Source organism: Parafilimonas terrae, from assembly GCF_900115755.1.
GTDB lineage: Bacteria > Bacteroidota > Bacteroidia > Chitinophagales > Chitinophagaceae > Parafilimonas > Parafilimonas terrae.
Window position 1 is genome coordinate 1 of sequence record NZ_FOXQ01000006.1, and the last position, 115343, is coordinate 115343.

Here is a 115343-nt window from a genome sequence, read left to right on the forward strand (position 1 = left end):
CCACATTACCACATCCGGTTATAATACTAATAATAATATTCAATCAACTGATTTAAAATCTACTTTTGATTCGTACTGAAAATGGGAAGCCTACACCATCATCTACACTTCGTTTAAAATCGTATCGGGAAACATAATCCCCAAAAATCCGTTTGGTAATTTCATCGTCTTTGAAAAGTGGTGTTCCGGTAAAACCGATAAATGAAGCATTTGGCAAAGCGTTTCGCAAGTTCATTGCTAAATTTCCGCCTTGTGTTCGGTGTGCTTCGTCAGAAATGACAATGATATTATCCCGTTTGGTTATTTCTTCTTCAAAGTTGAATTTGTGAATGAGTGTAAACAAATAGCGGTGTTCGGAACTGAGCAATTCTCTTAAATGCTTTCCGCTGTTGGCTTTCAGTGAATCTTTGGCTCCTGCTTTTACTTGCGGCACTGCACCAATTCCGCTGAATGTGCCATAAATCTGTGTATCCAATTCGTTACGGTCGGTAACAATCAGAAAAGTGTAACTGCCTGTAAATTTATGGTGAATCTTTTGGCAGAAGAAAACCATTGAATATGATTTTCCGCTTCCCTGCGTATGCCAAAATACACCGAGTTTTTGCTTTTCTTCTAAACTGATTTTGCCCAGTTTGTAGAGTTGCTCTTTGTGCTGTATGTTTTCAATGGCTTTGTTTACGCCAATAAACTGATGGTTTCGGGCAATGAGTTTTATCACTTTGCCCAATGAATTATCAAACAGAATGAAGTTCTCGAACAAATCTAAAAAGCGTTTCTTTTCGCAAACACCTACAATAATTCTATCTAAGGCAACTATCCCTTCATCTTCTTCGGTGATGCGTTTCCATTCGTGGAAATGCTGATACTTGCCTGTTACACTTCCAATGCGACTTTCAATGCCATTGCTCAATAGTACAAAAGCATTGTAATGAAAGAGTTTTGGAATTACATCTTTGTAGTCCGTAAAATTATCGTTGTAGGCATTCTCTAATTTTCGGTGTGCTGCCTTCAGTTCTATGAACAAAAGCGGAATGCCATTTACAAAACCGATTATATCGGGTCTGCGTTCACGATTGCTTTTGCCCTGAATCCATAGTTGGCGAACGGCTAAAAAGTTGTTGTTGTCGGCATTGTCAAAATCAAAAACCTTGAGTGTTTTGTTTTTTACCTGTTCGCCTTTTTCGTTGATGAAGTCAACAGGAATTCCATTTCTTAATAGTTGGTGTTTCTCAAAATTGATTTCGGCTAATGACTTGGTGATGCTTTCTTCAATAAGTTTTTCGTATGCTTGATTGTAGGCTTGCTCGGGTAAGTTAGGATTGAACTCCTTTATTTTATCAAAGAAAATCTTTTTGAGCACTACTTCTTTTTTGTTCAGTCTACCCAAGGTGCTGCCTTCGCCAAAGCCTTCTTTGTTGTATGCCAATAGCGTATCCCAACCCAACTGATTGAAAAATAAATCAATCGCTGTTTGTTCTATTAAATTATCTTCTGAGTATTCCCAAGTCATGCTATCCGAATAAGGTTGGTGCTATTACATCGGTTCTGGTAAATTTTGCAGGTTTGCCGGCAATCGTTTTAATATTCGGGTTCTTCTTCAAGAAACTGGTTAATTTCCTGCTGTCCCAATCCAGTTTCAATCCAAGCAAAATCTCTTTTGATGTATATGTTCCTTTATTTAAAAATTCCAATATATCTTTCTCAATGTTTCTTTTACCATTTTCGTAATTAGTTGTTGGTTCATGTACTTCATTTTTTTGTGCAGGTTCAAACAATTTAGTTGGTGCTTTTATTTTTGAATCTACAACATCACCGTCCATATTTACCGCCAATGCTCCTAATTCAACCAATTTCAGGTTGGCATTTTTTTCCTTGGGTTCAGGGTAACGAACATAGATTTTTCTACCCCTTTTTAGTCCATCCATTGCTCCTTCCCAAGTACCACCCTTGCTGTCAGACTCTGCTACATAAATTTCTTTAGCCAAACCATAGATATAGGCGTTTCTTGCCATTGCCAAACCCACATCCCATCCAGCTTTTGGGAAAAATGTACTTAATACTAAAACATCACCATTAACAATCGGCTCATAGTATTTTTTGAAACCGGACTGGAAGGTTAAGATACCTTGCGGTAAAACAATGATACTCTTTCCATTGGCTTCTATCGTGCTGTCCAGTGCCTGTTTGTCAACTCCTTTAGCAAAGCCACTCACTACAACTTTAAATTCTTTTACACTTTTCTTTGCCACATGATCAGTAAACAATAATGCTTTATCTCCTGCTTTTCTGGAACCTACAATTGCTACTGCATCTTCCTGAAGCAAGCCTTTTCTGCCTTTGATGTAAAGAACGGGTGGTGAACTTTTAATTTTCAAGTTCTCTTTTAAAATCACCGGATAATCGGGAGAATTAATGGGGATAATTTGAAAGCCTTCATTCTGCAATTGTTCTGCGATAAAAGCTAACCTTGGCATATCGGCTTTAGTATACTGCAAATCTGCCAATTCTTTGTCTGTAAAGGCAAATAATTCTTTCCATCCTTTTTTGTCTAAGGCAAAGAAATCAGCCCACGACATTTTGTTTTCGTGGATGATTTGAATAATAAAGCGATTAGTTCGCTCAACCGACCACTTGGGCAAATGTGCTACTGCAATCCAATATGTTTTATCAATGTATTCGTTCATTTCTCTTCTTTTTAAATGTCGCCTCCCACAGTTCTTGCAATTACAAGCGGTGCAATGGTGGTAGCTCCAATGTTGGTCAAATATTGTCCAATCTCTTTGATGGTATAACCGCTATCAAAGATGTCATCAATCAGTAAAATACTTTTTCCTAAAATTTCCTCAGGATTTTGATAGGCAAACTTCCCGTGTACATTGTCTTTTTTGGAAATGCCGCTTTGAAATACTTTTTGTGGCGAAGTGGCTGCTGTTTTTACCAGTTTGTGCGAAATCGGAATATTCAGCGTCCGGGAAATTTTCTCGGCAAAGTTCTTCACCAACTCACCTGATTCAGTTGGCGGAACATAAAGTATCAAATCAAACTTTGTGTTTCCGTAATATTTTCGGAATGCTTTTAGTGTTAAGCGAAGCAGCCAGTCAGGGAAATCCCCACCACCTTCGTACTTTGAATGCCTAAGTGCAGCTCCCACATTGGAAACACCATAATAGGATGCAGCTACACCATTTACGATATTGCTTCGCTGCGTTTCCACTTCCAATACAGGAAAAAAGGTTTCTCTGAATTCCTGCAATTGCTGTTTCATAGCTTCTGTGGGTACAACACGCATATGTTGTCGAGTATCATTGTCGCAAGCGCCACAAGCTCCCTGCCTTTCATCACCCAGATAATTGCACAGGTATTGCATCCTGCAGGTCGAAATACCTGTGTATTCAAGCATTTTTTCTAATTCCTGATTCTGAGCATTTCGCAGTGTTTCAAAAGCGGAAAGGTCTAATTCCGGAGCATCAGGATTGAAAAAGTATTTTTTGCTTTTGCCTGCTATCTGCTCATTGATAATCTTTTGGTCAATCAGGTCAGCAAGGATAACACCCAACTGCGTTTGTTTTAAGTTAGTTGCTTTTATGATTTCGTTCCTGCCTAACAACGCTTTTTTGGTTACAGCAATCACCTTTTCATACTTTGATACAGCCGGTTTGCTTCCATCAATAAACGCTTTTGGCAATTCGGCATCTTCATGCGGATTATACAAAAGAATTGCAAAAGCTTCTTGTCCATCACGTCCGGCACGTCCGATTTCCTGATAGTAATGAATAGGCGATTGCGGCACTTGGGTGTGAATGATAAATCGAATATCGGGTTTGTCTATTCCCATTCCCAAGGCATTGGTGGAAACCACGCAATCATTTTTGTTATTGATAAAGTCTGATTCTACACGCATCCGACTTTCTGCATCCAAACGACCACTGTAAGCGGCCGAATTGAATTTGAGAAATTGTAACCAATTTGAGAAAATATCTGTATTAGCTTGTGTTCCGGTATACACTATTCCTGTTTTCTTCAGTTTGGGTAAATACTCAGCCAACCAAAAGAATTTTTCATCTTCACTCTCTACATGCACCACAAATAAGCGAATATTCGAACGCATCAATTGCCCACGAATGGGAATCAAATCTGTGCCGACTTGTTCGATAATGTCTTCCTGTACTCTTGGTGTGGCTGTGGCGGTCGTTGCCAATACAGGAAAATTCTTCGGCAATAAACGAACAAGATTTACAATCCTTCGGTAATTGGGACGGAAACTTTGACCCCACATGGAAATACAATGTGCTTCGTCAATTACCACCATGGCGATTTTCATTTCTCTTGCAGCGGTTATCCATGTGGCATTCTCCATGCGTTCAGGGGCGATGTAGAGAATATCTAAATGGTTGTTTTGGGCTTTAGCAATAATGCCAGCATTTTCATCAGCGTCCTGATTGGAATTGATAGCAGCAGCACGAATACCTTTATCCTGCATGCTCCTCACCTGGTCTCGCATTAAAGCAATAAGCGGAGAAAATACGATAGTTACGCCATCTAATTGAGTAGCCGGAAACTGAAAACAAAGTGATTTTCCAAAACCGGTTTTCTCAATAAACAACACACGCCTTCCTGCCAACAGATTTTCAATCACCTGCCATTGCAAATCGTGAAACTGCTTGAAGCCAAACAGTCTTTGGAGTTGTATTTCGGCTTGTTGTCTGTTCATCGGTCAATCGCTGTTTGCTCTATTAAATAATCTTCTGAGTATTCCCAAGTCATAGTTAGTTGTCGTTGATTATTGAAGAAAGCCTACCCACAAAAGCCTCTTCATTTTTTATTAATTCTTGCATTGAGTGATTTTCTGAAACATAAATTCCATCAATAATAAATTGGACTTGGTTATCATCAATACCATAAATGGATTTTGAATGAGATATATCCGTATTGATTTCTTTGGATAGCGGATAAATCAAACCACTGGCCTTTAAATAGTTTTTGTAATATCCCGAATAGGAATGTATCTGATGCAAATCTGCTCTGTCCACATCTTCATTTCTCATTTCCATTTTTTTGAATTTGGCATCGAACACAACAACTTTTCCACTTGGCCTGTGCTTCATTACCAAATCAGGAAACATAGGTCGCTTAAAGAACTGGTGTTGATAGATAAGTAGTTCTTCTTGTCCACTAACCGTCCAATCCGGGAAGTTCCTGCTTAAAAGTTTCTCCAGATACAATTCATACAACTCGGCAATATCAAACAAGTAGCCTGTGGTAGCCATTTGTTGCTTTTCGTTGTCGGGCATCAAGTCTTTATCCAGCAAAATGATTTCGGCATAATCCAACACCTTCTTAAATCCGCTATACATTGGATTGTTGATGGTTTGATGTGCTTTTGCTTTTTGAATGGTTTGGTAGCTGGCAAATCTGCCTGAATATTGTTGTTTTAATAACTGGCTCAGCCCAAGTAATCGGCTGTGTATTTCCTTGCCAAAAATTCGTTCTAACTTCCTCAGAGCAAGGTATAGCACGTCTACAATTTCCTGCACATACATTCTCTCTCTAAACGTGCTGGTGAGTTTTCCCTGAAATGGAATATCTCGTTTTAAAAATTCATTAAAATCTATACTGCCTCTTACTTTGTGGCTGCGTTCCTGATGTTTTTGGTAGTGTTGTGGCAAACCCAATACCGCTGCCTTTTCCAACGATTGTATAAAAAGGTAAGCGATTATAAACAAAAACTGATTTTCTGTTTCGTCTTTTTTTGCTTTTACCTGCTCGTTGTCCACATAAATATCATTTACGAAGTTGAGCATTCGCTTCAAGAATGCATCGCCATATTTTGTAGTGATGTTTATTTTGCAGCCTTTATGAAACAGCACTCCGGCATACAATCCTGTTTGAACGATGTATTCTTTTTCCTGCTCAAGTTTTTCTTTGGAATATAGTTTTAGAATTAATCGTTCTTCATCCGGCTCGAAAAAACGGCTGCGTTTGAAATTGAATATTCTGATTTGTTTGAGCTGTTCTGCTCTAAGTTTTAATTCATAAACCGATGAAAAGAGTTCTTGCTGCAAATGTTTAACGCCTGCCTTTTTTACAGCAAAAGCTTCACCCAAAGCCGATTCGCGGATGGGTGCTTCTTCGTAAAAATTATGATTGACAGGTACGCTTATTCTCATTTTATTTCAATGTTTCTTTAAATCGGTTCAAAGCCTCATTCAGTTTGTTGTCTAATTCACTTTCTGCAAAAACTGCCCGCAGGTATTCTTTCAAAGTTGGACGTAAGTACAAATTGAAAAGCACTTCCAGATTATGTTGAGTGATTTCTTTGCGTTTGGCTATATCACTCATTTTCATAAAAAAGGAATGACCAAACTCATACGATTTCCCTAAACCCAAATCACTGGAAATATAGTTGTTCAACTTTTCGCAGGCTTTGATATACTGACCAATGTTGCTGAAATCTTCTTTGCGTTTAAAACGGGTTTCTTCTTCCACCACTTCATAGTCGCAATCTTTTCTAATCCATTTGAATCTTCTGCGAAGTGCTAAATCAAAAGCATCTATACTCTTGTCCACATCGTTCATCATACCAATAAAAAACACATTTTCAGGTACACCAAATTTCACTTCTCCATTATCAATGGCATAAGCTAAGGATTTGTACTTATCATCTTCTCTGATCAAATCTTCTATTAAAGCCGAATATTGGGTCTTAATCAGGTTTTTAGAACCTTTTCCATCGTGGCGATAATCTTTTTCTAAAAGCGAAAGGGTTTCTCCAAATACCGAGGATAGATTAGCCCGATTGATTTCATCTACCACAAAATAGAATGCCTTGCCAGGATTGTTTTTTGCTTTGATACAGAAGTTTTTGAAAACGCCATTCACCAATTCAAAACGGATATTTCCATCCTGTGAAACCCCTTTAGGTTTGATGCCTTCTATAAAATCTTCATAGGTAAACGAAGGATGAAATTGCAGTACTTCATAACGGGAACTATCGCCTTGACTTACAAAATCAAGATTGTTAACTACTGTAAAGGTTTTGCCTGTGCCCGGAGGTCCATACATAATTACATTCGGGTTGTCGGTATCGGCAATTGTTTTGGCATTCACATACCGCCACAAAAAGCGAGATAACAAAATGAGTTCGCCTTTGTCTTGTTCATTTACGGCTAACAGTTTTTTTGCTACCAAACAAACCTGATGGTTCTTGGTGAAAATGCCTTCGGCATCTCCATCAATAAAATCGTTGTACAATTCTTCGAGCCACTGAGTGGAGTAGATATAAAGAAAATCGCTCAGGTTGTCTAACACGGCCATTTTCATCAATATCTGTTTGGCACTGTATGTAGCATCTTCCACTATGCGAATTTTTGCCAAGGGGTCGGTTTCCGATACAATACTTTTTAGTAAGCCTTTAATGTTATCGTTAAAATGACTTTCTGCTTCTGCTCTTGAAGCATTTTGTTTATTCTGCTTTAAGATGTAATAAGTGATGTTATCATTATTTAATTTTACTTCAAAATTAAAAGCCGTGCCGGGCTTAGAAGAACCTAAAACGGTTCTGGTAGTGCGTTCTAAAAAATTGCACAAGTAACCACCGGGCATAGTAGCCGAGGCATTGCCAAGTATATTGGTGTAGTCATCCAAACTCAAGGTGCCGTTTGTTATTTTATCCTTGTATTGCTGCCACTGTGCAATTAAGGTTTCAATTTCTTTATTGTTGAAGTCTTTATCTTCTGCCTTTGTTTCTAACTTATATTTTTCCCAAAGGGCTTTTATTTGGGTTTGTCTTTCGACTGATAAAGGACTTTTACTTTCCATTGTACTTATTATTAAATTGAAATCAGTTTTAGTAATACTAACTATTCTGGCTCTTGTGTCTTTGTTTGATAGTGAATTATAAACGGCATCTGTATCTAACTTATACAGCCATATTTTTACGTCTTTTAGCTTAAAGCGAATTACTACATCAGCATCTTGCTTCACTTCTTCTTTGTCGCTATCTATAACAGCTTGCCCCCAATAGATTTTGGTATTAAATTCTTTAAATATTATTACATCGCCTCTTTTAGGTTTATAAGTAAGGTTGTCGTTGGTAGTAAAATAATACTCTTTCGTTTCAAGTATTGTACTTGTATCCCAAAACGAATCTTCATACTCACCTGGTGGCTTGTTACCAAAGATGAAGTAATTAGGCGCTATGTTTATTTCATTACTCATTCGTTATACTTCTATTTGTCCGTTCATTAGTTTAGGTAACAATATATCCCGTGCCTCACGGAGTTTGGTGTTTTGTTTTGTTAAGTTCAAAATCAAGTTATACATCTGTTGTGCTTCAATTTCAAATGCTTTCTGTATTTTCTTGCTTGGGGTTTTCAATTTTACTTTCATCAATTCGACCTTTGTAACGGCATTGAATATTGCACCATTACCAATAACATCTTCGGCAAAAAAGAACTCTTTCAATTGATGATAAAAATAGTTTTGGAAACCATTTTTACTCCTGAAAGCACACAAACCTCGACCAATACAAATTTTATCACTTGTAAAATTTATTCTCCCCACTGGTGCTCTTACTGAAAACAATATATCACCTTCTTCAGCAATTTTAATTGGTGCATTGCAATAGATTTTATGTTCTACGAAATAGTTTGAAAAATTAGATACCCCTTGATGGAAAGGCAAATTGTCATCTTTTTCATTGGTATATGTATCAGAAGTAGGACTTTGACCCATTACAACATTCGCTAATTCTTCAATGGTAAATTCCTCCAATTTTTCATTTTGAACTATCAACTTATACCTCAAAAACGCCTTCTCCTCCAACAACTTTATCCGCTTCAAATTATTCTCAATCAAATCATCATAAGCCGATAAAATGGAAGCGATTTTGCGTTGCATGGGGAGTGGGGGAAGTTTAATTTCAACTCCCTCAACATCAGTAGGACTTATGTTTGCTTGATTCGCTGCTCCTTGTGCTTTGTTGGCGATTTTTGTTAATGTTTCTTTCTGTAACAGAAAATAGAATAAGTAATCCTTGGAGCATCTTTCATTATCAATATTGATAAACTTTCCTGCTCTTTGGTTTAAGTAGGAGTTTGTCTCGTGTCTATATCTTGCAACCCTTCCAACAACTGATGAAGGAAGTGTGATATGTGAGCCTGTGAGTGAAATTAATATATCGCCTTTGCTCAAATGAAATCTTGTGGGAACTTCAATAGCTGAATCAACGCAATCGTTTTCGTCTAAGACAATATTTTCATCCTTGATACTTTTAATTTTTATTATAGGAGTGCCAATGGGTTGAAAATCTTTTGACTTAAAAGCGAATCCTGATATCACCTTTGCAACTTTTCCTATCTCAACTTTCTCCCACTTCATATCGCCAACTCTTTATAGTTTTCAGAAATAGTTGTCTGAACACGATTTTTTTGGATTACGGGATAGACAAGATTTTTCATTCACTTTTGTATTTAAGGTTATCCTTTGTAATTATCTTTTTATTGTAGAGCCTCTTGAAATCCAAGCTGGTATTGCCGAAATTTATCAAAAGCCCGTCTGCAATGTGAAAGGCTTCCAGATAGTTAATTGCCTGAGCTTTATGCACACCTTCCAACTTTTCGATTGCCTTTAATTCTACCATCACTTTTTCTTCCACAAAAAAGTCAACTCTTCTTGTCCCAACTTGCTCATCACGATAAAATATTGGCATCTCCAATTCTCTTTGAAAAGAAATACCCTCATAAGCAAATTCTATTGCTAAAGCTCTCTGATAAATGACTTCTTGAAAACCATTGCCTAAGGTTGAATGCACTTTCATTGAACAACCAATAATTCGGTGAGTCAATTTATCAATGTCATCTTCTATAATCTTGTCCATCAAATAATCTCTTTAATCGTGTTCTGAATTTGATTTGCTAAGTTGAATGCTTCTTCGTTCAAACCTTCCAACTCAATATGTATTTCGTTCAGGCGTTCTTCGTAGTCAAAGTCATCATCGGTGGTAGTGTCCACGCCTACATACCTGCCCGGGCTTAGGCTCCAGTCTTTGGCTTCTATTTCTTTTTGGGTTACTACTTTGCACAGTCCTTCCACATCGGTATAAACGCCATCAGGAAAACGGCTGGTGAGCCAATGGGCTTGTTTGTAGAAATATTCTGTTTCGTGCAGCAGTCCGGGTTCTTCTTCATCGTGATTGCCGCTTAGTTGTTGTTGCAGAGCTTTCAGTTGGTCAAGTTGCTCTTTTAAATTCAGCTCTTTCCAATCCTTGTTTTTGCTGAGTTGGTATTCTTTAGCGGCTGCTCCAATGGAGTCCAACAACTGTTTAATGAGTTTGTCTTGCGGCTTTCTTAATGCTTTGCACAAGTGAGCAATGCTTTCTAAATCTTTAATATCTGGGGCAACCACAAGGGCAGCCTGTACAAGAGCATTTTGTTGTTCGTAAATGCTTGCAATTTCTTCAATGTTCAACGCATCTACAAAGGATTTAGCTTCCTTGTTTTCTTTGGCGAAGTTGGTTGCAAAGTTGGTAACGGTTTTCAACACTTTCTGCAATTGCTTTTGCAGTTCGGTGGTTGCTTCGGCTGTTTCCTTGGCTAAATTGGTTGCCGTTTGCAGATAGCGTTGCACCGTGCTTTCAAATTTTTGTGCATTGCCTCTATACAGGTTTACAATGCAAATCAGGTTTTGCAGTTGCTCGGGGCTAAAGTCGTTTACCTTACTGGTTACTTTGCGGTAAATCTTCCTTGCGTCAAGCATTAATACTTTATCGCTTTTCTTTTTTTGTTGAGGAAGTATTCGTAAATCTTCCCGAACAAATCGCCTTCGGCTTTTTGCAATACTTCTTTATTGAAAATCCGTAGCAGTTCTCGCAATAGGTCTTTACTGAATATGGAGAAGTTCTTAGGCAATACACCTTTAAGGTTGTCGTATTCGTCCTCAATCAGTTTCATTGCGTTGTCAATCGCTTCACCTGTGTCGGCACTTTCGGGCAATGCAACCAAATAGTCAAACTGCGACTTTTCGGGCAGGAACATAGCATTTCGTTCCTCAAAATCTTTTTTAGTCACAAGTCGTCTGCCTCGTTGCGGATGCACAGGCAAATCCTTTTCAACTTCAATTTTTACTTTCTGAAAGCGGTTGTATGCGTGTCGTAAAAATATCAGTCCCAACACGGGCATTGAGTATTCCGAAGCAGTCAGTTTACTGTTAGCTCTAAGTTGGTCTGCTGCTCTCCAAAGTTCAGCTTCTAATTTTCTGAGTTGTTTTCCTTGCATTAATTCTTTCAGTGTCTTGTTAATATGTCAAATTTATTCTTCCTATAGGTAAGTTGGCAAATTGAAATATGTATATATAGTTCACCTGTCAAAATGGTTTACTTTGTTAATTCGTTTATGTTTTGGTTGCATGCTTAAGTTTGCACTGTCGTCTTTTAGGCTTACTGCCAACGTTAAGGCTTGGCGATGGGCTGGTATTCAATGAACGTTCTGCCCCGAACGTCAACCATTTAAAAACTACAGCCGAAGATAAATACAAAACGCTGATGTTTATTCTGCTGGAACCATTGCTGATAAAGTATGGGTTTAGCAGGAATTTAAGTACTTTATTAATCCTGCTCCGATACTATCTGCACACTGCTGCTGCATCCAATGCGTGTGGCTCCTGCATCAATTAATTCTTTGGCAAATGCGTAAGTTTTAATACCGCCTGAAGCTTTTATCTGAACCTGCGGAGACAGGTGTTTGCGCATTAATTCAATAGCATGCACACTTGCGCCTTTTTCTGCATAGCCGGTTGATGTTTTTAGAAAATCAACTTCTGCAGGCGCATACAATTCGCAACAGCGTATGATCTCTTCATCGGTTAAAACGCCGGATTCTATTATCAGCTTAATTACTTTATTATTTTGCTTAACCACAGGTAAAATATGATTGATTTCATTGGCAAGATATTGCCAGTCGTTATTTTTAAGTGCAATAAGGTTTATTACAATATCCAGTTCATCCGCACCATCAACAATGGCCAGCAAAGCTTCGGCAAGTTTGGCTTCAATAGCCGAATAACCAAACGGAAAACCAATAACCGTTGCTGTTTTTATTGTTGTATTCTCCAATAATTTTTTAGCCGTTTTAATAAACGGCGGCGGCACACAAACGGCGGCGAAATTATATTGCCTGGCTTCGCTGCATAAGCGTTCTATATCTGCAATTAAAGTGGTTGGCTTTAATATGGTGTGATCAATGTACCTGTTTATCTGCATTATAAAATTATTATAGCTGCAAAGAAAAATCATAATGGCAATACATCCTTGCATTGAATTTTTATCTTCGGCAGGTATGAAACAAAAGCCGGAAAGAATTATTTCACTTGTTCCTTCTCAAACCGAATTATTGTATGATTTAGGTTTGAATGAAGAAGTAATTGGCATTACAAAATTTTGTGTGCATCCTGGTGAATGGTTTAAAACAAAAACAAGGATTGGCGGCACGAAAAATATAAATATTGAAAAAATAAAGTCATTAAAACCTGATCTTATAATTGCCAATAAAGAGGAAAACGTAAAAGAACAGGTTGAGGCCTTGCAAAATTTTACAAACGTTTATGTAAGCGATATTCTTAATCTTAATGATGCACTGAATATGATTTTGCAGGTGGGCGAACTTGCGCATAGAAATGAAGCCGCGGACAAAATTGCAACGTTAATCAGCAAAAAGTTTTCAGCATTAAAGAGTGTTAAACAGGAGAGAAGGGCAGCTTATCTTATCTGGCAAAAGCCATATATGGCCGCAGGCGGCGATACATTTATACATGATATGATGCAGTATTGCGGTTTGGAAAATGTGTTTGCAGATAAATTGCGCTATCCCGAAACAACAATTGAAGAACTGCAATCGCTGAACTGTGAAGTATTGCTGCTTTCATCAGAACCTTTCCCTTTCAAACAAAAACAGGCAGATGAAATACAATCCCTTTTTCCTTCAGTAAAAATTATGTTGGTTGATGGAGAAATGTTTAGCTGGTATGGCAGCAGGTTAATATATGCGGCAGATTATTTTGATAATCTTATTCAATCCAGGCTATTGATCTGACGCTTTAATGCGTCTGACCAGGTATTTAATAATCTTCCCGTTTTAATTTTTTTCTTCCTTCTTTAAGCGATGATTGCAGCTTTTTATTTTTAAGCCTTCCTTCTTTTACGCCCTTTGGAATTTTAGTAGCAATTCTTATTTTCTTTGGCTGCAATGCATGGTTCACAAGTGCATTCATCTTTTCAATTACAGATTCTTTATTGCCCATCTGCGTTCTTTCGGTTTGTGATTTTACCAGGAAAAAACCATCAGCTGTTATGCGGTTTGAAAGTTTTTCTGCAAGCAATTGTTTTTGTTGTTCCGTTACCAGGTTTGAAGCATCAATAAGCCAGCGGCCTTCCACCATTGTTTCCACTTTGTTTACATTTTGCCCGCCTTTGCCGCCGCTGCGTGCGGTTTTAAAAATAATTTCGCTGCTTATATCAATCTTCATGGCCTTAATTTTAAACGCTTAAACAAAATTACACAACATGCGTGCAGTTATACAACGTGTTACAGAAGCTTCTGTAACAGTTGATGGAAATATTACAGGCAGTATTAAAAACGGCCTGCTTGTTTTTATAGGAATTGAAGATGCTGATGCAACAGAAGACATAGAATGGCTGAGTGGTAAAATTGTTAACCTCAGAATTTTTAATGATGATAACGGCGTAATGAATATAAGCGTTAAAGATATTGATGGCGGTATTTTGCTGGTTAGCCAGTTTACCTTGCAGGCATCTACCAAAAAGGGGAACCGCCCATCTTATATAAAGGCAAGCAAACCTGAAATTGCTATTCCATTGTATAAAAAGATGATTGCGCAGCTTGAAAAAGACCTCGGCAAAAAAATTGAAACAGGCGTTTTTGGCGCTGATATGAAAGTGAGATTACTGAACGACGGGCCTGTAACAATATGGTTTGATACAAAACAGAAAGAATGACCACTTATTAAACAGCTTTTGTGAAAGAACTCTTAAAATACTATAGCTTTTATTTTATTTATTGAGATATGTTAAAACGCTATAACTATTTTGCCGCTTTAAAATTTATCACTTAAAAATTTATTTACTTATGAAATTGCTTGCATCGGCCTTACTTGGCTGCATGATTGGCCTAGCAGCTTGTAACAGCGGCGGTTCTGCGTCTTCCAATACCGATTCTACTGCTGCAGATACAACTGTATCTGCGGGTAGCACAGACGGTTTTAAACTTGGTGTGCAAATGTGGACATTCAGGCTGTTTACATTCACAGAAGCGCTTGATAAGGTTGACAGCGCCGGAATAAAAAATATCGAGGCCTTCTGGGGACAAAAATTAGGTGGCGATATGAAAGGGGAATTTGGTGCTGGCATGGATGCCGATACACGCGCAAAACTTAAAAAGCATTTGCAGGATAAGGGCGTACAGATTGTTGCCATGGGCGTGATTACCCCAAAAGATAAAGATGAATGGATAAAGGCTTTTGACCTGGCAAAAGAATTTGGCCTGAGCTACATTACATCAGAGCCAATAAAAACGCAATGGGATATGATTGACAGCCTTGCCGGCGTTTATGGTATTAAAATCGCTATTCACGATCATCCAAAACCAAATGCATACTGGAGCCCTGATTCAGTTTTGGCTGCCATAGCTAATCATTCCAACATTGGTTCTTGCGCTGATATTGGCCACTGGGCACGCAATGGCATTGACCCCGTTGAAGCATTAAAGAAGCTGGACGGCCACATTATTGGTGTGCATTTAAAAGATATTGTGAAGTTTGATGATACAAAGGCTGCAGACACCGTGGTTTCAAAAGGCGTGCTTGATTTTCCCGCCATATTCACTGAATTAAAAAGGCAGAATTTTAATGGAATGATGTCCATTGAACATGAATCAAACTGGGAACAAAACCTGCCAGATGTAATATTTACAAAGCAGTATTTTGATGAGCAGGTAGCTAAATTGAAATAAGCCGCCCGGTTGTTTATGTTTTGCAAATGTTTCCAGCCTGGCATGCATACCTGCATGATGTTTGCACTGTTTCCATAAAATAAATAAATATGGAAAAACGTGCTAAACTTGAGGCAATTGACAAAATGCTTCGTGAATTGGATGACGTTAAAAATTCACAAACATCTTTATTGAAAAAGATTGCGCAATTAGAGGCGGAAAATATTAATGCAGGTGTAAGCCTTCTTGATAAATCACTGCCCGATGTGCATGGCCATGCAGATGATACGCTTGAAACAGTTTCCAAACTGATAGAAGATTTACAGGTGCATCGTGATGATTTTGCAAAAAAATATAATCTTAATGCACCCGAAGAGGCAACAACCTAAGATTTGATAAAAGTTACACAAAAGCCTGCCTTAGCGCAGGCTTTTGTTTTTATAGTGATAAAATATTATTTCAGTTAATAACTTGTTTTTTATTGTAATAAATCACACTTACTTTTGCCGTATTCAAAGCGCCCTTCATTCATGAACTCATTTGTTTATTTACTTGATACAGTTGTTACAGGAAATTCAGCAGACTATGTGCCAATCGGCATACAAATAATTTTTGCCGCAGGCTTTGTTGCCACCGTAATGATTGCAACACACCTGCTGGGCCCAAAAAGGAAAACAGCAGAAAAACTTGAAAACTTTGCAAGCGGTATAGAAAGTCATGGAAATGCACGACAGCCTTTAGCCATCAAATATTTCCTGGTGGCTATTTTGTTTGTGCTGTTTGATGTGGAAGTGATATTCTTTTATCCTTATGCCGTAAATTTTAAATCGCTTGGCTGGTATGGGTTTATTGAAGTGTTGCTATTTGTATGCTTCTTTTTAACAGGATTTATCTATATAATTAAGAAAGGCGCTTTAAAATGGGAAGATTAAATTGTTTAATTTGAAGATTTCCTGCCGCTGGCAGATAAGGAGAATGCGTTAATGAAATGAGGTGAATTTTCAAATTTTTAAATTTTCAAAATAAAGATAATGGCAAGACCGGTTAGATTTAATATACATCCCAAAGGAACATCTATTCATGATAATATTGCTTTAGCCGATATGCCGGAAGGCTCAATGGGCGAAGGTTATTTTGCAACTAATCTTGAAAAAGTTATAGGCCTTGCAAGAAAGAATTCCATATGGCCCTTACCTTTTGCCACAAGCTGTTGCGGTATTGAATTTATGGCAACCATGGCAGCAACGTACGACCTTGCACGCTTTGGTTCTGAACGTTTGGGTTTCACGCCGCGCCAGTGTGATTTGCTGATGGTAATGGGTACTATAGCTAAAAAAATGGGCCCTGTTTTAAAACAGGTTTACCTTCAAATGGCAGAACCACGCTGGGTTTTGGCAATGGGCGCCTGCGCTGCATCAGGCGGTGTGTTTGATACTTATTCTGTGTTACAGGGTATTGACCAGATTATTCCGGTGGATGTGTATATTCCCGGTTGCCCGCCAAGGCCGGAAGCTGTGATTGACGGTGTTTTGAAGATACAGGAACTGGTGCATAACGAAAGCCTGCGCAGAAGAAACAGTGAACATTATAAAGCATTGCTTAACAGTTATGGCATACAATAATTTGAGAATTTGAAAGTGTGATAATTACATTTTCAAATTTTTTGAATTTTCAAATTTTCAAATTCATACATGGGTTTAACTTACGATAGAATTAAAGAAAAGCTTACTGAAAAATTTGGCGGCCAGGTTAGCAATTTTGAAGAGCCTTATGGCATGCTTTGCTTTGAAGTGCCAAAGGATATGAACCTGAAAGTAATGCAGTTTTTGTATGATGACGATGAGCTTCGTTTCAGGTTTCTTACAACATTAAATGCCATTCATTATCCAGATAATAAAGGCCGCGAATTAGCCATTGTGTATCATTTGCATAATATGGTTGACAATGTGCGTTTGCGCTTTAAAATATATGTTGATATAACAAAGCCCGATGTATTTACGGCTACAAGATTGTTTGAAGCGGCCAACTGGCTGGAGCGTGAAACGTATGATTTTTATGGTGTGAACTTTATTGGCCATCCAAACCTTGTGCGCATATTAAATGTGGATGAAATGGATTATTTTCCTATGCGCAAAGAATATCCTTTAGAAGACCAGACAAGAAAAGATAAAGATGATGAGATGTTTGGCCGTGGCGGTTCTGCTGGTTACGGAACTGTAAAAACAGAGGATGATACAACCATTGCAGAATCTGAAAAAGATAATGTAGGTGATAAACTGATATAAATGATTAGATTTTTTAAGTATAAGCAGCTTATTTTAAGCATGGCTGTTTTGGTGGCTTTAATTGTTTCATTTGCTTTTCCTGCAGATGGATTTGCCCGGAGTTTTTTATTGGGGCTCTCTGCCGGAATTTCATTTATAATTTTAGGAATGCGCATTGGCAGCATGAGAGCAAAAAAAAAGCAGTATAGCAAATAAAGTACGTTGTTATCATTTTCAAATTTTCCCTGTCTGCCAACAGGCAGGAAATCAGCAATTGTTAAATTAAAAAATGCAAGACGTAGTTTCAATAAAAGATAATCATATTGTTCTGCCGGATGGCTCCATAGAAAAGCAAACCACAACGCTTAATCTCGGGCCAACACACCCGGCAACACATGGCGTGTTTCAGAATATACTGGAAATGGATGGCGAGCGTATTGTTTCCGCCAAACAAACCATCGGTTATATTCACCGTGCATTTGAAAAAATTGCAGAACGCAGGCCGCTTTATCAAATAACGCCGCTTACAGACCGCATGAATTATTGCAGCAGCCCCATCAATAACATAGGCTGGCATACAACCTGCGAAAAACTATTGAAGATTCAAACACCTAAGCGTGTTGATTATCTCCGCGTAATTATAATGGAACTGGCAAGAATTTCAGATCATCTTATCTGTAATTCGGTGGTGGGTGTGGATGCCGGCGCTTTTACCGGTTTCCTGTACGTAATGCAATACCGCGAACTGATTTATGAAATTTATGAATCCATTTGTGGTTCCCGTTTAACCACCAATATTGGCCGCATTGGTGGCTTTGAAAGAAATTTCACTAATGTTACCTGGGAAAAACTGGAAAGGTTTTTAAAGGAATATCCAAAAGCATTAAAGGAACTTGACGACCTTTTATTACGCAACCGCATATTCATGGAACGCACTATTGGCGCAGGTCCAATAAGCGCAGAACGTGCATTAAATTATGGCTTTACCGGCCCTAATTTAAGAGCTGCCGGCGTTGATTATGATGTGCGTGTTCATTCACCTTATTGCAGTTACCAGGACTTTGATTTTAAAGTTCCCGTTGGCAGCACCGGCGATTGTTATGATCGTTTTTTGGTACGCGACCAGGAGATGTGGCAGTCAATGAAGATTATAGAACAGGCTTATCAGAAGATACAGGATTTTAAAGGAGAAGAAGCTGAAGTATATCATGCAGATGTTCCGGATTATTACCTTCCTGAAAAGAAGGATGTATATACAAAAATGGAATCGCTGATATGGCATTTCAAAATTATTATGGGTGAAATTGATATGCCGGTTGGCGAGGTATACCATTGTGTGGAAGGCGGCAATGGCGAACTTGGTTTTTATTTAATAAGCGATGGCGGCAGAACGCCTTACCGCCTGCATTTCCGCAGGCCTTGTTTTATTTATTACCAGGCTTATGAAGAGCTGGTAAAAGGTGCAATGCTGAGTGATGCCGTTATAACCATGAGCAGCCTCAATTTAATTGCAGGCGAAATGGATAGTTAATATTTTGAATTGAAAATAAATGGTCAAGTTTTCAGAAGAAAAATTAAAAGAAGTTAGTGAGCTGATCAGCCATTATCCTGAAGGCAAACAGAAAAGCGCCTTACTGCCTTTATTGCATATTGCCCAGGAGGAATTTGGCAACTGGCTGGATGTGCCTGTAATGGATTACGTTGCTGAACTTTTAAATATTGAGCCGATTGAAGTGTACGAAGTAGCAACCTTTTACAGCATGTATAATTTAAAACCTGTTGGTAAATACATGTTTGAAGTTTGCCAGACCGGTCCTTGCATGTTGCGTGGCAGCGATGATATTATTGCCTATATTGAAGAAAAGCTTGGCATTAAACCAGGTGAAACCACACCGGATGGTATGTTTACTTTAAAAACGGTTGAATGTTTGGGCGCCTGTGGTTATGCCCCCATGATGCAGTTAGGCAAACATTATCGCGAACATTTAACCAAAGAAAAAGTTGATCGGCTTATTGAAGAATGCAGAACAAATGCAAATAGTCTTAATTAATGAATGAATGAAAAAACTTTACTTCATAATATCAGTAAGCTTTTTAACAGCCTGTGGCGCCGGTTCTGACCAGATTGCCGCAGGCGACAGCGCTTTTAAAACAGAAGTGCCTAAAGCGTTCATAACAGATGCCGAAGAATATACAGGTTCGTTGCCCTGTGCTGATTGTGAAGGGATTGATGTTTCGCTTCAGCTTAATAAAAATGACAGCAGTTATATAATGACTTCTGTATATAAAGGCAGCAGGGTTGATAGCAGCAATAATACTTTTAAAGACACTGGAACATGGAACGTTCACGGGGCCGATACATTGTACCTGTCTCGAAACGGAAACTCGGTTAAATACATTAAATCAGATACAACATTAATTCAGTTGGATGGTGACGGCAACAGGATAACCGGCCCGTTGGCCGATAAATTTATTCTTCATAAAAAATAAATTATGTATCATCTTGTTCCATACTTACATTTTAACGGCAATGCTGAAGAAGTACTGAATTTTTATAAAGATGTTTTTGACGGTGAAATATTAACAATTAATCGTTACGGCGATAGCCCGATGAAGGGTGATGAAAGTTTAAATGATAAAATAATTCATTCGCGTTTAAAGTTTGGCAACAATGTTATTATGATCTCTGATTCTTTTAACGGGCAACTTGCCAATACAGGTGGAAATATTCAAATGTCCGTTGAAGTGGATGATGAAAACAGGATTAAAGAGGTATTTGATAAAATGGCGGAAGGCGGAAAAGTTACCATGCCTCTTGCAAAACAATTCTGGGGGGCAACTTTTGGAATGTTGCAGGATAAATTTGGTGTGAACTGGATGTTTAATTACGAAGGAGAAAAAGCTGAACAGCATTAATTCAGTACACCTCCGGATGAGCCCGGAGGCAGGATTCACCAGCGATGTCATAAGGTACAGAAGCTGATAACATAAAAAATTCCAAAAAAGGAATGGCTATAAAAAAAGTTTTATTAGAAAAAGATCACGTTGAAGGCATCCGGTATTATGAAACATACCGGAGGGAAGGTGGTTACAGAAGCGTGGAGAAAGCGTTTAAAATGTCGCCTGCCGATATTGTGGAGGAAGTAAAGAAAAGCGGCTTGCGTGGCCGCGGTGGCGCAGGTTTCCCTACAGGCATGAAATGGAGCTTTATTGCAAAACCTGAAGGCGTGCCGCGTCACTTGGTTTGCAATGCAGATGAAAGCGAGCCGGGCACTTTTAAAGACAGGTATTTAATGGAATTCATCCCGCATTTGCTGATTGAAGGCCTGATTGTTTCTTCTTACGCGCTTGGCTCAAACACCACTTATATTTATATACGCGGCGAATACGCATGGATTGTTGATATTCTTGAACAAGCCATTGCAGAGGCAAAAAATAATGGATGGCTTGGCAAAAATATTGTGGGCAGCGGTTTTGACTGTGAAATATATGTACAGCGTGGCGCCGGCGCTTATATATGCGGCGAAGAAACGGCATTAATAGAAAGCCTTGAAGGCAAGCGCGGCAACCCGAGAATTAAGCCGCCATTTCCTGCCGTTAAAGGGGTTTGGGAAAGGCCGACTGTTGTTAATAATGTTGAAACACTTGCAGCAGTTGTACCTATCATTAATATGGGCGGCGAAGAATATGCAAAGATTGGTGTTGGCCGTTCAACCGGTACTAAATTAATTTCAGCATGCGGCAATATCAACAATCCCGGTGTATATGAAATTGATATGACGATCTCTGTTGAGGAGTTTATTTTCAGCGATGAATATTGCGGTGGTATTCCAAATGGTAAAAGGTTGAAGGCCTGCATACCGGGTGGTTCATCCGTTCCAATTCTTCCGGCAAATTTATTATTGAAAACGGCTAAGGGCGAACAGCGTATGATGAACTATGAAAGTTTATCCGACGGTGGCTTTGCTACAGGTACTATGATGGGCAGCGGCGGTTTCATTGTGTTTGATGAAGACCAGTGCGTGGTGCGCCACACATTAACACTGGCAAGATTTTACCGCCATGAAAGTTGCGGGCAATGTTCACCCTGCCGGGAAGGCACCGGCTGGATGGAAAAGATTTTGAAGAATATAGAATATGGCAAGGGTAAGATGAGCGATATTGATTTGTTGTGGGATATCCAGAGCAAGATTGAAGGCAATACCATTTGCCCGCTGGGCGATGCCGCAGCATGGCCGGTGGCAGCAGCAATAAGGCATTTCAGGGATGAATTTGAATGGCATGTTTTAAACCCTGATGAAGCACAAACAAGAAACTTTGGGTTGGCGCATTATGCAGATGAACTGGCAGTAACAGCGTAATCAATTGAAAAATAAAAATTCAAAAATCAAAAAAATTGGAGAGCGGATATTTAATAGAAGAACCTCTGAAAACTTATAATATAAAGCATCGTGCTTTTCAGTTTTCAAAGGATATTCTGTCATTCGTTTCTGAAACAAAATTGAATTTTTATGTTACTGCTTTGAAATCTGCAAATGAAACAAAATATTGGCTGTATTTAATCAGGGTTCAATTCAATCAAATAAAGTTGCAGCCTTGTTACAGGAAGCAGATGGATTATCAAAGATTATTGCATCAATAATTATATCGCTTAAAAAAACATGATGCCCGTTTTTTGGTTTTTGACTTTTTAATTTTGATTTTTAAATTATGGCTGAAGAACAACCTTTACTTAAAGTAACCATAGATAATATAACTGTAGAAGTTCCTGCAGGCACAACCATATTAAATGCTGCCCGCCAGATTGGTGGCGATGTAGTTCCGCCGGCAATGTGTTATTATTCCAAACTGCAGAACAGCGGCGGTAAATGCCGGACCTGCCTGGTGGAAGTAAGTAAAGGTTCGGAAAAAGACCCGCGGCCAATGCCGAAACTTGTTGCCAGTTGCAGAACAACGGTGATGGATGGCATGGAAGTAAAAAATATTACTTCGCAGCGTGTAATTGATGCCAGGAACGGCGTGGTGGAAATGTTATTGATCAATCATCCGTTGGATTGTCCTATATGCGACCAGGCGGGTGAATGCGACCTTCAGGACCTTAGCTTTAATCATGGTAAAGATGGCTCCCGTTTTGATTTTGAAAAGAGGGTTTTCGATAAACATACTTTAGGCCCGCACATTCAACTGCACATGACACGCTGCATTCTTTGCTACCGCTGTGTGTTTACAGCAGACCAGCTTACCAATAAAAGAGAGCACGGGGTCCTCGACAGGGGCGACCATGCTCAAATTGCCACTTATATTGAGAAGAGTTTAGATAATGATTTTATAGGAAATGTGATTGATGTTTGCCCGGTTGGCGCTTTAACGGACCGTACATTCCGCTTCAAAAACCGTGTATGGTTTACGAAGCCTGTGGATGCGCACCGTAATTGTTCCAAGTGCTGTGGCGAAGTAAGGTTATGGATGCGTGGTGATGAAGTATTTCGCGTTACAGCCCGCAAAGATCAATGGGGTGAAATTGCAACTGCTTCTGATGGTAAAACGGGATGGATTTGCGATGAATGCCGTTTTGAAAAAAAGAAAACAAGCGATTGGGTGATTGAAGGCCCTACAAAAGTGAACCGTCAATCGGTTATTGCCCAGAATAAATATGTTGGTTTGGTAAAACCGCCTGAATTTTTGCAGGAAGTAATGGATGGCACAAAGCCAAGATATATGCTGGACATACACAGCGTAAGCGGCGTTAACGAGCCGGAGATACGGCTTGATTTAATTGATGGCCCTGCACACAGCGAAGATTTTAAAATCGCTGACGAAAAGCGAAAAGAATTAGAACAATAATAAATTATAATGATTCACCTTCTTACTGTAGACTGGCTTCTTTTATTAGAAAAGCTTATCCTCATTGTAATTGTTGTAATGGCATCTTTGGTTATAGCCATGTACGAAACGTATGCTGAAAGAAAGATTGCCGCTTTTATGCAGGACAGGATTGGCCCAAACCGCGCCGGCCCGCTTGGCTTGCTGCAACCTTTGGCAGACGGCGGCAAACTGTTTTTCAAGGAAGAAATAATTCCTAATCATTCTAACAAAATCCTCTTTATACTCGGGCCTTCACTGGCCATGCTTACAGCCATGATCACCTCTGCTGTAATACCCTGGAGTGGTGATATAAATTTGTTCGGCAGAACTGTTTCCTTGCAGATAGCAGATGTAAATATTGGTATCCTGTATGTTTTTGCCGTGGTTAGTTTGGGTGTTTATGGCATAATGATCGGCGGCTGGTCATCTAACAATAAATTTTCTTTGCTGGCTGCCTTACGCGGCGCCAGCCAGGTTATAAGCTATGAACTGGCAATGGGCCTGTCATTAATTGCCGTATTAATGATAACCCAAACACTAAGCCTGAAAGAAATTGTTGAACAGCAAATGGCATCGCACTGGAATATTCTCTATCAGCCCCTGGCTTTTATTATATTCTTTACCTGCGCATTGGCTGAATGTAACAGAACGCCGTTTGATTTGCCCGAAGCAGAAAGTGAATTAAACATGGGTTATCACCAGGAATATTCATCCATGAAGCTTGGGTTCTATCTCTTTGCTGAATATGTAAATATGTTTATCAGCAGCGCGATTGTAGTTACTTTATTTTTTGGCGGTTATGATATACCATTTTTGGATGAAGCGGCGCATGCCGATTGGGGTAACTGGCTGGCACTTGCAGGCCTGGTTTGTTTTATGCTGAAGATTGGCTTTTTTATATTCCTGTTTATGTGGATCAGGTGGACGGTGCCAAGGTTCCGGTATGACCAGTTGATGGACCTCGGCTGGAAAAAATTAATTCCGTTGGCACTGGCAAATATGGTTATTACAGGGGCTGTTATTTTATGGATGAATAAGTGAGAAAATGAATATTTTTTTAGATAAATCGTTGCCAAAAAGAGTACAGCTATTGCTACAGGCTGTACGAGTGTTTTATTTTATTGCATTTTTTGGAGGAGTGTTTTATTTCAGAGATGATAAAGACCTTTCTGAAATTCTGATATTCATTGGAATCGGGGCCGCGATTATTTATACTATTCTTTATTTTCTTATACAACGTCTCAAGAAAAGATTAGTTAAAGAAACAGATAAAGAAAACTAAATTCAAAAATTAAAAAGGTTTTATTGATAAACGTTGTGTTTTGAGTTTTGAATTTTTACTTTTGAACTTTTAGAAATGACAACATTAACTGATAGGGCGAAACCGGTAAACCGTAAGCCGATGACTTTCCTGGAAAGCATTTACTTATGGAATATTTTCCTGGGGATGATTATTACGATAAAACATTTTTTCAAGAAAAAAGCAACCGTTCAATACCCTGAACAAACAAGGTCTTACAGCCCGGTATTTCGTGGCGTCCAAATTCTAAACCGCGATGAAGAGGGAAGGGAAAGATGTACTGCCTGTGGTTTATGTGCACTGGCTTGTCCGGCTGAAGCCATTACCATGGAAGCCGCAGAACGCATGCCCGGCGAAGAGCATTTGTACCGCGAAGAAAAATATGCAGCTAAATATGAAATAAATATGCTGCGTTGTATTTTCTGCGGTTTTTGCGAAGAAGCCTGTCCAAAGGATGCGATTTATTTATCTGAAACACACGCACCACCTGCTTATAACCGTAAAAACTTTATCTATAATAAAAAAGATTTACTGATTCCTGATCCTGTAACACAACCTGAAGAATATGCACAGGCAAAAGGTTTAAGGGAAATCAGCAAAAAGAATAAATAACTAATGACTGCTACAGAAATATTATTCTGGTTTTTAAGTGCGCTTGCACTGTTCAGCGCATTAATGGTACTGGTAAGCAAAAACCCGGTTCACAGCGTGCTTTGGCTTATTGTAGTTTTCTTTTCCATCAGCGGGCATTACATTCTATTAAATGCACAGTTTCTTGCCATTGTAAACTTAATTGTTTATGCAGGGGCCATAATGGTGCTGTTTTTATTTGTAATAATGCTGATGAATTTAAACAACAGTACCGAGCCTCAGAAAAATTCACTGGTTAAACTGGCCGGTGTTGTAGCGGGTTGTTTATTATTAACGGTGTTTGTTTCGGCCGTTCGTTCGGCCCAGGAAATAAAAGACAGCCAGGCTTTGATGAACACCGGAGATATTGGTTTGATTGAAAACCTGGGTAAGGTTTTATTCAGGGATTATGTGATCCCTTTTGAACTAAGCAGCATTTTGTTTTTAAGTGCGATGGTAGGTGCCGTGGTGATTGGGAAGAAGGAGTAAGCAGCTCAAGCCCTAACCAGCAAGAGCGAAAATTGAAATTAATTTATTAACTGCTTAGGTTCCACCAGGAGCTTAGGCTTAAAAGTCCCTTTAGGGATTTAGGGCATGCCGATTCAGTATTATATAATTTTAGCCGCAGCGCTTTTTTGCATTGGTGTAACCGGCGTATTAATCCGCCGCAATGCCATTATTATTTTTATGTGCGTTGAACTAATGCTTAATTCAGTGAACCTGTTGCTGGTTGCATTTTCAAAAATGCATTATGCTATCAGCAGCGCTAATAACAAAGGAACGGCTGCTATTACTACCGGCACAGATGCCCAGTTATTTGTTTTCTTTATAATGGTAGTGGCCGCGGCAGAAGTAAGTGTGGGTTTGGCAATTATAGTAATGATGTACAGGAATGTACATTCAACCGATGTGAATTTTTTAAACAGGCTTAAAAATTAAAAACTCAGAAGTAAAACAAAAAATGGCTGATCTGTTTTGACTTTTGCTTCTAATTTTTTCAACTTATATGGCTTACTTAGTTCCGCTTTTTCCTTTAATTGGTTTTTTGCTTAACGGCGTTTTCAGAAACTCGTTATCCAAGGGCCTTGTTGGTATTATTGGTTGTGGGGCCGTGCTTGCTTCATTTGTAGTAAGTGTAATTTTATTTTTAGATGTGAGGGCAGGAGGGGCGCTTGCTGTTCAGCCACTCTATCCTTTTATACATGTTGCCAATTTTAAAATTGATTTTGTCTTCCAGGTTGATCAGCTATCATCGCTTTTTCTTTTAATTATTACGGGCATAGGTTTCCTCATTCATTTGTATTCCACATCATACATGCATGATGAAACCAACGATCATTTTGCCAGGTATTTTTCTTATCTCAACCTCTTCGTGTTCTCTATGCTTTTATTGGTGCTGGGCGCGAACTATGTAATCATGTTCATCGGTTGGGAAGGTGTGGGGCTTTGTTCTTATTTGCTGATTGGATATTGGTTTAAGAATACCGATTATAATAAAGCCGCCAATAAAGCATTTATCATGAACCGCATTGGCGATGCCGGTTTTTTATTAGGTATTTTCTGGCTGTTGTCAAAGCTGGGCACAGCAAACTATACAGATGTTTTTGCAAACGTTTCAAACCTTACCCCAACAGATATTACCGGCATAACGCTTTTATTATTTATTGGTGCAATGGGCAAAAGCGCGCAGATCCCTTTATATACATGGCTGCCTGACGCAATGGCCGGCCCAACGCCGGTTTCGGCATTGATACATGCTGCCACCATGGTAACTGCCGGTATTTATATGGTTGCCCGCAGCAATGCTTTATATTCTTTAAGCCCAATTGCTGAAAATCTTGTTGCGGTTATCGGGATCGCTACAGCATTATTTGCCGCAACAATTGCCATCAAACAAAATGATATTAAAAAAGTATTGGCATATTCAACAGTGAGCCAATTGGGCTATATGTTTTTGGGCCTTGGCGTTGGCGCTTATACCGGCTCTGTATTTCATGTAATGACACATGCTTTTTTCAAAGCCCTGTTATTCCTTGGCGCCGGTTCTGTTATTCATGCTTTGCATCATGAGCAGGATATGCGCAATATGGGCGGTTTGAAAAAATATATGCCCGTAACACACTGGACTTTTTTAATTGCTTGTATTGCCATTGCCGGTATTCCGCCGTTCAGCGGTTTCTTTTCAAAGGACGAAATATTGGCGGCAGCTTATGCAAAGAACCCGGTTTACTGGGTGCTTGGTGTAATAGGCGCAGGGATGACGGCTTTTTATATGTTCCGTTTATATGCCACTACCTTCCTAGGCCAATTTCGCGGCACAGAAGAACAAAAACATCATTTGCATGAAAGCCCGGCAGCTATAACCATTCCACTGATTATTCTTGCTCTGCTTGCTTTTGGCGGCGGCTTTTTTAATGTGCCTGCCATATTTGGCGGCGGTCAGCAACTGCATCATTATTTATCACCGGTATTAACAGCAGAGCACGAACACGAAATAGCACATAGTACGGAATTAATGCTGATGGGTGTATCTGTTGGTGTTGCACTATTGGCAGCCATCATCGCCCTAACTAAATATGCAAGGAAACCGGAGCTGAATGAACCTGAAGGCCTGGGGAAGGTACTTGCCAACAAATGGTATATTGATGAACTGTATGATAATGTTATCGTAAACCCTTTGCTTGCACTTGGCGGTTTCTTTAAAAATGTAATTGAGAAATCGGGCATTGACGGCTTTGTAAACGGTGTGGGCGGTTTTATTCAATATTCATCGAGAAGGTTAAGGCTGGTGCAGAATGGCAAAGTGGGTACTTATATTCTTTTAATGATCTTTTCTATTTTGATATTGTGGCTGGCGTTTTGGTATCAGGCAACGATAACCGGCTTTTTTCAAAAAATATTTTAAATAAAATATGATCGCTTTATTACTCATACTTATACCGGTTATTGGCGGCTTAATAAATTTATTTATTAAGAATGAAAGTTCGGCTAAAGCATTTTCTTTAATTGTTTCATTGATTGTGTTGGCCGTTGCATTAGGCGGCATTTATACAAGCCAGGCTGATCTTTTGCATTTTGATATATCATGGATGCCCGACCTTGGAAGCCGTATTACTTTGGAGCTTGACGGGCTAAGCAAAATATTATCCCTGCTTACAGCCGTTTCCATGCCGGTTATTTTAATAGCCGTGTATAAAGATCATTATCCTGATGCCGGCAAATTTTTTGGTCTTATGCTCTTATGCCAGGCCGGAATGCTCGGTGTATTTCTTTCAATGGATGCCTTGCTTTTCTACTTCTTCTGGGAACTGGCTTTAATACCTGCATATTTTATTTGCTCTATATGGGGTGGCGAAAAACGCATACAGGTTACTTTCAAATTCTTTGTTTACACATTTGTAGGCTCGCTGTTAATGCTGGTGGCAATTATTTTTGTTTATTTCCACACACCCGATCATTCGTTTGCGCTTAAATCTTTTTATAACGCACATCTTACCGCTGCACAAACGCAGTGGATGTTTTGGTTATTCTTTATTGCGCTGGCCATTAAAATGCCTGTATTTCCATTCCATACCTGGCAGCCAGATACGTATGAACAGTCGCCTACAGCATTTACCATGGTGTTAAGTGGTGTAATGGTAAAGATGGGTTTGTTTGGAGTAATCCGCTGGCTGTTGCCCATGTTTCCGCAGGCTGCATCATCCAATAGCTCAATCATTGTAACGCTTACCGTTATAGGCATGCTGTATGCATCATTAATTGCTATAAAGCAGGACGATATGAAAAGGCTGATTGCCTATTCTTCCATCGCCCATGTGGGTTTAATGTGTGCCGCTTTATTTGCGAAACAGCAGGCAGGTATAGAAGGGGTGTTTATTCAAATGTTCAATCATGGGATAAACATTATAGGATTGTGGATAGTGGTTGACGTAATAGAAAAGCAATTAGGCACAAGAAAGTTCAGTGAGCTGGGCGGGCTTGCACAGAAAGCGCCAACACTCGCCATATTGTTTGTGGTGATGTGCCTTGCAAATGTTGCATTGCCGCTTACAAATGCATTTGTAGGAGAGTTCCTAATGTTCAGCGGGTTGTTTAATTATAGCCCTGTTATGGCAGGCACCGCCATTATATGTATAATACTGGCCGCAGCATATACACTTAATATGATCCGGAAAGTTTTTTATGGTAATACTGTTGCATCTACAGAGCATGCGCACGACAGCAGCTTTAATGTGAATGCAGCATTGGTAGTATTAGTGATTTTGGTAATAGTTTTCGGGTTTTACCCGCAGCCAATGATTGACTTAACGCGTGAAACCGTACAACTTTTTATCACCAAAATTTCTTAACAGGCAGCAATTATGAATGCAATTATATTTTCAGCAGGCTGGGGCATAATAATGATGTTTTGCAGTTTTCTTGTAAAGAACCAATCAAGTTACAGGCATATTGCGGCCGTTGGTTTGCTCGTACTGCTTGCGGCAAATATTTTTGATACTTACGGCGTTGATTTTTTTCATATTGATTCGGGCAAAATGCTTGCCTACACCCGTTTTGGCTTTGTGTTTAATTCCATCGCCATTGCCTCAACATTAATTTATGTATTGCTAACAGGAAGAGACATTGAGCGGCTTGGCAGATACACCGCTGAATTTTTTACACTTGTTTTTTTTGTGCTCTGCGGCGTTTGCCTGCTCTCTGCATACAATAACCTGTTGATGTTATTTCTTGGCATAGAAATTCTTACCATACCCTTATATATCCTTACAGGAAGTGATAAGCGTAATCTTAAAAGCAATGAGGCGGCCCTTAAATATTTTTTAATGGGCTCCTTTTCCACCGGCTTAATGCTCATGGGTATTGCATTAATGTATGGCGGTACGGGAACATTTTTACTTGAATCAAGCCGCCTGCAATCTAACCTTTACCATGGTATTTCTTTTCTTGAAATTGTAGGGCTGTTGTTTCTGCTTGCATCCATGTGCTTTAAAGTATCTGCTGCTCCCTTTCATTTTTGGACGCCTGATGTATATGACGGCGCGCCTTCAGTGGTTACTTCATTCATGGCAACTATTGTAAAAGTAGCAGGCTTTATTGCTTTTCTTAAATTATGTACCGTGCGCATGAGCGTTACTTCAACCGCCATTGACTGGAAGCTGATCTTTTCTATCATTATTATACTTACATTATTATTTGGCAATATCACTGCAATATTTCAGCAGAGCGTAAAACGCATGCTTGCTTATTCAAGCATTTCACAGGCCGGCTTTATGTTGTTTGCCCTGTTCAGCATGAATGAGTATGCCAGCAAAGGGTTACTAATGTATTCCGTTGCTTACTGTCTTGCCACCATTGGTTTATTTGCTGTTTTGGTAAAGATGAAAGATGTAACATTTGAAGGGTATAACGGGCTTGCCAAGACCCAACCGGTACTGGCAGCTACTAATGCCATTTTCCTGTTTTCGCTTGCCGGAATTCCTTTAACCGCCGGTTTTCTTGCCAAATATTACATGCTTGCTTCCATTATTAAAACCGGAACTTATACATGGGTTGTTGTGGCAGGTGTGTTGTTTGCGGCCATAAGCGTTTATTATTATTTCCGGGTTATACAGGCCATGTATTTCAAAAACGGGGAACCACAAATGGAAAGTTTCGGCAGGAGCTTTAAATTGGGGTTAGTTGTTCTGGCAGCAATTATTATTATCGTTGGCGCTTTCCCGCAGGCTTTGTTCAACTGGTTATATTTTTAACAGCGCATCATATTTTGTACTTTAACCCCTGCTTCATTAAACAATGGAACTGTAATTCAGCTATCATACTTTTCCCGGCTCGCTATTTTAATAAATCTTAAATCTTATCTAAATCAACTATGGAAGCGTATTCTTATTTTACATTTGTTATATAATCGCTGAAAAACATCTGGTACTAAGAACGTTAAACCTTGCTTCACAAATTGTTTGGTGCACGCCTGCAGATTATGGTTTGCTGCAATTAATTTTTCCCGACTAAGTGTTTGCCAAGCAAAAATTAGAAATTTAAAAAACAGGATAACGTGAAAACCGGAACTTAGTTAAGCATGTTGAATGTTTGGACAGAATTTTGATTATATCTGATAATACCAAGGTTAATTAGGAGGTTTAAGAAATAGTGTATTTGTATAATTACCTGCGGAAAAATAGAAGTAAATTGACTGAATAAACACTAAAGACTTTCTTAAACGCCAATTAATTTATGCCCGTGTTCAAAAAAGCGCTTTTTGTGGATGATGATGTAATAGCCATTAATATTTCTGAACGTTTGCTTACGTTTAATGGTTTTGCAGAAGAAGTGGTTGCCAAAACTGATGGTGAGCAGGCAAAAGCGTTTTTGCTACATAATAAAGCTGATCTTCCTGATATTATTTTTGTAGACCTGTACATGTCTATAATGAGCGGTGTTGAATTTATAAAATGGCTTAATACATGGCAGGCTAAAGAAAACCTTCATGTTCCGGTGTATGTGCTTTCTTCAAGCATGTCTATCGATGATTTTAACCTTGTTTCCAAGCACCAAATAAGCGGCTATATTGTAAAGCCTTTAACGTCAGGCCATTTAAAGGAGATAACTACCAAGCATGCTAATAAGCTGCATCATTTTCTAAAGCTTTATTAACTTAACAGGCTATTTAAATATCAAGGTATTTGCCTTTTCGATTTCATCCGTACTAATCGTATGCCCCATACTTGGATAAATTTTTACAGTTACATCTGCATGCATATTTTTTAAAACCGTGACTGTTTCCCGCACTCTTTCCACAGGAACATGCACATCGGGATCGCTGCTGCCTATAAACACAGGCATTTGTAAAAAATCGCCGCTGTAATTTTCTTTATAAATTTTATCACCAACCAGGCCGCCGGTAAATGCTACTGCGCCACCACGTTTTTTTGCATACCGTGTAATAAATTCCAGCATTAAACAGGCGCCTTGTGAAAAACCAAGAAAATAAATATTATTTGATGAAATGCCGGCGGCAAGAATATCCGCTTCAACCTGTTTTAAAATATTTAATGCCGACGAAAGCCAGGGCTCATTTTGTTGCGGTGGCGTTAAAAAAGAATATGGATACCAGGTGTTATTCGTTGCCTGCGGTGCCAGCAAAGCATAATCTTTTATATTAAAATAACCGGCCAACGACAATATATCTTCAGCAAATGCACCACGGCCGTGAACCATTACCAGCGCTTTTTCAGCTTCATTTAAAGACTTGCCTGCAGCGAATATTTTCTTTTGATGCATGTTAAATAAATTTATCTGCATTAAAACTTACAGGTGTTACAGCTTCTTCAATTATTTTACGATGCGGCTCATACCATTCAGGCAACTTTAAAGCTTCACCCAAATGTGCCTTATCTTCATCTATGGCAAAGCCCGGTTCTGCTGTTGCCACTTCAAATAAAACACCACCCGGCTCCCTGAAATAAATGGAAGTAAAATACTGCCTGTCAAGAATAGGTGTGGGGTTTAGCATGCGCTGAGAAATTTTTTCCCGCACAGCTTCCTGCGATTGTTTGTTGGCCGTTGCAAATGCAATATGATGAACGGTGCCGCCGCCACTAAGCCCCCGCAAACTATCGGGCGCACAAATTATATCTACATAATTGCCCGGTGTATCCTGCGCTGCAAAACGAAAGCGGTTGCTTTGCTCGCTTATCAATTTGTGATCTAATTGTTCGGTAAGTAATGCTGCTGTTCTTTCATAACCTTCTTCCCAAATCTCAACATTGTAAAAACCTTTTACGGCATATTCAATAGGAATGTGGCCGTATGAAAACCCTTTACGTTCATCTTTATCATTAAACACCAGCTCAAGACCAAGCCCGTCTTCGTCTTCAAAATAAATGTAGGCTTCATCGTTAAACCTTTGCTGTGGTGGTTTAAAATTTACGCCGAATTTCTTTAACCGTTCCTGCCAATAATCGAAAGACGACATAGGTACGGAAAACGACGTGGTGTTCAGCATGCCTTTGCCATGGCGGCCCTTTGCAATATTACCGTAAGGAAAAAATGTAAGTATACTGCCGGGCAGGCCCATTTCGTCGCCATAATAAAAATGATATACTTCAGGCGCATCGAAGTTCACCGTTTTCTTTACGAGCCTTAATCCCAAAATACCTGCATAAAAATCAATGTTCTTTTGCGGGTTACCGGCAAGCGCCGTTACATGATGTATCCCCGTTACCAGGTTATCCATTGGAGTGTGTTTTTAGTGGTGTGCAGTTTTTAATAAGCGTACAACGATCTTATCTATAGGCAGCGATACAGAGTCTTCTGTCAGCTCATCCCATTCTATCCATCGCAATACTTCACTTTGACCCTGCGGATCAGCTACCTGGTGCAATTCAAAATCGAAAACTTTTGTTTTAACCTGCAGTTCATTTAACCTCTCTGCCGTTACGAAATAATAAATTGAAATGATCTGGTCACAGGGATTAAATGCTGAAGGCTGAAAATAATCTGTTGTATAAATATGATCGCCAACCATTACATCAAGCCCCGTCTCTTCTTTGAATTCGCGTTTTAAACAATCCCTCGTGCCTTCGCCCAGCTCAAGGCCGCCGCCGGGAAATTTGGTAAAATAATCGCCGCGTATAAATTCATCGCTCACTAAAATTCTGTTATCATTATCTAATAGAATACCATAAACACGAACCGTGTATTTTGTAATTGCCATAATGCTAAAATACACAGATAAATGCTGGTGAAATAAAATTAAAAAATGTTTGAATTAATTTTCGTTTACATGCATCTTACTCTTTCCGGCTTCAAAACTCCGATTATCTTTAACTTGTAAATTTGTGCAATGCGGAATATTTCTACGCTTACTATTTGTTTATTGCTAACAGGTTTTATAAGTGCGCAGCCTGTTTCTGTGATCTTTGATTCTGATATGGGGCCTGATTATGATGACGTGGGCGCCATTGCATTATTGCATGCTTTTGCTGATAAAGGTGAAGCTAATATTCTTGCCACTATTTCCAGCACCAAATACGATAATGTTGCTGCTGTGCTTAGTGCATTCAATACATATTTCAGAAGGCCCAACATACCAATAGCCGTTCCTAAAGGCCAAGCGCTTGACCTCCGTGATTTTCAGCATTGGAGCGATTCGGTCGTAAAAAATTATCCGCATGCTGTAAACAGCAACAGGGATGTACCGGATGCCGTGGCTTTATACCGCAGGGTTTTAGCTATTCAGCCAAATAATAGTGTAACGATAATAACGGTGGGCTTTTTAACCAATCTTAAAAACTTACTGCAATCGAAAGCCGATATGTTTTCGCCATTAAGCGGTGAACAACTGGTAAAACAAAAAGTAAAACAACTGGTAAGCATGGCAGGCAAATTTCCTTCTGGAAGCGAGTTTAATATTAACCGTGATTTTATGGCTGCAAAATATGTGTTCGATCATTTTCCGGCGCCTGTATTATTTTCTGGTTTTGAAATAGGGGAGAAGATAAAATGCGGCATGCCACTTATTCAAAACGATTCTATTACTAAAAGCCCGGTTAAGGATGTTTTTCGCATTTCAATTCCGCAGGCAAAAGAAGACAGCGCCGGCAGGAAAAGCTGGGATGAAACGGCTGTGCTGGTTGGCGTTAAAGGTTATAAAGACTGGTACACAGTGAAGCAAGGCAAAATAATTATCAGTGATAAAGATGGCAGCAATACGTGGATGGATGATAAAACTTCAAAACAATACCATCTTGTAGAAAAAGCGGACCCTGCTGTTGTGCAGGAATTGATTGATAAATTAATTATGCATGAACCGGGAGAGAAGGAGTGATGTATTTGTATAAAATTTTTGCCAGGATTATTTGAACACAACTTACAACATGCGAAAACAACTTTCAACCGAAGGTTTTGTAGTTATTGACAACATTTATACATTAGAAGAAATCAATTCTATACTGGAAACCATTTCGCAAGCTGATACAAGCAAACCAACATTTAGAAGAACAAATGATTTATTTGCCATCCGCCAATTTTTAAAAGAAGTCCCTGCGGCATATAATTTAATTTTTAACAATAAACTAAATGCCATTGTTTCGGAATTCTTTGGAGATGATTATTTCATCGTCAAGTCGATTTACTTTAACAAGCCTGAACAATCAAATTGGTTCGTAGCTTATCATCAGGACTTAACTATTTCAGTTGATAAAAAGCTTGAAGTTGAAGGTTTTGGACCATGGACTGTAAAACAAAATCAATTTGCTGTTCAGCCTCCACTAGATATTTTAGAAGATAACTTTACTATTCGCATTCATCTTGATAATACAAATGAATATAATGGAGCCCTGAGAGTAATTCCAAAATCACATTTGAAAAGGATTTATAGACCCGAAACTATTGACTGGTCAAAAGAGACAGAAATAGTATGCGATGTTGCATTGGGTGGAATAATGATAATGAAACCTTTGCTTCTTCATGCTTCTAACAGGACAACAAGTAATAATAAGAGGCGGGTTATACATATTGAATTTAGTAATCGTTTACTTCCAGGTACATTGCAATGGTCAGAAAAGAAAGATTTTCGTCAAAAACTTGTCCATCACAAAGCAAAAATTAATAACAGGAATAACTAAATTTAAGGTTGTTTTGTAACAAGAAACCGGCAACTGATGAAGCGATTACTGTTCCTGTCTTCCTATATTTTTACAATGCTTGTTTGCATATTCATGCTTACCAAACTTTCATTAAACGGTTATATTACCGATTTTTATTTTTTTGTTGCCAGCCTTTTACTCAACCTTCTTGCATTTTGGGTGTTCAGCCGCATCAGCGGAGCTAAGGGCATAGGCATTCTTAACCTGGCTTTTGCCTCCTGGCAAATAATTGCGCTCTGCATTTTTTTATGTGCCAGCACTTTGCAGGTTGATAAAGTATATACGCCTGCAAACAATAAGCACAATTTATACAGCACAATAATAGGCTGGTATAACCGGGCTTACTTCAGGCCGTATAAGGATGATGAATTATGTGATGGCGTATTTTGGCAAACAAAAGTACCCTGTTTGTTTCCCCTGATTGAAATAGAAACAAGCAGGGATGAGTGCCATAACATTGATGATGTTCCGGATTATGACTGGCTTTTCAAGCATGTTCCGGAATAAAAACAGCGGGCACAAATTTTATCTTTTAAACTTCCCGTTGCGCTTCTATGGTTTTTTGTGTTTCTTCCTGGCTGGCATATTCTTCTTCAGGTTCAGGCAGGATTTTTATAACAGAATCCTGCAGCGATATTACAGATGATGCAGAATACAAGCCAATATATTCGCCTGAATAAGTATAATCAATCAGTGTAAGTTTTACAATGCCATCAACCGAAACCTCAATATAATTTCCATAGCTCAGCAGGCTGAAATGAAAGCTCCTTTCTTCATTTACCTTAAAAAGGTTTGCCTGTATATCGTTAAAAACAAAGTTGCTTTTAAAGTTATTGGGATTATAACCCCATGTTCTTATTTTCACAACGCCGTTTGATACATCAAACGAAATATAATAACCGCTGCCATCTTTATCAATATCTGTAACAATGCCCAGCTTACCCATACCTTCCACATTTATTCTTCCTTCCCAAATAAAAGCAGTGGATGGTTTCTTAAAATAAAACACTTCATAACCGCTCCTTGATCCGCATACCCATTTATCATCGTTTAAAAAAAGCGAAGCTGTAGGGTTATTGAATAAACACTTAACATCTTTTATATCCTGTTGCCGCACGCTGCCTGCTACCATTTGCTGCCAGCGATAATATGTTTTTAATAATAACCTTCCTTTATCATCGGTATCAAATTGCTTTGGCGGCGGCAGCACCCTTAACCGGTCAACGGTACCTGCGTAAAAAAAGTTAAACACCAAAAGATGTTCCCCATCCTGCACCGTGCGTGCAGCGTAATTGCCGAGCGGCAGCACTACATCGGAGTGAAAGGAATGATATTCTCCTGAGAATTCCGGTGAAAACCAATAACGCACTTTTATATCTTCCCTTATTGAACCCAGGAGATAAAAACGGCCATGCAATTCAAACAAACACGGGCATTCAATATCATCATAAGCCATGGGATGAATTAATGGCGGCAGAAATTCAGCGCCATCTCCGGTTAGTTTTATAAGGCCCGCACAACCTCTTCTTGATAAAGGCCCTGTATTACGGCGTGCACAAACAATCAAATAAGTATCGCCATTGTAATCGAAGCGGAAAGGATCACGAAAGCTTAGCCACTTCCTGGGATTATCTTTTTTGCTTTCATAATATATGCCGGGTGGTTCAATATACAAAGCCGGTTTATTGGTTTTTTTCCATGTGATTAAATCATCTGATTCTGCAAAACCTATTCTTGATATTACACCGCGGTCCCTTCGCTGTAAACCGGTATAATACATAATGAATTTGCTGTTGTTTTCACGCACATCCATCGTCCATAACATATCATCATCCCAATCGCCGGGATCGCCTACAAACAATGCATTCTTTGTGCGCCGCCACGACATGCCATCTTTTGAAACAGCATGCGCTATATAATCATGGTTAGGAATAATAAGATGAAACAAATGATAAACGCCATTGTGAATTAATACCGTTATATCGCCAATTTCCCATTCATTAAAACCAGAGCCTGAATACATATAATACCCGTTTTATAACAAGTTGAAATATACACAAATATCTCATTTTACGAGGATTAGTTACTTTTGAAACTTATAATGAAAGAATATTACATACAGTTATTCAGTCCACATGGGTTAATCCGGTATCATGAGCCAGAGATAGGAAGGGATAAAGATACAGGCGGGCAGGTGAAGTACGTATTGGAACTTTTGGAAACTTTATCACAGCATCCACAGGTAAGAAAGGCAGACCTCTTCACAAGAAAAATTATTGACAAAAGGGTTTCTCCTGATTATGGAAAAGATATTGAAATAGTAAATGATAAAGCCCGCATTGTTCGCATTACTTGTGGCGGTAATAACTATAGGCAGAAGGAATCGTTATGGGATCATTTGGATGAATTTGTTGACAGGACTATTCAGTTTATAGAGCATGAAAAAGATATGCCCGATGTGGTGCATGGCCATTATGCTGATGGTATTTATATAGCCGGCCAGTTGAGCGAAGTATTTGGTGTGCCATTTTTTGCAACTGCACATTCACTTGGCCGCAACAAAAAAAATATTCTGCTGCAGCAGGGCATGCCCGAGGAAAAGATTAATGAAAAGTTTAACATGCAGCGGCGCATTAAGGAAGAAGAAAAATACCTTGAAACTGCCGATGCCATTATTACAAGCACCAACTACATTATTGAAGACCAGTACAAGCTTTACGATAATAAAGCTTTGGGAAAATTTCATGTAATCCCGCCGGGCGTAAACAGTCATATCTTCTTTCCCTTTTACCGGCTTGATATGCCGTCTTACAATTTAACGCTCGAACAGGAACAGGCATTGTACCGCGTGAATTCTGAAATAGAACGCTTTCTTTTTCAGCCCGCAAAACCTTTAGTGCTTTCAATTGGCCGCGCCGATAAAAGAAAAAATTTTGAAACCATTATACAGGCTTACGGGCAAGATAAAGAATTGCAGGCAATGGCTAACCTCGCCATTTTTGCCGGGGTAAGAAAAGATATTTCGCAGATGCCGCCTGATGAGCAGGAAATACTTACCAATCTCTTATTGCTTTTAGATAAGTATGACCTGTATGGTAAAATGGCAATCCCAAAAAAGAATGACCCCAAATTTGAGGTGCCTGAAATTTACCGGGTTGCTGCCCGCAAGAAAGGTGTTTTTGTAAATGCCACACCGGGCGAAAACTTCGGCCTTACCATTGTTGAAGCTGCAGGTTGCGGCCTGCCTGTTATTGCTTCTCCCACCGGCGGCCCGAAAGAGATTATTGAGGACAGTAATAACGGAATTTTAGTTGATGTGGAAGATCCGGCTGCTATCGCGGCAGCATTAAAAAAGATAATCGCCGACCAGAATTTATGGGAACAATATTCTGCCAATGGCATTAAAGCTGCCACGCATGATTATTCGTGGGAAACGCATGCCAATAAATACGTAGAGCTTATAAACAAGGTTTTAGAAGGCAAGCATACCGGCGAAAAAAGTTATGTGCCTAAAACAGCCTATGGCAAAAAATTATCTGCTGCGCAAATGGCCTTTATATCAGATATTGATGGTACCCTGTTTGAGGAAGATAATACAGAAGGCCTTGATGAATTATTGCAATGGATAAAAAACAACAGGGATAAAATGATCTTTGGCGTTGCCAGCGGCAGGAACAGGCAGTTAACATTAGATGGTTTGCACAGCAAGGATATAAAAGATTTTGATGTGCTGATTTGTTCAGCCGGATCGGAGATTTATTATACGGATAAACTTATTCCCGATTATGGTTATGAAAACTATATTAACCGCCAGTGGAAGCGCGAAGAATTAAAGAAAGTACTTGAATCATTTAAAGGCATTCATCTGCAGGGGCCCAATGCACAATGGCCTTTTAAACTTAGTTATTATGTGGATGAAGATTTTACAAGAACTGATCTTCAAAACCTTTATAAATTTTTGAATGACCGCAAGCTAAGGGCTAAGATATTACTTACTGAAAACCGTTATCTTGACCTGCTGCCGTTTCGTTCAGGCAAAGGCAGCGCCGTGCGATATTTAAGCAATAAATGGAAGCTGCCTTTGGAAAAATTTATAACTGCGGGCAACAGCGGTAATGATATTGATATGGTGCGTGGTAAGGCCCGCGGTATAGTGGTGGCTAATTACAGCGAAGAAATGCAGGCGCTTAAAAATAACAGGCAGGCTTATTTTGCAAAGCAGCCACTTGCCAGGGGTGTGCTTGAAGGTATTAACCATTACATTTCACAGGATAGTTTTAATGATTGAAGATTATGCTATAAGCTGGTTCAAATGATTGCCACAGATGCACAGATATGATATGCAAGGTGCATTAATTGAAATAATTTGTATAGCTGCGCTTAAAAAACTAAACCGGAAAACAATAAAGAATTTTATTCAACGCATATTATATTTACCTGCTTTATAATTTTATTGCAGTTAAAATAATCATCAATGAAAAAATCATCCCGCAGAAAATTTATACTTACTTCTGCAGCAGGCAGCGTTGCTTTAGCTGTAAATGCAAAATCACTTAATATGAAAAGTAAACAAATAGCACATCATGTTTTTTTCTGGCTTAAGAATACCGGTTCTGTTGAAGACCGTGATAAACTGGTGGAAGGCGTTAAGACCTTATCAAAAATTCCGGAAATAAAAGAGTTGCAGGTGGGTATTGTTGCCGATACTCAAAAGCGTGATGTGGTAGATGCATCATGGGCAGTTTCTGAACTAATGTTTTTTGATACGCTGGCCGACCAGGCAAACTATCAAAGCCATCCCATTCACCAGGAGTTTATTAAAAATTACAGCGGGCTTTGGAGCAAGGTGGTGGTGTATGATATACAGCAGGTGTAGAAACCTCACCCTCGTTCCCTCTCCACCCCGTGGAGAGGGATGCCCGGCTTTGGAAAGCGTTTATATAATTTGAATGCGGGTTTATTCTCATAAAAAACTATAAATTTTTTAAATCAATATTCATGGAAATTTATGTTATTGTATATGTAGTTTTATCAGTATTTGCCGCATGACTGGTTATGAAAAAAAATTAGGTTTTATTCCTACGTTTATTATTTCATTTTTTTTTACTCCGTTTATAGGGATTATTTGCACTTTCATTTCTGGTGCAAATAATGATCCTCTTGAAAAAGCATTAATCGAAAAACTCGACAAAATATTAGAAGAGATAAAAAGTGCTAACCAACCAAGTGAAAATCCTTTTACGCATAGCATAAAGAACAAATATTTTAAAGTTGCTAAAGATATTCGCGAATCCGTTGCATGAGTTTTATGATGACGCTCAAACAGAGGCATCCCTCTCCATTTTTGGATAGGAACGAGGGTGAGGTTTATTAACATTCACACGTGCAAAAAATACTTCATTTAAGCCCTGAAACAGTGCATTAATCATTAAATTTGCGGGCTTTATTTTTTTAGCGATTTTATATTACATGTAAATAACGAATGGAAGAAAATCAACTACCGCAGGAAACTGCAGATAACGATCGCGTCATCCAGGTAAATATTGAAGAACAAATGAAAACGGCCTACATTGATTATTCAATGTCGGTAATCGTGGGCCGTGCTTTGCCAGATGTGCGTGATGGCTTTAAACCGGTACACCGCAGGATTCTATATGCGATGAATGAACTGGGTTTGAGTTATAACCGTCCTTATAAAAAATGTGCCCGTATAGTGGGAGAGGTGCTGGGAAAATATCACCCGCACGGCGATGGTGCTGTATATGATGCATTGGTGAGAATGGGACAGGAGTGGAGCATGAACCACCCGCTTGTTGACAAGCAGGGAAACTTCGGAAGCCCTGATGGCGACCCGCCTGCGGCCATGCGTTATACAGAAGCGAGGCTGGAGCGTTTGGCAGAAAGCATGCTGGATGATATTGAAAAAGAAACCGTGGATTTTCAGCTAAACTTTGATGATTCGCTGGAAGAGCCGGTTGTGTTGCCCACACGTATCCCGCAGTTGCTGGTAAATGGTTCCAGCGGTATTGCTGTGGGTATGGCTACGAATATGATGCCGCATAATTTATCAGAAGTAATTGATGGTTGTATTGCGCATATCGACAATAAAGAAATTTCAGCAGAAGATTTAATGAAATATGTAAAGGCGCCGGACTTTCCAACGGGCGGCGTTATTTACGGCATGGATGGCGTGCAGCAGGCTATGCTCACAGGCCGCGGCAGAGTTGTGCTGCGTGGCAAATGCCACGTGGAAACAAAGGCCAGCGGCAGGGAGCAGATAATTATTACAGCAGTTCCTTACCAGGTAAACCGTGATACGTTAACTGACCGCATTGGCCAACTGGTAAATGATAAAACCATTGAAGGCATTGCGCATGTAAATAATGAAAGCAATAAGAAAGAAGGCACCCGTATTGTAATTGACCTGAAACGTGATGGCGTTGCCACCGTTATTATCAATCAGCTTTATAAGTTTACCGAACTGCAAACAAGCTATGGCATTAATAACGTTGCTTTAAGTAAAGGCAGGCCAAAGACTTTAAATGTAAAAGCACTTGTAAGCGAGTTCATCGAGTTCAGGATGGAGGTGGTTATCCGCCGCGCAAATTATGAACTGCGCAAAGCCAGGGAAAGGGCGCATATTTTAAACGGTTACTTAATTGCGTTGGATCATTTAGATGAAGTAATCCGGTTGATAAGAAATTCTCCCACGCCTGAAATTGCAAAAGACAATTTAATAAATGCAGGCTGGGGATTGGATGAAATTCAGGCAAAAGCAATTCTTGAATTAAGGTTGCAGCGCCTTACCGGCATGGAACGCGAAAAGATCAAGGAAGAATATGAAGAGTTACAAAAGCAAATAGCCGGTTTGGAAGCCTTACTTGCCAGTGAAGAATTAAGATATGACCTTATAAAGAAAGAATTACTTGAGGTTAAAGAAAGATACGGCAAGCCAAGGCAAACGGAAATTCAATACCTGGCCAATGAAATGCGCATTGAAGATTTGATTGAAAAGGAAGATGTGGTAATAACAATTTCGCATTTAGGTTATATAAAGAGAACAAGCGCATCCGAATACAGGCAGCAGCGCCGTGGCGGCCGTGGCGCCATCGGCAGCAAAACAAGGGATGAAGATTATGTAGAACATTTGTTCGTGGCTTCCACACACGATACCATGCTGTTCTTCAGCCAGCAGGGAAGGTGCTACTGGCTTAAAGTATATGAAGTGCCGGAAGGTGAAAAGCAAAGTAAAGGCAGGGCCATTCAAAATATGGTGCAACTGGTGCAGGGCGATAAAGTGAAGGCGATAATGAATGTTAAGAACCTTGAAGACAGAGAGTTTGTTGAAGGCCATAACATAGTGCTGTGTACAAGAAAAGGTGTTATTAAAAAAACAGCGCTGGCAGACTTTAGCAGGCCAAGGGCCACAGGTGTGAATGCGATTACTATTTTAGAAGGAGATGAGTTGCTTACGGCAAGGTTAACAGATGGAAATTCTGAAATAATGATGGCTGTAAAAAGCGGCAGGGCTATTCGCTTTCCTGAAGAGAAAGTAAGGGCAACAGGCCGCGGCGCCATTGGTGTTGGTGGAATTGAAGTTGATAATGCAACGGATGAAGTAATTGGTATGATTTGTGTCCAAAGGAACGAAACTGCAAAAACGGTTTTGGTTGTTAGTGAAAAAGGGTTTGGCAAACGTACCAGGGTTGATGAATACCGCATTACAAACAGGGGCGGCAAAGGTGTAAAAACCATCAATATAACAGAGAAAACAGGCAGCCTTGTAGGCATTCTTGATGTTGAGGAAAGTGAAGATTTATTAATTACCTGTAAGTCGGGTATTATTTTAAGAACATCTGTTAAAAATATAAAAGAAGCCGGCCGCGCCACACAGGGTGTTAAATTAATAAGACTGGATGAAAGCGATGAAATAGCTGCCATCACCAAGCTGGATGAGCAAGAGGAAGAACCGGAAATTAATGACGCAGCAGATGAAGATATCATTGCCGGAACAGGAGGCAGTACTGCAGAAAGCAATAATAATGAAGAAGGTGAAAATAAAGAGGACGGCGATGGTAATTCAGGGAATAATGATGAAAATGCAACCGTTTAAAAATTGATCGGCAGATAACAATTAATAAATTTTGGTTAACAATAAAATTTAAATAAAGAATGATGAAAAAAATAATTCTATTGATTGCGTTTTCATTTTCACTCAGTTACCTTATGGCACAGGATGGCGATGTTATAGCGCTATATGTACAGCAAAAAAAGTTTGATAAAGCTAAGGAGGAGGTTGATAAAATGGTGAATAACCCTAAACTTAAAGAAAAGGATAAGCCAACAGCCTTACTCTGGGAAATGTATGTTTACGGGCAGCTATACAGTGATTCAGCGGTTGGCCCCCAAAATCCGGATGCAGACGTTGTAGCACTGGATGCTTTTAATCAATATCAGCAAATAGATCCTTCATTAAAACAAATGAAAGAAGGCAATTTTTCCAATGGGCTAAGCAGTATTTACAATGGGTATATTGTAAGAGGTAATGAATATTGGAAAAACAAAACCTGGGACAGCGCCTTCAAATATTTTTCAAAAGCTGAAAGGCTCGGGCAGGTGCTAATTGATAGTAAGCTTACGCAGTCAACTTCTTCAATTGACACAACAATGGTGTTATTTACCGGTGTTGCCGCCCAGAATTCAAAGCAAATTGATTCTGCTGCCAAATATTATGCAAGGCTTGCCGATTTAAAAATTACCGGCGAAGATTATGAAAGCATTTACCAGTTTTTGATCCAGTACTATATGGATAAAAAAGATGATGCTTCTTTTAAAAAATATCTTGCACTTGCAAAAGAACTGTATCCAAATAACAATGCAACATGGTCTCAGTATGAAATGAGCAACATGACCGCAAATGCAAGCCTGCCGGAACTTTTGCAGAAATATGAGCAGGAAGCTGCTGCGGGCAGCCTGGATGAACAAAAGATTGTGGGCTACGCAGAAGCCTTTGCCACCAACGATTCAGCACAGACAAAGAGTCTCGACAGCGCTCAAAGAGTACAGATGAAACTTGCTGCTGCACGGGCTTATGCTAAAGCATTTGATGTAACCAATGGTGCAAATGGATTATATGCTTTTGGCGCAGGATATTATTATCATTATGCTTTTGAAACTTTAGATGACCGCTATCATAGTTACACGGGCGAATCTGCTCCGTTAAAAGCTAAACGTGATGAAATTGCAAAAGAAGAAGGTATTTATGCCGACTCTTCAGCACAATGGCTCGAAAAAGCTTTCACCGTACTCAGCGCAAAGCAAGACAGGGAGAGGCTTGAGACTGCTAATTTAAATCATACCGTAAACTACCTTGCCCAGATATATCTCTGGAAAAGGGACAGGACTAAGTTTGATGGTAATTCAGCCGACTATGATAAATACGATGCACTGTATAAGAAATACGATGAACTGTTCAATACATTCAAGTAAGCATTGAATTGCTGAAAACAAAAAAAGCTGGTTTAATTTAAGCCAGCTTTTTCATTCCCATTAGAAATTAAGAGTTACGCTTCCTCAAAATTGTCCTCAAAATATTTCCTGGCTACATACCATTTATCTTCATGGTTTTTAGGGTTACGGGCAATCATGCCCATATCTGTTTCAGGATTATCTTCCTTGCTTACCGAAACGCCTGTAAGGTCTTCGTCTTTTATATATGGCCGCATTTCAGATAATCCTTTTCGTTTGTACTGTTTCCAGTTTTCCATATCTGTTTATTTTAATGATTAAAAGTAAAGTAATAGCCGCTTAAAATTTGTTATTAGATACAATCCAAAAATTGTGCGTGTAAATCATAAATGGAAGAGACGTTAACATAAATACGTTTTTTTTGATCATGCAACTTAACATAATATTAATTATAGGATAAAATAAATATTATCATTTCTAATAGCAAAATATTCAGATTGCTTTAAAGAGCCGCTGGATAATGGCGCTGCCAGTCCTTCGCCAATAATTAAATCCTTATTGGTTATAATCCTGATTTCATCAAAGAGTTTTTCGTCAATAAACGATTGCAATAATTTTGCGCCGCCTTCAATCAAAATACTTTGCAGATTTAACTGATAGCAAGCATTGGCAATTTGCCGAACCAGGCTTTTGTCTTTTTCAATTTTAAAATAATAAACCTGGTTTGTAAAATTTCCGGTATCTCCGGGTTCAAGCGTTTGTTTTTCATAATTAAACACAATGGTCGGTGATTCTCTATTGAATATTTTTAAAGATAGCGGCAGCCTGATATTTTTATCGATTATCAATCGTACCGGATTTTTTCCTGTCCACAAACGGTTGGTAAGCGAAGGATCATCAGCAGTTGCTGTGTTAGTTCCCACCAATATGGAAGCTTCCTCAAAACGCCATTTATGAACAAGCCTGTTTGTTATATTATTACTGATTATTAACCGTTTGTTGTCGTTTGTTGCTATTTTTTTATTAGCTGTTTGCGCCCATTTTAAAATTATATAAGGCCGTTGTTTGGTATGAAATGTAAAAAAACGCTTGTTCAGGTCTTTACAGGCATCCCCCAATATCCCGGTTATAACTTCAATTCCGGCAGCCTTTAATTTTTCAATTCCCCTGCCGTTAACTTCTTTAAAAGGATCACGGGAACCTATTACCACTTTTGGAATTTTATGCCTGATGATAAGGTTACTGCATGGCGGCGTTTTACCAAAATGCGCACAAGGTTCGAGGGAGACGTATAGCGTGGATCTTTCAATAAGTTGCCGATCTTTTATTTTTACCGAAGCAATGCAATTTACCTCGGCATGCGCTTCTCCGTATTTTTGATGATACCCCTCGCCTATTATTTTCTCTTTATAAACCAGCACAGCGCCAACCATTGGGTTTGGGGCAACATTGCCCGCTCCGGACTTTGCCAGTTGAATGCAGCGCTGCATGTATAGTTCATCAGTGGTCATTCTCAAAAATAATTAATAGCATTGCATTATGACAATTTCTGAAGCAGGTAAAATTTTACAATCATCATTAAATACAATATATGATCAGCGGGAAGCGTCCAATATTTCTAACCTGCTGATGGAAAAACTTACAGGTTTTTCAAGGTCTGAGAGAATGATTTATAAAGACAATTTCCTTACGGACAGCCAGGTAAGTTATCTAAAAAAAAATATCGAAAGATTATTGCAGAATACACCTGTTCAATATATTATAAATGAAACGTGGTTTGCAGGTATGCCTTTTTATGTGGATGAAAACGTTTTAATCCCACGGCCTGAAACCGAGGAATTGGTAGAATTAATCTTGCAAAATTCTCATAATTCCGGCTTGAAAGCCCCTTCGGTTTTGGATATTGGAACCGGCAGCGGGTGTATTGCCATTTCAATTAAAAAAAAATTCCCGGGATCAAATGTTTATGCATTGGATATCAGTGATAAATCGTTGGAAATAGCTATAAAAAATGCAGTAAATAATAATGTCTCTGTTCATTTTTTTGAAGCTGATATTCTTAATTTTCAACCGCCGGCTTCTTTTCCTCGGTTTGACATAATTGTAAGCAACCCGCCTTATATCGCCCAAAGCGAATCTTCTTTAATGCAGCCGAATGTTTTGCAATATGAGCCACACCAGGCCTTGTTTGTACCAGACGATGATCCATTGCTCTTTTATAAAGCAATTGCAGGTTTTGCCCTGCAGCATCTGAAGCGGCCGGGACAGTTATACTTTGAAATAAACGAATTAATGGGTGAACAGGTAGCGGCATTATTGCATGCAAAGGGTTTTACTTCAGTTGGGATAAAAAAAGATATGCAACAAAAAAAACGTATGGTATCTGCTTTTTTAGTATAAAACAAGGCATTATTTATGCCGCTTAAACTAAATTTGCAATTATGATTACCGGTATAAACAATTCAGCGCAGGTAAAAGAAGATATTGAGACAGGATTGTTGGATACTCTTGCGGCATCCTATAACCTGATTGTATGGAATGATGAAGTGAATACGTTTGACTGGGTAATTGAAACCCTTATTGAGGTTTGTGGCCACACCACGGAGCAGGCCGAACAATGCGCTTACATCATTCATTTCCAGGGGAAATATGCCGTTAAACAAGGCGATTACGAAACCCTTAATCCTATGCGTGAAGCCATCATCAACCGGGGCATAAATGCAACCATTGAAGAAATGGTTGAACATTAGTTTTGCTTTTATCCAAAAAAGAATTTATTTACCGCTTTTCTGCAGTCTGAATTTTATCACCAGAGCATTTCTTTATGTACCTGACCGTGCTGGATAGTAAATTATGGTTTCCGCCTGCAACCGCAACTACAGAGGATGGCCTGCTTGCCATGGGCGGTGATCTTAGCGAAGAGCGATTGCTGCTTGCTTACAGGCAAGGTATCTTTCCCTGGTTTGAAGGCGACCTGCCGCTTTGGTGGTGCCCCGATCCACGGTTTGTTTTATTTCCGGATAATCTTAAAATAAGTAAAAGCATGCAGAAGATTTTACACAATAATAGTTTTCAGTTTAAAACAAATACGGCATTTGAAGAAGTTATCAGGAATTGTAAAACAGTAAAACGTGATCATGCTGGCACATGGATAACCAATGCAGTTGAACAGGCTTATATTAACCTGCATAAAAAAGGATATGCCCATAGTGCAGAGGCATGGCAGGGCAATGAACTTGCAGGCGGTTTATATGGCATAAAAATGGGAAAGGTTTTCTTTGGTGAAAGCATGTTCAGCCGTATTTCCAATGCCAGCAAATTTGCTTTTATTAACTATGTAAAACAACTGGCCCGGGAAGGAATTGTTTTAATAGATTGCCAGGTTTATACAAAACATTTGGAAAGCCTGGGTGCTGAAATGATAAGCCGTAATGAATTTTTAAATCTGCTTCAACAGATTGCTTAACTTGAGAGTGATTATACAATTTAATTATTAACCGCCTTATAACGAGTGAACGATATTTATAAGCTGCCTCTTATAATCTGCATGCTGCTTGTTTGTTTTTGTGCCGGTGCCCAGGATAAGGATACTATTCAAACCACCTCAAAAAACAATATATTCAGCCATGCATTGAAGCTTATAAAAAGAAAGCATAAAGATACCAGCACTATTACCAGGCTTAACAGGCAGGAATTACTTACCACTAAGAGTGAAGCCGAATTCAAACAATATGAGGGTAAAATCATCCGAAACATTATTATTAATAGATTTAAATTTGAAAAAACTTTTGCAGATACATCAAAATCAATTGATTACTTCGGAACAAGACTCTTAAACAGCCTGCATAATAATACCAAGGAATGGGCAATAAGAGATAACTTATTCTTTAAAGAAAACACTCCCGTTGCTGCTTACCTGCTTGCTGATAATGAACGGTTTTTACGTACGCTCGACTATATGCAGGATGCACGTATCATTATTCAGCCTAAAACCGGTTCACCGGATTCTGTGGATGTTTATGTAATTACCAAAGACCTCTTCAGTATTAACGGCGTACTTAACAGGGCCAGCACCGGCAGGTTTAAGGCAACCGCCGAAGATGTAAACCTTTTTGGGGCAGCCCAAAGCCTCCGGCTTACTTTTCTTGCGGAAAAAGAAAGAGAACCCACCGCAGGCATTGGTTTGTCTTATACAAAATTTAATATAGCGCATAGCTTTATTGATGCATCTGTTGGGTATTCAACCATCAACCAGGATTTATTTAACCGAACTACCGATGAGCAGGCTACCTATTTTTCCCTCCAGCGAAACCTTGTTTCGCAATACAAACATTTTGCTGGTGGGTTAACTGTTGGAGATTTTAAAACCTTTAATAATTACAACAAGCAGCCGTTTGATTTTTACGATTATCATTACCGGTATTTTGATGCATGGATCGGTTATAATCTCGGTATAAAAAAATATGCGGTTAACCATAAACATCTCGACAGGCATTTTGTGAGTATCCGTTACATGAATACCAATTTTATAAAAACGCCGGAGCAGGCGGTTGATAAACTCATATTCAGGTTTGATGATAAGCGGGCTATTTTAGGACAGTTCACTTTTTTTAAACAGGAGTTTTATAAAACCAATTACCTGTATGGCTTTGGCAATACGGAAGATGTGCCTTATGGTTATAACGTGTCACTAACAGGAGGCTGGTATAAGCAATCATTTCTTTCCAGGCCCTATACCGGTGTTGATGCTAACCTTTACAGCGTTTATAAAAAAGGCGATATTGTACAATATTTCCTGCGGACCGGCACTTTTTATAACAAAGGAAAATTACAGGACGGAGCTTTGCTTGTAGGCGCATCCGCATTCAGCAGGGCTGTGTTGTTTAGAAATTTTAAGATGCGCCAATATGCCCGTATTTCCTATACGCATCTCTTCAACCGCACCGGGCTGGAACCTTTACGCATTAATAATCCATTTGGCATCCGTTATTTTAAAGCTGATTCCGTATTGGGAGAAGACAGGTTTAGCCTGCACTCCGAAACCATTACTTTTACCAATTTCAAAATTTTTGGCTTTAAGTTCTCCCCTTTTGGCTTTGCTGATGTTGCAGCTATAACAGCGGAAGATAAACCTGCTGTAACAGATTGGTATTACGGCCTGGGTGGCGGCATAAGAACAAGGAATGAGAACCTTGTATTTAAAACGGCGGAACTAAGGTTTGTGTATTTCCCAAAAATCCCGGAAGGCTTATCAAAGTTCCTGGCAAGAATTACCATCAACATACAGTTCAGGTATAATACCAATTATGTGCACGCACCGGATATTATCCAGCTTAACAGCGATTATGATAATAATATTTTTTAATCTCCGATAGCCTTGCTTTTATAATTTAAGACAAGAAGAGGCTTGTTTATACTTATTTAACTGCATGAGAAGTTTGATATGATAAATTTAACCCGGCAGAATAATAGGTGATTTTCAAACAGGCTATATTTGTTGCAATATCTAACGTAAAGCTGACCGGTTAAAACGCTTGCCCTTCGCAAAGGATTGGAATGCAGCAGGCCTGCCGGAAAGCATATTAATTTATATCTAAACAGTTTCAATTATGGGGTTCCAGGAAATACTCATCATAGCAGTTGTAATACTCATTCTTTTTGGCGCCAAAAGAATTCCTGAAATGATGAAGGGTATAGGTAAAGGCATACGTGAATTTAATAGTGAAAGAGACAAAGTTTCCACTATCGACGAGAAAGACGAACCAGCGAAGAAATAAATATTTCTCCCTGTTTTGACTTATTTATACAGAACTACCGGCATCATTTGTATTCACCATATACCGCATCGCGAAAACGCTTATGCAGGGTACCATAAAACGGCATCACCTGCACAAACATTACAGCTGTAAGTTCGTTTACAGGATCAACCCAAAACAAAGTACTGGCAGCACCATCCCAGAAAAATTCCCCCACCATGCCATTATTTTCCGCTTTTTGTTGCCGGCGGACGAAGCCGTACGGCAAAGTCAATTCCAAATCCCACCTGGCCTTTGGAAGGCAGCCACATACGTTTGGAAATGGTATCGGACAATTGGTTGGTATGCATCAGTTCTACGGTTTCAGGTTTTAATATTTGTACGTTGCCAAGTGTGCCTTTGTTTACCAGCATGCGGGCAAATTTCATATAATCATCCACTGTGGAAGTAAGGCCAAAGCCTCCGGGTTTTAACGGCCAATCTTTTATATTGAAAGAATTTTCATTACCCTGTAAAGGCGTTAAGCTGCCGTTTTCCTTCCTGTAAGTAACGGCAAACCGCTTCCTGTCGCTCTCTGGCACAATGTAGCGGGTGTTTGTCATTTGCAATGGACCGAGGATGGTTTCCTGCAGGTATTGATCAAAGGGTTTTCCCGATATGCGTTCTACTAAATAAGCCTGTATATCCACCGAAGGGCCATACGCCCATTCTTCGCCAGGCTGGAACAACAGCGGCAGGCTGGCTAGTTTTTTTGCCATTTCACCCAGTGTATTCTGTGGGTTCATGGCGTCGGTCTTTTTAATCAGCTCACCTATACCCGGCAGGTCTGAACTGGAAACAAACCCTGATGTATGCCGGGTAACATCCCTTATGGTAACGGATCGTTTGGCTGGCTCCAGCATAAGGTTGCCAGCAGCATCCACGCCTTTATATACCTGCATATTTTTAAATTCGGGTGCATATTTTGAAATGGGATCATCCAGTTGGAAAGCGCCTTTTTCATACAGCGTCATCAATGCCACGCCAGTGAGCGGTTTTGTCATTGAATAAATGCGCACAATGGTATTCCTGTCCATCGGGGTCCTGGCTTCGCGGTTTGCATAGCCAAATGCATTAAAATATACCTCCTCTCCTTTTTCGTATATCAATGCCGAAACTCCGGCAATTGTGCCTGAATCGATAAAGCTTTTTAAAACAGTATTGATCCTTGTTTTTACAGCATCGTTCACCACGGGCAAGTCCTTATTCTCTAAATCGTTTAATGGCTGGGAAGAAAGCGATGCGAAACAAATACAGGATAATAAACAGGCAGTAATGATCTTTTTCATAATGTATGCAGGTGTTTTTAATCAGGCTCGTATGATACATATCTTCTTTATAAAAATATGCTGAAGATAAAAATCAATAAGAGTAAGGAATTATTGTAAAGGGCTGCTGAGATTTATAGGATTGTTCCTGCTAATGTAACACCGGCTTTATTTTAAATAATTGAAATTAAAACAGGCTGGGAAAATTACGGTGCTGAAGCGGGAAAATATCATATTATGAATTTATAAAACTGTCCGTAATTTTCATCTAAAGATTAAACCATGAAAAATAACTGTATCCGGATTGTTTTTATTTTTTTTTCTTGTTTAGTGATTGGAACCCTGCCAAATGCATGTATCGCACAGTGTGATACATGCAAACCGGATTGTAACACCTCAATCCGGGCTTTGCCAAAAATGTGGGTTAGCAAAGAATCTGCTGACAAAAGAAAAAAACAACTCATGTATGCAAAACAGGGTGACACTTCAAAATACGATAGGTTGAAGCCAACCTTGTATAAGGAAAGTCCAACATTTTTTTTATCTAGGGACAATCTTGCATTTTTATTAAATAAGGTTAAAACTATCTCGGGCAGTGAAGGGTTGAGGATTTACTTTGCCATCTTTCAAAAAAAAGGAAGTAATCAAAATATCCACTTACCTGATGGTAAACTCATATTACTTTTCACAGCAGCAAAGCCTCTTAGAGATTGCGGGAACACATTTTTAATTGATACTAATGGAACAATATTTACTGCCGGGCACATGAAAAGTACATATATAAATAAATACATAAAAGATGTATTGCCTAGCCTTACAAGAACCGTTGACCACAATGATAGTAGTAATTATTATTCAGCGATGCTATCTGACACGAGAAGTATATTTTATAAAAAAGACAGGATTTTACAGGCGCTTGATACCGAGATAATTAAAACAAGAATAGACTTAGACAAACTTGCTATTACAATTTCTGCTTATGATACCAATGGGAAGAAGCCTACTTCTTATGATGGCTATACTTATAAAAACAGGATGATTTTACAGTTTGATTATATAAGAAAAGATGAAACTACATTCTATTTTGAAGATTTACCATCTTTCTGCTGTAGAAAGTGCAAATTGAATGAGGATGAAAGCTTAAAAGCATTAATAATTGATTCAGAGAAGGCCCTTGATAACGGCCACCTCTGCCCTGCCAATTGCCCTGTGCCATAAAATAAAAAGGTAAATGCTTTCATCCTATCTCAATATTACCGTGGCAGCAGAATGGGCTGCATTTATTGCGGCCATAATACTGCTGGATAAACCAACAGGCAGGTGGCGTTTATTTAAAATAATAACGCTGGTTACTATTTTGCTCGATGCGGCAGGCTGGTACCTCAGCTATAGCCGCCTGCTGTATTATAATGCGCTTCCATATAATTTCTTGCTTCTTATAACTGTTGTGCTTTTTATCAGCCTGCTGGGTGGGGCAACACCAGGCATGAAAAAACATTCCCGCTGGTTGATGGCTTTGTTTTCGCTGGGCTGGCTGCTGAATTTTATTTTCCTGCAGGGCATGGATGCTTATAACTCTTACACAGAAATAGCAGGTAATATTTTGCTGGCCGGTATGAGCTGCTTTCTTTTTTATGCCCTGCTTGTACAGGAACAATATATAAACCTGTTGCGTTATGAATATGCCTGGCTTGCCATAGGGTTATTGCTGTCTGCCATGGGCAGCATGGTACTTTATCTTTTTTTGGATTACCTGCAAAACTATTATAATGTTACCGGCATCCCGCTGTATGCTTATATTAATTACACCGTAAATGTATTTTTGTATAGCTGCTTAATTATAGCATTCGTATGCCGCCGCAAGAACACCCGCCCGGCCTGATAGCCGCCATTATAGTTGCTACAATAGTTTTATTGCTGGCAGGTATTTTCATTTTTATACTGGTAGCTTATTTCAACGGCCGTAAAAAAAGGTATATACAGGAGAAGCAGCTGATGCAATTGGCATTTAATGAGCAGTTGCTAAAAGCCCAGCTTGAAACACAGGAACACGCATTTAACCAGGTAAGCCAGGAATTGCATGATAATATTGGACAGTTACTTAGCAGTACCAAAATGTTGCTGAGCCTTGCCGGAATGGAAATAAAGCATGTGCCCGATACTTTTAAAACAGCGGAAGAAAGCCTTGCCCATGCTATACAGGACCTACGCACCCTTTCCAAATCGCTGAATACGGAATGGATACAGCAGTTTGATTTTATGGAAAACCTAAAGTGGGAGAAAGACAGGATAAATGCCGCCCGCAATATTTCAGTTAATATTAAGAGTGATTATGAACAATTACCGGTGGATGCAGAAGCCCAGGTAATGCTGTTTCGTGTGGTTCAGGAAGCCATTCAAAATACTATAAAACATGCCCATGCTTCTGCTATTAAAATAAACATTAAAAAGGAGAAACAGCACATTTGCTTATCGGTTAATGACAATGGTACGGGGTTCAGCGTAACATCAAATAAACACAAAAGCCTTGGTCTTCGCAATATGGAACACAGGGTTAAACTACTAAAAGGGACTATTGACTGGATTAGCCATAAAGAAGCAGGCACATCGGTTATCATTCAGATACCGGACCCGGCTTTGCAAGCAAAATGAACTATTTACTCGTCCTTTTCCGTACCTGTATTTAAAGGCAAACGGGTAAAACCACACATGCCATGAACTATCTATGAAGGAAGTATGGAGGAGGGTACGAGGAGCTATGGAGGAAGACATACCTTGTGCCTAATTCTATAATAACTATAAGCCCCGCATTGCAGGGCTTATTATAAAAATATTCTTTAAAATCATTATACGAGCATTCTCAGCGGCTCTTCCAGCAGGCTCTTCAGCGTTTGCAGGAAGGCTGCACCGGTAGCGCCGTCCACCACGCGGTGATCACAACTTAAAGTTACCTTCATTACATTGCCGGGAACTATCGTGCCGTTCTTTACCACCGGTATTTGTGAAATACCACCCACAGCGAGGATGCAGGCATCCGGCGGGTTAATGATTGCGGTAAATTCTTCAATACCAAACATACCCAGGTTGGAAATGGTGAAAGTGCTTCCCTCCCATTCTGCCGGCTGTAATTTTTTATTCTTGGCTTTATCGGCCAATGTTTTTACTTCCGTTGCTATCTGGCTTAGCTGCTTGGTATCCGCAAAGCGCACAACCGGTACCAGTAAACCCTCATCAACAGCAACGGCAACGCCAATGCTTATATGTTTGTTTACACGGATCTTATCACCCAGCCAACTGCTGTTTACTTTAGGATGCTGCCTTAACGCTACGGCAACTGCTTTCAGCACCATATCATTAAAGCTGATCTTAACCGGGCTTACATCATTAATACGTTTGCGCGCTGCAACGCAGGCATCCATATCAATGCTCATGGTAAGATAGAAATGCGGTGCAGAGAATTTACTTTCTGCCAAACGGCGGGCAATGGTTTTTCGCATTTGCGATACAGGTACTTCTTCAAATTCCTCTTTGCCATAAGATGCTGTGGCAACAACAGGCTGTGCCTGTTTCGCAGGTGCGGTTTCCTGGGGTTTTACTTCCGCAGGTTGTGATTGCGCTGCGGCTTTAGGTTCATCACTTGCAACCTGTGGCTTGCCGCCTGCAGCTGGCTGTTGATAATTATCTATATCGGCTTTTGTAATCCTGCCATTATCGCCGCTGCCTTTTACATATTTCAGGTCAATGCCTTTTTCTTCCGCCAGTTTTTTAGCAAGTGGCGAAGCCAGTATCCTTCCTTCATTTACCACTTCTTGTTCAGGAGCAGCCTCCTGTTTGGCTTCAGGCTGAGGCGCTGCAGTTTCTTTTTTTGTTTCAGCAGGTGTATCCGCTTCAGCACTGCCGCCTTTTGCAGCATTCACCACTTTATTTACATCAAAACCCTCTTTTCCAATAATAGCCAGCAGGTCGTTCACAGCAATTTTTTCTCCCTGTTTGGCGCCCTGGTATAAAAGCTTGCCATCTTTATAGCTCTCCAGTTCCATGGTAGCCTTGTCGGTTTCAATCTCGGCCAGTATATCGCCTTTTTTTACATCATCGCCCACATTTTTCTGCCAGCTTGCAATCACACCTTCTGTCATGGTATCACTCAAACGGGGCATCAGCACCACTTCATCCATTTTGGAAATATCCACTTTTTCAGTTGATGATTGTGCTTTTGCTTCAGGTTGCTGATTAGTGGTTTCTGGTTCCTTAGCTGCAGCTTTTTCTTCTTTGCCTGCAGCTTGCGGTTTGTCGCTTGCAGCTTTTCCATTACCACCAATTAAACCGCTTACATCTTCACCTTTATCGCCCACAATTGCCAGCAGGTCGTTTACCTGCAGTTTACCACCTTCTTCAGCCCCACGGTGCAGCAATACGCCATCCTTATAACTTTCCAGTTCCATGGTGGCTTTGTCGGTTTCAATTTCAGCCAGCAAATCGCCTTTCTTTACAGTATCACCCACGTTTTTATGCCAGGCAGCAATCACGCCTTCGGTCATGGTATCGCTCAAACGCGGCATTAGAATTTTTTCAGCCATAATAATTTTATTTTTTGGTGGCAGGCTGCATTGCCGTGATTAAGCACGGTTGCGTCGCACTACCGTCATCTGCATTAATGCTATGATGCTTTTTTAGCGCGGTGAAATTAATGCAAAATGCAAACATATATCAATGATTTACTTTACAGTTTTGAAAATGGGCGACCTGCAGGATGCTGTTTGATGTAAATGAAACGTTTGCAGCTGATGTGGTACCGCCAAAAGGGCCATGCTGAAATATCATGGCTGCATAAAGAGGAATGGCATCCTGATTTTTAGGATAAGGTTTGTTCTAAAAAAGAAGGGTTGGATTGTTCTAACGACAATTATCGCCATATAACATTAAAGTATTGATTTCGAACAACGGCTTTTTTGGAAATTTAGTAGCATATAACATAAATTAGCATGTTGGCAGCAATATTATTAGACACTTCGAAAAAACAAAATTGACGGAGACAAAAAAATAACATTTTTTGACCAAACAAAATCAAGATTATGGACACCACTACAGATTCAAAAATTAAAAAAATGAGTCCGCAACTTCTTGTGATTGACATTGACGCTTCAATTGAGTTTTATACAAAAAAAATCGGTTTTGACTTGGACTTTCGCTATGAAGACTTCTACGCAGGAATTAGCAAGGACGGACATTCCATTCATTTAAAATCCGGAAAACCTTCACTTGAAGAAAGGCAAAATAAATTGGCAAACGATGACCTTGATATTGTATTTTCAATAGAAGGTGTTGAAGATTTATACAATGATTTTATAAACAAATCCATACAAATTACACAGCCATTGTGCGACAGACCATACGGCAAAGAATTTTACATTGCTGACCCCGATGGATATATTCTTGCGTTTTTAGAAGAAGCATAACAAAATCATTATTGCAATTTTGGTGGACAAAAAATACTGCTGCCAACAAACGGTTCCTATGTACCAATGTCATTGAGGAGACTAAGAGATAATATGTATTGATCAGTTTTCTTTTGAAAGAGAAAGATTGAATGAAGTAATCAATCTTCCTCCTTCTCAAGATTTTTTCCTTCGTTCAAATTTAATAAGTTTTTCAAATCAACATATCCAGCATCCTATGAGTAGTCAGCTATTGTAAGCTTAAAAGACCAAAATGAAAACAATCATACTACTATTGATTATGGCGACAACGGGGTTATTTTCCTTCGGCCAAAACAGTAAATCAACGCAAGATACTTTTGAAATAGAAACTGTAAGTTCGATAAGGAAATATGAGTATGCTGATTCTTTGGGGCAGCGTCTAATCATACAAAACAGTTGGTCAAGAGGTATTCAATACGTTGACCCTAATGGGAAGAAAAAAAATAAAGTTTTATTCTGGACTCGAATAACCAATGAAACAGAAAATCCATTAGAACTGAATATAGCCTTTCCTGTAGAATATGAAGTTCCTTCTTTACCAGGTAAATACTTTAAAATATTGCTTCCTCCCGATACAATGGCACTTGCTAAAGAACCATTGCCAGACTATGGTATAACTGATTTAAAATCTTTTTTAGATAATAATATTGATAAGCCGTCATCTTTAAAAAGAACGATTAATCCAAAAGAATCGGGTGGTTTTTATGTTGCAATTCTCTTTGATGAAGGAGCAATGGGCCCCATTCGAACAGGACTTAGTATAAAGGGGCAAAATCTTGTTTATAGAATTTCACGATACGATGGCAGACGAGGGGGTTCATTAATGTTAGTGGACGAAAAAGAAATCAATTGTGGAAGTATTAATTTGAAAAATTTGTTACGACAGAAATAAAACAAAGCCACCGTACAACATTGGGCTTTATCAAGTTTGCACGCTTACAAATGATATCCTGATTTTTCAGGATAGGGTTTGTACTTTTTCAAAAAACCGCCGGATAACCCGCTCAACTTACCCCGCTGCCGGCATCGGTTGCTTCGTCAGGATTTACAAAAATGAGTTTACCGGTTTTATTCTCCGCCATTAAAATCATGCCGTTGCTTTCAATGCCACGCATTTTACGCGGCGCAAGATTGGCAACAACTACAACTTGTTTTCCGACTATATCTTCCGGTTTAAAGTGCAATGCAATGCCCGAAACAATCGTACGTGTTTCAAAACCCAAATCAATTTCAAGTTTTAAAAGCTTATCTGCCTTTTCCACTTTTGTGGCGTTTAATATTTTGCCAACACGCAGGTCGAGCTTTGCAAAATCATCGTATTGAATTTGAGCTTTGAGCTTTGGGCTTTCAGCTTTCAGCAAATCTTCCTGGCTGGTTGCTGATTGCTGATTGCTGACATCTTTATCCGTTTTCACTAACCCGCTTTTCAATTTATCAATCTGCATTTGAATCTCTTTATCTTCAATCTTCCTGAATAAAATCTCAGGAGCACGTAAACTATAACCAACACTCAATAATTTAACAGATCCTGCATTTTCCCAGTCGAGCATTTTATCAACCACCTTCATCATGTGCAGCATTTTCTTTGCCGTAAATGGTAAAAACGGATTGATAAGAATAGCAAGGTTAGCTGTAAGCTGCAAACATAAGTGAAGGCAGTTATCTATTAATTTTTGATTATGCGCCGCTTCTTCACTGTTGACCGTTGACTGTTGACTGTTGACCGTTTTCTTCCACGGCTCTTTTTCCTGCATATATTTATTGCCTTTACGGCTCAGGTCTATCACTTCAAATAAGGCTTCGCGAAAACGAAACTCTTCCAGCGCATTCTCCACTTTTGTTTTCGCCGCTTTAATGTCTTCTATTAATGCACGATCAATGTCGTCCATTACATCTGTATGCAGCTTAGGTACTTTACCGCCGCAGAGTTTATGCATCAAAACAAACGTGCGGTTTACGAAATTGCCAAATATGCTGGCCAGTTCGCTGTTATTCTTTTCCTGGAAATCTTTCCAGGTAAAATCGTTATCCTTTGTTTCCGGCGCATTGCTGCAAAGCACATAACGCAACACATCCTGGCAGTCTTTAAAATCTTCGAGATATTCATTTACCCAAACCGCCCAGTTGCGGGAAGTGGAAACTTTATCGCCTTCAATATTCAAAAACTCATTGGCCGGCACATTATCAGGCAAAACAAAATCGCCATGCGCTTTCAGCATGGAAGGAAAAATGATGCAGTGAAAAACAATATTGTCCTTACCAATAAAATGTATCAATCTTGTATCTTCCTTACACCAGTAATCGGCCCAGTTAGGCGTTAGTTCTTTAGTGGCGCTTATGTAGCCAATCGGCGCATCAAACCAAACATATAAAACCTTTCCTTCAGCATCAGGCAAAGGCACTTTAATGCCCCAGTTACTGTCGCGTGTCATGGCGCGGCTTTGCAGGCCATTATCCAGCCAGCTTTTGCATTGACCATACACATTATTCTTCCATTCTTTATGGCCTTCCAAAATCCATTGATTCAAAAAAGCTTCATAATCCTGCAAAGGAAAATACCAGTGTTTTGTTTTCTTTTTAACCGGTGTTGCATCGCTTAAAGCGCTGCGCGGATTGATAAGCATTTCCGGGCTTAAGGAAGAACCGCAGCGTTCGCACTGATCGCCGTAAGCATTGGGATTTCCGCACACCGGGCAGGTACCGATAATATACCTGTCGGCCAAAAAGGTTTTTGCTTTTTCATCATAATATTGCTCGCTTTCTTTTTCTTCAAACAATTTTTTTTCATAAAGATTAAGAAAGAAATCCTGCGAAGTTTTATGATGAATTTGATTGGAGGTGCGGGAATATATGTCGAATGAAATGCCCATTTGTTCCAGGCTGTTCTTTATGATCGCATGATATTTGTCAACGATCTCCTGCGGTGAAACGCCTTCTTTCATGGCGCGGATGGTGATGGGAACGCCATGCTCATCGCTGCCGCTTACAAATTTCACGTCGCGTTTTTGGGCGCGCAAGTATCTCACATAAATATCTGCCGGTAAATAAACGCCGGCCAAATGACCGATATGGATGGGACCGTTTGCATAAGGCAAAGCCGCCGTAATTAAATAACGGTTAAAGCCACCATCCCCTGAAGACGAGGTATTAGCTTCCTGTTTTTTTGAAGTTACGTTGTTATCGCTTGCTGTTTCTTTTGTATTTTCTGCCACGCTGCTCGTATTAAAGTCTGCAAAAATAAGTTAACGCCGTTAGACCTCAAGAAGTTTGAATATGGAAGATTTTTGCCACTGATGCGGATGAGAACGTTTCCCCAAAACTCATTTTAAAAACTAATGGCTTGTTATTTGTTTTATTTCCGGTATTGTTCATTATTAAATTCTTATTTATGAAAACAAATCCATCCGAAAAAAGCAGTACACAGAATACGGAACGGAATGTGAATGATGTGAAAAATAAAATGCAGGATTTGCATGGTAATGCGGAAGATAATAGCGAGAATTACAGGAAAGGCAAGGGAACAGGCATGAGCAGCGAAGCCGGCTCTGATCAAAGTGAACGATCATGGCAGGATACGGGCGGCAGCCATGCAAACAGGAGCGCTGAAAATAAGGATACTAACATGGCTGGCCACGTTGAGCCAGGCCCAAAAAACAGCAATACAGAGAACCTTACAATGAAAGAAGATAAAGGGCAATGGAGCAAGAAAGGTGATAACGGTTAATGTTTTAAAATTCACAGGTTCACGAGCTTACAAGTTATTATAGCGGGTTGCTGTTTCTTTACTTAAAGTTGAAGGCCACAACATTTATAAATTATTTTGAAGTATGTTGTTTTGTAACAGGTTCAACCCGTAAACCCGTGAACTCGTGAACCACTTCTTCCTTCAACCAGTCAACTTATCAACCTATCAACTATTCAACCCATTAACAATCCACCGAAAGCCGCTCCCAGGCAATTAACCACATCAGAAGCGATCATGCTTTCCTGTGATTGTTTTTCAAGAGCAATATCTGCGGCGAGGCCATGAAGATAAACGCCCAGTAATGCCGCTTCAAATGGGTGATATTTTTGGGCAAGTAAAGCCGTAACAATTCCTGTAAGAATATCACCGCTGCCCCCTTTCGCCAGGCCTGCATTGCCGGTGGTATTAAACCAGCCTTTTCCATTTTGGGCAATTAATGTATAAGTGCCTTTTAAAATAATAACACAGTTAAGTTCCGCCGATTTTTTTAATGCTGTATCAATTCTTTCAAAATCATTCTCAGCTTTACCAAACAATCGTTCAAATTCTTTTGGATGCGGTGTAAGGATTGAGCCGGGCGTAATTAGCCTGGATAATCTTTTATGCGTTGAAATAATATTGAGTGCATCTGCATCAATTACTGAAGGAAGTTTATATTCATTTAAAGTTTGTTCAATTAATTGCAGGCTGTCATCTCCTGTGCCAAGGCCGGGGCCAATGCCAACGGCATTTATCTTTTCAAAGCTTAACCCGTTTTCTCTTAACTGGCACATGGCTTCCGGCAAATGCGAATGCACTGCATTTAAAAACGCCGAAGGAATATTTAAAGTGGTTAAACCGGCGCCTGCCCGTAAACAGGCATGGGCAGCCATTAAAGCAGCGCCCATTTTTCCTGTGTTGCCTGCAATAATCAGCGCGTGGCCATAACTGCCTTTGTGCGAAAAAGGCTTGCGCGGTTTATAGATATGCTGAATAGACGCTGCATCTGCAGTTTGAAAAACAGTTTCTATATCATTTAGAAAACCGGGGAGTAACCCAATATCGAGTATGATCAGTTTACCTGTGTTTTCTGCATTTTCAGCAACGAGAAAACAAAGTTTGTATTGTTGAAAAGTAAGCGTAACATTTGCCCGCACAACAGCATTATTAATGCTGCTTTTATCTATAAACATTCCGCTTGGCACATCAATGCTGATAACAAATGCTTCTGATTGATTAATATGCTGCACCAGCGCTGCGCTTAAATCTTTCAACGGCCTGTTGAGCCCTGAACCAAAAAGTGCATCAATTACAATATCATTTTTGTTGATAACAGGAAAAAAGCCTTCATCCTGTATAAAATGAATATTTACAGTAAGCTCATGCAGGCGCTGAAGATTGGTTTGAAAATCTCCGGTACCTGCTGCACCAAATTCAATTATATATACGCTCACATCAAAATGCTGCTGCAGAAGTTGCCTTGCAACAGCGAGGCCATCTCCTCCGTTATTGCCTTTGCCGCAAAAAACTTTGAATGGTTTATTAAAAAAATTTTGTTGTGTTATATAATCTGTACAGGCAGTGGCAGCACGTTCCATTAAATTAACGGAGGTTATTGGTTCATTGGCAATAGTATAAGCATCCCAGCCATGAATTTGTTGTGCCGATAAAATTTTCATTCGTTCACAGTAATTAATGATGAATGTATACATTTGCGGCCTTTAAAAAAACTTATGCGAAAAATAAATCTTCTTGTAATACTGCTCATAATAATGTTTACAGCCTGTAAAAAAGACAGTGATAAAAGCTGCCCAACCGTTACAATAACTGCACCGGATTCGGAAGTTGCAGCACTGCAGGCTTATCTTGATGATAACAGTATTACCGCCACCAAAGACCCAAGAGGTTTCTTTTATGTTATTCATGCTGCGGGCGATAAAAAGCCTGGCGTTTGCGATGATGTTACCATTAACTATGCAGGAAAATTAACTGATGGCACGCAGTTCGATGCGGCTAATAATGTAACCTTTTATTTAGGCCGGCTTATAATTGGCTGGCAGGAAGGCTTGCCGCTCATCGGCACAGGCGGTTCTATTACGTTATATATTCCGCCCTCGCTTGGTTATGGAAGTGCTGACAACGGGCCAATTCCGGCTAATTCCAATCTTATATTTGATATAGAACTGAATGGAGTGAATTAATATAATTGCCGTATTTAATATAAACAAAACAGGTTGCGATGGCAACCTGTTTTGTTTATATGTGTCTTTAATCTTTCTGGTAAACCCTTACATAATCCACTTCAAATTTTTTAGGATATGTTGTTTGCGATGGGTCGCCGCCGTTCATTCCACCAATAGCAAAATCAAATAGCATATACTGCGGCTGTTTAAATGGATTAAAACCGCTGCCATCTTTATTTACCAAATCATTCATTGGCACTTTAAGCATTAAAGAATCATCTACATATAAAGCAATAGCTGTGGAATCCCAGTCCATGCGCCATACGTGAAACTGTGATGCCCATGCTGCATCAACGGGTTTCTTTTTGCTATACCAGTAAGCTTTATTCGGGGTAGCTGTTCCAGTGGCAATGTTTGCCAGCAAACTGTCGCGGTAATATTCCATTATATCAATTTCGCCGTTTGATGGCCAGCGTTTATTTACACCAAGCATCCACCACGCCGGCCACATGCCTTTGCTTACATCTATTTTACCACGCATTTCAAAGCGGCCATACAGCCATTGCTGTTTATTTTTTGTGATAATGCTGGCCGATGTATATTCTATATTTTTCCTGTTGGTGCGCCAGTCTTTACTGCCTTCCATATAATTTGGGTTGGGCTTATTTTCTTTCTTTGCTTCAATAATAAGATACCCGTTTTTGCAATATGCATTTTCCGGCTGGTACCATTGATGTTCTTCATTGCGCACAAAGCCTTTTTCATAACTCCAGTTTGCGGGGTCGGGGGCGCCGTCTTTATTAAACTCATCGGCCCATACAAGTTTATAACCTTCGGTAATGTTTTTATCGTGCTGCGCCTGTACGCTGCTGCACATCGCCATCAATAAAACAAAGCCAATTGTTCTGCCCATAATTTTGATTTTTTATTTAATTGATTTGTTTCGTTTATCTCAATTCATCAGAGCCAGTTTATTTCAGAAATATTATTATTATAGTCAATAGCAGCCATATACCTTGAATTTTCAAGATTGATTTTATTCCACTTGCCTGCCATAAAAATAAATTTTCCTTTTACCTGCATCAAAATATATTAAGCAGTATAAACATTCTTTCAATAAAGATTTTAATGTTGCTGCTTATTAAAAGTTTTGTGCGTTAATAAAAGAGAAGCATTCAATTACAGTCACGCAGTTTTGCTTATGTGCAGTTATCGAAAACTGAATGAATTAACCTGTGCTTAATTTTCTAACTGATTCAAACAATTAAAACTATTTAAGCCCGAGGTCTTTATATCTTTTCATCGCTTCCAAAAAATAATAATCGGCATAGGTAAGCGGCACATCCACTTCCGATTTTCCGGGCAGGCTGCCAACAGAATGTTTTAATATAAAGCCACCATTGGTACCAATAGCTGCTTTATATTCAGGTGATGATAAATTGGTAATAATTGTTTTGGCAACAGTAATATATTCAGTTGCATTTTCTTTTGAATACGTGCTTAGTTCAAGCAAAGCAGAAGCCGCTACAGCCGCAGCAGAAGCATCTCTTAATGCATTGGGAATGCCAGGTGCATCAAAATCCCAGTAAGGAATTTTATCATTTGGAAGATTAGGGTTGTTTAAAATAAAATGTGCTATATGATTAGCCTGGTCAAGATATTTTTTATCTTTTGTTTCGCGGTACATCACAGTATAACCATATAAACCCCAAGCCTGCCCACGCGCCCATGCAGAACTATCTGCAGCGCCCTGCGCGGTTTTTTTCTGTTGCACAGCGCCGGTTTCAGGGTTATAATTCAATACATGATAAGAACTGTAATCATCGCGAAAATGATTCTTCATTGTAGTGTTGGCATGCGTTACCGCTATTTTATAAAAAGAAGAATCGCCCGTTGTTTTGGTTGCCCAAAACAGTAATTCAAGGTTCATCATATTATCAATGATTACCAAAAAATCCGATGGTTTTGAATTCCATGATTTAATGCAACCAACTTTAGGGTTAAAACGGGTTGATAAAGATTTTGCACTGTTGATCAATACCTGCTTATAGGTTTCATTATTGGGATCTAAACGCAATGCATTGCCAAAGCTGCAATACATCATAAACCCAAGATCATGTGTTGAAGTATTGAATTGTTCTTTTTCAAGCAGCCCTAAAGCACGTTTGGCTTCAGTGTTTAAAGCGGCATCTTTTGTTTGCTCATAAATATAGAAAAGACTGCCGGGGTAAAAGCCGCTGCACCACCAGCCTGAATTGCTTGTGCGCAAGGTATCGTTCTCAAATGTTTTTGGAAGCTTACCGGCAGGCAGTTGTTTCATCATTACTTTATATTGTGCACCTGCATCATTAAAATTATGATTAATGATGCTGCGCATATCACTGCTGTTTTGTGCTGTGCAGCAAATGCAAGTAGTAACAGCAAATACAAGCAGGCATATTTTCAGGTATCTGTTCATTATTATCATTTTAAATTTTATAAGCTATTTATTTCCCCGTCAACAATAATTTTAAAGATGGCATAAATACAAGCGGCCAACCTTTTCATGCGCTGTAAAATGATGAAAAATTATAAAACCAACAATACTAATTTTAAAATTGTAATAATAAATGTCATAGCAACAACTATTCAATTGCGGGCTGCTTAATAAATAATAATGTTATTTGCAACAGCCAAACTATTCATACATATAAATTTTACTGAAATGTCAAAACGCTTTACACTGCAAATTTTATTTTCCGGCTGCATCTTATGTATAGCATGCGGAGTTGAAGCACAGCAGGCCTTAGCACAATACCAGCCCACTCATGATGAAATCGTGCAGCGTTATAAAGCATCCGAAAAAAGAGATAGCGCTGCCAAAAACACTATATTCAAAACAACTGTGAGGGCGCACTGGATTAAAAATAACACGGCATTCTGGTATGCCAATATTTTAAAAGATAGCACTATTGAATATGTGTATGCGGATGCTGCAACAGGTAAAAAATCACCACTTTTTAATACAACAAAACTGGCTGGTGTTTTAAGCAAAGCAACGGACTCTTCTATGAATGCGGAGAGGCTATGGTTTAAGGCACTTACGTTTAATGATGATGCCAGCCAGGTGGCCTTCGATTATCACGGCACATATTATCAATACAATATCAAAACAAACCGGCTTATTAAAATTGATTCGCTGCCGCAATATAAAGCGATGGACCAGCATCGTTTTAAGGGCAAGCATTGGTTCTGGACCAACTATCACACAGACAGTCTTTCACCCAACAAACAATACATTGCCTATGTAAAAAATAATAATGTTTTTATACGACCGGCAAACGACAGCACGGCTGCCATTCAATACACAAATGATGGGTCAGAAGAACATCCTTATGGTTCGCTGGCCTGGAGCCCTGACAGTAAATATGTTATCGGCTATCATATTTCGCCGGTTAAAGATTCCAGCATTTATTACGTGCTTAGTTCTGTGCCCAACACAACACGCGGGCAACTAAAATCGTATTCGTATAAACAACCAGGCGATCCATTCACCACCTATGAGATGTTTATTTTTCCGGTGCAGCAAAATGTTGCTGTTAAAGTAAACACACCCATTCTTGATTTTTATGAAGCACCCCTGCTCTACTGGCAAAAAAACAATGAACACTTTTATTATGAAAGAATAGACCGCGGCCATCAGCGTTACCGTTTAATTGAAGTGGACGTTAGTAACGGCAACACAAGGAATATCATCGACGATAAAACCAATACATTCATTTATGATGACCGCATTTATTCGTATTACCTTTCTTCAACCAATGAATTTATTTATACATCAGAGAAAGATGGATGGCAGCATATTTATTTGATGGACGCTTTAACCGGCACGCAAAAAAATGAGATAACCAAAGGTGAATATGTAGTAAAAAATATTGACAGCATTGATGAAGTAAAACGGCAGGTATGGTTTTCGGCAATGGGCGTACATGCCGGCGAAGATGTGTACAACACGCATTATTTCCGTATTGATTTTGATGGCAATAATTTGATTGACCTTACACCTGCAGCAGCTAACCATACCGTAAGCTTTTCTCCTGATACAAAATATTATCTGGATACCTATTCAACTTTAAATACAGCGCCGGTAACAGAACTGCACTTAACAGCAACAACAAAAAAAATTGCTGTAATAGAACAGGCCGATATTAGCGTTTACCTGGATATTGTTAAACACCTGCCCATACGTTTTATTGCCAAAGGCCGTGATGGCATTACAGATATTTATGGCGATGTTTTTTTACCAACCGAATTTGATTCTGCCCAACGTTATCCTATCATTGAAAACATTTATGCAGGCCCGCAGGATTCGTATGTGCCTGTAAGCTTTATGCCTTACAGAAGCGAAATGCAAAGCCTGGCCGATCTTGGGTTTATCGTGGTGCAGGTAGATGGCATGGGCACAGCCAATCGCAGCAAGGCTTTTCATGATGTATGCTGGCATAATCTTGCCGATGCAGGTTTCCCCGACCGCATTTTGTGGATGAAAGCCCTGGCTGCCAAATACCCTTTTGCTGATACAACGCGTGTGGGTTTATATGGAACATCAGCCGGCGGCCAGAATGCTTTGGGCGGATTGCTTTTTCATCCTGAATGGTATAAAGCAGCCGTGGCAAGTTGCGGCTGTCATGATAACCGCGTGGATAAACAATGGTGGAATGAACAATGGATGGGCTATCCTGTTGGCCCCTGGTATGCACAGCAAAGTAATGTTACCAATGCCCATAAGTTGCAGGGTGCTTTATTGCTGATGGTTGGCGAAGCTGATAGCAATGTGCCGCCTGAGTCCACTTACCGCGTTGCTGATGCATTAATTAAAGCGAATAAAACTTTTGAGTTTTTGCCATTGCCGGGCATGGACCATACGAGCGGCGGCGATTATGGCAGCATGCGGCGCAAAGATTTTTTTGTACAGCATTTATTAAATGTTCAGCCGCCAGACAGGAACAGTGAAGAACCGGCAGATATTGCCTCAGATAATTAAAGAAACATTCACCACAACTTATCACCCATTACTTTTTAAATTCACACATCATTAAAACTATCATGCACGTGAAAAATTATCCTGTAAAATCTTTTGTATGCAGTTGCTTATCGCTTCTATGCATCACGCAGGTTTTGGCGCAGCCTGCACCGGAACCAGCATTATACCAGCAAACAAGTGAAGTAAATGATATCATGGTGCAATACAATGCAGACTACCGTAATCTTTCACGCTTTTATGTTATTGAAAATTCACCGGAGGGAAGGCAAAGGTTATTGTCAACCGTGAATGAATATATAAATAAATTAGGCAAGCTTGATTTTGATAAACTCAACACCGGCACAAAAGCAGATTATATACTCTTTAACCGTGACTTGCACGAAGAACAATACCAGCTTGAGAAAGAAGCGAAAGAATATGATTCCGTAAAACAATGGTTCCCTTTTGCCGATAGTATTTATGCCTATGAAAAGCTGCGCAGGCGCGGCGCCGTGCCGGATGCAGAAAAGCTGGCCGCCGGCTTGAATGATTGGGGCAAACAAATTCAATCGTTGCGGCAACAATTAGCACAACAATCATCCATTCCTTTTTATTTAGGTGAACGTGCCGCAGGAACAATTGATGGTTTGCGCGATGCATTAAAAAGTATTTACAAATTTTATTATGGTTACGACCCGATGTTTACCTGGTGGATACCGCAACCATATAAGATAACCGATAGTTTGCTGAACGTGTATGTAAAAGATATTAAAGCAAAAGAGAAAAGTTTATTGCCGCCTAAAAAAGATAGCAGCGGTATAAAAGGCAACCCCATAGGTTTGGATGGATTGATGCGCGGGCTTAAATATGAAATGATTGATTATACACCGGATGAACTGATTGATATTGCTCATAAAGAATATGAATGGTGCATGAAGGAAATGCTGAAAGCGAGTAATGAAATGGGGTTTGGCAATAACTGGAAAGCTGCCCTGGAGAAAGTAAAACAAACTTATGTACCGCCAGGCCAGCAGCCGGCTGCCATGTTTAAATTATATAACGAGTCTGTTGATTTTATCAAGCAGCATAATTTAATAACCATTCCGCCGCTGGCAGAAGAAACATGGCGCATGAGCATGATGTCGCCCGAAGACCAGCGTGTTAACCCTTTCTTTTTAGGCGGTGAAGAACTTATTATTTCTTACCCCACAAATGAAATGAGTGAAGAAGATAAAATGATGAGCATGCGCGGCAATAACCCGCACTTTTCCAGGGCTACCGTGCACCACGAACTGATTGCGGGGCACAGGCTTGAATTTTATATGATGAGCCGTTATAAACCATACCGCCGCCAGTTCAATACATCATTCTGGATTGAAGGCTGGTCTTTATATTGGGAGATGCTTTTATGGGACCTTGGTTTCCCGCAATCGCCTGAAGACCGCGTGGGCATGCTGTTCTGGCGCATGCACCGTTGCGCAAGAATTATCTTTTCCATCAACTATCACACCGGCAAATGGAGCCCGCAGGAATGTATTGATTTTTTGGTTGACAGCGTGGGCCATGAACGCGCCAATGCAGAGGGTGAAGTGCGCCGTTCTTTTGAAGGCGGTTACGATCCATTGTATCAAATAGGTTATATGATCGGCGGGCTGCAGATAATGCAGTTAAAAAGAGAACTGGTTGATACAAAGAAAATGAGTTTTAAAGATTTTCATGATGCATTCATTCATCAGAATACCATGCCGATAGAAATGGAAAGGGCTATACTGGAAAACCTGCCGCTTACAAAAGATTATAAGGCTAACTGGAAGTTTTATAAATAATAAGATACCGGAACTAAAATTTTATCAGAATCATTAGCCTGCAGATCAGTACCGCCACATGCAATTTTTTCAGCCCGGCTGCAGCAAATGGCTCGTTATTTGCCTGCATGTTTTACTAAAAATTACGATTGGCTCTTATCTTGCGCCTTTCACAGTAATGTTAAACAATAACTATGAATAAAGTAAAACAACGTGCAGGCATTTTAATGTATGCTTTAATTGTGTTGATGACATTTGTAAGTTTTGGTTCCTGTAAAAAAGATGATATAGAGGATTATATTTTCTCTTATGTTGCAGCGCTTGATGGAACACAGGCCATGCCTTCAAACAGTGTAACAGGAACCGGCACATGCAATGCCACTTACGATTCAATCAAGAACCAGCTTGCATACACCATTACATGGGATGGGTTAACCGGCACTCCTTCAATCATTAATTTCCAGGCGCCTGATGGAAATGGCGGCTTTATTAACATGCCTGTAACGAATAGCTTTTCAGGCAATGGTGTTTCAGGTTATTTAACCATCGACCAGCAATATGAAGCGTCTTTGCTCAGTTATGGCTGGTATGTAAACGTAAGCACGTCTACATACGGCGATGGTGAAATAAGGGGGGCATTGTTAAAACCTCAAAAATAATTTCAACATATCTGCAACGGGCAGAGGCCTACAGTTAAAGGCGTCCGGCATTAAGGTGCGGACGCCTTTACATTTTATAAATGGGTAGTAACTTGCAGCAATGCAGTTACCTGTTTACCTGGATAATAATTCCACCACGCCTGTTGACCCGCGTGTACTGGAAGCAATGCTGCCTTATTTTACACAGCAATTTGGAAATGCCGCCAGCCGCACCCATGCATTTGGATGGGCTGCGTCTGAAGCAGTGGAACAGGCGCGGCAACAGCTTGCATCGCTGATTAACGCGCATCCGAAAGAGATTGTATTTACTTCGGGCGCAACGGAAAGCGTTAACCTTGCGCTTAAAGGCGTTTATGAGGCTTATAACAGCAAAGGCAACCACATCATAACGGTTGCTACAGAACACAAAGCTGTTTTAGATACCTGCAAACATTTGGAAAAACTTGGCGCTGTTATAACCCATCTTTCTGTAAACAACGAAGGCCTTATTAACATTGATGAACTTGAAAGTAATATTAAACCCTCCACTATTTTAATTGCTGTGATGTATGCCAATAATGAGATTGGCGTTATTCAGCCCATACAAAAAATTGCAGCCATTGCGAGGAAACATAATATTTTATTTTTCTGCGATGCTGCACAGGCTGCAGGTAAAATCCCGGTTGATGTAATAAAAGACGATATAAGCCTCCTCTCCTTCTCCGCACACAAAATGTATGGCCCGAAAGGCGTTGGCGCTTTGTATGTGCGGCGTAAAGACCCGCGGGCAAAAATTATAGCGCAAATGGATGGCGGTGGGCATGAAAATAATATGCGCAGCGGCACACTGAATGTACCTGCCATCGTTGGCTTTGGTAAAGCGTGCGAATTAAGTATAATGGAAATGAATAATGAAACTGAACGTTTATATGCATTAAGAAATCGTTTCGAAAATGCTTTGATGCAACTGGATAATGTTTTTATAAACGGAAATGCACAACAACGTTTGCCGCATGTTACCAATCTTTATTTTGAAGGCGTTTCTGCCAATCGCTTATTAACCGGTTTCAGCAAAAGTATAGCTGCTTCATCAGGTTCGGCCTGTACTTCTGCATTGGTGGAACCATCTTATGTTTTAAAAGCTTTAGGTATGGGCGATGAGCGGGCTAATAATTCACTGCGTTTTGGTTTGGGAAGGTTTACCGATGATGAACAGGTTGAATATGCTGTAAAAATAATAGCTGAAAACGTTTGCAAACTTCGAAAGGAATTACATTGCTGAAAGTTATGCCTTGCTAAGTTTTTCAAGCAATTCCGCATCTGAAATATCAGCAGAAGCGCCATAAGCAGTTACTAAAATACCTTTCACACCGCTGGAAGATTTAATAGCATATACAGCAGCTTCATCGGCAGGATCAGAAATTCCTTCATACCTGTAAACATCAACGATATCAAAATCGCTGGCTGCAAATTTACCTTCAATACAGGCCAGCACATTTTCTTCAATATTAAAATCGGTTGTAAAACCCTGCTGACGCAATGCTTCAATAGCTTTTGAAACTGTGTCGTAATGTGTTTTATGCTGCATGAAAGACCGTTAAGGAATTAAACAAAAAAAATTGCTGATGTAAAAGTATTGAATAAATGCTTTATAATAGTCTGAGCGGAGCCGAAGACTATTATTGAGCGAAGTCGAAAGAAATTCACGTTTGGCGTTTGACGATTCACGTTTCACCGCTCACAACATTAATTCTTTATCGCTGCAATAACCAGCAACAGCCAGCCTGCAATAAAACAAAGGCCGCCGATTGGCGTTATAGCACCAAGCCAGTTCATTTGTGTATTGCCAATCATTTTAAAATAAGAAAGTAAATACAGCGAGCCGGAAAAAAGTATAACACCGGCAATAAAGCACCGGCCGCTCCAGGTTAATAAATTACCAGGAATAAACTGGCTGATGATGGCCACTGCAAGCAGCGCAAATACATGATAGAACTGGTATTTAACGGCTGTTTCGAAAATATCCAATGCATCAGGCTCCATGCGGCCCTTTAAACCATGCGCCCCAAAAGCACCAAGTATAACTGATAGTGCGCCTAAAGCTGCCGCTATTATCAAGTAAGTTTTATTCATGCAGCGAAAGTATTTCAATAAAATGTTTTTCTGTAAGATGGCCGCTGTTTAAATGATATTTGGCTTTTGAATAAAAAGGTTTTCTTTTCTCACGCATTTCATAAAAAAAATTCTCAAGGTTTTCATCAGCCACATTCGCAATTAAAGGACGGTGTGATTTTTCTTCCTGTAACCGTGCAGCAATCACAGCAAGCGGTTCATCAATCCAGATGGTAATGCCATTCACATTCATCCATTCCATATTATCATGAAAACAAGGCGCTCCCCCGCCGGTTGCCAGTATGAAATCTTTTTTATCTGCAAAACTTTTCAGTATTTCATTTTCTTTTAAACGAAAGTAATTTTCACCTTTTTCAGCAAATATTTCAGCTATCGTTTTGCCTTCCGCTTTCTCAATTTCTTTATCTAAATCAAATGCAGGAATGCCAAGCGCTTTGCCCGCTTTATTTGCCCAGTAGCTTTTGCCGCTGCCCATTAAACCAATAAGAAAAATTTTCACCGTGGCAATTTAATGATTGAAATGAACAGGCAGAAATGCGATTGCAGATATATTGTATAGTTTTATGATAAAGCAGCATTATGGATTTTATAATTCTTGAAACATTCGATAATTACATTGATGCGCATTTAATGATGGGCAGGCTGGAAGAAGCAGGCATAAAATGCTGGCTTAAAGACGAAGACACCATAACACTTGCACCAATGCTTGGCAATGCGCTGGGAGGCATAAAGCTCATGATTAATAAAAATGATATTGATGACGCAAACAAAATATTGAATGAGCTTAAAGAAATAAAGCGTAAGAGTTTTGCCTGTCCTTATTGCAGCAGCCATAATATCGAGTACATAACGTCTTCCCGCAAAACGGGTAACATAATAAGTTCAATACTTACCTGGCTGATGGGCAGTTATGCTATCGGCATTAAACAAACATGGCGTTGCTTTAACTGCAACAAAGAATTTGATGAGCCTGTTGAATTGAACAAAGAAGATTTAAATATGAGCGAATGAGTTATGGCCCGCCAGCAGGTTGGGATATGCTATCTTTCCATTAATTGATATCTTCTTAATCGAAACTATAATACAATCTTAAATTAAATATTATTCTTTGCTATTACACTCCAGTCATCATTGCCGTGGCCTTTGGCTATCCATTCATCCATCACTGCTGCAATAGCCGGTGTAGTTATTAATCTGGAACCTGCTTCATCAGCGGCATTCATCATTAAGCCTGCATCTTTACGCGCCATGTTTAATTCCCATGAAGGCTGGCTAAATGTGCCTGATGTGATCTTCTTTAATCTTGCAGGCGCACCCGCGCCGGGATTCCATACACTAAACAAATTTTGTATTTCATCAGCGGTAATATCATGTGCTTTGGCAAGTGCTAATGCATCGGCAAGGCCTGCGGTTAAACTTAAGAGGAACAGGTTGCCGGTTAATTTTATACCTGCTGCTTTGCCTTCTATATCTCCAAGGTTAAGCAGCGTGCCGGTCATGGCAGATAGTTCCGGCTGAAACTTTTTTATTATATCCTGGTTGCCAGATACCAGCATAACGCCGGACCCTTCCAATGCATTTTTCGGGCCCATAAAAACAGGCGCATGCAAATAGGTAAAGCCCTTTGCCTTCCATGCATTGGTTCGTTCTATAGCACCTTTTGCAGAAGTAGTTGTATGATCTATAATTGCAGCGCCCGCTTTCAATCCACCGGATGCATTTTTCAATACTTCATCAACCGCCGCATCATCTTTAAGCGTAAGATGAATAACATCCGCATCTTTCACAGCTTCACTTACATCATCAAATGCTTTGGCGCCAAATGTTTCCAGCGCTTTTGCTTTTGATGCAGTGCGGTTCCATATCTGCACGGCTTCGCCTTTTTGCAGCATAGCTTTAACGAAATTGGAGCCCAGTAAACCCATTCCTAAAAAAGCTTTCATGATCTTTATGTTTTGGTAAATATACAAAGCCTCTTTTTTAATAGCAGCCACGGTATTATCAGCTATAATAATCAGGGACTGATTATTATAATATGATCATTTTAAATAACTGCTTTGTTTGCCTGTAATAATACTCAACTATGAATTGTTTAATTATTGCTAAAATGATATCGGCTAACCTGCAAGGCCAAATAAAACTTTGTTTTTTACGAAACTTTCGTAGTTTTACGAAAAATTCGTAGATGGAAAAACTCTCATTGCAGGAAGAAGAATTAATGAAGGTGATATGGCAATATGGCGAAGGTTCGGTAAAAACTTTCTTACAGGAATTTCCTGACCCTAAGCCTCCATATACCACCATTGCTTCTACTATTAAAAACCTTGAAAAAAAAGGGTTTGTCACCAGTAACCTGTTGGGCAATACTTACATCTATTCATCTAATGTATCAGAAGAGGCTTACAAACAAACATTCATGCAAGGTTTTATCCGAAATTATTTCAATAATTCCTATAAAGAAATGGTGAACTTTTTTGTGCAGCAGAAGAAATTAAAATCAAAAGACCTGCAGGATATTATTAACATGATTGAAAACAATAAAAAATAATTGTATGCAAACATTATTTGAATACATGATAAAAATAACGGCTGTTTATGCAGCAGCCTGGCTTTTTTATTGGTTGTTATTAAGCAGGCTCACCAGTTATAAAAGCAACCGCTTTTATTTATTAACTGCAGGCTTGTTTGCATTTATTATTCCATTGTTAAAGCTGGATTACTTTGTAACGCCGCAAACCATCAGCACATCTGGTATTCTTAATAACATGCCTTCCATCCCGGTGAATGCTTTTGCTAATGCTTATATGCCTGGCGAAAATAATAGCCCTGTTCCTGTTGTGCTGATCACTTTGTTTATAAGCGGTATGATTGTTTGCGCTTTGCATTTTATCATGCAATTAATTTCTTTCAGGAAAACAACTGCCAATGCAGTTTTAATTCATGCAGCAGATAATATAAAACTATATCACCTCGATGTAGATATTATGCCTTTTTCTTTTGGCAGGAATATTTATGTAAACAGGAACCGGCATACTCCTGCTGAGTTAAACGATATTATTCAGCATGAAATAGTTCATGCAAAACAAAACCATACGATTGATGTTATTATTGCTGAATTTATCTGCATGCTCAACTGGTATAACCCTTTTGCATGGCTGATGAAAATTGCTGTTAAACAAAACCTTGAATTTCTTGCTGATGATACAGTATTAAAAAAGGGCGCTGACAGAAAAAGCTATCAATATCTTTTATTAAAGGTAACGGGTTATTCTCCCATAAACATTGCAAACAGTTTTAAAATATCATCACTTAAACAACGTATTTATATGATGAACAAAACACGCACGTCGCAAAAGCATTTGCTGAAAATGTTATTTGTTTTGCCATTAATTGCTTTTATGATGCTGGCTTTCAGGAATGATGGCCAAATGCATATTGCCAATACGGCAAACAATAAAGATGAAGCTTTTATGCTGAGTGAATTGACCTATAATATACAGGATGCCGGCATAAATCAGCTCATAACAAATGCACAGGATAAAAGTTTATTGCAAACCGGAAAACCTTTTAGCATCACAACTATAAAAAATGAGAGAGACAGGTTGAGGTTATTACTTGAAAAGAATGGTTACAATCATATAAACAGCCACGCAATTACTTTTTTGATAGACTCAACATTTGATAATAACCGTTGCGCTATTGAAATAAATATTGATCTTAAACGAAAAGAATTATCATTCAATAATTCAACCATTCAGCCGGGTAATATTGCTGCAGGCAAAACAAATAATCATCTTGCTTTGCCTGGGCAATCGGCGAAAGAGGTTGACTGATAATTGCCCTCGTAATAATAATATTTCGGCTTAAATATTTAACATGCAGCAGCTCCTGCTTTTCTATCAACACGATAGTAACGCCATGATTATGTCTTAACGAAGCAACACATAAAATCAGTAAACAAATGAACTATAACCGTATTAACAATATTACGGGCTGGGCAATCTTTGCCTTTGCCTCAACCGTTTACATCATGACGAGCGAAGCCGGCGGCAGTTTTTGGGATTGCGGCGAATTTGTAAGCAGTTGTTATAAACTGCAGGTACCACATCCGCCTGGTGCGCCGATGTTTGTTATGCTGGGCAGAATTTTTATTGTGTTGTTTGGCGATAACCCGTTAACAGCCGCCAAAGCAGTTAATATCATGAGTGCTTTGGCAAGTGGCTTTACAATTATGTTTTTATTCTGGACGATAACGCATTTTGCAAAAAAGATTGTACAGCCTGGTACAACAAAATCTGTAACCAATATCCAGGTATGCAGTATAATGGCGGCAGGCATTATTGGCGCGTTGGCGGGCACATTCACCGATTCGTTTTGGTACAGCGCTGTTGAAGGCGAAGTATATGCAATGAGCTCCTTTTTCACAGCAATTGTGTTTTGGGCTGCACTGAAATGGGAACGTGTTGCCGATGAACCGGGTGCTGATAAATGGCTCATCCTTATCTCTTTTTTGATTGGTATTTCTATTGGTGTGCACCTGCTTTGTTTGTTATGTATTCCCGCAATTGTAATGATCTATTATTTTAAAAGAAGATCATCTTTTAAATATCCTGTTATTAGAAAATATTTTATACGCATTGTTTTATTTGGTGGCATCGCAGGCTTTATTTTATCATTGGTTGCTGCACAATCTGCAACAGATGCTTCAAGAGGCATTCCCACAGATAACACATTTGCAGGCCTTATTTTTTTAGCTTCAATCATCGCTGTTGGATTATTGTTCCTGGTTGAACGCACAGCTAAAAACAAAAGAGAGTTATACGGCGGTGTATATATTTTCATGGTGCTGGGTGTTGTAATATTCGGCATTATTCTTAAAGGCGTAATTCAATATTCTATTAAAGCAGCGGGTGCATTCGACATATTTTTTGTGAATGACCTGAACCTTCCTTTCTTCTCAGGCTTTGCGTTTTTCTTTGTGCTGGTAGCCGTTGGTATATGGTTTGGTTTGCGCTATGCTGAAAAGAAAACATGGTCTCATCTGCGGCTTGCTTTATGGTGCATTGCATTTACACTCATCGGTTACAGCTCTTATATTACTACGATGATACGCAGCAATGCAGATCCTTCAATCGATATGTTTAATGTTGATAACCCGCAGGCGCTGGAAGGTTACCTGGGCCGCGATCAATACGGGGATTTTCCTTTATTATATGGGCAAAACTTTACAGCGCAGCCGGTTGATTATGCAGATAAAGTAATGAAATATTCAAAAGGCGAACATACATACATTCCCGTCGGTAAAGATTTTGATTATGTATTCCTGCCAAAAGATAAAATGGTTTTTCCCCGCATGTGGGATATGACGAATGATCAAAACCATGCAGATTATTATGCTTACTTCGCCGGCATTAATAAAAGCCAGGATGGTACTTATGAACGCAATCCAACCTTTATAGAAAACCTGCGTTTCTTTCTCAGTTATCAAACCTATTACATGTATATCCGCTATTTTATGTGGAATTTCAGCGGCAAACAAAACGACCTGCAGGGTTCATTTATAAACAATGTAAGAGACGGCAACTGGATAACAGGCATTCCCATTATTGATAATGCTTTATATGGTAATCAAAGCATGATGCCTGACAGCATTCAAAAGAGTAAAGGGCATAATGTAATGTATATGCTGCCATTCGTTTTGGGTGTGATTGGTTTATTATACCAGTCGAAAAGAAAGGGCAGCGATGCATTGGTGAATATGTTGCTTTTCCTTTCGACAGGCTTTGCCATTGTTATTTACATTAACCAGCCCGGCTACCAGCCACGTGAACGCGATTATGCTTATGCAGGTTCTTTTTATGTGTATGCAATATGGATAGGCTTATCTGTTTTATATTTTATAGAGATGGCATCCGCATGCAATAAAAAATTATTAAAAGATGTGTTGACCAATGCAGCGCTCATCAGCTTAATCTTAACCATCTTCATAGCCATTGCAGGTTATGGCGCCGCCGCATCTTTTATAACCGGTATTGCAACCTTTCTGCTTATTGCATTCATAGCAGCAGGCATTCCTTCAGCATTAAAAGTTTTAAAGAATAAGCAGGCGATAATTGTTGCGGCATTTATAATTTCATTATTTGTACCAATATTGATGGGCGTGCAGGAATGGAATGATCATGACCGGCATAAGAAACAACTGGCACGTGATGTTGCCCGCGATTATCTTGAAAGCCTTGCGCCCAATGCCATTCTTTTCAGTATTGGCGATAACGATACTTATCCCTTGTGGTATGCGCAGGAAGTGGAAGGAATAAGGCCTGATGTGCGCATCATTATTACAACATTATTAGGTTCTGACTGGAAAATAAATGAGTTGCGGCATAAAGTAAACAACAGTGATCCCGTTGATGTAATATGGTCGTCTCAACAGGTACAGGGCAATAAACGGGATTATGTTTTTTATCAGCCAAACCCGCAATTTGCAGAAGACAGGTATTATAATTTATATGATATAATGAAGAATTGGGTAGGCAGCGATGATACATCTGCGCAGGTGCAAAGCAGCAGTGGTGAATCTGTTAATACTTTTCCTGTGCGCAAGCTGGCTGTGCCCGTTGATGCAACATTGGTACGCACTAACGGAACAGTAAAGGCTGATGATAAAGTAGCTGATGCCATGCGTTTTGAACTGCCTGCTAAAAATGTTTTGCTTAAAAATGATCTTGCTATTCTCAATATAATAGCAGCCAATAAATGGGAGCGCCCTGTTTATTTCACTATGCCATACAACAAACTTGGATTTGACAAATACCTGCGCCGCGAAGGCATGGCTTATCGTTTGGTGCCGGTTGAAAATCCATCTATCAATACGGCAAAAGGTTATGCACTTGTTATGGATAATAAGAAATGGAACTATGGCAATGCAAATCTTAACAATGTGTATTATGATGAAATTAACCGCACACAGTTATTAGGCATTCGTAAAGCTGATCTTGACCTTGCACTTGATCTCATCAATGAAAATAAATTAACAGAAGCCCGTAACATTTTAGAACATGATGATAAGATGATAAAAGAAGAGAACCTGCCTTATGGCATGACTTCCGGCAACAATATGCATAACCGTATTTCAATTGGTATGATGGAAGCTGCCTGGCGCGTAGAGGATACAAAGCTTGCTGCTAAAATTGCTACTTCTGTTGAAAAAGATTTATTACAGCAACGGCGTTATTATCAAAGTTTAAATGCACAGCAGCAGGCCGCACTCGAATATGAAAGTTCAATGAATGAAAACCTGATCCAGGCTTTAAATGCAATTAAGAAAAATTATACAGAAAAGAAAACGGGATTGGAATAGTAAATGTAAACGCTTACAATTTTTGATATGCATCTTCTTTAAAAATGTGTGCAGATATTGAAGAGTGGCTCAGCCTGTAAGTGAACCACTCTTATAAAATCAGTTACACCAGCTTCATATTCACCGGATCCCATTGAATAATCTTTTTCTGAAAAAAGCTTTCATTGCATGCAAGCGCAGGCGCTGCTGCCCTGAAACCAAATGTTGCATCTTCCACTACAGGTTTCCCTGTTCTCACAGAATCGAAGAAGTTGGTAAAATGATCCAAATGATCGCTATATCCCTGAGGCGCTTTGAATACAATATCATCTTTTTTAGGACGTTTCTTTTGCGCCTCCGTCCATTTTGCATCGTACTCTTTTTGCATTTTTTCACGCATATCTTTTGAGAAGGTGAAAACAGAATCGTAACCGCCAAAGCCCGGCGCTTCAGGCATAATGCTGTGATGAACTGTAATGTTATTTCCTTTCACATCAATCACACCTTCGGAACCAATGAGGCGGATTTCTTCCTGGCCACCCGTGCCACTGATAAAATTCACCTGCAACGTTAACTGGAATGCAGGGTGCTCCGGTGTATCGGCATATTGCATTACACCGGCCATTACATCAGGCATATTGCGGCCATCTTTCCAATAGCTAAACTGCCCGGTACTGTAAATGGAAGCAGGGCCTTTTGAATTGGTCATAAAATGTGTGCCGCTTAATAAATGAATAAACAGGTCGCCTGCAACGCCGGTGCCTACTTCTTTAAAAGCACGCCACCAGAAAAACTTTTTGGAATCATACGGCATTTTTTCTGTCACTTCAATGAAACGTTCCCAATCTGTTGTTGCGGCGCTTGCATCATCAGGAATTGTATATTCCCATGCACCAATAGCACTTTGCCTGTCGTACACTGCATTTACCATATTCAGCTTGCCAATTTCACCTGCCGCCAATAATTCTTTTGCCTTTGCCAAACCAATGCTGCTTACACGCTGGCTGCCCACCTGCAATACTTTACCATATTTCTTTTGCGCCTCAATTACGCCCATACCTTCACTTATTTTATACACCATAGGTTTTTCACAATATATCGCTTTGCCCTTAGCCAATGCATCTTTGGTAATGTGGGCATGCCAGCAATCAGTAGTGGCAATTATTACGGCATCTATATCACTTTTATCCAAAAGCTCTTTATAATTTCTCGTGGTAAATAAATCATTTCCGTATAACTCTTTTGCATTTTCCAACCTGCCGGTATATAAATCGCAAATGCCAGCCAGTTCAACACCGGGCACCTGCAAAGCAGTGGCCAGGTCATAATGCCCCTGTATGCCAAAACCAATAACACCTACGCGGATTTTATCCGCAGATGAAATTTTTTTCTCATAATGTAATATTCTTTCTTCAGCTTTTTCTTTTGCTGCAAGGCTGCTTAACGGAGAAGCTGCAGCCAGTATGCTTGTAGCGCCAATCTGTTGCAGGAATCTTCTGCGTGATGCCTGGTTTTGTTTCGACATAATTGAATTTTTATTGATTGATGTGAATAAGCTTAAGTGTTGCCGCTTTCTGGTTAATACTAAGCAATCATTGTTGCGGCTCTTCAAAAATAATGTATTTGAAACGTGATGGCAAAGCACTTTTTTAATCGCCTGGCCGTTATTCAAAATTTTAAACAAACAATTCAAACAGCTTCTTATATTGGTAAAAATTTCAGATAGTGAAATATTTACGATCGTTATTGTTTGCAACAATTATTTTAATAAGCAATGGATGTATGACGCACAAATATTCAACCGCGCAGTTAAAAGATAAAATAGCGGCGCAAATTGAAAAACACAAAGGCCGGTATGCCGTTGCTTTTAAAAACCTTTCAAACGGGGAAGAAATATTGATAAACGAACATGAAAATTTTCATGCCGCAAGCACAATGAAAACACCTGTTATGATTGAAGTGTTTAAACAGGTGCAAGCAGGAAATTTTTCAATGAATGATTCCATCACGCTTAAAAATGAATTTAAAAGCATTGTTGACGAAAGCAGCTTTTCACTCAGTGTTGATGATGACAGTGAATTTGATTTGTATAAACATATTGGCGAAAATAGATCGGTTTACCAACTCATGTACAACATGATAATTATGAGCAGTAATTTTGCAACCAATCTCATCATTGACCTTGTTGGCGCGGAAAATGCTAATGAAACAATGCGGGAAATGGGGGCAAAAGATATACAGGTATTGCGTGGTGTGGAAGACGATAAGGCTTATGAAAAAGGAATGAATAATACAACTACAGCCTATGATCTCATGTTGATTTTTTCAAAAATCGCCAATGGAGAAATTGTAAGCAAGCCTGCCTGCGATTCTATGATTGATATTCTTTCCAACCAGCATTTTAATTCCGTTATACCCGCAAAGCTGCCGAAAGATGTAAAGGTTGCGCATAAAACAGGCTCTATAATTTCGGTTCAGCATGATAGCGGAATTGTATTTCTTCCTGATGGCAAAAAATATGTGCTGGTGCTTTTATCAAAAGACTGGACTGATGAAAAAGATGCAATTGGTTTAATGGCAGATATTTCAAAAACGATTTATGATCATGTTGAAAATAAATAATTGAAAACAGCTTTATTGTTACAGGCAATATTTATAAAATTGTATGTTTGAGAAAATAAAAACAAAATGAAACCGCTTAAATCCTTCTTATTTTTAGTATGTGTTTTTGCCACTATTACGACATTTGCCCAAACTCAGAAATTTCTTAGCATACAATATTCAGATAAAGTATCGCTGCAAACTGCACTGATACGTATCAATAACAAGCCAGCCACATACAATGATCTTTTAAAAATTCAAGACAGCAGTGTATTAAAAGTTGAAGTATATTCAAAAAAGGCAGCGCTTGAATATGTTGATAAAGACGAAGCAAAAAATGGGTTAGTGCTCGTAACACTGCATAAAAAACATTTTCCTGCTTTTGCAGAAAGAAAAGACAGCGCTGCTTTTGTAATCGGTGAGAATGGTGATACTATATTTTGTTCATCATTAAAACATGCTGGTATTAATGGAGACACAACAGATACAGAATGGAATAAGTTTTTATTGCATTCTTTGAATGCGCAGGTTCCTGCGGACAATAGCGCACCGCCGGGCATTTACAACGTTGATATTATGTTTACGGTGAATTTAGACAGCTCTGTATCAAATCTTAATATGCTCGAAGATCCTGGCTATGGAACGGGATCAGAAGTAAGAAGATTAATGAATAAATCCCCTGTATGGACGCCCGGTTCATGCGATGGCCAGCCTGTAAGATTTCATGAACGGCAAAGAATTGTGTTTGTAGTAACGGAACAATAATATTTTGATAAATATGTTATTAGTTACAGTAAATAAAGCTGCCATGAAAATATGCAGTACAAGGTAGTGACACAACGAAGCTTAATAGAATTACCGAACCATGACTACATAAAAACTTACTTGTTATTCAAACGTTCATCCAAATCTAAATGATGGGCTTTTGCTGTTTCTTTTGCTGCTTCATAGCCCGCATCTGCATGACGAATCACACCAATACCCGGATCGTTTCTTAACACACGGCTTAACCGCGCTGCTGCTGCATCTGTTCCATCAGCAACAATCACCATGCCCGCATGAATGCTGTAACCCATGCCCACGCCACCGCCATGATGCAGTGAAACCCAGCTTGCACCACCTGCCGTGTTTAATAATGCATTTAATAAAGGCCAGTCTGCAACGGCATCACTGCCATCCATCATAGCTTCTGTTTCGCGGTTGGGACTAGCAACGGAACCAGTATCTAAATGATCGCGGCCGATAACGATAGGCGCTTTTACCCTGCCGGTTTTCACCAGGTCGTTAAATGCAAGACCAGCCTTTTCTCTTTCGCCCTGCCCGAGCCAGCATATACGCGCCGGCAAACCCTGGAAGGCAATTTTTTCTTTCGCCAGTTTTAACCAGCGCTGCAATGATTTATTTTCAGGAAACATGTTCGCAATCACTTCATCTGTTGCCGCAATATCATTTGGATCGCCGCTTAATGCAGCCCATCTAAACGGGCCTTTTCCTTCACAAAATAAAGGACGGATGTAGGCGGGTACAAAGCCGGGAAAATCGAATGGTGAATGCTGAGTGGTGAATTGTGAGTTTGTTTTCTCCATGTATTCCCGGGCACGTGCACGAATGTTATTTCCATAATCAAAAGTGATGGCGCCTTTATCCATCAGTTGCAACATCAAATCAACATGGCGAAACATACTGCGGTATGCATATTCAATATATTGTTCAGGATTTTCTTCGCGTAAAATTTTTGCCTGTTCGTATGACATTTCATGCGGCCAGTAACCAATCAGCGGATCATGTGCAGAAGTTTGATCGGTTAATGTATCAGGAATAATATTTCTTTCAATCAATCTTTCCAAAAGATGCACAGCATTGCATAACACGCCAATACTCTTGCTTACACCTTCCGCCTTATACCGTACAGCCTGATCTATTGCTTCATCAATATCCGTATATTTTTCATCAAGATATTTTGTTTGTAAACGTTTATCAATGCGCCATTCTTCCACTTCGGCAATCAACGCAACACCTTCATTCATGGTTATTGCCAACGGTTGAGCGCCACCCATGCCGCCAAGACCGGCAGTAACGTTGAGTGTGCCACGAAGAGAGCCTTGTCCGCCGCGGCGGAGTGAGCTTTGAGCAGAACCGGAAAAGTGTTTGTCAGCAACGGCTGCATAAGTTTCATAAGTGCCCTGCACAATGCCTTGCGAACCGATGTAAATCCAACTTCCAGCAGTCATTTGCCCAAACATCATCAGGCCTTTTTTTTCCAGTTCATCAAAATGTTTCCAGTTTGCCCAGTTGGGAACGAGTTGCGAATTGGAAATTAAAACACGCGGTGCATTTTCATGCGTTTTTAAAATGCCGACAGGTTTTCCACTTTGTATTAAAAGACTTTCATCATTCTCTAAAATTTTTAATGCGGCGATGATCTTATCCAGTGCTTCAAAGTTTCGTGCTGCTTTACCACGGCCGCCATACACAATCAGTTCGTCGGGTTTTTCTGCTACATCGGGATTTAAATTGTTCAGCAACATACGCAATGCCGCTTCCTGAACCCAGCCTTTACAATTCAATTGTGAACCGGTTGGTGTTTTGTATTTAATAGCGTCGTATGCAGGTTTTGTTGTTGTCATAGATAATATTTTTATGTTACCGGCGATAGTATTTCATGGCGTCACGGTTGTGTCACTCACTTGTACAGCACGAATGCTATGAGGCTTTACTAAAACCAGTTTAATTTTTTCCACTGCTTCACATTATCCTTATCGGCCCCACATTTTAATAATATCGTTTCAATATCATATTCCATACTCCAGTCAGTACCAAAGGCAATGAAATCATCTGAAACCGGCACTTTGCCCTTTAACTTATTTGCAGTAATTAATTTTGAAGTCTTAATCAATAAATCATCTCCCGTTTCCCAATCTTCTTTCATTTGTATATATTGATCAAATTCAGCAAACATCTCATCCAACTCCTTAGATGTATTTTTCTTAATATTTCGTTTGCAACAGGCGTACCACCAATAAAAATTAAATCAGTTTTGTTTAATAAAGCGTCTCCCTTTTCTTTGTCAGTAATCATCACGATATAAGGCCAATAATTATCTAAAGCATGATAGTTTAATTGAACATTAAATATTGGCTCCTCTATGCCTTCTTTATCCAAAGCGTTGATAATAGCGTCAGCCAATAAGTTTGAGAGATCATCAATAAGTTTTTCAATTGATTTTCCTGATGGCTTTATGTAAATTAATTGAGGAGGCCAATTCTCTGTAAACCTTTCGATTTTACTTAAGGATGATTTATCATCATAACTATACACATCTTCATAAGCATATTCGCCCATGCCTGGCACAAAAGCTATTCCAAAACTTTTAGATATTCTTTCATCTACATAATCACAAATTTTTGTGTCCAGAAAAGTATATGGATATTGAAAAACACGATCAATAATTTCTTGCTTGTTCAATTCTGAGAATATTGGGAAATTGCCTCTTTCTTTCAAACTTATTGACTGCAATCTTTTTTTGTTTTTATGAATGGAAATTTTTTGTACAGATGAAGGGACTTTAGTTGAGTAACAAAATTCAATGTATTCTGTAGTATTTTTATTCCATTTATAAAACCCAATCCACGCCACAACGTTTGACTTAAATATAATTGAAATAACAGGCAGCTTATCTTTATTTAACCCAAACTCACAATATGAATTACCGGGCGGGTTATTAAACAGCTTCTTATTGCTTTTTAGTTTTCCATTTTTATAGTCCTGAATATTGTAAGCGTCGTTATCGTGGGAATATTTTACTTCAACTACTTCAGCTTCATATTTTTTAAACTGATTAAACTCATCAAAGGCATTCATCCATCTTTCACTGATTTGCTGTTTTAATATTTTTATATCATTTCTCAAGCTCACAAGTTTGACCTTTGCAAATTCATGTTTTGATAAATTCAACAGTTTATTTTCCAAACAAAGATTTAAGTATCTGCAAAAAATCATCTGCAGATACAATATTTACTTTAGGAAAATTCAAATTTTTTGCTTCATTAAAATGCGCATCGTTAGTAACAAGATAATCTGCATCTGATGCTAAATAAGCATCGATAAATTTATTGTCATCTTTGTCCGCATCAATTAAATTCCATTTAAAATGCACATCAATTGGAATTATATTAGGAGATTCAACAAAAGCAGATAAGATGTTCAAGGCGGTTACCGCGTTCGCTTTTGATTTTAAGATTTCTTCATATTCAAGAAATATCTCTGTAGTCAATGCTATATTATATTGCCCTTCATTAAAAGTTCTAATAATGAAATGATAAGGAGACTTTCGTGGTAAAGACATCAACAATACATTCGTATCAATTACTGCTATCATTTGTAAGGGGTTCGCATATGTTCTTTACTCCATTCTTCAATCTTTTCTTCCCCCCAACCATTTTCCTCAAAAAGTTTATCCATTTCGTCTGAAGCCTTTTCTGCGAAATATTTTGAAATGAGCGTTTTTATCTCGATCCAATTTTCCTCAGGCATTTCTCTTGAAAATAATTTAAGCAAATCGAGCTGTGCTTTAGTAAATTTTCCGGTTGGTATAATGTCCTTCACTTCCATAACCCAAATTTCATATAAAGTTACAAATTCGATGCTTTCTTTCCAGCCTTTACAATTTAATTATAAACCCGTTGGTGTTTTATATTTAACAGCGTCATATTTATGTTGTGTTGTTGTCATGGATAAATATTTTTATGTTATCAGCTTTTGTTTGTTATGGCATCACGGTTGTGTCACTCACTTGTGCTGCAGGAATACTATTGGGTTGATATTAAAACACTTTAATTATTTTGCTTTGTGCTTTCATTTAAAATTTAATTATGACGAACCTTATTTAAACAACTTTTTTATTTTTTTAGGATTCTGTGAAGTGTTCCAAAAAAGCAGTAACTCAATTTTGTTTTTAATTTGATTATACCTGTAAACTAATGCTACACGTTTATGTATAAGCGTATATCTTATATTGGGGTTTTTATAATTTCTTGCAATTTTTTCTTCAGATAACAATTGGAAATTTTCAATTTCTTTTTGAGTCCAGTTTGTTTGCAAATAACGGATGATTTTTATATAGCTATTAATAGCATTTGGCATCCAGATAATATCAGAAGGCATTTTTTATTTTTTTCATGGCTTCTTCATGGGTTAAACCTTCTCCACTATCTGCTTGTTTAATTGATTCCTGAATTTCAGATTTAATTTCTTCAGGCATTTCATTCCACCAATCCGCAGAATCAACTTCTAACATAGCATGCATCATTCGCAATGTTTTTTCATCCGCAGCATCAATCATACTTTTCACTTCTTCACGTAATGTTGCAATCTCTTCCATAATCTAAATTTTATATGAAGTTACAAATTCCACCGCTTTCATCATATCGTCATGTAAAACCCTATCTTCCTCATTAAATGAAACAACCTTTCTGAAAGCCGTATGTAACTCTTCCAGCAACTCAGAAGTTTTTGCAGGCCTTCTGAAATCCAATGCCTGTGCGGCGCTCAGCAATTCAATTGCCAACACTTTTTCAACATTATCAATAACACGCAAACATTTTGTGGCAGCATTAGCCCCCATACTTACATGATCTTCCTGGTTGTTGCTGGATGAAATAGAATCAACGCTGGCTGGTGTACATAATTGTTTGTTTTCACTCACTATACCGGCAGCAGTGTATTGCGGAATCATGAAGCCGCTATTCAGGCCGGGATCAGTTACCAAGAACAATGGAAGGTTTCTTTGCCCGCTGATGAGTTGATAAATCCTGCGTTCGCTAATATTAGCTAATTCGCTCATGGCAATGCTTAAAAAATCCAACCGCAATGCTAAAGGCTGGCCATGAAAATTTCCACCGCTAACAATTAAATCATCATCCGGAAAAACATTTGGATTATCTGTTACTGAATTTATTTCGGTTAAGAAAACATCGAGCACATTATCAAAAACATCTTTTGTAGCACCATGCACTTGTGGCACACAACGAAACGAATATGGGTCCTGCACCTGCTCTTTTTTATGATTTGCAATACCGCTGCCATTTAAATAATCGCGGATAATTTTTGCTGTTGCAATTTGTCCTTTATGTGGGCGGATCGTTTGAATACATTCGGTTAGCGGCTCGGTTATGCAATCAAAAGCATCAAATGATAAAGCGCAGATAAGGTCAGCCATCTTTATCAACTGCTCCGCTTTTTTCAAACAATATAAACCATAAGCACTCATGAATTGCGTGCCGTTTATCAGCGCCAAACCTTCCTTGCTTTGCAGGCGGATAACTTCCCATTCCAATTCCTGCCATAAACCTTCCACCTTACGTCTTTCACCTTTATAATTCACTTCACCCAAACCAATTAACGGCAAACTTAAATGGCTTAAAGGTGCCAGGTCGCCTGATGCGCCCAGCGAACCCTGTGTATAAATTACCGGCAATACATCATAATTAAACATATCCATCAGCCGCTTCACCGTAGCAATCTGCACACCACTATAACCATAGCTCAGCGATTTCACCTTCAGCATCAGCATGAGCTTAACAATAACGGCAGGCACCTCCTCTCCCATGCCACACGCATGCGATTTTAAAAGATTATCCTGCAGTTTTTCTATCTGTTCGTTTTTTATGCGCACATTCTGCAAAAAGCCAAAGCCGGTGTTTATACCGTAATACACTGAATTTGGATCAGCCATTTTTTTGTTGAGGTATTCGCGGCATTTATTAATGCGGTCATGTGCGTCAAACGTGATGGAAATTTGCTGATCATAATCCAGCAGGTTTTTTACCTGTTCAAAATCAAGCCAGCTTTTATCGAGAGGAAGGTAATTATAGCTCATAGCAAATAATCAAATTACAGGTGCGATTCAATCCTGTCAAAAAAATCTTTTTCACTCAAACTGGTTTCAATTCCCGTTAAAGCTTTTAATATTTTTTTACTGCTGCTGCCCGATTCTTCCGCCAATTCATTCATGGCTTTTTCAAGCGCAAACCAAACGGGTTTTATTTTTTCGAGCAGCTTCCTGCCCTTTGCAGTAAGCATAATATTTTTATGACGGGCATCGGCTTTTGAGATAACGGATTTGATAAAACCTTTTTGCTGCAGGCTGCTTGCAAGCTGGCTGATGGCTGAATGTGATACCTTCAGGTTATTAGAAATTTCTTTTATGGAAACTTCATCTTTTTGCGAGAGTATATAGAATACAGGAAACCACGAGGCATCAAACTGTATTTTATGATTTTTGTATATGCGGTTTACATCATTTATAAATGTATTCCCCAAACGTTTTAAACGGCTGCCGAAAACAAGAAAGCCTAAATCCTGGTAAAAATTCATCCAACAAATATATAAGTACTTATATATTTATGGTTACAGGTGAAATATTTTTTATTTAAATTCTTTCATTTACCAGTTAAGGGTGTGCTGTACCCGGAGGTTTTTCCCTGGCCAAATTATTTATAACTATTATTCCAAACTCACATTACTTATGCATATATTGCCATCAATCCGTTAAATGAAGCTTATCATTCAAACCTGGCAGAGTATATGCCTGGAGAATATATTCTGTTAAAATAAAAATCATATAATAGTTGCATGCACTTTGCATATAAGTTGCAATCCATCTTAACGCCGATGAAATATATTACTGTGATTGCTTTGTTATTATCAGCCTTTTCGCTTAATGCGCAGCATAATCCTGATGCTATATTAGGCAAATGGGAATCTGCAGAAAAGAACCTTATTGTGGAAGTTTATAAACAGGATGATAATTTCCAGGCAAGAATAGTCTGGTTCAGCAATCCCGGGAATATGCTGCCTGAAACAGATATAAAAAACCCTGACAAAGAATTAAGGTCAAGGGAAATCGTGGGCATGGATGTATTATCAGGACTGGAATACAATGCCAAACAAAACAGGTGGGTGGGCGGAAAAATTTACGACTGTACCAGCGGCCGCACCTGGGATGCTACTGTTTGGTTAACATCGCCAAATGATCTTAAAGTGAGAGGATATTATCTTGTGCGATGGTTAGGGAAAACAATGCTATTTACACGGGTAGAATAAATTGCTTATTACAATTTTAAAATTAGCCTTAGCTAAAAGGTTTATATTTAATTAAATTTTTTGCCATGACATTAATGGGATTTCTGCTCCTGCTTTTAATAGCTGCAATATGCGGCGGCATTGGCCAGTCGCTTGCCGGTTACGATCTTGGCGGCTGCCTTGTATCAATTATCGTTGGTTTTATCGGCGCTTACATTGGCACATGGATAGCAGCCAAATTCGGCTTGCCGCCTATATTTGAAATTTCCATACAAGGCCAGTCTTTTCCTGTTGTTTGGGCCGTAATTGGTTCTGCTGTTTTTACGGCCATTATAGCTTTGCTTCGAAGAGCATTTACTGGAAAATAATTCAACTGCCTTTTGATGCGCTATTATACCAGCCTGTCTCTTAATAAAGGCATGCTCATGCAATGCGAGCCCCCACGCGCCCTTGAGAGTTCCGCAGAAGGCAATAAAATCAAGGTGTTTTTTATTGATTGCGGGCTTAAACCTTCATCAAATTTTTTAAACAATTCAGTTGTAGTAATTACATCAAAACCATTTTTACGAAAGCTTTCAGCGGTGTAATCATTCCTGTCGTAACCAATTACAACGCCTTCTTTTAAAGCAACCACATTGCAGGAGTCTGTCCATTGTTCGCGGTCATCATAAGGGAATTCATTACCCCCGCTGTAAATTATTTTTACATCAGCAGGATCGCAATGATAATCTTCCACACTTACCTGCACCAGCAATTCTTCAATACCCGAAAGTTTTTTATCAACACTATAATCTATCTCGGGTTTATAAAAAGCATCGGCAGGTTTATAAAACTGCAATATCTCCGGCTCTTCAATACCTACTAAATCCGGCTGGTGCATCAGCCGCCTTAAATAAGACTGTTTCACTTTATTTTCAGCAGCAATAATATTTTCAGAATACCTTCCATACAACACCCAAACATTTCGCTTCACCTGGGTGAAAATGGTATCAATGTGCATTTGCGCACGGTTTTTTGCAATTTTTACAACAGAAATTTTTTCAATACCGAGATCCTTTGAAAATATAGTATGGATGATTTCATTGATGGCATTGGATGAAGTTCTTTCGCTGCACCCGACAATTAAATGTTGCGGGTGTATCATCATAATATCGCCGCCTTCAATGCTTATAAAACGTGCTTTGCGTTCCATCTCTTCATATAAAAAGAAATCACTGTCTTCAATCACTTCCATCACCTTGTTTGGGTCTTCTTTAAACAGGAAATACATGGCAAGAAATTTTGTAATGAGCGATTCGCGTTTTCTCGCCGTGGTGGCCATGCGGCTTAAAAGAACGTGGTCTTTAATCATAATGCCGATATCCCTTGTAAAAATAAAATTGGGTATGGGCGGAAAGATGTATTGGTCTTCATGCGAACCGCTTGCTTCTTTGGGCAGAATGCCACTGATCAAAATTTTTGCAAGCAGGGCTGTGTCATCAATGGCCTCAAGCTGCAGTTGTGTTTTATGGCTTGATTCTTCATACGAACAAACGGCTGAAATTAAACGAAGCTTTACTTTTTCATCTTTCAATATCAACTCTAATAAATGCTGCACTTCAAGCACTTTATCTGAATTGAAATATTCTTTCTTACCGGGAATGAAGCAATTAGCTTTCAGCTTTTCATCGGCAGAAGCCTGGCAATTTTTTATATAATCAATTTTAGCAGGATCAAGAAAATACAACAGCAGCATTACATAGTGATTGTATTCTTTCTGCATGCTTTTTAGATGAACAATATCATCGTATAAGTTATCGGCAAAAGTGCCCGGTATTATTTTTCCAATGCCTCCGTCAGGGCTGTGTATAATTAATTTTCTAAGCGTACCAATTTCTGATTCTATATAATAGTTGTTATCATTCATAAAATATTTTTTGATTAGTGAAGAAGAATAATGCAGCAATAAACAAAGGCCGGCTGTGCTGCACGTTAGGTAAGATTAAGAAAAATGGCGAGCAGGTTATGCTTCTTCATAAGTGGCTTGCAAGGTAAGCTTTTTTATGGCAATGCTTTCGTTAAAACCTTCTATGCGCAGTACACGAAAGCGCACAAACATTTCTTCTTTATACCAGTTTTCACTGCGGGTTTTATGAATTACTTCTTTATGTTGTTGCAAGCCGTATGCAAAATTTTTCATAGCAGTTTTATTTTCCCAGATACTGAATGTTGCCTGTTTTATCCACGGCACCTCGCCTATCCCATAAGAAACAATTAAGCCTTTTGCTGAAGGCATTATATCTGCTACAGCATCAACATTACTCCAGAAATTTTTTAGACGGCTTAATCGTATGGTTGCCCTTGTTAATACAGCTACCGGCCCGTCATACATTGTTTCTCTCGATAATTCTCCAAAAACTTTTTTTCCATCCCATAAACCAAAGCCTTCTATCGGTTGCAATAAAAATTCTTTTATATCACATCTAAACAAGTTCCAATAGCGGGAAAGGAATCCCGGTGCTTTTGTTGTTTCATCATCTGCCGTAAATAATAATGCCCATTGATTTAAATCAGGATGAATATCAAACGTTCCATTCTTTCCGCTGCCCATTAGTTTAAAGAATTTAATCTTTTTATTTAGCCATAAAGGCAGGCGGAACAAAGCCATTGACAAAAAACCAAATATGCTGAGATGTTTAGGATAACGTGTTATAATGAGCGTGCAATACATGTTATCTGGCTGCCACTAAAAAAATAATTAAACATAAAACCGCAGCAAGCACAACGGCTAAAACAATTTTATATTTTTCCCATCGCTCCTGTTTATGTTGCTGTCGCAATAACATATTCAATTCATGTTGCAGCCATTCATGATCGGTATATAAAGGCTGCATTAATTCAATCAATTGTTTTGTTTGATGTGTTGATAGGTAGCCCGCCGCAAAACTTACCTGCCGTAAAAATTGTTTAAGTAATGATTTATTTGTATTTGGCAGCAGTTGCATATCATCAGGTATTAACTGCTGCAATGCATACAGCAAGGCATTTTTATTAAAGCGGAAAGGGTCTGTATTTTTTAAATCCGCATTTATTTTCCCAATACGCTGTATTAATGTTTCAATTGTTTCAGCCGGGCGTTTATATTCTTCTTCGGCAGTTAAATAACGCTCATAATTATAACGCTTCCTTGCGTCCGTATCACCAAGCACTTTATAGGCTTCTGCCGCATCCGTGAAAATGGCAGCGGCAATGGCATCGCCGGGATTCTTATCTGGATGATACAACATAGCAAGCTGCCGGTAGGCTCTTTTTATTTCTGCAATTGTTGCTGATGATTTTACATTCAATACGCGGTAATAATCTTTTGTAACTGCCATGCATGGCGAAAGTAAGTGTTATCCTAATGTATTAATTTCACCGCTTATAAAATGCAAGAAAAATGATTAAATTAAACACCCTGGTATGCACCTTCTTTGCCATTTTTTTTATGAATACAATATTTGCCCAGTCGCCTAAAATATTGGTATTTAGTAAAACTACCAGTTTCTATCATGAGTCAATACCCGAAGGCATGGCTGCCATTCAGGCTTTAGGAAAGCGTAATGGTTTTGGTGTTGATACCACAAGGGATGCCGCCGCTTTTACTGATCAAAACTTAAAACAATATGCTGCCGTAGTTTTTTTGAACACAGCAGATGAAAGCAGCACTTTATTTACCGAGGCGCAAAGAGCGGCTTTTGTGCATTTTATACAATCCGGAAAGGGTTATGTGGGTGTGCATGCAGGCTCAGATGCATTGTATAACTGGCCCTGGTACAACCAGCTTGTGGGCGCTTATTTTAAGAACCATCCAAAACCGCAGGAAGCTGAATTAACTGTTACAGATAAAAATTTTATTGCAACAAAAGAGTTGCCCGCATCCTGGAAACATTTTGATGAATGGTATAATTACAAGCAAACCAACTGGGATAGCGTACATGTGCTTTTAACAGTGAATGAGAAGAGTTATGCCGGTGGGGAAAACGGCAACTACCACCCGGTTTGCTGGTATCACAATTATGACGGCGGGCGCTCCTTTTTCCTGGGGCTTGGCCATACTAAAGAATGTTATACCGACCCGCTTTTTTTAGACCTGCTGCTGGGTGGTATTAAATATGCAATAACAAACAGAGATAAGTAATACAGTTCAGTTGAACTTGCAGAAAGCGTCTTTATGTATGCAGTGCAAGGGTTAGCTTTCTAATTATCATCAAGAAATTGCTCTATGTCGTGCGTCCATTCTGTTCGATATTTATTCAAATAGTTTTCGTGCCCTGCAAATTGATATGTCTTCAGCATTTTTTTGCCAGGCAGGTTTGAATAAATAATATCTATCTCTTTTCTGCTCACATTATTGTCTTCTTCGCCATACAGAAGTAAAACAGGACAGGTTATTTCTTTTGCGTAGTCTTCAGGATTATGGTTAAATGCCCAAAAACCATTTTGAACCCCGCCCCAAAAAACGAGAAGCCCGGCCATTGGAAAAGTTGGAACATTCATATTATTAAACCGGGCACATACCGTCTTATACATTGTGCCAAACGGGCATTCTATAATTATTCCTTCAGGCTTTAAGTCATAATCTTTTATAGCTTTCATTACAGCAACTGCACCCATTGATGTACCAAAAAGATAAATATTCTTCACGCCTTTATTTACCAGGTAATCATAGGCTGTTTTTACCTGTTCTGCTTCTTTAAACCCTATGGTTGTAGTGTTTCCTTCAGAGCCGCCGCTTCCCATAAAATCAACCAGGAAGGTGTTGTAATCCAGGTTGCCAAAAATTTCAGCTTTATCAAGCATTGAAGATTTCTCTCCCCCATAACCGTGACAAAGTATAACCGTTCCTTTAACAGTATCAGCTCTCATTCCATCACGCTTGGTTAAATACCAGCATTCAATTTTTTTGTTGCTTTGAAGATGGATCGTTTCATAATAACCGCCGGGCTTGGTTTTATTGATTGGCCTTGGGTTATTAACTCCAAAAAAAAGTGCTTTCAGCTTTCCACCAAATTGCAGTTGTTCAGGTGTTTGGGTTTTCTCAATATTAGTATCAGCAAAATGGGTGAATTTATATGAATGAAAAATCGCAACAATATTCATGAGGATAATAGCCAATACTGCTATCCGAATAACCTGCTTTACTATTTTCTTTCGTTTTATCAATTGATTTTTTAACGGTTTAACACTTTGATATTTCGCCCGCAGGTTTTTTTGACTAACATTCATAATTAAACCAAAAGCGTCCTGCACTTTTAAGATACAGGACGCCTGAAAGCATTTTCAATAAATTATCTTGGTTCAGCAGCCGGTTTTGCCGGTACTTTATATCCTTGCTTTTGCATCAATGATTTTATTTCGGTGATGGCACGCTCTAATTGCGGATCGATGCCTTTGGCCATGGCGGCAAGGTCTTCATCCACATAAATATCCGGGTCAACGCCATGTCCTTCTTTAAACCATGTTCCGTCGGGATTATACATACGGAAACTCGGGGCTGTTATGCTGCTGTTATCAATAAGGTCGGGTACGCCGCTTATGCCTATCAATCCGCCCCAGGTGCGGTTGCCAATCAGCGGGCCCAGCCCTTTCTTCCTGAAGAAATCAGGGAAAGCATCTCCGCCTGATCCGCTCCAGCCATTAATCAGCATCACCTTCGGGCCAAAATTGGCAAATGGTGGCCAGGGCCAGTTTTCGCCATCCCTTACAGCCCAATAAGCCAATGGTGTGCGATTGAGGATTTCTATAAAACGGTCTGGTATCTGGCCGCCGTCATTAAAACGCTCATCAATCACTAATGCTTTCTTATCCCATTGTGCATTAAACTGGCGCAGCAATTCCGTTTGTCCGTCAACGCCGGTGCTTGGAACATATATGTAACCAACTTCGCCGTTTGTTGCAGCTTCAACCCGCTTGCGGTTCTCATTTATCCAGTTAAGATAACGCAGCCTGCCTTCATCATCCATTGTTTGCACAATAGCCTTTTTTGCGCCGGTAAACGATGGTTTATCATTGTAAGTTAACTCAATGGTTTTATTGGAAAAACCTTCAAAAGCTGTAAATGGTTCGTGTGCCGTGGTTAATGGTATGCCATTCACTGCGAGAATATAATTGCCTTCTTTTATATCGATGCCCGGCTTATCCAGTGGCGAACGCACTTCACCATCCCATGGCGCTGGTTTTATAATTTTTTCAATTTTGTAATAGTTGCCTTCGGCCTGCCAGTTTACACCAAGATAACCAACGGCAATATGCTTCGTTCTTTCAGTTGGCTCAACACCATGATAAGTATGTGAAGCATTTAACTCACCCAGCATTTCACCGATGATAAAATCAACATCGTATCTGGTGGCAGCATCATCCAGCATTTTTTGATAGCGTTGTTTTACCTGCACCCAGTTTACGCCATGCATGGTGCTGTCATAAAAATAATCCCGTTCAATGCGCCATGCATCATTAAACACAGCCTGCCATTCTTCTTTCGGATTAACGTTCATCTGCATATCGCCCAGCGGCACTTTCTTATTCGCATCGGCGCCTTCGCTTACCTTTATTACAGCCAGGTCGTTGCCAACCTGCACCAACGCTTTTTCACCATTGCCCGCCAGGATATATCTTCCCACATTATCAATGATTTTCTTCTCCTTCCTGTCTTCAATATCAAAATATTTTAAAGCTGGATTTTCTTCTTCTGAACCTGTATTCGGCATTTTTACATACAGGATTTTGCCTTTTACCGCGCTAAGGCCGGAGTAATTACCCGGTGTAATTGGCAAAAATTCAAGCCTTCCTTCAAAGCCATCGAAATCAATTTTCACGGCTTTATCATCATCTTTATCCGCTTTATCCTCCTTCTTATTGTCTTTATCTTTTTTTCCTTTTTTTGAAGATGAGGCGGCTGAATCTTCTTTCTGCTTATCTTCTTCAATACTTATCGTATCATTTTTAGGATAAAGCAAAGAAGGCGTTTTCTGAAGAAGGCTGATGGCTCCTACTTTAGTGGAATTGGCATATACGAAAGAATTGTCAACATCGCTGTAATAAGCCTGGAATTCCTGATTGGTAAGCACATACAGGTATTTACCTTCGGGATCAAATACCGGGTTGTAAAAACTGTAAAAACCGCTTGTTGCGCGGTGCAACTGACTGCTGTTATAATCATAAATAAATACGCTGTTATGATTATTTTCTTCGTCAAGCGTAAAGGCCAGCCAGCGGCTGTCGGGGCTCCAGCTAAATGTAAAATATTCAAGCGCACCATGCGTAAGACGTTTGCCATGTGCAACGTCTGCTGTGGTGCCGGTGGCCGCGTCAACAATTTTTACCTGCATGGCCTTATCAATAAATGCCAGTTTTTTGCCATCGGGGCTCCAGTTTAACGCATACCTGAAACCGGGGCCGTAACTGGTTATTTTTCTGGCTGAATTTTCATTACCGGTTTGCATAACCCACAATTCATATTCACCACTTTTATCGCTCCAGTAAGCAATGCTTTTGCCATCGGGTGAATAAACCGGATAACGTTCCGCATTGCCCGGAGTATTCGTAATATCTTTTACTACACCTTCTGTTGCAGGCAATGAGAAAATCTCTCCTCTCGATTCAATCAGCACACGGTTACCATCATTGGAAATAGCAGGATGCGTAAAGTAACTTCTCACATTTAGCATGTAAGGCTTTAGCGGCGCTTCATCGGCAACCACCTGTATCTTTATTTCTTTTGGGGCGCCGCCTGTCAGCGGGTATAAATACAGTTTACCGCCATTCTCAAATACAATATCATCCGGCCCTAATGATGGGTAATGAATGTCATACTCTGTGAAATGGGTAAGCTGTTCAAATGATTTATTGCTGATATTATATCTCCACAAATTCATGCGTAAATCAGTGCCGCGGTCTGAAATAAAATAAATATGATCGCCGCTCCACATGGGATATTCATAACCGGCATCGCTCTTACCGGAAATATTTGCAGAAGTAGTGTCTTTAAAATCATAAACATGAATATCAGAACGCCAGCCGCCGCGGTAACGCTTCCAGTTACGGCCAATCTGTGTGCGGAAATTTAATGCCATCTGCTGTCCGTCAGGCGAATAAGAACCATATTCAGCATAAGCAAAAGGCAGTTTTGTATCAATGCCGCCGGTATCGGCAACGGAATAAAACTGGTTAAAACGCTGCTTGCCACTTTCGCGCATGGAAGCAAAAAATACATGCTTGCCATCGGGCTGCCAGTCAACAACCCGATCCGGGTAATCATGTGCCGTTAAGCGCACCGGCACGCCCCCTGTTGCAGGCATCACATACACATCTGTATTGCCGTCATAATTACCGGAGAAAGCAATTTTAGTTCCATCAGGTGAAAATTTTGGCCAGGTTTCAGGGCCGGGAGGCGAACTTAATTTATAAGCTGTTCCGCCGTTTTTTGAAACGATCCATATATCATTTGCATAGGCAAAAACCACCTGTGTTTTTGAAACATCCGGATAGCGCAGCAAACCTGCATCTATTTGTGCAGTTGCCGTTGTTACCATAAATATTGCTGTACCAAAGACTGAAAATATTTTCCTCATAAGCTAAGTTTATAAGTATTTCGGCAAACTTAGTTTTACAATAAGAGAATAACTAAAACAGCCTTAAGATTTTTTTAAATGAATGCAGGAACTGATAATGCGGGTGTTGAACGGTAAATTATACCAATAAGCTTAACAAAAACTCACATCTTTAACCATTATATTTGCGCCCTTAATACTCTCCCAAATAATGAAAGGCAAACACGTAGCGCTGCTAATTATTTTAATACTCGTTGCAGACCAGGCGCTTAAATTCTACATAAAATTAAATTACGTTCTTGGTGAAGAGCATAACGTTATCGGCAGTTGGTTTCGCCTGCATTTTGTTGAAAATGAAGGCATGGCCTGGGGTTTGAAATTTGGCGGCGGTTTGGGTAAAATTCTGCTAACGCTTTTTAGGCTGGTAGCGGTAATATTCGGCACTTATTATTTAAGCCAGATCATTAAAAAGAAATACCATAAAGGTTTTATTATTTGCGCTGCCTTAATTTATGCCGGTGCTTTCGGCAACTTAATCGATAGTTTATTTTATGGTTTAATATTCAGCGGCAGCAATCCTTTTACTGTGGCAACCTTGTTTCCTGCAGCCGGCGGTTATGCTTCCTTCTTTCACGGGCAGGTGGTGGATATGCTGTATTTTCCCATCATCCAAACGACTTATCCTTCCTGGTTTCCCATAGCAAGCTGGCGCGGAGATGTGTTTGAATTTTTCAGCCCGGTATTTAACCTGGCAGATTCTTCCATTTCAATCGGCGTGATTGCGTTGCTTATCTGGCAGAAGAAATTCTTTCCGCAGCATACACACAACGAAGAACCTATTAAAACTTCCCCGGCGGAAATTGATGACAGGGTGAAGGCGGTGTAAATATCCCCGCAATCCAGGTCACATTCCCAAAAAAATGCGCCCCGATTTGGGACGCATTGAATTCTATACATGAATTTATTGCGACAATTATGTCTATTACTTTTTAAGGAAAGAATATGTCTATAATGCCATTTGTAATTGGCACAACAGCACCCGAGCTTGTAAGTACGTGCCCGGAAAATGTTCCTTTCATTTCTTTTGTTATTGCATCATACGAAGTAACCACAATAGCGAAATCTGTCCCCGCATCTAAAAGGCTTGCTGTATAAATCGGGCTAATAATGGATGTTGCATCTATAAAATTAAATACAACTCCATTCTTGGCAGAAGTATATGTACCTGGCTGAATATCAGACGCTGCAATAAGGAAATTCAGGCTCAGGATTGTATCCTTGGTGGCAGTTGAACCGGCCACAAGCAGAATAGTTGCCACGCCGGATGAATTATCTTTTGAAGATGTATCAATAGTACCGGTAAAAGTTAACGAACCTTGTGTAAACTTCCATGTGCCTGCTTGAACCTGGGATGTATCACTATTTCCTGTTGTATCAATTCCGCCCAAACCCGTTCCGGTGCTGTCCTGCACATTAATTGCAAATGAACAAACCGTACTGTCAAAACTTACATTAAATGTGGAAGTGCCCACAAGTATAGGATGGCCTGAAGGTTTCAACTGTATGGTGTTAACCCCGGTATTGCTGAAATACCCGGAATCGGAAAAACTAAACCCGTTTGCCGTATCTGTTTTTATATTATAACCACCGGTTTTTGTAACATTTACCTGAAGTTCAACATACGCTGTATCGCCGCCCGGCGTAACGCCATTATAATACGTACCATGCACGGTGCTGGGAAGACAGTCGCCGGAAGAATCCCATAAACTTCCTTCTGCGGGGATGGTATTGCCTTTTTCAAAACTGTATTCCTTCTGGCAGGAGAAAAATGCCAGGAAGCAGGTTATTACAAATAGATATACAAGATTTCTGTTCATGTACAATAGTGTTCGGGTTTAATAACGTGCGGCAATCTTAATAAATTGTCCGCACATTAATGAACTTAGTTTTTTAATTCACCCACCATATTCGCAGGCACTACCCATTCATCAAATTGCTCAGATGTCATGTGCTCAAAATCAAGGCCTTTGAGTTTATATTCAAGCGCTGCCTGCTTTAAGGTAATGCCGCGTTTGTGCGCATCCTGCGCAATGGCTGCCGCATTGTAATACCCGATTTTTGTATTCAGCGCTGTAACCAGCATCAGGCTGTTATCCACATGCTTTTTAATATTAGCTTCGATGGGTTCAATGCCAGCAGCGCATTTGTCATTGAAAGAAACACTGCCCTCTCCTATCAGCCTTGCACTATGCAAAAAATTATAAACCATCATCGGCTTAAAAACATTCAGTTCAAAATGGCCTGTTGCGCCGCCAATATTAATGGCTACATCGTTACCCAATACCTGCGCCGCAATCATGGTTAATGCTTCGCATTGCGTTGGATTTACCTTGCCGGGCATGATGGATGAGCCGGGCTCATTATCAGGAATATGAATTTCACCAATACCTGCTCTTGGCCCGGAAGAAAGCATGCGCACATCGTTGGCAATTTTCATTAAACTAACTGCAACGGTTTTCAAAGCGCCGTGCGCTTCCACAATAGCGTCATGTGCTGCAAGGCTTTCAAATTTATTTTCTGCGGTGATGAAAGGAAGCCCGGTTAATTCAGCAATCTTCTTTGCCACCAGTTCAGCATAGCCTTTTGGAGTATTGATGCCCGTGCCAACAGCTGTGCCGCCAAGCGCCAGCTCTGATAAATGCGGCAATGCATTTTTAATAGCTTTTATACCATGGTCCAGTTGCGAAACATAACCGCTGAATTCCTGGCCCAGTGTAAGCGGCGTGGCATCCATAAAATGGGTACGGCCTATTTTTACCACGTGCATAAAAGCCTTACTCTTTTCCTTTAAAGTGTCACGCAGTTTTTCCAGGCCGGGAATGGTTTTTTCAACCAATATTTTATAGGCAGCAATGTGCATGGCTGTGGGAAAAGTATCGTTGCTGCTCTGTGATTTATTTACATCATCATTCGGGTGCAGGAATTTTTCTTTATCGGTTAATTTACCGCCATGCAATACATGTGCACGGTAAGCAACCACCTCGTTCACATTCATATTGCTTTGTGTGCCACTGCCGGTTTGCCACACCACAAGCGGAAACTGGTCGTCTAATTTATGGTCAAGGATTTCATCGCACACAGCGGCAATGGCATCTTTCTTTTCTGCCGGTAAAACGCCCAGTTCAAAATTGGTAAGCGCAGCCGCTTTTTTAAGATAGGCAAAAGCTTCAATAACAGGTTTGGGCATTTTATTAATATCCTGTGCAATCTTAAAATTTTCAACACTGCGTTCGGTTTGAGCGCCCCAGTAAACATTGGCAGGCACTTTTACTTCGCCCATAGTGTCTTTTTCTATTCTGTATTCCATATAAAAAATTTTTCGCGGCAAAGGTAATCCCGAATGAGCAGAAGAAGGAATGAAAAGCCGAATTATGCCGCTGTAAATTCTATTTTGGTTGCCACAGATACACAGATTTTTATCTATGCATCTGTGGCAATATCCTTTAATAGATTTTTGCCAAATTATTTAAGGAATTAAAGCTCCGGCGCAGATGATCACTCCAACGTTTCCTTCAGCCATTTAAAAAATTCATGCTGCCAAACCAACGCATCCTGCGCTTTCAATACCCAATGGTTTTCATCAGGCAAATACAAAAAACGGCTTTTAATACCTTTTAACTGTGCCGCCTGGAAAGCCTGCTGGCCCTGTTCAATGGGCACACGGTAATCTTTACCGCCTTGTACAATCATAATCGGCGTATCCCAGTTCTGCACAAAATTGCTCGGGCTTTGACTAAAGGATCGTTGGGCAACAGCATTATTCAATTCCCAGTAAGCCCCGCCTTTTTCCCAGTTTTCAAACCACATTTCATCAGTGGTGCCATACATGCTCCTGAAATCAAACACACCATCATGCGCCAGGAAAGTTTTGAAACGATGGTTATGTATGCCAGCCAAAGCATACACACTGAAGCCGCCAAAACTGGCGCCGATACAGCCGCGTTTTGAAGTATCAACATAAGGCAAAGTGGAAGCATCATCTATAGCATTGAGATAATCCTGCAAAACCTGGCCGCCCCAGTCTTTGCTTACCGCTTCATTCCACGCAGTGCCAAAGCCCGGCATACCGCGACGGCAGGGCGCAACAATTATATAATTATTGGAAGCCATTAACTGAAAATTCCACCGGAAAGAATAGAACTGCGAAACCGGGCTTTGCGGGCCGCCCTGGCAATACAAAAGCGTTGGATACTTTTTGGTTGAATCGAAGTTGGGCGGCAGTATTAACCAAACCAGCATTTGTTTATTATCCGTTGTTGTAACATATCTTTTCTTCCAGGAGCATAAAGCAAGCGAATTATAAATATCATCATTCACATGCGTTATTTGTTTAAGCATTGAAGACTTAACATCCAACGAATAAATTTCTGTTGCATGGTTGAAATCTGTTTTTGTTACATATAAAACATTGTTTACTTCACCAACAATACTGCTTATATCAAAATCACCTTTTGTTGCCTGGCGAACCACAACTGCCATTCTTGTTTTACCCGGATAATTCACTTCAAATAATTGCAGCGTACCATCAACCGGCGCAATAAAATATATTCTTTTACCATCATCACTCCATTTAAAACTTTCCACGTGAATGTCATCGCGGCTGCCGGTTAAATTCATCTTAGTAATGCCATCGGAAACAATTATATCCTGCTTGTCCGATTCATAGCCATCACGTTTCATGCTTAGCCATGCCAACTCCCCTTTACTGTTGTAAGCAGGATTGATATCATAGCCCATCATACCTTCTGTAAGATTTTTTGTTTCGCCGGTTTCAATATTATACTCAAACAAATCAGTGTTTGTACTAATAGTGTAAGCTGTTCCCTGTTTTGGCTTGGTTACATACACCACATGTTTTCCATCGGGATTAAATATAAAATCTTCATCGCCGCCAAAAGGTTTTTGCGGGCAATCGTAAGACTGGCCGGCCATCAGGTCTTTCTTTGCCGTATCACCTGTTTTGTTTAAAAATATATGGCTGAATTTTCCATCTTCCCACTCATCCCAATGGCGGTACATAAGGGAGTTATAGATCATGGCGTTACTCTTTGGCAAACCAGGGTAATAATCGCTGCCAAATACATTCATCAGCTTTACATCAGCAGCGCTTATCTGCCATTTGCCATCGGGTGAAATATGTGTGTTAGGCACAAGCGTATCTGCATTGGTAATTTCTTCTGCTGCGCCGCCGCCAATGGGAACGCGGCAGGCTTTGGTGGAACTTTTATTCGTTGCCACATCCGGTGTGCTTACAGCATACACAATATATTTTTTATCTTTTGAAATACCGGTGGCATTCACTCTTCCGAGTTTCCATAGCAGTTCGGGCGTCATTACATTTTGCGCAAGGCAAAACAGGGGCGCAACAAAAAGCAGCAGTAAGAATGTTTGTTTCATGTGATGAATTTTTATTTTTTAAGGCCACATGGAATTCGCCTATGAACATCTTCGGTTGGCATCAACTTTTTGTTATGGCTCATTTCATGTGATGATTTTTCCCTCACCCTCGTTCCCTCTCCACAAGTGTAGAGGGATGCCCATGTTCCGGGTGCGATTATTAAATATTGCAACGGGCGTTTGCATTTTTAGTTTCGTGTTTTTAAAGCAGGCTGGTTTATGTTTAATGTTTAGCAGTATCTTACATTTCGAAATATGCAGGATGCTTAACTTCGAATTGCAAGATAACCGATGTTTCTTTTATTGCTTATATTAAACTAAAACGGAACACAAATTTGGATCATAGGACATTTATTGAAATATATGCGAGTATTTATAATAATCTCAACTCTATTATTTTCCCTGGCATCAACAGCACAATCGGTTTTTCATGGGCGCATAATATTACAAGACAGTTTATTCCCGAAGGATGGACGCATAATTTTTCCTCTTATAAATGATACTTCCAAGGCAGATTTATACAACCCAATAAATATTGATTTAAGCAATCCAAATCACAGAATATTTTATTTGATTTGGCCAGATTGGAAAAGCAAAGTTTTCAGATTTATTGATGGGGTTTGTACCGACTCTGTTTACAGTATTAAAATCCCAAATGATAAATTCTATAAAGAATTTCAGCAAAAGGAAATTTGCCCTATCTGCTTCCGTTCAAAATATTTAATTCCGATAATTTATGGATTACCTGGTAGTAAACTTATGAAGCAGGCAAAGCGGAATAAAGTTATTCTTGCAGGTTGTATTCTTTATGAAGATGCACCAAAATTCTATTGCACAAAAGACAATTTCCAATTTTAATAAATACCATATTCTACAACAATAATAATAGTAATGGATAAATCCGGTCGAATAATACCTGAAATAAAATCTTTTGCTGAATAAAGCTTATGCAGCATAAGAGAATGACTTCCCAAAATCAGGGCAGGCTAACTATAATACCATCCCTTCAACTGCCGCCTCCAAAAAATCATTGCAAACAGCTTATTCACACCGCAAGCATTTCAAAGGAATTAACAAACCCAACATTATCTTTGCCGCTTATGAAGAAGATCAGGAATTTCTGCATCATTGCGCATATAGATCATGGTAAGAGCACGCTTGCAGACAGGTTGCTGGAACACACCAAAACTATCAGTGAAAGGGAAATGATGGCCCAGGTACTGGATGATATGGACCTGGAGCGTGAAAAAGGAATTACTATTAAAAGCCATGCCATTCAAATGAATTATGTGCATAATGGCGAACAATATACTTTCAACCTCATTGATACCCCCGGCCACGTTGATTTTAGCTATGAAGTGAGCCGCGCCCTGGCTGCCTGCGAAGGCGCTTTGCTGTTGGTGGATGCCACCCAGGGCATCCAGGCGCAAACCATCAGTAATTTATACCTGGCTATTGAAAACGACCTGGAAATAATTCCCGTTATCAATAAAATTGATATGGATGGCGCTATGATTGCCGAGGTGAAAGACCAGGTAATGGACCTGATAGGTTGTAAAGAAGAAGAAATTTTACTGGCCAGCGCCAGGAATGGTATTGGCATAGAAGAAATTTTAACCGCTATTGTTGAACGCATTCCCGCACCAAAGGGCAACCCCGAAGCGCCTTTGCAGGCTTTGATATTCGACAGCATGTTCAACAGTTTTCGCGGTATTATTGCTTATTTCCGAGTGTTTAACGGCTCTATAAAAAAAGGCGATACAATAAGGTTTATTTCAACAGATGCTGAATATGAAGCGGATGAAGTGGGCATTCTGAAACTGGGTTTGCAGCCGGCGAATGAAGTAAAAACCGGCGATGTGGGCTATATTATTACCGGCATAAAGAACGCCAAAGAAGTAAAGGTGGGCGATACGATTACATTATCCGGAAACCCCGGCGAGCCTATTAAAGGTTTTGAAGAAGTGAAGCCGATGGTGTTTGCGGGCATTTATCCCGTATCAACAGATGATTTTGCAGAGCTGCGTGAATGCATGGATAAACTGCAACTGAATGATGCTTCACTTACGTATGAAATTGAAACTTCACAGGCTCTGGGCTTTGGTTTCCGCTGCGGCTTTTTGGGCTTGCTGCACATGGAAATTATTCAGGAACGTTTGGAACGTGAATTCAACCAAACTGTAATTACAACTGTTCCCAACGTAAGTTTTCATGCTTACACCACGAAAGGTGAAAAACTGATTGTAAATAACCCGGCAGAAATGCCTGATACCACAAAGCTTGATCATATTGACGAACCGTATATTAAAGCGCAGGTAATTTCGCTGCCGGAATATATCGGCAACATTATGACCTTGTGTTTGGGTAAACGCGGTATTCTTATCAACCAGTCTTATTTAACCACTACCCGCGTTGAACTTATTTTTGAAATGCCGCTCACCGAAATCGTATTTGATTTTTATGATAAGCTGAAAAGCCAGACACGCGGTTATGCTTCGTTTGATTACTCACCTATCGGTTACCGCGAAGCAGATATTGTGAAGATGGATATTTTGTTGAACAGCGAGAAAGTGGATGCTTTAAGTGCCTTAATTCATCGCAGCCGTTCCCAGGACTTTGGCCGCAAGCTTTGCGAAAAACTAAAAGAGCTTTTACCGCGGCAGCAATTCCAGATTGCCATACAGGCGGCCATTGGCGCCAAGATAATCGCCCGTGAAACCATCAGCGCTTTTAGAAAAGATGTTACAGCTAAATGTTATGGCGGCGATATAAGCCGTAAACGCAAGCTGCTGGAAAAGCAAAAAGAAGGCAAAAAACGCATGCGGCAAATTGGCAACGTAGAAGTGCCGCAGGAAGCGTTCCTGGCGGTATTGAAGCTGGATTAAGTTGAGCTGCTGCCGTTTATACTTAAAAATCAGGCTTCGTGCTCATAATAAATCTTATAATACTTTCTGCCGTTTTCATCAATGCCCTGTTCTATCAGTTCACGGTTGCCATGAATATAAATATGAAAGTTCTTATCAAGTTTTAAAACACTTTTAAATGCCCGCGCCTGCTGCTTTACAGCCTGTGCGGATATATCAAAATTATCAGCCAGGTCCACTGCATTTTCCTGCCGGTAATGCTGGTCGAATTTTTGAAAAGATTCTATCACATTAGGATGAAAGAAAACCTCCTGTTCAAATTCCTCCTTATCAAACTGGTCATGCTTTTTAAAATAATCAACAGAACGGTTAAGCAAATCAATTTTATCAGCCTTGCTCATTTCAAACTCTTCATCTATTTGTTTGGTAACAAAATGTTTGGTGATGCCCAGGAATTGATTGGTTTGCATAAAATCATTATTCAATATCAGCACGCCTAAAAAATCATCTTTCCAGTATTGGGCTTCTGTTCCCTTGTTGGTATTATCTACAACAGACAATATAAACCCGTTTTCTTTTTCCGTATTAAAAATAAGGCAGCCTTTATCAAGCTTATTAATGTTAATGCCCTGACGGCTTTCTATATCAAAACCGCCTGTTACCGGTTCAACTTCTATATAAGTGTCTTTATTTTCAGATTTGAATAAGCCAACCGCATCCATTGTTTTACCGTTTAAATGGCAATCTTTAAGATAAGCCACATAAAATTCACCGCCTTTTATTTTAGGATGCGTGCTTTTATCATACAAATGTTTGGCAATATTTACAGACTGTTCATGCAGTGATTGCGGGTTTTCAAAAATGGCTGAAATGCAGGCATACACTGCATTTAAAGAAATATCTATTGTGTGGTAAAGCCGGTAATATTCTTCTGATTTAAATGATGAAAGAAAGTATTGTAACAAGGCATCCTGCAGTTCATCGTTCAGTGTTATACTTTCTTTTGATAACCGGATGGGTTCATCCAATAATTTATTGCCTGTTTTATGAATTGAAATAGCTTGTATCATTTTGCTTATGCTTATAAAAGGGGCCCAAGGATAAAGCAAAAAACTGAATTATATATGCAGTTATAAGATGGAACGGTTTTACGCATTCGCTACGTCGCTTAATAAATCAGAAGCGGGATAATTGAAGATAGATACATTATATTTCCCTAACAATTCTGCAAATGTTCTTTTGGTTAAACCGGCAACTTCAGCAGCCTGGCCTAATGTTAATTTACCTTGTTCATACAGTTGTGCCGCAACCAGCATGGCAATTTCATTATTGTCCATTTCTAATGTATCAGGAATAGTAAGTGTCACGGTTTTCATACATCAAACTTAATACTTTTTAAGTATCTGTATTAAATGCAAACAACGTTTTGTATTAATTATACATCACCACTTCCTTATCGTCCTCACACCAAAAACACGCCCTGCAGTTTTGCCATTGGTTGATAATACTTTTACATTAATAGTTGATTTATCTTTTAACAGGCCTTCCGGTATTGAATATGCTTCATCATAAAATTTGCCGGTTGCTTTTCCGCTCAATTCCACGGAGGCAATCTTTACTTCATCAACCAAGATATCAAAGCTCCTGTTTTTATCGTCGCCGATATAAGTAAATAGTAATGCCACCGGCTTATTGTTATCAACCTTCATATCAAACGAAAAGAAACCATCTCTTCTCACTTCACGGCCGGAGCGGCCATAAGCCTGGTCAACGTAAGATTGCTCGCTTGATTTTAAATTATGGTCGCGTTCCGGCTGCATTTCACCAATGCGGAAGTTATCAATGGTTTGCGCTTCTATTTCCTGCTGGTGCTTTTTCTCCGCCTCATATTCAGCCTGCCTTGCAGCCCAGTCCGCATTAGTAAAATAATCCCAGTAAACACTGTAATGATTATCGATATTCTTATAAAAAGGCGTGAGCGTTACATCAAAAGGTTTGCCCGTATTTTTCGTATGAAAAGTAAGCGGTGCCGTTTTATCTTTCACAACCCAGTCGCTCACATTCCTGTTATCCGTTAATAAAACCGGCGTGCCGTAAACAGGATCAGGCATAGTATCGCCCAGATTACCTGCCAGCACCAGCGGGCCATATAATAAAGCCACACGGTTTTTATTATCGGGCATGCTTTCGGTATATAAACTCATATCAAAAGCAATATCAATCCTGTCATTATCATTCCATTTTTTATTGATGACAAGAAAGCCTTCAGCATCTTTTTCAGCTTTAACTTCTTTACCGTTCACTTTTATTATGGCGCTGGTTGTTGCCCACCACGGCTGGCGTATTTTAACCGCGAATGCAACTGTTTTTTTTGTTGATATAACAACGGATGTTGTTCCGTTTTCAGGATAAGTTGTATGCTGTGTTATAGTTACATTTTTACTTCTCCAGTTAAGCTGGGACGGAATAAAAAGGTTGATATATAAGCTTCCGCCGGCGCCTTCAAAATAAATATCTTCCGTGTATTTGGAATGATTTTCCATACCGCTGCCCACGCAGCAGGTAAACGTATTGGTTGAATCACTGAATTGTTTTTTAGCGCCCATACGCAGCGGTTCAAAATACAGCATCATTGCATTATGAGGGTTTTGCGAAGCAAGAATATCATTATATAATGCACGTTCATAATAATCCATCAGGCTCGCCTTTGGCTGCCACGAAAACAGATGCCCTGTAAGTTTAAGCATATTATAAATACAGCAGCTTTCTGCAGTGTTATCGCTAAGGGCATCGTTCAGTTTGCCGGGCTGGCCGAGATATTCATAGTTGCCGTTACCGCCCGTTACATAACTATGATTATCCACCACAATATTCCATGCGCGGCTTGCAATGGTTTCATCGCTTTTGTTTGCCGTTAACTCATATTGCCTGGCACTGCCAATGGCTTTTGGAATATTAGTGTTGGAATGCCTGCCTGCAAGCGGATCGGGCTTACCTTCAGCTAATGGCTGCATAACAAAATCATCATAAAATTTATAGGAAAGATCGAGGTATTTTTTATTGCCTGTAATGGCATAAATATTTGCCAGCACATCGTTCATACCGCCAAATTCACACTTCAACATCTTCTGGCGTTGCGCTTCATTCAACGGGTCAACAATAGACGCTGTCCAGTCAGCCATCTTTGTCACAATATCCAATGCCTTATTGTTATCAGTATACAAATAAGCATCCACTAAACCTGCCATTACTTTATGCACAGTGTACCAGGGGCTCCAGCCGCCATTCAAATCAAAACCACCGCTCTTAATATCACCGCGCTGCACTTTATAAAAAATAGAATCTTCGTTGGGAATAGCGCCCACATAACCTGTTTTTCTTGCAGCCTGGCACCTGGTCAGCTCGTCAACAATATAATCCACCCGTTGTTTAAAATGTTCGTTGCCGGTGGAGGCATACATCATTGAAAGGGCAGATAAATAATGTCCTAATGTATGGCCCGAAAGCCCTTCACTCTCCCACCCGCCATAAACGCTATCCTTCGGCGGCAAACCTGAGTTTATATAAAAACGGGTAAGTAACCTGTCAGCGCTTAAAGACAATAAGTAACCGCCATCAATTTCCATAGCATGTTTAAAAGGGCTGTTATCAATCAGCCGCACATCTTTCAAGTTGAATGCGTAAGCCTTGGGCTGCACCGCAGGCTGCACTTTAAGCTTGCTGTTATTTTTTTCAGGAAGCCACGACTGTGAAAAAACAGTAAAAGAAAAAAATGCCGCGGTAATAACTAAAATAGCTTTCAGTTTCATGCTTAAAAATACTTCAGGAATAATGAAATGAATCAGTGAACAAGAATACGAATAAATAAGCTTATTCAGTTTTTTGAAATAAACCATACGGAAGCAGAGGAAATATTTATAGCCAGATGCACAGATTTCGATTTGTGCCTGTGGCTAAACTTTATATAAATGAGAGAAATGGCCCGTGTTAAGCAATATTCATCAGCCATAGATGCACGGTTTTTAATCTGTGCATCTGTGGCTAAACTTTACATAAATGAAGAGCAACGGCCCGTGTTAAGTAATTACTATGTGGTTAAATTAAACCACCAGAAACAAAAGCAATATTCATAGCCATAGATGCACGGCTTTTAATCTGTGCATCTGTGGCTAAATTTTACATAAATGAGAAGCAGCGGCCCGTGTTAAGTAAATGCTATGTGGTTAAAATAAGCCAAAAAATTCATGTACAAATTTTTACTGCTGACATACTGTTGTCACCAGGGCTTCCGAATTTTGTACAATAACTTTAAAATAAAAATAATGAGCACAAAACCAATTATTACCAAAGATGAAATGCTGCAGCATTGGTTAGCACACCGCGGCCTTACAAGAAAAGCAATTGAAAAATTTCCAGAAAAAGAATTGTTTGAATTCAGCATCGGTGGCATGCGGACTTTTGCAGACCTGGCAAAAGAATTACTCGCTATTGCCGTGCCTGGCTTAAAAGCCATTGCAACAAATGAAGCTGAGCCCTTCAATCCTGGTTCTTCAATACAAACCAAGGCAGCGCTTCTGCAGCATTGGGATGAAGCCACTCCAAAAATCACTGAATATTTCAATCAGATTCCGGAAGAGCGTTTTCATGAAAAATTTAAATTGTTTGGTGAATATGAACTAACCATTATCAATCATATTCTTTATTTCATAGACAATGAAATACATCACCGTGGACAGGGTTATGTTTACCTGAGGGCCTTGCAAATTGAACCGCCATTTTTCTGGGACAGGTATTAAAAGTTATTATTTCACAACAGGTTAAATTCTATTTATTTTAATTCCGGCATTATCTGCTAACAATATGATGATGCCGGAATTGATGTTTATGCATGGCATTTAAATTATAAACTATAATCTTTCCCCGTTCATCATCAGCCCCTAACTTTATAGCTTTTAAAATAACGGCATTATTGCCGCCTGTTGCTATATGTCAGAGTTCAAAAAAAGCATTGCTTTTATTATGGGATTATTGCTGGTTGCCGGCAATTGTTTATCACAAACTTTTCAATACGATACAACTTCCGCACGCCAGCGTTATGCGGTAACGCGCCTGTCTGAAGCTTTAAAGCAGGATAGGTCAGCCAATGTTTATACAATACAATTGATCACTGATACCTCAGCCTATGCATTGGAAAGTTTTTCTGTTAACAATAGTAATCATTCGGTCAGCATCACAGGCGGCAGCGACAGGGCATTGATTTATGGATGTCTTTCTGTGGTGGAAGACCTGCGCAACGGCATTGCTTTAGAAAATATCCAACCAAAAAAGGAGAAAGCTTTTCTTGCTTTCCGGGCTATTAAATACGACCTGCCCTGGGACACATACCGCCACAGTTATGCGCTTTCATTGCACGATACCACCTGCCGTGATACGGCTTACTGGAAAGCATTTTTAGACATGATGGCAGAGAACCGTTTTAATGCGCTCACCCTATGGAACCTGCATCCTTATACTTTTCTTATCAAACCCAAAAATTTCCCTGAAGCCAGCCCCTGGAATGATGATGAGATGAAAGCCTGGCAAACACTTTTTCACGCCATTATGCGCATGGCGCATGAAAGGGCGATTGATACCTACATCATTCCGTTCAACATATTTGTAACGCCTGAATTTGCCAAAGCGCATAATGTTGCTATGGATAACCTGCAGCATGATTATTTTGTAAGGGGCGATACCTCGGCTATTATAAAACAATACACCCGCGAATGCGTAACGCAAATGCTGGAAGAATATCCTGAGCTTACCGGTATGGGGCTTACCCTTGGTGAAGGCATGGCGGAGATGACGCCGCAACAGCGCGAAGACTGGATGAAAGAAACCATTATTGAAGGCATGCGGCAGGCTAACCGTAAATCGAAACTTATACACCGCATACCGTTTTCAAGCACTACGGGGTCACTGGGCATTACGAGTATTGAAACCGAAAAACTTACCCGCAATGCGATAAAACAGGAAGCTGCAATGGGCTTTATGGAAATGCCTGTTTGGGCTGATCTTAAATTCAACTGGTCGCATGCACATTCCACCACAAAACTCATTAAGGTGCATGGCGGCAAATTGTATGATACCTATTTTAAACCGGAACCGGAAGTATATAAGGTTACCTGGACGGCCCGTAATGAAGACTTCTTTTGCCTGCGGTGGGGCGTGCCTTCTTTTGTGCGGGAACATATTTTAAACAACAGCCAGTCATGGTGCGGTGGTTATACAATTGGCTCTGAAACCTATATTCCTGCCAAAGATTATTTCACCAAAGACAAGAATGATCTTCCCTGGCATTATGCATTTGAACGGCAATGGTTGTTTTATAAATTATGGGGAAGATTATTATATAACCCGTTGCAGGATGACGCTATATTCAATGCTGAATTTACACGCCGTTATGGTGTGCAGGGCAAACAACTGCCGGAAGCTTCTTCATTGGCCGGTTCAACTGCTTTGCGCATTGCATCAGATTTTGATTGCGGCTGGGACTTTACTCTATATACCGAAGGCATGATGGCATTAGATGCAGCTACCAAAAATGTAAGCTATATTTCTGTTGAACGGTTAATAAATCAGCCGCCGCTTGATACGGATTATGTATCCATAAAAGATTATGTTCAGCAGGTTCAGGCCGGGCAAAGTTTTGATAAAGCAAAAACAACGCCGCCACAGCTTGCAGCCATGCTTGAAAGGGATTGCAATAAAGCATTGCAGCTTGTGCAAAACATCAGCGCAAAAAACAATAAAGCATTGATGTATGAGGTAGCCGATATAAAAACATGGAGTTATCTCGGTTTGCATTTTGCCGCGAAGATAAAAGGCGGTATTGCATTGCAAACTTATCGCACAACCGGCGATGAAAAATATAAGCGGGACGCTGTTATGCATCTTCAAAATGCATTGAAGCACTGGGATGCAATTATCAGCATTACACGGCCTTTATATAACGATATGCCGCTGGTTCATCTAAGCCAGCAGGGAGGAAAAGAGAACGCAGAAAATTTCTATAAAACTTTTCACTGGCAAATGTTAAGGGCTGATGTATTGAATGATGTGCAAATGGCGGAGAATATTCATAAATAATGCAGGCTCAAAAATGATTATTCAAGGCCCTCAAATTTGCCGGGGATTTCTTCTGTCGCCATGATTACAATTAACGGGGTTAGCTGTGTTTTATACTTACATTGC

At 39.5% G+C, this 115343-nt stretch carries 109 protein-coding genes and 1 pseudogene; 60 read left to right on the plus strand and 50 right to left on the minus strand.

The features are described 5' to 3' along the window. Positions 1–52: 52 nt before the first annotated feature. The 10 genes from BM015_RS10815 to deoC all read right to left on the minus strand — a co-directional run bounded on the left by BM015_RS10815 (position 53) and on the right by deoC (position 12256). Positions 53–1510 carry a type I restriction endonuclease subunit R gene (locus tag BM015_RS10815; protein ID WP_090658222.1) on the minus strand — a complete coding sequence of 486 codons (1458 nt, stop codon included), beginning with the start codon at positions 1508–1510 and terminating at the stop codon, positions 53–55. Position 1511: 1 nt separating this feature from the next. Further along, positions 1512–2684 carry a DNA-processing protein DprA gene (locus BM015_RS10820; protein WP_090658224.1) on the minus strand — a complete coding sequence of 391 codons (1173 nt, stop codon included), beginning with the start codon at positions 2682–2684 and terminating at the stop codon, positions 1512–1514. 11 nt (positions 2685–2695) lie between these two features. Beyond that, on the minus strand, positions 2696–4711 hold the full coding sequence (locus tag BM015_RS10825) for a RecQ family ATP-dependent DNA helicase (protein ID WP_090658226.1): 2016 nt from the start codon (positions 4709–4711) through the stop codon (positions 2696–2698). Between the two features lie 55 nt (positions 4712–4766). Continuing rightward, positions 4767–6167: a 5-methylcytosine restriction system specificity protein McrC gene (locus BM015_RS10830; protein WP_090658228.1), complete on the minus strand. Its 1401-nt coding sequence runs from the start codon at positions 6165–6167 to the stop codon at positions 4767–4769. Between the two features lies 1 nt (position 6168). Further along, positions 6169–8217, minus strand: a complete 2049-nt coding sequence (locus tag BM015_RS10835; protein WP_218148478.1) for an McrB family protein — start codon at positions 8215–8217, stop codon at positions 6169–6171. Between the two features lie 3 nt (positions 8218–8220). After that, on the minus strand, positions 8221–9378 hold the full coding sequence (locus tag BM015_RS10840; protein WP_090658230.1) for a restriction endonuclease subunit S: 1158 nt from the start codon (positions 9376–9378) through the stop codon (positions 8221–8223). Between the two features lie 76 nt (positions 9379–9454). After that, positions 9455–9877 carry a GxxExxY protein gene (locus BM015_RS10845; protein WP_090658232.1) on the minus strand — a complete coding sequence of 141 codons (423 nt, stop codon included), beginning with the start codon at positions 9875–9877 and terminating at the stop codon, positions 9455–9457. After that, positions 9877–10626 (minus strand): type I restriction-modification system subunit M, encoded by a 750-nt coding sequence (locus tag BM015_RS10850; protein ID WP_143075823.1) that lies wholly within the window; start codon positions 10624–10626, stop codon positions 9877–9879. The genes BM015_RS10845 and BM015_RS10850 overlap by 1 nt, the downstream gene beginning before the upstream one ends. 128 nt (positions 10627–10754) lie before the next feature. After that, entirely contained in the window at positions 10755–11273 is a 519-nt protein-coding gene (locus tag BM015_RS10855; protein WP_090658235.1) for a type I restriction-modification system subunit M N-terminal domain-containing protein, read from the minus strand. 329 nt (positions 11274–11602) lie between these two features. Continuing rightward, a complete protein-coding gene (gene deoC, locus BM015_RS10860; RefSeq protein ID WP_090658776.1) occupies positions 11603–12256 on the minus strand; it encodes a deoxyribose-phosphate aldolase in 654 nt (217 codons plus the stop codon). A 34-nt stretch (positions 12257–12290) separates the two neighbouring features. On the opposite strand from deoC, the gene BM015_RS10865 reads away from it, so the two are divergent. After that, positions 12291–13085 carry an ABC transporter substrate-binding protein gene (locus BM015_RS10865; RefSeq protein WP_090658237.1) on the plus strand — a complete coding sequence of 265 codons (795 nt, stop codon included), beginning with the start codon at positions 12291–12293 and terminating at the stop codon, positions 13083–13085. Positions 13086–13110: 25 nt separating this feature from the next. Here the strand turns inward: BM015_RS10865 and arfB are convergent. After that, a pseudogene (gene arfB / locus BM015_RS10870) lies at positions 13111–13518 on the minus strand (alternative ribosome rescue aminoacyl-tRNA hydrolase ArfB); the annotation flags it as partial. A 37-nt stretch (positions 13519–13555) separates the two neighbouring features. Here arfB and dtd point away from each other — a divergent pair. The 21 genes from dtd to BM015_RS10975 all read left to right on the plus strand — a co-directional run bounded on the left by dtd (position 13556) and on the right by BM015_RS10975 (position 31709). Next, positions 13556–14008, plus strand: coding sequence for a D-aminoacyl-tRNA deacylase (gene dtd, locus BM015_RS10875; protein WP_090658241.1), 453 nt, complete (start codon positions 13556–13558; stop codon positions 14006–14008). Positions 14009–14138: 130 nt separating this feature from the next. After that, positions 14139–15020 carry a sugar phosphate isomerase/epimerase family protein gene (locus BM015_RS10880; protein ID WP_090658243.1) on the plus strand — a complete coding sequence of 294 codons (882 nt, stop codon included), beginning with the start codon at positions 14139–14141 and terminating at the stop codon, positions 15018–15020. A gap of 89 nt (positions 15021–15109) precedes the next feature. Beyond that, positions 15110–15388 carry a hypothetical protein gene (locus BM015_RS10885; RefSeq protein ID WP_090658246.1) on the plus strand — a complete coding sequence of 93 codons (279 nt, stop codon included), beginning with the start codon at positions 15110–15112 and terminating at the stop codon, positions 15386–15388. Between the two features lie 141 nt (positions 15389–15529). Beyond that, positions 15530–15931, plus strand: coding sequence for an NADH-quinone oxidoreductase subunit A (locus tag BM015_RS10890; protein WP_090658249.1), 402 nt, complete (start codon positions 15530–15532; stop codon positions 15929–15931). A gap of 99 nt (positions 15932–16030) precedes the next feature. Beyond that, the gene (locus BM015_RS10895; protein ID WP_090658251.1) at positions 16031–16621 is read left to right on the plus strand and encodes an NADH-quinone oxidoreductase subunit B; all 591 of its coding nucleotides are present in this window, start codon (positions 16031–16033) and stop codon (positions 16619–16621) included. 69 nt (positions 16622–16690) lie between these two features. After that, positions 16691–17284, plus strand: a complete 594-nt coding sequence (locus BM015_RS10900; RefSeq protein WP_090658254.1) for an NADH-quinone oxidoreductase subunit C — start codon at positions 16691–16693, stop codon at positions 17282–17284. Further along, positions 17285–17479, plus strand: coding sequence for a hypothetical protein (locus BM015_RS21395; RefSeq protein ID WP_143075824.1), 195 nt, complete (start codon positions 17285–17287; stop codon positions 17477–17479). A 73-nt stretch (positions 17480–17552) separates the two neighbouring features. Continuing rightward, complete coding sequence (locus BM015_RS10905) at positions 17553–18794, plus strand: NADH-quinone oxidoreductase subunit D (RefSeq protein ID WP_090658256.1); 1242 nt, start codon at positions 17553–17555, stop codon at positions 18792–18794. 19 nt (positions 18795–18813) lie between these two features. Then, entirely contained in the window at positions 18814–19314 is a 501-nt protein-coding gene (locus BM015_RS10910; RefSeq protein WP_090658258.1) for an NADH-quinone oxidoreductase subunit NuoE family protein, read from the plus strand. A gap of 7 nt (positions 19315–19321) precedes the next feature. Then, entirely contained in the window at positions 19322–19753 is a 432-nt protein-coding gene (locus tag BM015_RS10915; RefSeq protein WP_090658260.1) for a copper resistance protein NlpE, read from the plus strand. Positions 19754–19756: 3 nt separating this feature from the next. After that, positions 19757–20179 carry a VOC family protein gene (locus tag BM015_RS10920; protein WP_090658262.1) on the plus strand — a complete coding sequence of 141 codons (423 nt, stop codon included), beginning with the start codon at positions 19757–19759 and terminating at the stop codon, positions 20177–20179. A gap of 92 nt (positions 20180–20271) precedes the next feature. Continuing rightward, a complete protein-coding gene (gene nuoF, locus BM015_RS10925) occupies positions 20272–21624 on the plus strand; it encodes an NADH-quinone oxidoreductase subunit NuoF (protein ID WP_090658264.1) in 1353 nt (450 codons plus the stop codon). A gap of 349 nt (positions 21625–21973) precedes the next feature. Continuing rightward, positions 21974–23107: an NADH-quinone oxidoreductase subunit G gene (locus tag BM015_RS10930; protein WP_090658265.1), complete on the plus strand. Its 1134-nt coding sequence runs from the start codon at positions 21974–21976 to the stop codon at positions 23105–23107. Positions 23108–23116: 9 nt separating this feature from the next. Then, positions 23117–24169, plus strand: a complete 1053-nt coding sequence (gene nuoH / locus BM015_RS10935) for an NADH-quinone oxidoreductase subunit NuoH (protein ID WP_177191882.1) — start codon at positions 23117–23119, stop codon at positions 24167–24169. A gap of 316 nt (positions 24170–24485) precedes the next feature. After that, positions 24486–25040: an NADH-quinone oxidoreductase subunit NuoI gene (gene nuoI, locus BM015_RS10945; protein ID WP_090658267.1), complete on the plus strand. Its 555-nt coding sequence runs from the start codon at positions 24486–24488 to the stop codon at positions 25038–25040. Between the two features lie 3 nt (positions 25041–25043). Beyond that, positions 25044–25547: an NADH-quinone oxidoreductase subunit J family protein gene (locus BM015_RS10950; RefSeq protein WP_090658269.1), complete on the plus strand. Its 504-nt coding sequence runs from the start codon at positions 25044–25046 to the stop codon at positions 25545–25547. A gap of 105 nt (positions 25548–25652) precedes the next feature. After that, on the plus strand, positions 25653–25997 hold the full coding sequence (gene nuoK / locus BM015_RS10955) for an NADH-quinone oxidoreductase subunit NuoK (protein WP_090658271.1): 345 nt from the start codon (positions 25653–25655) through the stop codon (positions 25995–25997). Positions 25998–26064: 67 nt separating this feature from the next. Beyond that, on the plus strand, positions 26065–27963 hold the full coding sequence (gene nuoL, locus BM015_RS10960; protein WP_090658273.1) for an NADH-quinone oxidoreductase subunit L: 1899 nt from the start codon (positions 26065–26067) through the stop codon (positions 27961–27963). A gap of 7 nt (positions 27964–27970) precedes the next feature. Continuing rightward, complete coding sequence (locus tag BM015_RS10965; protein ID WP_090658275.1) at positions 27971–29407, plus strand: complex I subunit 4 family protein; 1437 nt, start codon at positions 27971–27973, stop codon at positions 29405–29407. 12 nt (positions 29408–29419) lie between these two features. Further along, the gene (locus tag BM015_RS10970) at positions 29420–30808 is read left to right on the plus strand and encodes an NADH-quinone oxidoreductase subunit N (protein ID WP_090658278.1); all 1389 of its coding nucleotides are present in this window, start codon (positions 29420–29422) and stop codon (positions 30806–30808) included. A gap of 481 nt (positions 30809–31289) precedes the next feature. Continuing rightward, positions 31290–31709, plus strand: coding sequence for a response regulator (locus tag BM015_RS10975; RefSeq protein WP_090658280.1), 420 nt, complete (start codon positions 31290–31292; stop codon positions 31707–31709). 9 nt (positions 31710–31718) lie between these two features. Here the strand turns inward: BM015_RS10975 and BM015_RS10980 are convergent, their stop codons facing one another. The 3 genes from BM015_RS10980 to BM015_RS10990 are packed head-to-tail and all read right to left on the minus strand — an operon-like array spanning position 31719 to position 33771. Continuing rightward, on the minus strand, positions 31719–32336 hold the full coding sequence (locus BM015_RS10980; RefSeq protein WP_090658780.1) for an alpha/beta hydrolase: 618 nt from the start codon (positions 32334–32336) through the stop codon (positions 31719–31721). A 1-nt stretch (position 32337) separates the two neighbouring features. Then, positions 32338–33291, minus strand: a complete 954-nt coding sequence (locus BM015_RS10985; RefSeq protein ID WP_090658282.1) for a ring-cleaving dioxygenase — start codon at positions 33289–33291, stop codon at positions 32338–32340. A gap of 12 nt (positions 33292–33303) precedes the next feature. Beyond that, on the minus strand, positions 33304–33771 hold the full coding sequence (locus tag BM015_RS10990) for an NUDIX hydrolase (RefSeq protein WP_090658284.1): 468 nt from the start codon (positions 33769–33771) through the stop codon (positions 33304–33306). Positions 33772–33900: 129 nt separating this feature from the next. Here BM015_RS10990 and BM015_RS10995 point away from each other — a divergent pair, with 129 nt between their 5' ends. Genes BM015_RS10995 through BM015_RS11005 form a run of 3 tightly spaced genes read left to right on the plus strand, consistent with a single transcriptional unit; the run spans position 33901 to position 36211 of the window. Next, positions 33901–34884 carry a nucleoside hydrolase gene (locus BM015_RS10995; protein WP_090658286.1) on the plus strand — a complete coding sequence of 328 codons (984 nt, stop codon included), beginning with the start codon at positions 33901–33903 and terminating at the stop codon, positions 34882–34884. A gap of 49 nt (positions 34885–34933) precedes the next feature. Next, the gene (locus BM015_RS11000; RefSeq protein ID WP_090658288.1) at positions 34934–35683 is read left to right on the plus strand and encodes a phytanoyl-CoA dioxygenase family protein; all 750 of its coding nucleotides are present in this window, start codon (positions 34934–34936) and stop codon (positions 35681–35683) included. 36 nt (positions 35684–35719) lie between these two features. After that, positions 35720–36211, plus strand: a complete 492-nt coding sequence (locus tag BM015_RS11005) for a hypothetical protein (RefSeq protein WP_143075825.1) — start codon at positions 35720–35722, stop codon at positions 36209–36211. Between the two features lie 25 nt (positions 36212–36236). On the opposite strand, the gene BM015_RS11010 is transcribed toward BM015_RS11005, so the two are convergent. Next, positions 36237–37727: a glycoside hydrolase family protein gene (locus BM015_RS11010; RefSeq protein WP_090658292.1), complete on the minus strand. Its 1491-nt coding sequence runs from the start codon at positions 37725–37727 to the stop codon at positions 36237–36239. A gap of 78 nt (positions 37728–37805) precedes the next feature. Between BM015_RS11010 and BM015_RS11015 the strand changes: the two genes are divergently transcribed. The 5 genes from BM015_RS11015 to BM015_RS11035 all read left to right on the plus strand — a co-directional run bounded on the left by BM015_RS11015 (position 37806) and on the right by BM015_RS11035 (position 45193). After that, positions 37806–39992, plus strand: a complete 2187-nt coding sequence (locus BM015_RS11015) for an HAD-IIB family hydrolase (protein ID WP_090658295.1) — start codon at positions 37806–37808, stop codon at positions 39990–39992. 186 nt (positions 39993–40178) lie between these two features. Next, positions 40179–40580 (plus strand): Dabb family protein, encoded by a 402-nt coding sequence (locus BM015_RS11020; RefSeq protein WP_090658297.1) that lies wholly within the window; start codon positions 40179–40181, stop codon positions 40578–40580. A 169-nt stretch (positions 40581–40749) separates the two neighbouring features. Further along, entirely contained in the window at positions 40750–41007 is a 258-nt protein-coding gene (locus tag BM015_RS11025; protein ID WP_090658299.1) for a hypothetical protein, read from the plus strand. 179 nt (positions 41008–41186) lie between these two features. Continuing rightward, a complete protein-coding gene (gene gyrA / locus BM015_RS11030) occupies positions 41187–43817 on the plus strand; it encodes a DNA gyrase subunit A (protein ID WP_090658301.1) in 2631 nt (876 codons plus the stop codon). Between the two features lie 59 nt (positions 43818–43876). Then, positions 43877–45193 (plus strand): hypothetical protein, encoded by a 1317-nt coding sequence (locus BM015_RS11035; RefSeq protein ID WP_090658303.1) that lies wholly within the window; start codon positions 43877–43879, stop codon positions 45191–45193. 74 nt (positions 45194–45267) lie between these two features. Here BM015_RS11035 and BM015_RS11040 read toward each other — a convergent pair whose 3' ends face one another. Continuing rightward, a complete protein-coding gene (locus BM015_RS11040) occupies positions 45268–45471 on the minus strand; it encodes a hypothetical protein (protein ID WP_090658305.1) in 204 nt (67 codons plus the stop codon). A 150-nt stretch (positions 45472–45621) separates the two neighbouring features. Beyond that, positions 45622–46683 (minus strand): bifunctional diaminohydroxyphosphoribosylaminopyrimidine deaminase/5-amino-6-(5-phosphoribosylamino)uracil reductase RibD, encoded by a 1062-nt coding sequence (gene ribD / locus BM015_RS11045; RefSeq protein WP_090658307.1) that lies wholly within the window; start codon positions 46681–46683, stop codon positions 45622–45624. Positions 46684–46711: 28 nt separating this feature from the next. Between ribD and prmC the strand changes: the two genes are divergently transcribed. The 5 genes from prmC (at position 46712) to tatA (ending at position 50949) form a co-directional block, all read left to right on the plus strand. Continuing rightward, complete coding sequence (prmC, locus tag BM015_RS11050) at positions 46712–47572, plus strand: peptide chain release factor N(5)-glutamine methyltransferase (protein ID WP_090658310.1); 861 nt, start codon at positions 46712–46714, stop codon at positions 47570–47572. A 41-nt stretch (positions 47573–47613) separates the two neighbouring features. Then, positions 47614–47922 carry an ATP-dependent Clp protease adaptor ClpS gene (locus BM015_RS11055; protein WP_090658312.1) on the plus strand — a complete coding sequence of 103 codons (309 nt, stop codon included), beginning with the start codon at positions 47614–47616 and terminating at the stop codon, positions 47920–47922. A 74-nt stretch (positions 47923–47996) separates the two neighbouring features. Beyond that, positions 47997–48638 carry a leucyl/phenylalanyl-tRNA--protein transferase gene (aat, locus tag BM015_RS11060; RefSeq protein WP_090658314.1) on the plus strand — a complete coding sequence of 214 codons (642 nt, stop codon included), beginning with the start codon at positions 47997–47999 and terminating at the stop codon, positions 48636–48638. A gap of 45 nt (positions 48639–48683) precedes the next feature. Continuing rightward, positions 48684–50537, plus strand: a complete 1854-nt coding sequence (locus BM015_RS11065) for a BamA/TamA family outer membrane protein (RefSeq protein WP_245751368.1) — start codon at positions 48684–48686, stop codon at positions 50535–50537. Positions 50538–50781: 244 nt separating this feature from the next. Next, positions 50782–50949 (plus strand): twin-arginine translocase TatA/TatE family subunit, encoded by a 168-nt coding sequence (tatA, locus tag BM015_RS11070; RefSeq protein WP_090658316.1) that lies wholly within the window; start codon positions 50782–50784, stop codon positions 50947–50949. A gap of 43 nt (positions 50950–50992) precedes the next feature. On the opposite strand, the gene BM015_RS21725 is transcribed toward tatA, so the two are convergent. Together BM015_RS21725 and BM015_RS11075 are read right to left on the minus strand one after the other, a co-directional pair. Further along, positions 50993–51148, minus strand: a complete 156-nt coding sequence (locus BM015_RS21725) for a beta-lactamase family protein (protein WP_218148480.1) — start codon at positions 51146–51148, stop codon at positions 50993–50995. A 4-nt stretch (positions 51149–51152) separates the two neighbouring features. After that, positions 51153–52256, minus strand: a complete 1104-nt coding sequence (locus BM015_RS11075) for a serine hydrolase domain-containing protein (protein ID WP_218148481.1) — start codon at positions 52254–52256, stop codon at positions 51153–51155. A 261-nt stretch (positions 52257–52517) separates the two neighbouring features. Here BM015_RS11075 and BM015_RS11080 point away from each other — a divergent pair, with 261 nt between their 5' ends. The 3 genes from BM015_RS11080 to BM015_RS11090 are packed head-to-tail and all read left to right on the plus strand — an operon-like array spanning position 52518 to position 54887. Continuing rightward, positions 52518–53453, plus strand: coding sequence for a hypothetical protein (locus tag BM015_RS11080; RefSeq protein WP_143075826.1), 936 nt, complete (start codon positions 52518–52520; stop codon positions 53451–53453). A gap of 13 nt (positions 53454–53466) precedes the next feature. Beyond that, a complete protein-coding gene (locus tag BM015_RS11085) occupies positions 53467–54117 on the plus strand; it encodes a hypothetical protein (protein WP_090658320.1) in 651 nt (216 codons plus the stop codon). Then, entirely contained in the window at positions 54087–54887 is an 801-nt protein-coding gene (locus BM015_RS11090) for a sensor histidine kinase (protein WP_090658322.1), read from the plus strand. Before BM015_RS11085 ends, BM015_RS11090 begins: the two co-directional genes overlap by 31 nt. 194 nt (positions 54888–55081) lie before the next feature. On the opposite strand, the gene BM015_RS11095 is transcribed toward BM015_RS11090, so the two are convergent. After that, positions 55082–56812, minus strand: coding sequence for a pyruvate dehydrogenase complex dihydrolipoamide acetyltransferase (locus tag BM015_RS11095; RefSeq protein ID WP_090658324.1), 1731 nt, complete (start codon positions 56810–56812; stop codon positions 55082–55084). Between the two features lie 495 nt (positions 56813–57307). On the opposite strand from BM015_RS11095, the gene BM015_RS11100 reads away from it, so the two are divergent. Together BM015_RS11100 and BM015_RS11105 are read left to right on the plus strand one after the other, a co-directional pair. Next, positions 57308–57691, plus strand: a complete 384-nt coding sequence (locus BM015_RS11100; RefSeq protein ID WP_090658326.1) for a VOC family protein — start codon at positions 57308–57310, stop codon at positions 57689–57691. Positions 57692–57944: 253 nt separating this feature from the next. Then, positions 57945–58604 carry a hypothetical protein gene (locus BM015_RS11105; protein ID WP_090658329.1) on the plus strand — a complete coding sequence of 220 codons (660 nt, stop codon included), beginning with the start codon at positions 57945–57947 and terminating at the stop codon, positions 58602–58604. A gap of 112 nt (positions 58605–58716) precedes the next feature. Here BM015_RS11105 and metG read toward each other — a convergent pair whose 3' ends face one another. Beyond that, complete coding sequence (gene metG / locus BM015_RS11110; protein ID WP_245751395.1) at positions 58717–60819, minus strand: methionine--tRNA ligase; 2103 nt, start codon at positions 60817–60819, stop codon at positions 58717–58719. 281 nt (positions 60820–61100) lie between these two features. Here metG and BM015_RS11115 point away from each other — a divergent pair, with 281 nt between their 5' ends. After that, positions 61101–61436 carry a hypothetical protein gene (locus tag BM015_RS11115; RefSeq protein WP_090658333.1) on the plus strand — a complete coding sequence of 112 codons (336 nt, stop codon included), beginning with the start codon at positions 61101–61103 and terminating at the stop codon, positions 61434–61436. A gap of 194 nt (positions 61437–61630) precedes the next feature. Here BM015_RS11115 and BM015_RS11120 read toward each other — a convergent pair whose 3' ends face one another. Further along, complete coding sequence (locus BM015_RS11120) at positions 61631–63115, minus strand: NAD(P)H-hydrate dehydratase (RefSeq protein ID WP_090658335.1); 1485 nt, start codon at positions 63113–63115, stop codon at positions 61631–61633. A 54-nt stretch (positions 63116–63169) separates the two neighbouring features. Between BM015_RS11120 and BM015_RS11125 the strand changes: the two genes are divergently transcribed. Continuing rightward, entirely contained in the window at positions 63170–63637 is a 468-nt protein-coding gene (locus BM015_RS11125; protein ID WP_090658337.1) for an FKBP-type peptidyl-prolyl cis-trans isomerase, read from the plus strand. A 67-nt stretch (positions 63638–63704) separates the two neighbouring features. On the opposite strand, the gene BM015_RS11130 is transcribed toward BM015_RS11125, so the two are convergent. The 3 genes from BM015_RS11130 to BM015_RS11135 form a co-directional block, all read right to left on the minus strand. Beyond that, a complete protein-coding gene (locus BM015_RS11130; protein ID WP_090658339.1) occupies positions 63705–64532 on the minus strand; it encodes a glycoside hydrolase family 16 protein in 828 nt (275 codons plus the stop codon). 47 nt (positions 64533–64579) lie between these two features. Then, positions 64580–64702 (minus strand): hypothetical protein, encoded by a 123-nt coding sequence (locus BM015_RS21970; protein WP_262497247.1) that lies wholly within the window; start codon positions 64700–64702, stop codon positions 64580–64582. Between the two features lie 187 nt (positions 64703–64889). Continuing rightward, positions 64890–66077 (minus strand): glycoside hydrolase family 88 protein, encoded by a 1188-nt coding sequence (locus tag BM015_RS11135; RefSeq protein WP_090658784.1) that lies wholly within the window; start codon positions 66075–66077, stop codon positions 64890–64892. A 246-nt stretch (positions 66078–66323) separates the two neighbouring features. On the opposite strand from BM015_RS11135, the gene BM015_RS11140 reads away from it, so the two are divergent. The 4 genes from BM015_RS11140 to BM015_RS11155 all read left to right on the plus strand — a co-directional run bounded on the left by BM015_RS11140 (position 66324) and on the right by BM015_RS11155 (position 72346). Next, a complete protein-coding gene (locus tag BM015_RS11140) occupies positions 66324–68642 on the plus strand; it encodes a S9 family peptidase (protein ID WP_090658786.1) in 2319 nt (772 codons plus the stop codon). A 68-nt stretch (positions 68643–68710) separates the two neighbouring features. Then, complete coding sequence (locus BM015_RS11145) at positions 68711–70447, plus strand: DUF885 family protein (RefSeq protein WP_245751370.1); 1737 nt, start codon at positions 68711–68713, stop codon at positions 70445–70447. Positions 70448–70620: 173 nt separating this feature from the next. Next, positions 70621–71085 (plus strand): CHRD domain-containing protein, encoded by a 465-nt coding sequence (locus tag BM015_RS11150; RefSeq protein ID WP_090658343.1) that lies wholly within the window; start codon positions 70621–70623, stop codon positions 71083–71085. A gap of 100 nt (positions 71086–71185) precedes the next feature. Next, complete coding sequence (locus BM015_RS11155) at positions 71186–72346, plus strand: cysteine desulfurase family protein (RefSeq protein ID WP_090658345.1); 1161 nt, start codon at positions 71186–71188, stop codon at positions 72344–72346. A 3-nt stretch (positions 72347–72349) separates the two neighbouring features. Here BM015_RS11155 and BM015_RS11160 read toward each other — a convergent pair whose 3' ends face one another. From BM015_RS11160 to BM015_RS11170, 3 genes are all read right to left on the minus strand, one after another. After that, positions 72350–72652: a hypothetical protein gene (locus tag BM015_RS11160; protein WP_090658347.1), complete on the minus strand. Its 303-nt coding sequence runs from the start codon at positions 72650–72652 to the stop codon at positions 72350–72352. 158 nt (positions 72653–72810) lie between these two features. Next, positions 72811–73197: a DUF423 domain-containing protein gene (locus tag BM015_RS11165; protein WP_090658349.1), complete on the minus strand. Its 387-nt coding sequence runs from the start codon at positions 73195–73197 to the stop codon at positions 72811–72813. Then, a complete protein-coding gene (locus BM015_RS11170) occupies positions 73190–73696 on the minus strand; it encodes a shikimate kinase (RefSeq protein WP_143075827.1) in 507 nt (168 codons plus the stop codon). The genes BM015_RS11165 and BM015_RS11170 overlap by 8 nt, the downstream gene beginning before the upstream one ends. An 80-nt stretch (positions 73697–73776) precedes the next feature. On the opposite strand from BM015_RS11170, the gene BM015_RS11175 reads away from it, so the two are divergent. Further along, the gene (locus BM015_RS11175) at positions 73777–74208 is read left to right on the plus strand and encodes a putative signal transducing protein (RefSeq protein WP_090658354.1); all 432 of its coding nucleotides are present in this window, start codon (positions 73777–73779) and stop codon (positions 74206–74208) included. Between the two features lie 83 nt (positions 74209–74291). On the opposite strand, the gene BM015_RS11180 is transcribed toward BM015_RS11175, so the two are convergent. After that, entirely contained in the window at positions 74292–75140 is an 849-nt protein-coding gene (locus tag BM015_RS11180; RefSeq protein ID WP_090658788.1) for an NAD(P)-dependent oxidoreductase, read from the minus strand. A 242-nt stretch (positions 75141–75382) separates the two neighbouring features. On the opposite strand from BM015_RS11180, the gene BM015_RS11185 reads away from it, so the two are divergent. The 3 genes from BM015_RS11185 (at position 75383) to BM015_RS11195 (ending at position 80557) form a co-directional block, all read left to right on the plus strand. Beyond that, positions 75383–75745 carry a BlaI/MecI/CopY family transcriptional regulator gene (locus BM015_RS11185; RefSeq protein ID WP_090658356.1) on the plus strand — a complete coding sequence of 121 codons (363 nt, stop codon included), beginning with the start codon at positions 75383–75385 and terminating at the stop codon, positions 75743–75745. A 4-nt stretch (positions 75746–75749) separates the two neighbouring features. Further along, positions 75750–77030 carry a M56 family metallopeptidase gene (locus BM015_RS11190; protein WP_143075828.1) on the plus strand — a complete coding sequence of 427 codons (1281 nt, stop codon included), beginning with the start codon at positions 75750–75752 and terminating at the stop codon, positions 77028–77030. A gap of 128 nt (positions 77031–77158) precedes the next feature. Then, positions 77159–80557 (plus strand): glycosyltransferase family 117 protein, encoded by a 3399-nt coding sequence (locus tag BM015_RS11195; RefSeq protein WP_090658360.1) that lies wholly within the window; start codon positions 77159–77161, stop codon positions 80555–80557. A 103-nt stretch (positions 80558–80660) separates the two neighbouring features. Here BM015_RS11195 and BM015_RS11200 read toward each other — a convergent pair whose 3' ends face one another. Continuing rightward, the gene (locus BM015_RS11200) at positions 80661–82061 is read right to left on the minus strand and encodes a Gfo/Idh/MocA family protein (protein ID WP_090658790.1); all 1401 of its coding nucleotides are present in this window, start codon (positions 82059–82061) and stop codon (positions 80661–80663) included. 200 nt (positions 82062–82261) lie between these two features. On the opposite strand from BM015_RS11200, the gene BM015_RS11205 reads away from it, so the two are divergent. Further along, positions 82262–83158 carry a serine hydrolase gene (locus BM015_RS11205; RefSeq protein WP_245751371.1) on the plus strand — a complete coding sequence of 299 codons (897 nt, stop codon included), beginning with the start codon at positions 82262–82264 and terminating at the stop codon, positions 83156–83158. 66 nt (positions 83159–83224) lie between these two features. Further along, positions 83225–83902: a hypothetical protein gene (locus BM015_RS11210; protein WP_090658364.1), complete on the plus strand. Its 678-nt coding sequence runs from the start codon at positions 83225–83227 to the stop codon at positions 83900–83902. A 116-nt stretch (positions 83903–84018) separates the two neighbouring features. Here BM015_RS11210 and hutU read toward each other — a convergent pair whose 3' ends face one another. The 9 genes from hutU to BM015_RS11255 all read right to left on the minus strand — a co-directional run bounded on the left by hutU (position 84019) and on the right by BM015_RS11255 (position 90511). Further along, positions 84019–85764, minus strand: coding sequence for a urocanate hydratase (hutU, locus tag BM015_RS11215; RefSeq protein ID WP_090658366.1), 1746 nt, complete (start codon positions 85762–85764; stop codon positions 84019–84021). An 89-nt stretch (positions 85765–85853) separates the two neighbouring features. Further along, positions 85854–86066, minus strand: a complete 213-nt coding sequence (locus BM015_RS11220) for a hypothetical protein (RefSeq protein ID WP_143075829.1) — start codon at positions 86064–86066, stop codon at positions 85854–85856. Continuing rightward, entirely contained in the window at positions 86063–87106 is a 1044-nt protein-coding gene (locus BM015_RS11225) for a hypothetical protein (RefSeq protein WP_090658370.1), read from the minus strand. Before BM015_RS11225 ends, BM015_RS11220 begins: the two co-directional genes overlap by 4 nt. After that, positions 87096–87515: a putative toxin-antitoxin system toxin component, PIN family gene (locus BM015_RS11230; protein ID WP_090658372.1), complete on the minus strand. Its 420-nt coding sequence runs from the start codon at positions 87513–87515 to the stop codon at positions 87096–87098. The genes BM015_RS11225 and BM015_RS11230 overlap by 11 nt, the downstream gene beginning before the upstream one ends. Further along, on the minus strand, positions 87512–87748 hold the full coding sequence (locus tag BM015_RS11235; RefSeq protein ID WP_090658376.1) for a hypothetical protein: 237 nt from the start codon (positions 87746–87748) through the stop codon (positions 87512–87514). Before BM015_RS11235 ends, BM015_RS11230 begins: the two co-directional genes overlap by 4 nt. Positions 87749–88018: 270 nt before the next feature. Further along, positions 88019–88300, minus strand: a complete 282-nt coding sequence (locus tag BM015_RS11240) for a hypothetical protein (RefSeq protein ID WP_090658378.1) — start codon at positions 88298–88300, stop codon at positions 88019–88021. Then, complete coding sequence (locus BM015_RS11245; protein ID WP_090658380.1) at positions 88290–88517, minus strand: hypothetical protein; 228 nt, start codon at positions 88515–88517, stop codon at positions 88290–88292. The genes BM015_RS11240 and BM015_RS11245 overlap by 11 nt, the downstream gene beginning before the upstream one ends. A 3-nt stretch (positions 88518–88520) precedes the next feature. Then, positions 88521–90014 carry a histidine ammonia-lyase gene (gene hutH, locus BM015_RS11250; RefSeq protein WP_090658382.1) on the minus strand — a complete coding sequence of 498 codons (1494 nt, stop codon included), beginning with the start codon at positions 90012–90014 and terminating at the stop codon, positions 88521–88523. A gap of 14 nt (positions 90015–90028) precedes the next feature. Beyond that, the gene (locus BM015_RS11255; protein WP_090658383.1) at positions 90029–90511 is read right to left on the minus strand and encodes a MarR family winged helix-turn-helix transcriptional regulator; all 483 of its coding nucleotides are present in this window, start codon (positions 90509–90511) and stop codon (positions 90029–90031) included. A gap of 297 nt (positions 90512–90808) precedes the next feature. Between BM015_RS11255 and BM015_RS11260 the strand changes: the two genes are divergently transcribed. Then, positions 90809–91240: a DUF2147 domain-containing protein gene (locus BM015_RS11260; RefSeq protein WP_177191883.1), complete on the plus strand. Its 432-nt coding sequence runs from the start codon at positions 90809–90811 to the stop codon at positions 91238–91240. A gap of 65 nt (positions 91241–91305) precedes the next feature. Then, the gene (locus tag BM015_RS11265) at positions 91306–91587 is read left to right on the plus strand and encodes a GlsB/YeaQ/YmgE family stress response membrane protein (protein WP_090658387.1); all 282 of its coding nucleotides are present in this window, start codon (positions 91306–91308) and stop codon (positions 91585–91587) included. 23 nt (positions 91588–91610) lie between these two features. Here BM015_RS11265 and BM015_RS11270 read toward each other — a convergent pair whose 3' ends face one another. The 3 genes from BM015_RS11270 to BM015_RS11280 all read right to left on the minus strand — a co-directional run bounded on the left by BM015_RS11270 (position 91611) and on the right by BM015_RS11280 (position 94575). Next, on the minus strand, positions 91611–93125 hold the full coding sequence (locus BM015_RS11270; RefSeq protein WP_090658389.1) for an arginine deiminase family protein: 1515 nt from the start codon (positions 93123–93125) through the stop codon (positions 91611–91613). A gap of 96 nt (positions 93126–93221) precedes the next feature. Further along, positions 93222–93929 carry a spheroidene monooxygenase gene (locus tag BM015_RS11275; RefSeq protein ID WP_177191884.1) on the minus strand — a complete coding sequence of 236 codons (708 nt, stop codon included), beginning with the start codon at positions 93927–93929 and terminating at the stop codon, positions 93222–93224. 1 nt (position 93930) lies between these two features. Then, positions 93931–94575 (minus strand): J domain-containing protein, encoded by a 645-nt coding sequence (locus tag BM015_RS11280; RefSeq protein WP_090658391.1) that lies wholly within the window; start codon positions 94573–94575, stop codon positions 93931–93933. A 62-nt stretch (positions 94576–94637) separates the two neighbouring features. Here BM015_RS11280 and BM015_RS11285 point away from each other — a divergent pair, with 62 nt between their 5' ends. Continuing rightward, a complete protein-coding gene (locus tag BM015_RS11285; protein WP_090658393.1) occupies positions 94638–95378 on the plus strand; it encodes a ThuA domain-containing protein in 741 nt (246 codons plus the stop codon). A 59-nt stretch (positions 95379–95437) separates the two neighbouring features. Here BM015_RS11285 and BM015_RS11290 read toward each other — a convergent pair whose 3' ends face one another. Beyond that, positions 95438–96340: an alpha/beta hydrolase gene (locus tag BM015_RS11290; protein ID WP_218148482.1), complete on the minus strand. Its 903-nt coding sequence runs from the start codon at positions 96338–96340 to the stop codon at positions 95438–95440. Between the two features lie 188 nt (positions 96341–96528). Beyond that, positions 96529–99810 (minus strand): S41 family peptidase, encoded by a 3282-nt coding sequence (locus BM015_RS11295; protein WP_090658397.1) that lies wholly within the window; start codon positions 99808–99810, stop codon positions 96529–96531. A 190-nt stretch (positions 99811–100000) separates the two neighbouring features. On the opposite strand from BM015_RS11295, the gene BM015_RS11300 reads away from it, so the two are divergent. After that, the gene (locus BM015_RS11300) at positions 100001–100675 is read left to right on the plus strand and encodes a lipoprotein signal peptidase (RefSeq protein ID WP_090658399.1); all 675 of its coding nucleotides are present in this window, start codon (positions 100001–100003) and stop codon (positions 100673–100675) included. A 103-nt stretch (positions 100676–100778) separates the two neighbouring features. Here BM015_RS11300 and BM015_RS11305 read toward each other — a convergent pair whose 3' ends face one another. The 3 genes from BM015_RS11305 to BM015_RS11315 form a co-directional block, all read right to left on the minus strand. Further along, positions 100779–101666, minus strand: coding sequence for a hypothetical protein (locus BM015_RS11305; protein ID WP_090658401.1), 888 nt, complete (start codon positions 101664–101666; stop codon positions 100779–100781). A gap of 65 nt (positions 101667–101731) precedes the next feature. Then, a complete protein-coding gene (gene fumC, locus BM015_RS11310) occupies positions 101732–103156 on the minus strand; it encodes a class II fumarate hydratase (RefSeq protein ID WP_090658403.1) in 1425 nt (474 codons plus the stop codon). Between the two features lie 188 nt (positions 103157–103344). After that, a complete protein-coding gene (locus BM015_RS11315; RefSeq protein WP_090658406.1) occupies positions 103345–105246 on the minus strand; it encodes a S9 family peptidase in 1902 nt (633 codons plus the stop codon). Positions 105247–105609: 363 nt separating this feature from the next. Here BM015_RS11315 and BM015_RS11320 point away from each other — a divergent pair, with 363 nt between their 5' ends. Then, on the plus strand, positions 105610–106104 hold the full coding sequence (locus BM015_RS11320; RefSeq protein ID WP_090658408.1) for a hypothetical protein: 495 nt from the start codon (positions 105610–105612) through the stop codon (positions 106102–106104). 242 nt (positions 106105–106346) lie between these two features. Further along, complete coding sequence (gene lepA / locus BM015_RS11325; protein WP_090658792.1) at positions 106347–108131, plus strand: translation elongation factor 4; 1785 nt, start codon at positions 106347–106349, stop codon at positions 108129–108131. Positions 108132–108160: 29 nt separating this feature from the next. Here lepA and BM015_RS11330 read toward each other — a convergent pair whose 3' ends face one another. From BM015_RS11330 to BM015_RS11340, 3 genes are all read right to left on the minus strand, one after another. Continuing rightward, positions 108161–109180, minus strand: a complete 1020-nt coding sequence (locus BM015_RS11330; protein WP_090658794.1) for a nucleoid-associated protein — start codon at positions 109178–109180, stop codon at positions 108161–108163. Between the two features lie 78 nt (positions 109181–109258). Continuing rightward, a complete protein-coding gene (locus BM015_RS11335) occupies positions 109259–109486 on the minus strand; it encodes a UPF0175 family protein (RefSeq protein WP_090658410.1) in 228 nt (75 codons plus the stop codon). Positions 109487–109552: 66 nt separating this feature from the next. Continuing rightward, entirely contained in the window at positions 109553–111919 is a 2367-nt protein-coding gene (locus BM015_RS11340) for a glycoside hydrolase family 127 protein (protein ID WP_090658796.1), read from the minus strand. 513 nt (positions 111920–112432) lie between these two features. Here BM015_RS11340 and BM015_RS11345 point away from each other — a divergent pair. Together BM015_RS11345 and BM015_RS11350 are read left to right on the plus strand one after the other, a co-directional pair. Beyond that, a complete protein-coding gene (locus tag BM015_RS11345) occupies positions 112433–112906 on the plus strand; it encodes a DinB family protein (protein WP_177191885.1) in 474 nt (157 codons plus the stop codon). Between the two features lie 223 nt (positions 112907–113129). Beyond that, a complete protein-coding gene (locus tag BM015_RS11350) occupies positions 113130–115238 on the plus strand; it encodes a beta-N-acetylhexosaminidase family protein (protein ID WP_218148483.1) in 2109 nt (702 codons plus the stop codon). The last annotated feature ends 105 nt before the right edge of the window (positions 115239–115343 follow it).

Coding starts and splice junctions, on each gene's coding strand:
- BM015_RS10815 (WP_090658222.1), bottom strand. CDS start 1,510: ATGACTTGGGAATACTCAGAAGATAATTTAATAGAACAAACAGCGATT.
- BM015_RS10820 (WP_090658224.1), bottom strand. CDS start 2,684: ATGAACGAATACATTGATAAAACATATTGGATTGCAGTAGCACATTTG.
- BM015_RS10825 (WP_090658226.1), bottom strand. CDS start 4,711: ATGAACAGACAACAAGCCGAAATACAACTCCAAAGACTGTTTGGCTTC.
- BM015_RS10830 (WP_090658228.1), bottom strand. CDS start 6,167: ATGAGAATAAGCGTACCTGTCAATCATAATTTTTACGAAGAAGCACCC.
- BM015_RS10835 (WP_218148478.1), bottom strand. CDS start 8,217: ATGAGTAATGAAATAAACATAGCGCCTAATTACTTCATCTTTGGTAAC.
- BM015_RS10840 (WP_090658230.1), bottom strand. CDS start 9,378: ATGAAGTGGGAGAAAGTTGAGATAGGAAAAGTTGCAAAGGTGATATCA.
- BM015_RS10845 (WP_090658232.1), bottom strand. CDS start 9,877: ATGGACAAGATTATAGAAGATGACATTGATAAATTGACTCACCGAATT.
- BM015_RS10855 (WP_090658235.1), bottom strand. CDS start 11,273: ATGCAAGGAAAACAACTCAGAAAATTAGAAGCTGAACTTTGGAGAGCA.
- deoC (WP_090658776.1), bottom strand. CDS start 12,256: ATGCAGATAAACAGGTACATTGATCACACCATATTAAAGCCAACCACT.
- BM015_RS10865 (WP_090658237.1), top strand. CDS start 12,291: ATGGCAATACATCCTTGCATTGAATTTTTATCTTCGGCAGGTATGAAA.
- dtd (WP_090658241.1), top strand. CDS start 13,556: ATGCGTGCAGTTATACAACGTGTTACAGAAGCTTCTGTAACAGTTGAT.
- BM015_RS10880 (WP_090658243.1), top strand. CDS start 14,139: ATGAAATTGCTTGCATCGGCCTTACTTGGCTGCATGATTGGCCTAGCA.
- BM015_RS10885 (WP_090658246.1), top strand. CDS start 15,110: ATGGAAAAACGTGCTAAACTTGAGGCAATTGACAAAATGCTTCGTGAA.
- BM015_RS10890 (WP_090658249.1), top strand. CDS start 15,530: ATGAACTCATTTGTTTATTTACTTGATACAGTTGTTACAGGAAATTCA.
- BM015_RS10895 (WP_090658251.1), top strand. CDS start 16,031: ATGGCAAGACCGGTTAGATTTAATATACATCCCAAAGGAACATCTATT.
- BM015_RS10900 (WP_090658254.1), top strand. CDS start 16,691: ATGGGTTTAACTTACGATAGAATTAAAGAAAAGCTTACTGAAAAATTT.
- BM015_RS21395 (WP_143075824.1), top strand. CDS start 17,285: ATGATTAGATTTTTTAAGTATAAGCAGCTTATTTTAAGCATGGCTGTT.
- BM015_RS10905 (WP_090658256.1), top strand. CDS start 17,553: ATGCAAGACGTAGTTTCAATAAAAGATAATCATATTGTTCTGCCGGAT.
- BM015_RS10910 (WP_090658258.1), top strand. CDS start 18,814: ATGGTCAAGTTTTCAGAAGAAAAATTAAAAGAAGTTAGTGAGCTGATC.
- BM015_RS10915 (WP_090658260.1), top strand. CDS start 19,322: ATGAAAAAACTTTACTTCATAATATCAGTAAGCTTTTTAACAGCCTGT.
- BM015_RS10920 (WP_090658262.1), top strand. CDS start 19,757: ATGTATCATCTTGTTCCATACTTACATTTTAACGGCAATGCTGAAGAA.
- nuoF (WP_090658264.1), top strand. CDS start 20,272: ATGGCTATAAAAAAAGTTTTATTAGAAAAAGATCACGTTGAAGGCATC.
- BM015_RS10930 (WP_090658265.1), top strand. CDS start 21,974: ATGGCTGAAGAACAACCTTTACTTAAAGTAACCATAGATAATATAACT.
- nuoH (WP_177191882.1), top strand. CDS start 23,117: ATGATTCACCTTCTTACTGTAGACTGGCTTCTTTTATTAGAAAAGCTT.
- nuoI (WP_090658267.1), top strand. CDS start 24,486: ATGACAACATTAACTGATAGGGCGAAACCGGTAAACCGTAAGCCGATG.
- BM015_RS10950 (WP_090658269.1), top strand. CDS start 25,044: ATGACTGCTACAGAAATATTATTCTGGTTTTTAAGTGCGCTTGCACTG.
- nuoK (WP_090658271.1), top strand. CDS start 25,653: ATGCCGATTCAGTATTATATAATTTTAGCCGCAGCGCTTTTTTGCATT.
- nuoL (WP_090658273.1), top strand. CDS start 26,065: ATGGCTTACTTAGTTCCGCTTTTTCCTTTAATTGGTTTTTTGCTTAAC.
- BM015_RS10965 (WP_090658275.1), top strand. CDS start 27,971: ATGATCGCTTTATTACTCATACTTATACCGGTTATTGGCGGCTTAATA.
- BM015_RS10970 (WP_090658278.1), top strand. CDS start 29,420: ATGAATGCAATTATATTTTCAGCAGGCTGGGGCATAATAATGATGTTT.
- BM015_RS10975 (WP_090658280.1), top strand. CDS start 31,290: ATGCCCGTGTTCAAAAAAGCGCTTTTTGTGGATGATGATGTAATAGCC.
- BM015_RS10980 (WP_090658780.1), bottom strand. CDS start 32,336: ATGCATCAAAAGAAAATATTCGCTGCAGGCAAGTCTTTAAATGAAGCT.
- BM015_RS10985 (WP_090658282.1), bottom strand. CDS start 33,291: ATGGATAACCTGGTAACGGGGATACATCATGTAACGGCGCTTGCCGGT.
- BM015_RS10990 (WP_090658284.1), bottom strand. CDS start 33,771: ATGGCAATTACAAAATACACGGTTCGTGTTTATGGTATTCTATTAGAT.
- BM015_RS10995 (WP_090658286.1), top strand. CDS start 33,901: ATGCGGAATATTTCTACGCTTACTATTTGTTTATTGCTAACAGGTTTT.
- BM015_RS11000 (WP_090658288.1), top strand. CDS start 34,934: ATGCGAAAACAACTTTCAACCGAAGGTTTTGTAGTTATTGACAACATT.
- BM015_RS11005 (WP_143075825.1), top strand. CDS start 35,720: ATGAAGCGATTACTGTTCCTGTCTTCCTATATTTTTACAATGCTTGTT.
- BM015_RS11010 (WP_090658292.1), bottom strand. CDS start 37,727: ATGTATTCAGGCTCTGGTTTTAATGAATGGGAAATTGGCGATATAACG.
- BM015_RS11015 (WP_090658295.1), top strand. CDS start 37,806: ATGAAAGAATATTACATACAGTTATTCAGTCCACATGGGTTAATCCGG.
- BM015_RS11020 (WP_090658297.1), top strand. CDS start 40,179: ATGAAAAAATCATCCCGCAGAAAATTTATACTTACTTCTGCAGCAGGC.
- BM015_RS11025 (WP_090658299.1), top strand. CDS start 40,750: ATGACTGGTTATGAAAAAAAATTAGGTTTTATTCCTACGTTTATTATT.
- gyrA (WP_090658301.1), top strand. CDS start 41,187: ATGGAAGAAAATCAACTACCGCAGGAAACTGCAGATAACGATCGCGTC.
- BM015_RS11035 (WP_090658303.1), top strand. CDS start 43,877: ATGATGAAAAAAATAATTCTATTGATTGCGTTTTCATTTTCACTCAGT.
- BM015_RS11040 (WP_090658305.1), bottom strand. CDS start 45,471: ATGGAAAACTGGAAACAGTACAAACGAAAAGGATTATCTGAAATGCGG.
- ribD (WP_090658307.1), bottom strand. CDS start 46,683: ATGACCACTGATGAACTATACATGCAGCGCTGCATTCAACTGGCAAAG.
- prmC (WP_090658310.1), top strand. CDS start 46,712: ATGACAATTTCTGAAGCAGGTAAAATTTTACAATCATCATTAAATACA.
- BM015_RS11055 (WP_090658312.1), top strand. CDS start 47,614: ATGATTACCGGTATAAACAATTCAGCGCAGGTAAAAGAAGATATTGAG.
- aat (WP_090658314.1), top strand. CDS start 47,997: ATGTACCTGACCGTGCTGGATAGTAAATTATGGTTTCCGCCTGCAACC.
- tatA (WP_090658316.1), top strand. CDS start 50,782: ATGGGGTTCCAGGAAATACTCATCATAGCAGTTGTAATACTCATTCTT.
- BM015_RS21725 (WP_218148480.1), bottom strand. CDS start 51,148: ATGGTGGGGGAATTTTTCTGGGATGGTGCTGCCAGTACTTTGTTTTGG.
- BM015_RS11075 (WP_218148481.1), bottom strand. CDS start 52,256: ATGAAAAAGATCATTACTGCCTGTTTATTATCCTGTATTTGTTTCGCA.
- BM015_RS11080 (WP_143075826.1), top strand. CDS start 52,518: ATGAAAAATAACTGTATCCGGATTGTTTTTATTTTTTTTTCTTGTTTA.
- BM015_RS11085 (WP_090658320.1), top strand. CDS start 53,467: ATGCTTTCATCCTATCTCAATATTACCGTGGCAGCAGAATGGGCTGCA.
- BM015_RS11090 (WP_090658322.1), top strand. CDS start 54,087: ATGCCGCCGCAAGAACACCCGCCCGGCCTGATAGCCGCCATTATAGTT.
- BM015_RS11095 (WP_090658324.1), bottom strand. CDS start 56,812: ATGGCTGAAAAAATTCTAATGCCGCGTTTGAGCGATACCATGACCGAA.
- BM015_RS11100 (WP_090658326.1), top strand. CDS start 57,308: ATGGACACCACTACAGATTCAAAAATTAAAAAAATGAGTCCGCAACTT.
- BM015_RS11105 (WP_090658329.1), top strand. CDS start 57,945: ATGAAAACAATCATACTACTATTGATTATGGCGACAACGGGGTTATTT.
- BM015_RS11115 (WP_090658333.1), top strand. CDS start 61,101: ATGAAAACAAATCCATCCGAAAAAAGCAGTACACAGAATACGGAACGG.
- BM015_RS11120 (WP_090658335.1), bottom strand. CDS start 63,115: ATGAAAATTTTATCGGCACAACAAATTCATGGCTGGGATGCTTATACT.
- BM015_RS11125 (WP_090658337.1), top strand. CDS start 63,170: ATGCGAAAAATAAATCTTCTTGTAATACTGCTCATAATAATGTTTACA.
- BM015_RS11130 (WP_090658339.1), bottom strand. CDS start 64,532: ATGGGCAGAACAATTGGCTTTGTTTTATTGATGGCGATGTGCAGCAGC.
- BM015_RS21970 (WP_262497247.1), bottom strand. CDS start 64,702: ATGCAGGTAAAAGGAAAATTTATTTTTATGGCAGGCAAGTGGAATAAA.
- BM015_RS11135 (WP_090658784.1), bottom strand. CDS start 66,077: ATGAACAGATACCTGAAAATATGCCTGCTTGTATTTGCTGTTACTACT.
- BM015_RS11140 (WP_090658786.1), top strand. CDS start 66,324: ATGTCAAAACGCTTTACACTGCAAATTTTATTTTCCGGCTGCATCTTA.
- BM015_RS11150 (WP_090658343.1), top strand. CDS start 70,621: ATGAATAAAGTAAAACAACGTGCAGGCATTTTAATGTATGCTTTAATT.
- BM015_RS11155 (WP_090658345.1), top strand. CDS start 71,186: ATGCAGTTACCTGTTTACCTGGATAATAATTCCACCACGCCTGTTGAC.
- BM015_RS11160 (WP_090658347.1), bottom strand. CDS start 72,652: ATGCAGCATAAAACACATTACGACACAGTTTCAAAAGCTATTGAAGCA.
- BM015_RS11165 (WP_090658349.1), bottom strand. CDS start 73,197: ATGAATAAAACTTACTTGATAATAGCGGCAGCTTTAGGCGCACTATCA.
- BM015_RS11175 (WP_090658354.1), top strand. CDS start 73,777: ATGGATTTTATAATTCTTGAAACATTCGATAATTACATTGATGCGCAT.
- BM015_RS11180 (WP_090658788.1), bottom strand. CDS start 75,140: ATGAAAGCTTTTTTAGGAATGGGTTTACTGGGCTCCAATTTCGTTAAA.
- BM015_RS11185 (WP_090658356.1), top strand. CDS start 75,383: ATGGAAAAACTCTCATTGCAGGAAGAAGAATTAATGAAGGTGATATGG.
- BM015_RS11190 (WP_143075828.1), top strand. CDS start 75,750: ATGCAAACATTATTTGAATACATGATAAAAATAACGGCTGTTTATGCA.
- BM015_RS11195 (WP_090658360.1), top strand. CDS start 77,159: ATGAACTATAACCGTATTAACAATATTACGGGCTGGGCAATCTTTGCC.
- BM015_RS11200 (WP_090658790.1), bottom strand. CDS start 82,061: ATGTCGAAACAAAACCAGGCATCACGCAGAAGATTCCTGCAACAGATT.
- BM015_RS11210 (WP_090658364.1), top strand. CDS start 83,225: ATGAAACCGCTTAAATCCTTCTTATTTTTAGTATGTGTTTTTGCCACT.
- hutU (WP_090658366.1), bottom strand. CDS start 85,764: ATGACAACAACAAAACCTGCATACGACGCTATTAAATACAAAACACCA.
- BM015_RS11220 (WP_143075829.1), bottom strand. CDS start 86,066: ATGAAAGAAGATTGGGAAACGGGAGATGATTTATTGATTAAGACTTCA.
- BM015_RS11230 (WP_090658372.1), bottom strand. CDS start 87,515: ATGATAGCAGTAATTGATACGAATGTATTGTTGATGTCTTTACCACGA.
- BM015_RS11235 (WP_090658376.1), bottom strand. CDS start 87,748: ATGGAAGTGAAGGACATTATACCAACCGGAAAATTTACTAAAGCACAG.
- BM015_RS11240 (WP_090658378.1), bottom strand. CDS start 88,300: ATGCCTTCTGATATTATCTGGATGCCAAATGCTATTAATAGCTATATA.
- BM015_RS11245 (WP_090658380.1), bottom strand. CDS start 88,517: ATGGAAGAGATTGCAACATTACGTGAAGAAGTGAAAAGTATGATTGAT.
- hutH (WP_090658382.1), bottom strand. CDS start 90,014: ATGAGCTATAATTACCTTCCTCTCGATAAAAGCTGGCTTGATTTTGAA.
- BM015_RS11255 (WP_090658383.1), bottom strand. CDS start 90,511: ATGAATTTTTACCAGGATTTAGGCTTTCTTGTTTTCGGCAGCCGTTTA.
- BM015_RS11260 (WP_177191883.1), top strand. CDS start 90,809: ATGAAATATATTACTGTGATTGCTTTGTTATTATCAGCCTTTTCGCTT.
- BM015_RS11265 (WP_090658387.1), top strand. CDS start 91,306: ATGACATTAATGGGATTTCTGCTCCTGCTTTTAATAGCTGCAATATGC.
- BM015_RS11270 (WP_090658389.1), bottom strand. CDS start 93,125: ATGAATGATAACAACTATTATATAGAATCAGAAATTGGTACGCTTAGA.
- BM015_RS11275 (WP_177191884.1), bottom strand. CDS start 93,929: ATGTATTGCACGCTCATTATAACACGTTATCCTAAACATCTCAGCATA.
- BM015_RS11280 (WP_090658391.1), bottom strand. CDS start 94,575: ATGGCAGTTACAAAAGATTATTACCGCGTATTGAATGTAAAATCATCA.
- BM015_RS11285 (WP_090658393.1), top strand. CDS start 94,638: ATGATTAAATTAAACACCCTGGTATGCACCTTCTTTGCCATTTTTTTT.
- BM015_RS11290 (WP_218148482.1), bottom strand. CDS start 96,340: ATGAATATTGTTGCGATTTTTCATTCATATAAATTCACCCATTTTGCT.
- BM015_RS11295 (WP_090658397.1), bottom strand. CDS start 99,810: ATGAGGAAAATATTTTCAGTCTTTGGTACAGCAATATTTATGGTAACA.
- BM015_RS11300 (WP_090658399.1), top strand. CDS start 100,001: ATGAAAGGCAAACACGTAGCGCTGCTAATTATTTTAATACTCGTTGCA.
- BM015_RS11305 (WP_090658401.1), bottom strand. CDS start 101,666: ATGAACAGAAATCTTGTATATCTATTTGTAATAACCTGCTTCCTGGCA.
- fumC (WP_090658403.1), bottom strand. CDS start 103,156: ATGGAATACAGAATAGAAAAAGACACTATGGGCGAAGTAAAAGTGCCT.
- BM015_RS11315 (WP_090658406.1), bottom strand. CDS start 105,246: ATGAAACAAACATTCTTACTGCTGCTTTTTGTTGCGCCCCTGTTTTGC.
- BM015_RS11320 (WP_090658408.1), top strand. CDS start 105,610: ATGCGAGTATTTATAATAATCTCAACTCTATTATTTTCCCTGGCATCA.
- lepA (WP_090658792.1), top strand. CDS start 106,347: ATGAAGAAGATCAGGAATTTCTGCATCATTGCGCATATAGATCATGGT.
- BM015_RS11330 (WP_090658794.1), bottom strand. CDS start 109,180: ATGATACAAGCTATTTCAATTCATAAAACAGGCAATAAATTATTGGAT.
- BM015_RS11335 (WP_090658410.1), bottom strand. CDS start 109,486: ATGAAAACCGTGACACTTACTATTCCTGATACATTAGAAATGGACAAT.
- BM015_RS11340 (WP_090658796.1), bottom strand. CDS start 111,919: ATGAAACTGAAAGCTATTTTAGTTATTACCGCGGCATTTTTTTCTTTT.
- BM015_RS11345 (WP_177191885.1), top strand. CDS start 112,433: ATGAGCACAAAACCAATTATTACCAAAGATGAAATGCTGCAGCATTGG.
- BM015_RS11350 (WP_218148483.1), top strand. CDS start 113,130: ATGGGATTATTGCTGGTTGCCGGCAATTGTTTATCACAAACTTTTCAA.